Origin of the sequence: Acinetobacter sp. YH12095 (assembly GCF_013419245.1) — a bacterium.
Taxonomy (GTDB): Bacteria; Pseudomonadota; Gammaproteobacteria; order Pseudomonadales; family Moraxellaceae; genus Acinetobacter; species Acinetobacter towneri.
In genome coordinates this window covers 1-115,343 of sequence record NZ_VPAL01000006.1, presented here as the reverse complement: position 1 = coordinate 115,343, position 115,343 = coordinate 1, and the positions used below count along the sequence as shown (strand labels likewise).

The 115,343-nt window shown below is 41.5% G+C and carries 97 protein-coding genes, 1 tRNA gene, 6 pseudogenes and 1 riboswitch (1 of these 105 running past the window's edge); of the genes and pseudogenes, 37 read left to right on the top strand and 67 right to left on the bottom strand.

The window, feature by feature from the left end; translation table 11 throughout:
- Positions 1–927: the 3' portion of a transcription termination factor Rho gene (rho, locus tag FTU35_RS06700; protein ID WP_180064623.1), read on the top strand. Its footprint begins 342 nt before the window's first position; the window shows 927 of its 1,269 coding nt (coding positions 343–1,269); the start codon falls outside the window, past its left edge; it ends in the stop codon at positions 925–927.
- A gap of 421 nt (positions 928–1,348) precedes the next feature.
- Positions 1,349–1,648 (top strand): hypothetical protein, encoded by a 300-nt coding sequence (locus FTU35_RS06695; protein WP_131260745.1) that lies wholly within the window; start codon positions 1,349–1,351, stop codon positions 1,646–1,648.
- A 370-nt stretch (positions 1,649–2,018) separates the two neighbouring features.
- On the opposite strand, the gene FTU35_RS06690 is transcribed toward FTU35_RS06695, so the two are convergent.
- The 3 genes from FTU35_RS06690 to pheS all read right to left on the bottom strand — a co-directional run bounded on the left by FTU35_RS06690 (position 2,019) and on the right by pheS (position 5,848).
- A complete protein-coding gene (locus tag FTU35_RS06690; RefSeq protein ID WP_004649746.1) occupies positions 2,019–2,315 on the bottom strand; it encodes an integration host factor subunit alpha in 297 nt (98 codons plus the stop codon).
- Positions 2,312–4,693 (bottom strand): phenylalanine--tRNA ligase subunit beta, encoded by a 2,382-nt coding sequence (pheT, locus tag FTU35_RS06685; protein WP_180064622.1) that lies wholly within the window; start codon positions 4,691–4,693, stop codon positions 2,312–2,314. Before pheT ends, FTU35_RS06690 begins: the two co-directional genes overlap by 4 nt.
- Before the next feature lie 174 nt (positions 4,694–4,867).
- Positions 4,868–5,848, bottom strand: a complete 981-nt coding sequence (gene pheS / locus FTU35_RS06680; protein WP_004975156.1) for a phenylalanine--tRNA ligase subunit alpha — start codon at positions 5,846–5,848, stop codon at positions 4,868–4,870.
- A gap of 159 nt (positions 5,849–6,007) precedes the next feature.
- Here pheS and FTU35_RS06675 point away from each other — a divergent pair, with 159 nt between their 5' ends.
- The gene (locus FTU35_RS06675; RefSeq protein WP_180062341.1) at positions 6,008–7,036 is read left to right on the top strand and encodes a hypothetical protein; all 1,029 of its coding nucleotides are present in this window, start codon (positions 6,008–6,010) and stop codon (positions 7,034–7,036) included.
- A 292-nt stretch (positions 7,037–7,328) separates the two neighbouring features.
- Here FTU35_RS06675 and rplT read toward each other — a convergent pair whose 3' ends face one another.
- On the bottom strand, positions 7,329–7,688 hold the full coding sequence (rplT, locus tag FTU35_RS06670) for a 50S ribosomal protein L20 (protein ID WP_004975153.1): 360 nt from the start codon (positions 7,686–7,688) through the stop codon (positions 7,329–7,331).
- 11 nt (positions 7,689–7,699) lie between these two features.
- Positions 7,700–7,894, bottom strand: a complete 195-nt coding sequence (rpmI, locus tag FTU35_RS06665) for a 50S ribosomal protein L35 (protein WP_004975152.1) — start codon at positions 7,892–7,894, stop codon at positions 7,700–7,702.
- Between the two features lie 340 nt (positions 7,895–8,234).
- Here rpmI and FTU35_RS06660 point away from each other — a divergent pair, with 340 nt between their 5' ends.
- On the top strand, positions 8,235–8,993 hold the full coding sequence (locus tag FTU35_RS06660; RefSeq protein WP_373686812.1) for an energy transducer TonB: 759 nt from the start codon (positions 8,235–8,237) through the stop codon (positions 8,991–8,993).
- A gap of 32 nt (positions 8,994–9,025) precedes the next feature.
- Here FTU35_RS06660 and FTU35_RS06655 read toward each other — a convergent pair whose 3' ends face one another.
- From FTU35_RS06655 to FTU35_RS06620, 8 genes and pseudogenes are all read right to left on the bottom strand, one after another.
- The gene (locus FTU35_RS06655; protein ID WP_167846243.1) at positions 9,026–9,454 is read right to left on the bottom strand and encodes a YqaA family protein; all 429 of its coding nucleotides are present in this window, start codon (positions 9,452–9,454) and stop codon (positions 9,026–9,028) included.
- Positions 9,455–9,461: 7 nt separating this feature from the next.
- Entirely contained in the window at positions 9,462–9,746 is a 285-nt protein-coding gene (locus FTU35_RS06650; RefSeq protein WP_180064621.1) for a hypothetical protein, read from the bottom strand.
- Positions 9,747–9,818: 72 nt separating this feature from the next.
- Positions 9,819–10,436 (bottom strand): glutathione S-transferase N-terminal domain-containing protein, encoded by a 618-nt coding sequence (locus FTU35_RS06645; protein WP_004975146.1) that lies wholly within the window; start codon positions 10,434–10,436, stop codon positions 9,819–9,821.
- 211 nt (positions 10,437–10,647) lie between these two features.
- On the bottom strand, positions 10,648–11,196 hold the full coding sequence (infC, locus tag FTU35_RS06640; protein ID WP_096902435.1) for a translation initiation factor IF-3: 549 nt from the start codon (positions 11,194–11,196) through the stop codon (positions 10,648–10,650).
- 5 nt (positions 11,197–11,201) lie between these two features.
- A complete protein-coding gene (thrS, locus tag FTU35_RS06635) occupies positions 11,202–13,124 on the bottom strand; it encodes a threonine--tRNA ligase (protein WP_004975142.1) in 1,923 nt (640 codons plus the stop codon).
- Between the two features lie 188 nt (positions 13,125–13,312).
- Positions 13,313–14,482, bottom strand: coding sequence for an alanine racemase (locus tag FTU35_RS06630; RefSeq protein WP_178318757.1), 1,170 nt, complete (start codon positions 14,480–14,482; stop codon positions 13,313–13,315).
- Positions 14,483–14,540: 58 nt separating this feature from the next.
- The gene (locus FTU35_RS06625) at positions 14,541–15,824 is read right to left on the bottom strand and encodes a D-arabinono-1,4-lactone oxidase (RefSeq protein WP_180064620.1); all 1,284 of its coding nucleotides are present in this window, start codon (positions 15,822–15,824) and stop codon (positions 14,541–14,543) included.
- Between the two features lie 191 nt (positions 15,825–16,015).
- Positions 16,016–17,733: pseudogene (locus FTU35_RS06620) on the bottom strand (neutral/alkaline non-lysosomal ceramidase N-terminal domain-containing protein).
- Positions 17,734–17,854: 121 nt separating this feature from the next.
- On the opposite strand from FTU35_RS06620, the gene FTU35_RS06615 reads away from it, so the two are divergent.
- Entirely contained in the window at positions 17,855–18,883 is a 1,029-nt protein-coding gene (locus FTU35_RS06615; protein ID WP_004975134.1) for an AraC family transcriptional regulator, read from the top strand.
- Positions 18,884–19,085: 202 nt separating this feature from the next.
- Positions 19,086–20,732, top strand: a complete 1,647-nt coding sequence (locus FTU35_RS06610) for an acyl-CoA synthetase (protein WP_131260752.1) — start codon at positions 19,086–19,088, stop codon at positions 20,730–20,732.
- A 107-nt stretch (positions 20,733–20,839) separates the two neighbouring features.
- Here FTU35_RS06610 and yjgA read toward each other — a convergent pair whose 3' ends face one another.
- The 9 genes from yjgA to mazG all read right to left on the bottom strand — a co-directional run bounded on the left by yjgA (position 20,840) and on the right by mazG (position 27,550).
- Complete coding sequence (yjgA, locus tag FTU35_RS06605) at positions 20,840–21,373, bottom strand: ribosome biogenesis factor YjgA (RefSeq protein ID WP_167846246.1); 534 nt, start codon at positions 21,371–21,373, stop codon at positions 20,840–20,842.
- Between the two features lie 2 nt (positions 21,374–21,375).
- Positions 21,376–21,645: an HPr family phosphocarrier protein gene (locus FTU35_RS06600; RefSeq protein ID WP_026438354.1), complete on the bottom strand. Its 270-nt coding sequence runs from the start codon at positions 21,643–21,645 to the stop codon at positions 21,376–21,378.
- The gene (gene rapZ, locus FTU35_RS06595) at positions 21,642–22,493 is read right to left on the bottom strand and encodes an RNase adapter RapZ (RefSeq protein WP_180064619.1); all 852 of its coding nucleotides are present in this window, start codon (positions 22,491–22,493) and stop codon (positions 21,642–21,644) included. The genes FTU35_RS06600 and rapZ overlap by 4 nt, the downstream gene beginning before the upstream one ends.
- A gap of 24 nt (positions 22,494–22,517) precedes the next feature.
- Positions 22,518–23,363 (bottom strand): pantoate--beta-alanine ligase, encoded by an 846-nt coding sequence (gene panC, locus FTU35_RS06590; RefSeq protein ID WP_004975122.1) that lies wholly within the window; start codon positions 23,361–23,363, stop codon positions 22,518–22,520.
- Position 23,364: 1 nt separating this feature from the next.
- Positions 23,365–24,174 carry a 3-methyl-2-oxobutanoate hydroxymethyltransferase gene (gene panB / locus FTU35_RS06585; protein ID WP_096901515.1) on the bottom strand — a complete coding sequence of 270 codons (810 nt, stop codon included), beginning with the start codon at positions 24,172–24,174 and terminating at the stop codon, positions 23,365–23,367.
- Between the two features lie 49 nt (positions 24,175–24,223).
- Complete coding sequence (gene folK, locus FTU35_RS06580; RefSeq protein WP_004975118.1) at positions 24,224–24,712, bottom strand: 2-amino-4-hydroxy-6-hydroxymethyldihydropteridine diphosphokinase; 489 nt, start codon at positions 24,710–24,712, stop codon at positions 24,224–24,226.
- Positions 24,709–26,175: a polynucleotide adenylyltransferase PcnB gene (pcnB, locus tag FTU35_RS06575; protein ID WP_096901516.1), complete on the bottom strand. Its 1,467-nt coding sequence runs from the start codon at positions 26,173–26,175 to the stop codon at positions 24,709–24,711. Before pcnB ends, folK begins: the two co-directional genes overlap by 4 nt.
- Before the next feature lie 129 nt (positions 26,176–26,304).
- On the bottom strand, positions 26,305–26,772 hold the full coding sequence (locus tag FTU35_RS06570; RefSeq protein ID WP_096901517.1) for a ComEA family DNA-binding protein: 468 nt from the start codon (positions 26,770–26,772) through the stop codon (positions 26,305–26,307).
- A 16-nt stretch (positions 26,773–26,788) separates the two neighbouring features.
- Positions 26,789–27,550 (bottom strand): nucleoside triphosphate pyrophosphohydrolase, encoded by a 762-nt coding sequence (gene mazG, locus FTU35_RS06565; protein WP_180064618.1) that lies wholly within the window; start codon positions 27,548–27,550, stop codon positions 26,789–26,791.
- A 107-nt stretch (positions 27,551–27,657) separates the two neighbouring features.
- Here mazG and FTU35_RS06560 point away from each other — a divergent pair, with 107 nt between their 5' ends.
- Positions 27,658–28,431: an SDR family oxidoreductase gene (locus FTU35_RS06560; protein WP_180064617.1), complete on the top strand. Its 774-nt coding sequence runs from the start codon at positions 27,658–27,660 to the stop codon at positions 28,429–28,431.
- 91 nt (positions 28,432–28,522) lie between these two features.
- Here the strand turns inward: FTU35_RS06560 and der are convergent, their stop codons facing one another.
- From der to FTU35_RS06445, 23 genes are all read right to left on the bottom strand, one after another.
- Positions 28,523–29,935, bottom strand: a complete 1,413-nt coding sequence (gene der, locus FTU35_RS06555) for a ribosome biogenesis GTPase Der (protein ID WP_004975107.1) — start codon at positions 29,933–29,935, stop codon at positions 28,523–28,525.
- Positions 29,936–30,153: 218 nt separating this feature from the next.
- On the bottom strand, positions 30,154–31,302 hold the full coding sequence (gene bamB, locus FTU35_RS06550; RefSeq protein ID WP_180064616.1) for an outer membrane protein assembly factor BamB: 1,149 nt from the start codon (positions 31,300–31,302) through the stop codon (positions 30,154–30,156).
- Positions 31,302–32,003 carry a tetratricopeptide repeat protein gene (locus FTU35_RS06545; RefSeq protein ID WP_178318747.1) on the bottom strand — a complete coding sequence of 234 codons (702 nt, stop codon included), beginning with the start codon at positions 32,001–32,003 and terminating at the stop codon, positions 31,302–31,304. Before FTU35_RS06545 ends, bamB begins: the two co-directional genes overlap by 1 nt.
- Positions 32,004–32,033: 30 nt before the next feature.
- On the bottom strand, positions 32,034–33,329 hold the full coding sequence (gene hisS / locus FTU35_RS06540; RefSeq protein ID WP_004975101.1) for a histidine--tRNA ligase: 1,296 nt from the start codon (positions 33,327–33,329) through the stop codon (positions 32,034–32,036).
- Between the two features lie 3 nt (positions 33,330–33,332).
- Positions 33,333–34,454 carry a flavodoxin-dependent (E)-4-hydroxy-3-methylbut-2-enyl-diphosphate synthase gene (ispG, locus tag FTU35_RS06535; RefSeq protein WP_131260758.1) on the bottom strand — a complete coding sequence of 374 codons (1,122 nt, stop codon included), beginning with the start codon at positions 34,452–34,454 and terminating at the stop codon, positions 33,333–33,335.
- Between the two features lie 22 nt (positions 34,455–34,476).
- A complete protein-coding gene (locus FTU35_RS06530; RefSeq protein WP_004975098.1) occupies positions 34,477–35,286 on the bottom strand; it encodes a RodZ domain-containing protein in 810 nt (269 codons plus the stop codon).
- Positions 35,277–36,065, bottom strand: a complete 789-nt coding sequence (gene pilW, locus FTU35_RS06525) for a type IV pilus biogenesis/stability protein PilW (RefSeq protein ID WP_371971077.1) — start codon at positions 36,063–36,065, stop codon at positions 35,277–35,279. The genes FTU35_RS06530 and pilW overlap by 10 nt, the downstream gene beginning before the upstream one ends.
- A 75-nt stretch (positions 36,066–36,140) precedes the next feature.
- The gene (gene rlmN, locus FTU35_RS06520; protein WP_004975094.1) at positions 36,141–37,373 is read right to left on the bottom strand and encodes a 23S rRNA (adenine(2503)-C(2))-methyltransferase RlmN; all 1,233 of its coding nucleotides are present in this window, start codon (positions 37,371–37,373) and stop codon (positions 36,141–36,143) included.
- A 136-nt stretch (positions 37,374–37,509) separates the two neighbouring features.
- Positions 37,510–37,941, bottom strand: a complete 432-nt coding sequence (ndk, locus tag FTU35_RS06515) for a nucleoside-diphosphate kinase (protein WP_004975092.1) — start codon at positions 37,939–37,941, stop codon at positions 37,510–37,512.
- A 161-nt stretch (positions 37,942–38,102) separates the two neighbouring features.
- A complete protein-coding gene (gene iscX / locus FTU35_RS06510; RefSeq protein WP_004975089.1) occupies positions 38,103–38,303 on the bottom strand; it encodes a Fe-S cluster assembly protein IscX in 201 nt (66 codons plus the stop codon).
- Between the two features lie 101 nt (positions 38,304–38,404).
- Positions 38,405–38,956, bottom strand: coding sequence for a phosphatase PAP2 family protein (locus tag FTU35_RS06505; RefSeq protein ID WP_004975087.1), 552 nt, complete (start codon positions 38,954–38,956; stop codon positions 38,405–38,407).
- Between the two features lie 25 nt (positions 38,957–38,981).
- A complete protein-coding gene (locus tag FTU35_RS06500; protein ID WP_154320371.1) occupies positions 38,982–40,265 on the bottom strand; it encodes a glycosyltransferase family 1 protein in 1,284 nt (427 codons plus the stop codon).
- A gap of 290 nt (positions 40,266–40,555) precedes the next feature.
- Positions 40,556–40,981, bottom strand: coding sequence for a hypothetical protein (locus FTU35_RS06495; protein ID WP_180064615.1), 426 nt, complete (start codon positions 40,979–40,981; stop codon positions 40,556–40,558).
- Between the two features lie 31 nt (positions 40,982–41,012).
- Positions 41,013–43,349 carry a fimbria/pilus outer membrane usher protein gene (locus FTU35_RS06490; RefSeq protein ID WP_180064614.1) on the bottom strand — a complete coding sequence of 779 codons (2,337 nt, stop codon included), beginning with the start codon at positions 43,347–43,349 and terminating at the stop codon, positions 41,013–41,015.
- Positions 43,350–43,352: 3 nt separating this feature from the next.
- Positions 43,353–44,069 (bottom strand): molecular chaperone, encoded by a 717-nt coding sequence (locus FTU35_RS06485; protein WP_004975079.1) that lies wholly within the window; start codon positions 44,067–44,069, stop codon positions 43,353–43,355.
- 98 nt (positions 44,070–44,167) lie between these two features.
- Positions 44,168–44,707 (bottom strand): hypothetical protein, encoded by a 540-nt coding sequence (locus FTU35_RS06480; RefSeq protein ID WP_180064613.1) that lies wholly within the window; start codon positions 44,705–44,707, stop codon positions 44,168–44,170.
- A gap of 679 nt (positions 44,708–45,386) precedes the next feature.
- Positions 45,387–46,313: a branched-chain amino acid transaminase gene (locus tag FTU35_RS06475; protein WP_004975074.1), complete on the bottom strand. Its 927-nt coding sequence runs from the start codon at positions 46,311–46,313 to the stop codon at positions 45,387–45,389.
- A gap of 34 nt (positions 46,314–46,347) precedes the next feature.
- Positions 46,348–49,092 carry a bifunctional [glutamate--ammonia ligase]-adenylyl-L-tyrosine phosphorylase/[glutamate--ammonia-ligase] adenylyltransferase gene (gene glnE, locus FTU35_RS06470; RefSeq protein ID WP_096901524.1) on the bottom strand — a complete coding sequence of 915 codons (2,745 nt, stop codon included), beginning with the start codon at positions 49,090–49,092 and terminating at the stop codon, positions 46,348–46,350.
- 176 nt (positions 49,093–49,268) lie between these two features.
- The gene (locus FTU35_RS06465; protein ID WP_004975071.1) at positions 49,269–50,075 is read right to left on the bottom strand and encodes an enoyl-ACP reductase; all 807 of its coding nucleotides are present in this window, start codon (positions 50,073–50,075) and stop codon (positions 49,269–49,271) included.
- 179 nt (positions 50,076–50,254) lie between these two features.
- Entirely contained in the window at positions 50,255–51,247 is a 993-nt protein-coding gene (locus FTU35_RS06460) for a DUF2804 domain-containing protein (protein WP_004975070.1), read from the bottom strand.
- Between the two features lie 203 nt (positions 51,248–51,450).
- The gene (locus FTU35_RS06455; protein WP_096901526.1) at positions 51,451–51,972 is read right to left on the bottom strand and encodes a DUF1543 domain-containing protein; all 522 of its coding nucleotides are present in this window, start codon (positions 51,970–51,972) and stop codon (positions 51,451–51,453) included.
- A 174-nt stretch (positions 51,973–52,146) separates the two neighbouring features.
- A complete protein-coding gene (trpB, locus tag FTU35_RS06450; protein WP_179993922.1) occupies positions 52,147–53,391 on the bottom strand; it encodes a tryptophan synthase subunit beta in 1,245 nt (414 codons plus the stop codon).
- Positions 53,363–54,016 carry a phosphoribosylanthranilate isomerase gene (locus FTU35_RS06445; RefSeq protein ID WP_004975062.1) on the bottom strand — a complete coding sequence of 218 codons (654 nt, stop codon included), beginning with the start codon at positions 54,014–54,016 and terminating at the stop codon, positions 53,363–53,365. The genes trpB and FTU35_RS06445 overlap by 29 nt, the downstream gene beginning before the upstream one ends.
- Before the next feature lie 192 nt (positions 54,017–54,208).
- A riboswitch (cobalamin riboswitch) is annotated at positions 54,209–54,433 on the top strand.
- A gap of 35 nt (positions 54,434–54,468) precedes the next feature.
- Here FTU35_RS06445 and FTU35_RS06440 point away from each other — a divergent pair.
- From FTU35_RS06440 to FTU35_RS06415, 6 genes and pseudogenes are all read left to right on the top strand, one after another.
- On the top strand, positions 54,469–56,325 hold the full coding sequence (locus FTU35_RS06440; protein ID WP_167846255.1) for a TonB-dependent siderophore receptor: 1,857 nt from the start codon (positions 54,469–54,471) through the stop codon (positions 56,323–56,325).
- A gap of 139 nt (positions 56,326–56,464) precedes the next feature.
- Positions 56,465–57,049, top strand: a complete 585-nt coding sequence (locus tag FTU35_RS06435; RefSeq protein ID WP_004975056.1) for a cob(I)yrinic acid a,c-diamide adenosyltransferase — start codon at positions 56,465–56,467, stop codon at positions 57,047–57,049.
- A gap of 168 nt (positions 57,050–57,217) precedes the next feature.
- Entirely contained in the window at positions 57,218–57,931 is a 714-nt protein-coding gene (locus tag FTU35_RS06430; RefSeq protein WP_004975054.1) for a glycerophosphodiester phosphodiesterase, read from the top strand.
- Positions 57,932–58,220: 289 nt separating this feature from the next.
- A complete protein-coding gene (locus tag FTU35_RS06425) occupies positions 58,221–59,387 on the top strand; it encodes an acyl-CoA desaturase (RefSeq protein ID WP_167846258.1) in 1,167 nt (388 codons plus the stop codon).
- 126 nt (positions 59,388–59,513) lie between these two features.
- Complete coding sequence (locus tag FTU35_RS06420; RefSeq protein ID WP_167846259.1) at positions 59,514–60,959, top strand: YdiU family protein; 1,446 nt, start codon at positions 59,514–59,516, stop codon at positions 60,957–60,959.
- A 107-nt stretch (positions 60,960–61,066) separates the two neighbouring features.
- Positions 61,067–61,345: pseudogene (locus FTU35_RS06415) on the top strand (MmcQ/YjbR family DNA-binding protein); the annotation flags it as partial.
- A gap of 19 nt (positions 61,346–61,364) precedes the next feature.
- On the opposite strand, the gene FTU35_RS13350 reads toward FTU35_RS06415, so the two are convergent.
- The 4 genes from FTU35_RS13350 to baeS form a co-directional block, all read right to left on the bottom strand.
- Positions 61,365–62,438 (bottom strand): hypothetical protein, encoded by a 1,074-nt coding sequence (locus tag FTU35_RS13350; RefSeq protein ID WP_218951278.1) that lies wholly within the window; start codon positions 62,436–62,438, stop codon positions 61,365–61,367.
- A gap of 37 nt (positions 62,439–62,475) precedes the next feature.
- The gene (locus tag FTU35_RS06405) at positions 62,476–63,867 is read right to left on the bottom strand and encodes a hypothetical protein (protein WP_180064612.1); all 1,392 of its coding nucleotides are present in this window, start codon (positions 63,865–63,867) and stop codon (positions 62,476–62,478) included.
- 157 nt (positions 63,868–64,024) lie between these two features.
- The gene (locus FTU35_RS06400; protein WP_180064611.1) at positions 64,025–64,711 is read right to left on the bottom strand and encodes a response regulator; all 687 of its coding nucleotides are present in this window, start codon (positions 64,709–64,711) and stop codon (positions 64,025–64,027) included.
- Between the two features lie 20 nt (positions 64,712–64,731).
- Positions 64,732–66,387: a sensor histidine kinase efflux regulator BaeS gene (baeS, locus tag FTU35_RS06395; RefSeq protein ID WP_180064610.1), complete on the bottom strand. Its 1,656-nt coding sequence runs from the start codon at positions 66,385–66,387 to the stop codon at positions 64,732–64,734.
- Positions 66,388–66,526: 139 nt separating this feature from the next.
- Between baeS and FTU35_RS06390 the strand changes: the two genes are divergently transcribed.
- The 4 genes from FTU35_RS06390 to FTU35_RS06375 all read left to right on the top strand — a co-directional run bounded on the left by FTU35_RS06390 (position 66,527) and on the right by FTU35_RS06375 (position 71,907).
- Complete coding sequence (locus tag FTU35_RS06390; RefSeq protein WP_180064609.1) at positions 66,527–67,144, top strand: hypothetical protein; 618 nt, start codon at positions 66,527–66,529, stop codon at positions 67,142–67,144.
- Positions 67,145–67,454: 310 nt separating this feature from the next.
- Positions 67,455–69,257, top strand: coding sequence for an acyl-CoA dehydrogenase C-terminal domain-containing protein (locus tag FTU35_RS06385; protein WP_180005860.1), 1,803 nt, complete (start codon positions 67,455–67,457; stop codon positions 69,255–69,257).
- A gap of 219 nt (positions 69,258–69,476) precedes the next feature.
- Entirely contained in the window at positions 69,477–71,258 is a 1,782-nt protein-coding gene (locus FTU35_RS06380) for an acyl-CoA dehydrogenase C-terminal domain-containing protein (RefSeq protein WP_180064608.1), read from the top strand.
- A 139-nt stretch (positions 71,259–71,397) separates the two neighbouring features.
- The gene (locus tag FTU35_RS06375; protein WP_019836466.1) at positions 71,398–71,907 is read left to right on the top strand and encodes a phosphate-starvation-inducible protein PsiE; all 510 of its coding nucleotides are present in this window, start codon (positions 71,398–71,400) and stop codon (positions 71,905–71,907) included.
- A 78-nt stretch (positions 71,908–71,985) separates the two neighbouring features.
- Here FTU35_RS06375 and FTU35_RS06370 read toward each other — a convergent pair whose 3' ends face one another.
- A complete protein-coding gene (locus FTU35_RS06370) occupies positions 71,986–72,456 on the bottom strand; it encodes an RcnB family protein (RefSeq protein WP_004975035.1) in 471 nt (156 codons plus the stop codon).
- Positions 72,457–72,635: 179 nt separating this feature from the next.
- Between FTU35_RS06370 and FTU35_RS06365 the strand changes: the two genes are divergently transcribed.
- Positions 72,636–73,088 (top strand): hypothetical protein, encoded by a 453-nt coding sequence (locus tag FTU35_RS06365; RefSeq protein WP_180064607.1) that lies wholly within the window; start codon positions 72,636–72,638, stop codon positions 73,086–73,088.
- A gap of 78 nt (positions 73,089–73,166) precedes the next feature.
- Here the strand turns inward: FTU35_RS06365 and FTU35_RS06360 are convergent, their stop codons facing one another.
- Together FTU35_RS06360 and znuD are read right to left on the bottom strand one after the other, a co-directional pair.
- Positions 73,167–74,630 (bottom strand): phospholipase D family protein, encoded by a 1,464-nt coding sequence (locus tag FTU35_RS06360; protein WP_131260775.1) that lies wholly within the window; start codon positions 74,628–74,630, stop codon positions 73,167–73,169.
- Positions 74,631–74,735: 105 nt separating this feature from the next.
- Positions 74,736–76,865: a zinc piracy TonB-dependent receptor ZnuD gene (znuD, locus tag FTU35_RS06355; RefSeq protein WP_180064606.1), complete on the bottom strand. Its 2,130-nt coding sequence runs from the start codon at positions 76,863–76,865 to the stop codon at positions 74,736–74,738.
- Between the two features lie 148 nt (positions 76,866–77,013).
- On the opposite strand from znuD, the gene FTU35_RS06350 reads away from it, so the two are divergent.
- From FTU35_RS06350 to FTU35_RS06335, 4 genes are all read left to right on the top strand, one after another.
- Positions 77,014–77,763: a DUF4184 family protein gene (locus FTU35_RS06350; protein ID WP_179988682.1), complete on the top strand. Its 750-nt coding sequence runs from the start codon at positions 77,014–77,016 to the stop codon at positions 77,761–77,763.
- Between the two features lie 209 nt (positions 77,764–77,972).
- Positions 77,973–79,757: an aspartate--tRNA ligase gene (aspS, locus tag FTU35_RS06345; protein ID WP_004975017.1), complete on the top strand. Its 1,785-nt coding sequence runs from the start codon at positions 77,973–77,975 to the stop codon at positions 79,755–79,757.
- A gap of 297 nt (positions 79,758–80,054) precedes the next feature.
- On the top strand, positions 80,055–80,924 hold the full coding sequence (locus FTU35_RS06340) for a lysophospholipid acyltransferase family protein (protein WP_136144003.1): 870 nt from the start codon (positions 80,055–80,057) through the stop codon (positions 80,922–80,924).
- Positions 80,925–81,047: 123 nt separating this feature from the next.
- A complete protein-coding gene (locus FTU35_RS06335; RefSeq protein ID WP_179995034.1) occupies positions 81,048–81,266 on the top strand; it encodes a hypothetical protein in 219 nt (72 codons plus the stop codon).
- 245 nt (positions 81,267–81,511) lie between these two features.
- Here the strand turns inward: FTU35_RS06335 and FTU35_RS06330 are convergent, their stop codons facing one another.
- Positions 81,512–82,510, bottom strand: a complete 999-nt coding sequence (locus FTU35_RS06330) for a glycosyltransferase (protein ID WP_180064605.1) — start codon at positions 82,508–82,510, stop codon at positions 81,512–81,514.
- Between the two features lie 220 nt (positions 82,511–82,730).
- On the opposite strand from FTU35_RS06330, the gene FTU35_RS06325 reads away from it, so the two are divergent.
- On the top strand, positions 82,731–83,615 hold the full coding sequence (locus FTU35_RS06325) for a hypothetical protein (RefSeq protein ID WP_180064604.1): 885 nt from the start codon (positions 82,731–82,733) through the stop codon (positions 83,613–83,615).
- Positions 83,616–83,630: 15 nt separating this feature from the next.
- On the opposite strand, the gene FTU35_RS06320 is transcribed toward FTU35_RS06325, so the two are convergent.
- The 6 genes and pseudogenes from FTU35_RS06320 to FTU35_RS06295 form a co-directional block, all read right to left on the bottom strand.
- Positions 83,631–84,662 carry a glycosyltransferase gene (locus FTU35_RS06320; protein WP_180064603.1) on the bottom strand — a complete coding sequence of 344 codons (1,032 nt, stop codon included), beginning with the start codon at positions 84,660–84,662 and terminating at the stop codon, positions 83,631–83,633.
- Positions 84,659–85,429, bottom strand: coding sequence for a glycosyltransferase family 2 protein (locus FTU35_RS06315; RefSeq protein WP_180064602.1), 771 nt, complete (start codon positions 85,427–85,429; stop codon positions 84,659–84,661). The genes FTU35_RS06320 and FTU35_RS06315 overlap by 4 nt, the downstream gene beginning before the upstream one ends.
- Positions 85,426–86,178 (bottom strand): polysaccharide deacetylase family protein, encoded by a 753-nt coding sequence (locus tag FTU35_RS06310; protein WP_180064601.1) that lies wholly within the window; start codon positions 86,176–86,178, stop codon positions 85,426–85,428. The genes FTU35_RS06315 and FTU35_RS06310 overlap by 4 nt, the downstream gene beginning before the upstream one ends.
- On the bottom strand, positions 86,178–87,206 hold the full coding sequence (locus FTU35_RS06305; protein WP_180064600.1) for a glycosyltransferase: 1,029 nt from the start codon (positions 87,204–87,206) through the stop codon (positions 86,178–86,180). Before FTU35_RS06305 ends, FTU35_RS06310 begins: the two co-directional genes overlap by 1 nt.
- Before the next feature lie 116 nt (positions 87,207–87,322).
- A complete protein-coding gene (locus FTU35_RS06300) occupies positions 87,323–88,213 on the bottom strand; it encodes a mitochondrial fission ELM1 family protein (RefSeq protein WP_180064599.1) in 891 nt (296 codons plus the stop codon).
- Between the two features lie 422 nt (positions 88,214–88,635).
- Positions 88,636–88,992 (bottom strand): annotated as a pseudogene (locus FTU35_RS06295) (transposase); the annotation flags it as partial.
- 120 nt (positions 88,993–89,112) lie between these two features.
- On the opposite strand from FTU35_RS06295, the pseudogene FTU35_RS06290 reads away from it, so the two are divergent.
- Positions 89,113–89,958: pseudogene (locus FTU35_RS06290) on the top strand (IS66 family transposase); the annotation flags it as partial.
- A 147-nt stretch (positions 89,959–90,105) separates the two neighbouring features.
- On the opposite strand, the gene ilvC reads toward FTU35_RS06290, so the two are convergent.
- From ilvC to FTU35_RS06275, 3 genes are all read right to left on the bottom strand, one after another.
- Positions 90,106–91,122, bottom strand: coding sequence for a ketol-acid reductoisomerase (gene ilvC, locus FTU35_RS06285; protein WP_180050536.1), 1,017 nt, complete (start codon positions 91,120–91,122; stop codon positions 90,106–90,108).
- 127 nt (positions 91,123–91,249) lie between these two features.
- Positions 91,250–91,741 carry an acetolactate synthase small subunit gene (ilvN, locus tag FTU35_RS06280; RefSeq protein ID WP_004974986.1) on the bottom strand — a complete coding sequence of 164 codons (492 nt, stop codon included), beginning with the start codon at positions 91,739–91,741 and terminating at the stop codon, positions 91,250–91,252.
- Positions 91,738–93,465: an acetolactate synthase 3 large subunit gene (locus FTU35_RS06275; protein WP_096902629.1), complete on the bottom strand. Its 1,728-nt coding sequence runs from the start codon at positions 93,463–93,465 to the stop codon at positions 91,738–91,740. The genes ilvN and FTU35_RS06275 overlap by 4 nt, the downstream gene beginning before the upstream one ends.
- A gap of 729 nt (positions 93,466–94,194) precedes the next feature.
- Between FTU35_RS06275 and FTU35_RS06270 the strand changes: the two genes are divergently transcribed.
- The 4 genes from FTU35_RS06270 to holA all read left to right on the top strand — a co-directional run bounded on the left by FTU35_RS06270 (position 94,195) and on the right by holA (position 99,065).
- Positions 94,195–94,566 carry a DUF4124 domain-containing protein gene (locus tag FTU35_RS06270; protein WP_372238842.1) on the top strand — a complete coding sequence of 124 codons (372 nt, stop codon included), beginning with the start codon at positions 94,195–94,197 and terminating at the stop codon, positions 94,564–94,566.
- 130 nt (positions 94,567–94,696) lie between these two features.
- Entirely contained in the window at positions 94,697–97,318 is a 2,622-nt protein-coding gene (gene leuS / locus FTU35_RS06265; RefSeq protein ID WP_180064598.1) for a leucine--tRNA ligase, read from the top strand.
- A gap of 196 nt (positions 97,319–97,514) precedes the next feature.
- Positions 97,515–98,045, top strand: coding sequence for an LPS assembly lipoprotein LptE (gene lptE, locus FTU35_RS06260; RefSeq protein ID WP_180043942.1), 531 nt, complete (start codon positions 97,515–97,517; stop codon positions 98,043–98,045).
- 21 nt (positions 98,046–98,066) lie between these two features.
- Entirely contained in the window at positions 98,067–99,065 is a 999-nt protein-coding gene (holA, locus tag FTU35_RS06255; RefSeq protein WP_180051775.1) for a DNA polymerase III subunit delta, read from the top strand.
- A gap of 50 nt (positions 99,066–99,115) precedes the next feature.
- Here the strand turns inward: holA and FTU35_RS06250 are convergent, their stop codons facing one another.
- Positions 99,116–99,565: a bacteriohemerythrin gene (locus FTU35_RS06250; RefSeq protein ID WP_004974971.1), complete on the bottom strand. Its 450-nt coding sequence runs from the start codon at positions 99,563–99,565 to the stop codon at positions 99,116–99,118.
- Between the two features lie 413 nt (positions 99,566–99,978).
- Between FTU35_RS06250 and FTU35_RS06245 the strand changes: the two genes are divergently transcribed.
- The 3 genes from FTU35_RS06245 to FTU35_RS06235 are packed head-to-tail and all read left to right on the top strand — an operon-like array spanning position 99,979 to position 104,747.
- Positions 99,979–101,313 carry an efflux RND transporter periplasmic adaptor subunit gene (locus FTU35_RS06245; RefSeq protein WP_180064597.1) on the top strand — a complete coding sequence of 445 codons (1,335 nt, stop codon included), beginning with the start codon at positions 99,979–99,981 and terminating at the stop codon, positions 101,311–101,313.
- A gap of 1 nt (position 101,314) precedes the next feature.
- Positions 101,315–103,288: a MacB family efflux pump subunit gene (locus tag FTU35_RS06240; protein ID WP_179995046.1), complete on the top strand. Its 1,974-nt coding sequence runs from the start codon at positions 101,315–101,317 to the stop codon at positions 103,286–103,288.
- Between the two features lie 22 nt (positions 103,289–103,310).
- Entirely contained in the window at positions 103,311–104,747 is a 1,437-nt protein-coding gene (locus tag FTU35_RS06235; protein WP_180064628.1) for an efflux transporter outer membrane subunit, read from the top strand.
- A 96-nt stretch (positions 104,748–104,843) separates the two neighbouring features.
- Here the strand turns inward: FTU35_RS06235 and FTU35_RS06230 are convergent, their stop codons facing one another.
- Entirely contained in the window at positions 104,844–106,112 is a 1,269-nt protein-coding gene (locus tag FTU35_RS06230; protein WP_004974961.1) for a sensor histidine kinase KdpD, read from the bottom strand.
- Between the two features lie 816 nt (positions 106,113–106,928).
- On the opposite strand from FTU35_RS06230, the gene FTU35_RS06225 reads away from it, so the two are divergent.
- Both FTU35_RS06225 and FTU35_RS06220 read left to right on the top strand, forming a co-directional pair.
- The gene (locus FTU35_RS06225) at positions 106,929–109,163 is read left to right on the top strand and encodes an NADP-dependent isocitrate dehydrogenase (protein ID WP_180064596.1); all 2,235 of its coding nucleotides are present in this window, start codon (positions 106,929–106,931) and stop codon (positions 109,161–109,163) included.
- Positions 109,164–109,354: 191 nt separating this feature from the next.
- The gene (locus FTU35_RS06220; protein ID WP_180064595.1) at positions 109,355–109,657 is read left to right on the top strand and encodes an HNH endonuclease; all 303 of its coding nucleotides are present in this window, start codon (positions 109,355–109,357) and stop codon (positions 109,655–109,657) included.
- A 270-nt stretch (positions 109,658–109,927) separates the two neighbouring features.
- Here FTU35_RS06220 and FTU35_RS06215 read toward each other — a convergent pair.
- Positions 109,928–110,014, bottom strand: a tRNA-Leu gene (locus FTU35_RS06215).
- 177 nt (positions 110,015–110,191) lie between these two features.
- Here FTU35_RS06215 and queA point away from each other — a divergent pair.
- From queA to FTU35_RS06200, 3 genes are read left to right on the top strand one after another with little or no spacing between them, the layout of a single operon-like run.
- Positions 110,192–111,229 carry a tRNA preQ1(34) S-adenosylmethionine ribosyltransferase-isomerase QueA gene (gene queA, locus FTU35_RS06210; protein WP_179990699.1) on the top strand — a complete coding sequence of 346 codons (1,038 nt, stop codon included), beginning with the start codon at positions 110,192–110,194 and terminating at the stop codon, positions 111,227–111,229.
- 25 nt (positions 111,230–111,254) lie between these two features.
- Positions 111,255–112,283 carry a hypothetical protein gene (locus tag FTU35_RS06205; RefSeq protein ID WP_179988694.1) on the top strand — a complete coding sequence of 343 codons (1,029 nt, stop codon included), beginning with the start codon at positions 111,255–111,257 and terminating at the stop codon, positions 112,281–112,283.
- A gap of 22 nt (positions 112,284–112,305) precedes the next feature.
- Positions 112,306–112,872, top strand: coding sequence for a LemA family protein (locus FTU35_RS06200; protein ID WP_163141230.1), 567 nt, complete (start codon positions 112,306–112,308; stop codon positions 112,870–112,872).
- 92 nt (positions 112,873–112,964) lie between these two features.
- Here the strand turns inward: FTU35_RS06200 and FTU35_RS06195 are convergent.
- A pseudogene (locus FTU35_RS06195) lies at positions 112,965–113,922 on the bottom strand (diguanylate cyclase).
- A gap of 607 nt (positions 113,923–114,529) precedes the next feature.
- Between FTU35_RS06195 and FTU35_RS06190 the strand changes: the two are divergent.
- Positions 114,530–114,838 carry a hypothetical protein gene (locus tag FTU35_RS06190; protein WP_180008994.1) on the top strand — a complete coding sequence of 103 codons (309 nt, stop codon included), beginning with the start codon at positions 114,530–114,532 and terminating at the stop codon, positions 114,836–114,838.
- A gap of 190 nt (positions 114,839–115,028) precedes the next feature.
- Here the strand turns inward: FTU35_RS06190 and FTU35_RS06180 are convergent.
- Positions 115,029–115,343: pseudogene (locus tag FTU35_RS06180) on the bottom strand (IS4 family transposase); the annotation flags it as partial.

The window sequence follows — 115,343 nt, the reverse complement described above, 5'->3', positions numbered from 1 at the left end:
AAAGTCAATCAAATTAACTATGACACCCCTGAAAATTCACGTAATAAAATCTTATTTGAAAACTTAACCCCGCTTTTCCCAACAGAACAGTTGGTGATGGAGTTAGGTAATGGAACAACTGAAGACTTAACTGCACGTGTGGTAGATTTGGTTGCGCCAATTGGTAAAGGTCAGCGTTCAATTATTGTGGCTCCGCCTAAAGCGGGTAAAACCATGTTGCTACAAAACATCGCTCAGTCGATTGTTCGTAACAACCCAGAAGTGTTCTTGATTGTACTTCTCATTGATGAACGCCCTGAAGAAGTGACTGAAATGGAACGCACCGTGCGCGGTGAAGTGATTGCATCAACATTTGATGAGTCACCTGCTCGTCACGTTCAAGTTGCAGAAATGGTCATTGAAAAAGCCAAGCGTTTAGTTGAACATAAAAAAGACGTGGTGATTTTACTGGATTCGATTACCCGTTTGGCACGCGCCTACAACACTGTCGTACCTTCTTCAGGCAAGGTTTTAACAGGTGGTGTTGATGCGCACGCTTTAGAACGTCCAAAACGCTTCTTTGGTGCTGCACGTAATATTGAAGAAGGTGGTTCTCTAACCATTATTTCAACTGCACTGATTGAAACTGGCAGTAAAATGGATGAAGTGATTTACGAAGAGTTTAAAGGTACAGGCAACCAAGAGATTACCTTAGACCGTCGTATTGCAGAAAAACGTGTTTTCCCTGCCATGAACATCAAAAAATCAGGTACACGTCGTGAAGAGCGCTTAATGAGTGAAGATAATTTGCGTAAAGTTTGGATTTTGCGTAAATTGTTACACACTCAAGATGAATTGGCAGCAATGGAATTCTTGCTTGATCGCATGAAAGAAACCAAAACTAATGACGACTTCTTTGATCAAATGAAACGTAAAGCAACCAATTAAACGGCTATAAATATTAGAACACCTAAAAAAGTCATCTTAAAACGATGGCTTTTTTATTTGGTTGACAAAATTTACATAAAGACACAATTGCACGCGGTATATGTAAACTTATTTTTAAGTAAATGATTATAAAAAAATATTTAGTAAAAACCTTTTAGTTTTTAGCCAGTTACCGTGCAACTCTCCAATCTAAAATGCCAAATTAATTGTTATTTTCTGTTAAAAAAGCACGTATTTTTCGCGTTTTTTTGCCTTTTTTTCAATCAACCTAGTAGCAATTCAAAAAGCGCAGTGATAGCATATTCGCAGACCAGTTAGACTGCGCCTGCGTTGTTAGTGCCTAACAAAATTTAGGAATAATAAAAGCATACAACAGACTAACGTCGGTTTTTTTTAATCTCATATTTTAGAGAGTGATGCCATGTTATTCAAAAAAATCGCTATTGCTGCTGCAGTTGCTACTACTTTAGCTTTCGTTGGTTGTGCTAAAAAAACTGAAGAAGCTGCTGCTGACGCTAACGCTGCTGCATCTGAAGCTGTTGTAGCTGCATCTGAAGCTGAAGCTGCTGCTGACGCTGCTGCTGTAGAAGTTGCTTCTGGCGCTGAAGCTGCTGTAGACGCTGCTACTGATGCTGCTGACACTGCTGCTGCTGCTGCAACTGACGCTGCTGATGCTGCTGTAGACGCTGCTGCTGCTGCTTCTGAAGCTGCTGCTCAATAATCGATACGATTATGCAGTACAAAAAGAGAGCCGATGGCTCTCTTTTTTATTTCTGAATATTTTGTCTAAAATTTATTTTACTCAGCACAATATCTCCAAATCGCTCAATCCATCTTTTTCAAGTAGATGATTCAGCATATAAAAGCATTTAACCAAAACACTTAACCCCATTCGGCATTTATTTCGATATAACCTTTTGGTTTCTCATCTCCACGCTCAATTCTTAGGTAGCGTCTTGTTCAGCTCTACAGTGTTTTCATTCATATCCATAGTTTGATTCAAGTCTCCCAATTGCAAGATCAATCACTATGTCTTGCTAAATCACAGCGTCTTTCTAAAATCTCTTATAAAAAGCATAAAAAAAAGCAGATCAATCGATCTGCTCATTTCCCACACGCTGGCGGAATTTCTGCCCTGCGCGGAATGTGACTACACGGCGGGCTGAAATTGGAATTTCTTCGCCTGTTTTCGGGTTGCGACCAGGTCGTTGACGTTTATCACGTAACTCGAAGTTCCCAAACCCTGAAAGTTTAACTTGCTCGCCAGAGATCAGTGCTTGGCTGATCTCATCAAAAAATAACTCGACCATTTGTTTCGCTTCACGGCGGTTTAAACTCGTGAGCTCACTTAAATGATCAGCCATTTCTGCTTTTGTTAATGCTGTCATGAAGCCCTCAATGTCGCTTGGTAAGTGTTTTCCAACACTTGCAGAATGTTATCCATACCAGATTTAATTTCAGCATCTTCAAGTGTACGTGTTGGATGTTGCCATAACAGAGCAAAAGCCAAAGAACGCTTGCCTTGTTCAACACCTTGTCCAGTATACACATCGAATAACCAAGTTGAGTCTAACAGCGCTCCACCCGTTTTTTCAATAAGTTGCTGAATTTCGCTTACATTTATCTTATCACTAATTAAAAGCGCAATATCACGTCTAACCGATGGAAAACGTGATAATTCTGTAAAATTAGATACATAAGTTTGCAAAACTGCTGTTTGATCGAGTTCTGCTACCCAAGCCGTGCCTAAATCCAGCTCATCTTCTAAAGATGGATGTAAACGACCAAAGTAACCAATAGACTGACCATCTACCAAAATTTCAGCAGATTGTCCAGGATGCAACCAAGTACGCTCTGAACGAACATACTCTACCTGCACACGACCTGCAGCTAAAATTTCTTCAATATCGCCTTTAAAATCGAAGAAATCCATAGGCTGAGCTTTAGCATGCCAAGATTCTGCATGTTTAGCACCCACCGCAATCAATGCCAAAGTTGGAATTTGCTTCAAGTCATGAATGCTTGCTGCATGTTGATAATCAAAACGTAAACCCAACTCAAAGAAACGCACACGGTTTTGTTGACGATTCACGTTGTACTGAACGCATGGAATTAAGCTGGATAACAACGTTGAGCGCATTACTGCCAAATCGCTTGAAATTGGATTCGCCAATGCCAACGGATTCACTGCAGGGTTTAATTGTTTTTCCAATTTTGCATCGGCAAAGCTAAAACTAATTGCTTCTTGATAACCTAAAGTCACTGCGGTTTGACGTAATTGCGCAACTTCAAACTGATCTTGGTATTTTGCTAATTGCACATCAATCACTGGCAAACTGATTTGAATGTTGTCATAACCGTGAATACGAGCAACTTCTTCAATTAAGTCTTGGTAAATTGCCATATCAAAACGATGTGATGGTGGTACAACGCTCCACTGACCTTCAGCTTGAACAGTAACTTCGCAGCCTAAACGAGTTAAAGCATCGGCAATAAATGTAGCATCAACGTGATAACCCAAGAGCTGATCGACTTGCGCTTGATTTAACGCAATTGCTTCACGTGTTGGCAATTGTGCTGCTTGTTCTGCCACTGTAATTGGACCAAATTCGCCGCCAGCAAATTCTGCAATCAGTTGTGATGCACGGTTCATCGCCAATAATGGCAATTCAAAATCGACACCACGTTCATAACGCTGTGAGGCATCGGTATGCAAACCATAACGACGTGCACGACCTGCGATATGCAATGGTGCAAAGAAAGCGGATTCAAGGAAAATTTCTGTGGTTTCATCACTTACCGCAGAAGATAAACTACCCATGATGCCCGCCATCGCCAATACTTTTGCGTCATCGGCAATCACCATCACATCATCTTGCAGCTCAACTTCTTGCTCGTTTAACAGCACCAATTTTTCTGCTGCAGTCGCTTGACGAACTTGAATGCCACCTTGAATTTTAGCACCATCAAAAGCGTGCATTGGCTGACCCAATTCAATCAAGACATAGTTGGTAATATCAACCAAAATACTGTGCTGACGGATACCTGAACGTGCCAACGCGCGCTCCATCCACTCAGGTGTAGCGGCTTTGGTATTTACATTTTTAATCACACGACCTAAATAACGTGGGCAGCCTTCCGTCAAACTTTGTACAGTTTTTTCATCCTGAATAGTTGCCGCTACTGCCTGAATGTCAGGTGTATTCACTGGCAATTGGTTAATCACCCCAATTTCACGGGCAATACCACGAATACTGAAACAATCACCACGGTTTGGAGTAATACTGATATCAATGACATGGTCATCTAGATCAAGATATTCACGTACATTCACACCTACAGGTGCATCTGCAGGCAGTTCCAATAAACCATCAAGTTTATCTTCAAGGTCAATTTCTGATGCGCCGCAGAGCATCCCTTGTGATTCCACACCACGCAGTTTGCCTTTTTTGATTTTAAAGTCGCCTGGCAATACCGCACCAATGGTTGCCACAGGTGCTTTCATACCTACACGCACGTTTGGCGCACCACACACAATCTGCAACGGCTCACCTGAACCAATATTTACCGTAGTCACACGTAAACGATCTGCATCTGGATGCTGTTCAACCGTTAAGACTTCACCCACCACAACGCCTGTAAATGGCTTTGCTGCTGGTGACATATCATCAACTTCTAGACCCAGCATCGTGAGTTGATTCGATAAAGTATCGCTGTCAATGGCTGGGTTAACCCACGTGCGTAGCCAATTTTCGCTAATTTTCATACATTCATTTCCTGAATCTCCCCTACCCCCTCTTTAATAAAGAGGGGAATTCCCACACTTCTATTTATTTCGCGTAAGTCCCCCTTTTACAAAGGGGGATTTAGGGGGATTTTTAAAATTTAAAAATAATCTCTTTTCCCTCTCCTAATTTTAGGAAAGGTTGTTTAAAAAGTTTTAAGCAAACTGGCGCAAGAAACGCACATCATTTTGGTAGAACATACGCAAGTCATTGATGCCATAACGCAACATCGCAAAACGCTCTACCCCTAAACCGAAGGCAAAACCTTTATATTTTTCTGGATCAATGCCTGAAGCGCGTAACACATTTGGATGCACCATACCGCAGCCCAAAACTTCCAACCAGCGACCACGTTCATCCATAATATCCACTTCGGCACTTGGCTCTGTGAATGGGAAATAAGATGGACGGAAACGTACTTTTAAGTCTTTTTCAAAGAATTCGTTTAACAGGTTAATTAACAAACCTTTGAGTTCTGCAAAACTGGTATTTTCTGCGACGTATAAGCCTTCAATTTGATGGAACATTGGTGAGTGTGTTTGGTCTGAGTCGCAGCGATACACACGACCTGGACAAACAATACGAATAGGCGGCTGTTGATTTTCCATGGTGCGAATTTGTACGCCCGACGTGTGGGTACGCAATAAATGATTCACATCAAAATAGAAAGTATCGTGCATGGCACGCGCAGGGTGATGTCCTGGAATATTCAACGCTTCAAAGTTGTGATAGTCATCTTCAACTTCTGGGCCCGTTGCCACGGTAAAACCTGCTTTGGTAAAGAATTGGCAAATACGTTCCTGTACCTGCGTAACTGGGTGAATACTGCCGATGCTTTGACCACGACCTGGCAAAGTAATATCAACGGTTTCATTCGCCAGTTTTTGTGCCAAAGCCGCTTGTTGTAATTCAGTTTGACGCGCAGTTAATGCCGCATTGATTGCTTCACGCACAGCATGAATTTGTGCACCAAATTCTTTACGCTGTTCAGGGTCCATTTTACCCAGTGCTTTGGATTGTTCCGCAAGCTGGCTTTTTTTCCCCGTAAATTGCACTCGCACCTGGTCGAGTGTAGCAAGGTCCTCTGCTGCTGCAATTGCAGCGAGCGCTTCATTGGTCAGGGCTTCCAGTGACATAGTAACTCTCAAAAGCAACAATTTAGAAATAATTTAAAAACCCCGTATTCTAACAGTTTTTAGTCGCTTTGATGAAGCTTCGATGTAATGAAAATTAGATTAGCATCTTGAAATACAAAAAGTATAAGATAAAGCCAATCACCACGAGATCTCAACATTATGGCGCTCGATCAGATTTGGAAACAGCAACTTGCCCTTGTGACTTATGGCAATGAATATTTGGCTCAAGATTTAAGTTTTAATCATTGGCTCAAGCATCAAGTGTTTAACCAGCATCAAATTCAGTTTCGTGATTTATTGTCACAACATTTACTGGCACAACACTTTCAAATCTGGTTAGAGCATCTTAAACAACAAGGTGTGCGACGTTTAAGCCTACATCAGGCAAGTATTTTAAATGATGAAAAAAACCCCAATCCAAATGTAGAGTTATTGCCTTTTGCACACTTTATTGTGAGTCACGAGGCACAGCACAAATCTGCTTGGATTTTCGGAAAAGAGCTTGCAGAATGGTATACCGCAGAACAAGATTATATGGCGCCTGTTTCCCAACAGAGCGAGCTACGTCAAGAAGTCATGTGGCGTTATCAATTAAATCACAAACTTGCCAGACAGCTCGATACAGATTTTGCCTCTCCAAACTGGGATGAAATTGATCGCTTTATTCGCTCCGAGTTATTTTTAAATCCTTGTGCTACAGAGTTTGTTGAACCAGAGCAAAGCGCTAAACCTTATTTCGGTGTAGATCTTACTCAAAACGCAACTGAAAGCATGTACCCAACTTTGGCGTTAATTCCCGCAGACTACCCTGCTGCCTATGCACATCAGATGCTGTATCGTTTAGATGCACTGGATCAATTCATCCAGAATAAAATCCAGCATCCTTATCATGCCGATGGCACAGAACTTGAACCAAGCGAACAACTCAATTTACGTCATTTTTCTCAGAAACTTGAAGATTTACACGCCAAATTTATCACTAAGGTGGCAAACCATTATAAGACCGCACAGCTCACGCCAGTGCAAACACCTGATCCTTTTGAATCAACGCCTAGCCAAGTACAAAACATCGCTTCACCACAAATACCAACACCTGCAGCTACGCATAAAGTAGGCACATCTGCCGTGATTAAACTGATTTTAATGACTGTGGTTATTTGTGCAGCTGCCTATTATTTTGGTTTATAAGCTTAGGGGCTGTTGACAATTCGTCTATGTTTGCGACAACGCATATTTTTTAGCTGATATAAGGCATGGGACAGGAAATTTAGTCATTCTAAATGACCGGCACATAACGCAATAGCAGCAAAAAATATGCTTGTCCTTCGCTGCGCCTTCCGCTGCAAACAAAGCAGTGCTTGTTTTTGCTCAGGCTGTGGCTAAAAATTTCTCAGATTGAGTTATGAAACTTGGCAGAGACCCTAAATTTCAGGCATAAAAAAAGACCGCAAATGCGGTCTTTCTTTTAAGTCATAAAGACTTATGCAGCTAATGCATCTTTAGCTTTTGTAGCTAAAGCAGCAAATGCAACTGCGTCATGCATAGCGATGTCAGCAAGTACGCGACGGTCGATAATCACTTGTGCTTTTTTCAAGCCAGCGATCATACGGCTGTACGATAAACCATTTTGACGAGCGCCCGCATTGATACGCGCAATCCATAAAGCACGGAATTGACGTTTCTTTTGACGACGGTCACGGTAAGCGTATTGACCTGCTTTGATTACCGCTTGGAACGCTACGCGATATACGCGTGAACGAGCACCATAGTAACCTTTAGCACGAGCAAGAATTTTTTTATGACGGCGATGAGCCTGTACACCACGTTTTACACGAGCCATTTATAATCTCCTTAGATGTATGGGCACATAGCACGAACAGCAGCAACGTCACTCACGTGAACCATTACACAGCCGCGCAATTGACGGATACGTTTAGCAGATTTTTTGGTCAAAATGTGGCGTTTGAACGCTTGTTTACGCTTGAAACCGTTAGCAGTCGCTTTGAAACGTTTAGCTGCACCACGGCGAGTTTTTAACTTAGCCATAACAACCTCTTTAAACACCTGTTCGGCACGTCTGCACCATTGCAAAAACGACCTGCAGGTAAGGGAGCGAGTATTCTAAAGCATCTTTGCTTAAAACAAAAGCATATTGGCTAAATAAAAAATGATCATTACCTCACTCATTTGCCGTAATTCAACTCAGGAAAAAATACTGGAATTGTGAACACCCACTACAATTCAAAATAAAGCTAAAGCTCTGTCAAAAATTGTGCAGATCAACACCCTAAAAACTTGCAATAAGTTGCGGATTACCCTTGCGATTATCCACAATTCCATCAATACTTCGCCTCGTCTTGTGTGAGATAAAAAAGACCGTAATATGATGAAAACATCTTTATATATAACTCTATTGCTTGGACTCAGTGCGACGCATCTTTTTGCAAAACCACCGCAGCAGAAATCGACACCAAAAGCCACACTCGAAGTACAAAAAAGTGCTGCCTTGCCTGCTCATCTCACCACACGCTTAGCATGGCGCAAGTTTCCACAACCCAAATATAAAAATGAAGATTTAAATCAACAAAACCGAGCTGCAATTGTGCGTATTTATGCAGATGAAACCGGCAAAATCAGTCAAGCCACTATTCAAGAAAGTACAGGGCTGAAAAAATTAGATGATGCCTTATTACAAGCGGTTCGCACTGCTGAAATTCAACCGACCTATGTAGAAGATACTGCCGTACCGACCATTGGTTTTCAAAGCTTTAATTTAAGATTTCAGGATAACCAACACGAAAATTGCCAGTTTAATTTTCAATCTAAACAATGGTTAGCACAGCGACATCAGCAAAAAGTTCAATTTAAGTATCGTCATCAACCACAATTAAACCTAAGTGCGGAAGATTTAAAAAATCACTCACGCAAGTTAAAGTTTCAACTCAAAGTGAATAAGCATGGCGAAGTGAAACGTGTGAAATTGACACAAGGTTCGGGACAATACGCGCTTGATCAACAAGTTTTAGCTGCAGTGAAAGCTGCTCAAGTAGATGTACCGCGTCAATTTTGGCTGTATAAAAAGTCAAAATTAAAAGATGAAATTTATTTTGATTTAAACACGTGTGGTACACAAGAACAGTCATAAGTGTACATGGGGACAGTAAAGCGGTGGTTGGCTTAAACCCATGTATAAACAAAATAAATAAACAGATAACGCCCGATTTTGGCTAGACTCACCATCAACACAAAACGGGCAAAATGTTCTTTCATTAAACCTGCAATCAGCGTAATTGGATCACCAATAATCGGCACCCAACTGAGCAGTAAAGACCAAAACCCATATTTGGCGTAGGTGTGCTGTGCTTTTTCTAATTGTGTAGCCGAAACAGGAAACCACTTTTTATCTTTATAATGTTCGATCTTGAGTCCCAAATACCAGTTCACACAAGAACCTAAAATATTGCCTAGACTGGCAATGCTAATCAGCCAAATGGGTGCATAGCTGCCTTCATATAACAGCCCCAACAACACAGCTTCGGACTGTAAAGGCAATAAAGTTGCCGCACCACATGCAGATAAAAATAAACCAAACAGCGTCCAAAGCATAGACGATTTAAAGCCCTAAAGCCTGCTTGGTTTTACGATATTCCCAGTTCGCCCAAACAATACTAAGCAAAATAAGTGCCGCACGTGCCCATGCATAACGCTGAGTAACAGGCTCAATCGCAGCACGTAAAACCTGTTGATCTGTGCTATTTAAAGCCACAATCATATTCTGCACATGAAATGCTTCGATCACAAATAAGATCAAGCAAGACACAATGCCCAAAATAATGCTCCAATACACTTTGACATTTTGCTCAACAATCTTGGTAAAGTTTAAAAAAAATTCTTGCATAGCTCATCCAATAAAAAAGCCACCTGAAAAAGTGAGGTATCAGGTGGCTGGCATCTTAGCATAAAAGTAGATTTAAACTTGAATCGCGAGTGCTTTCTGCACTGCAGGGCGCGCAGTCAGCCGTGTAATATAGTCTTGTACATACGGATAATCTTCCAGCGAAATATTTTGCCAGTCATGACGTAACGCCCACGGCAAAATAGCCATATCAGCAATTGAATATTCGCCCGCCACGTACTTTTGCCCCATCAACTGCTTATTTAACACGCCATACAAACGCTTGGATTCATTGATATAGCGTTCAATCGCATAAGGAATTTTCTCTGGTGCATAACGGCTAAAATGATGATTCTGTCCTAACATTGGACCAAAACCACCCATTTGCCACATGAGCCACTGCTCTACTTCAACACGCTCCTGTTCATCGGTAGGATAAAACATGCCAGTTTTGCGCCCTAGATATTGCAAAATTGCACCCGACTCAAACACAGAGATTGGCTCACCACGCGGACCGTTCTGATCGACAATTGCAGGAATTTTATTATTGGGCGAAATTTTTAAAAAATCTGGCTGAAATTGATCATCTTCTGAAATATTGATGGGGAAAATTTGATATTCCAAACCCATTTCTTCAAGTGCAATACTAATTTTATGACCGTTGGGGGTGCCCCAATAATAAAGATCAATCATGTTTTATCCTTCATTACTTTTTTTGCTTTTTGACCAGCGTTCTTCTACTGCGGTTTTAGTTATAGCATGTTTTTAAGCGTTTGTTGCGTGTCGCTGCGTAGAGTTTTTTTATCGAATGGCATATCTCATAAACATGAAACATAGATGCTCACTTTCATCACGCAAAAAAAAGCACCGCCAAGGTGCAGTGCTTCTTTTGTTCAAGATGGGATTACTTTTTCTTTTTAGGACCAAGCAACATACCCATTTGACGACCTTCCATTTTTGGTGCTTGTTCAACTACACCATATTCAATTACATCTGCTTCAACTTTTTGCAATTGAGCCAAACCTAACTGTTGGTGAGCCATTTCACGACCACGGAAGCGTAAAGTGATTTTTACCTTGTTCCCTTCTTCAAGGAATTTGATAATTGCACGTAATTTTACGTTGTAATCACCAACATCAGTCGCAGGGCGGAGCTTGATTTCTTTCACCTGTACTTGATGCTGTTTTTTCTTCGCTTCTTTCTGCTTTTGCTTTAGATCAAACAAATGCTTGTTAAAGTCCATGATTTTGCACACCGGTGGTTCGGCATTTGCCACAATTTCCACCAAGTCAAGGTCAACGCTTTCTGCTGCGCGTAATGCATCAGCCAAGCTTACAATACCTTTTTGCTCACCATTTTCGTCTACAAGACGGACTTCTTTTGCACGAATTTCATCATTCAAAGCAGGACGGTTAGATTTTCCGCCCTGTTGATTACGGTCAGGCTGTTTAATCGCTGTTACTCCACAATATACCGGCCGCGTTCTGCGACGGCTGTTTTCACTAGGTCAATGAAAGCATCAATTGACATAGTACCCAAATTTGTTCCTGAGCGAGTACGGACGTTTACCGTTCCTTCTTCCACTTCACGGTCCCCAAGTACCAGTAAGTATGGAATACGCTCTAATGTACGCTCACGAATCTTAAAGCCGATTTTCTCATTTCTCAAGTCAGAAATAGCACGAATACCGTTTTCTTTAAGTTTTGCGACGACCTGTTCACTTGCAGCAGCTTGTGAATCGGTAATATTCATGACACAAGCTTGCACTGGCGCTAACCATGGTGGCATAAAGCCTGCATAGTGCTCAATAAGTATACCAATAAATCGTTCAAAGCTGCCAAGAATTGCGCGGTGCAACATTACAGGCTGATCACGATCATTGTCTTCAGTGACATAAGATGCCTCTAAACGCTCAGGCAAGTTAAAGTCACACTGAATTGTACCACATTGCCACACACGACCTAAGCAGTCTTTCAGTGAGAATTCAATTTTCGGGCCGTAGAACGCACCTTCACCCGGTTGTAACTCCCATTCCAGACCTGCAGCATCCAAGGCATCAGCCAAAGATTTTTCTGCCATATCCCAAAGTGCATCATCTCCCACACGTTTTTCAGGACGTGTAGACAGTTTCATTTGCACCTCTTCAAAACCGAAATCTTTATAAACATCTAAAGTCAGTTTGATGAAGTCTGCAACTTCTGGCCCAATTTGTTCTTTGGTACAGAAAATGTGGGCATCGTCTTGAGTAAAGCCACGTACGCGCATAATGCCGTGCAGTGAACCTGATGGCTCGTTACGGTGACATGAACCAAATTCTGCCAAACGAATTGGCAAATCACGATATGACTTTAGCCCTTGGTTAAAGACTTGTACGTGACATGGGCAGTTCATTGGTTTTACTGCATAGTTACGGTTTTCAGAATGGGTGGTAAACATATTGTCTGCGTAGTTGGCAGCATGTCCTGATTTTTCCCATAGCGTGAAATCGACCACTTGCGGGGTACGAATTTCTAGGTAACCGTTGTCTTGTTGTACTTTACGCATGTATTGCTCAAGTACTTGGTAAATCGTCCAACCATTTGGATGCCAAAACACCATGCCCGGCGCTTCTTCCTGCATGTGGAACAAGTCCAAAGCTTTACCAATTTTACGGTGGTCACGCTTTTCTGCTTCTTCAATACGTTTGATATACGCCGCGAGCTGCTTTTTGTCTGCCCAAGCCGTACCATAAATACGTTGTAACTGTTCGTTTTTCGCATCACCGCGCCAGTAAGCGCCAGAAATTTTGGTGAGTTTGAACGACTTTAAGAATTTAGTGTTTGGAACGTGTGGACCACGGCACATATCCAAATAGTCTTGATGATAGTACAAACCCATTTGAGTTTCGTTTGGCATGTCTGCAATCAAACGTAATTTATATTCTTCGCCACGCGCTGTGAATTCTGCAATTACTTCATCACGCGGGGTCATTTTTTTCACAACATCATAATCTTGGTCGATGAGCTTTTTCATACGCTCTTCGATTGCTGCCAAATCATCTAACGTAAATGGACGAGGCATCCAGATATCATAGTAGAAACCTTCTTCAATGACAGGGCCAATCACCATTTTCGCTTCAGGAAAAAGCTGTTTTACCGCATGCCCCACCAAGTGCGCACATGAGTGACGGATAATCTCTACGCCTTCTTCATCTTTAGGCGTAATAATTTGTAGGGTTGCGTCTTCGGTAATTAAATCGCAGGCATCGACCAAACGATCATTCACACGTCCAGCAACTGTATTTTTGGCAAGACCCGGACCGATGCTTTGAGCAACTTCCATCACAGATACGGCTTGATCAAACTGTTTTTGATCGCCATTTGGCAAAGTGATAATAGGCATAGATAAAAATCCTTAAGGAGTGATGCCCCGTACCATGGAGCATATCACCGCGAGATTATGATTAAGGGAGACCCTCAAAAGATAAAAACGGTGTATAAATAAAAAGCGCCTTAAATTTTACACGGCTTGCGTACAGGTTTAAACCTTTGTGTACTAAAAAAGCCAAAGAATCGGCATTTCAGCTGTTTTTATTCCCTAAAGGTTGCCCACGGCGTGAATTGTCCATGTTGATAGGCATACACCGCTTCAAACTGTGGCAACACCGCCTCACTCTGTTGCGGGCGTAAAAATACATAATCATCTATTTGGATGCGATGCTGTTTGGGTACTTGAATCAACTCTTGATTGCTACTGCGTCCGTATAAAGCATGTGGATGACTGCTCTCAGGATAAACATAATCTGCCATCCAATAGCCACCATAAACAAAAACGGCTTGATTGGATTGTGGCAAATAGGACTGCAAACGATCTAAGCCTGGCACTTGTACCGCAGCCAATACCTTTAAAACAGGTGTTGCAATCCACAAAGCCGATTGCAAATCTGACAAGATTTTTAAATCAAAATCACTGGGTTTAAGCAACATCGAACCAAAAGCCAGATCATTACATTCACTGTGCTGACAATGCTGCATAAATGTCAGGCTACCACCACCGTTAAAACACAAGTCATCCTGCCACAACTTTGGAAAATGATGCTGAATCAGTTGTTTATAATTTCTATATTGCTGCTGTGAGTGTTGATAGGCTTTGGCTTGTGCATGAAATACATTTGGTAATTTCACCACATGCGCATCGTACCCCATCAAACCTGACAGTTTTAAATGTTGTGGATGCTGCTGAATCAATTCCAGCATTTGCATAAATCCAGCATGATCTTGCGCCCCACCACGATGCAAACCGATATCAATTTCAAGATTAATATTCAAACAAAGCTGGCGTTGTTGTGCCAAATGTAAATACTGTTGTAAACGTGCAGGTTGATCAACCAACCATTGTAAATGCAATTGGATATTCTCAGCAGACGCCATCACCTGCTGATAAAAAGCATCTACCGCACGTATTGGCATTGGCTTGCCAAACAGTACATCTGCTTGTGGAAAGTGCTGCATCACTTCATACAAATGTGGCAGATGAAACAACATAAAACGCTGCGTATTCAGACTTTGGCTTGCGTGTTGCAATATCTCCAAACACGCTAGCGATTTCACCACCAGTCGTGGTTGCAACCGTGCAGGCAAATGGGCTGCAACATAATCCAAGTTATGCTGAAAACGTGCCATATCCACAATCAGTTGCGGTGTTCCTGTACCCTGTTGCTGCAAACTGTGGGTGAGTTGCTGAAAATAATCACTTTGCATGTCACGCTCCCTAATTGAATGCTCTTATTTTGCGATTGCTTGAGTTGTTTATTGAACATCACGCTGCACTCAAACTTGGAATCGTGAAAATTTGTCTTAAATATGGATTAATCCATTTTTGCTGTGGATCAAGCTGCTCACGAAGTTGCATAAAATCATCCCATTTTGGATATAACTCACGTAATTGATCCGCTTGCATACTGTGCAATTTGCCCCAATGTGGACGTCCCTGATATTTTTGTAAAATCGGTTCGACCCATTTAAAAATATGTTGGCAATCTTGTTTATAAAATTGGTGGATTGAAATAGACACCGAATCCCGTCCATAAAAAGGACTCAGCCAAATATCATCGCCTTTGACATAGCGAAACTCGATTGGGAAAAACATGGCGACACGCTGTTGTTTCAAAACCGCCAATAATTCTTCTAAACACGCCAAACCTTGCTCGGCAGGCAATTGGTATTCCATTTCGTTAAATTTGGTATTGCGTGGCGTTGGGAAAATTTGACTCGACCAATCGACATGAGTACTCGGTTTGATAAACACGCCCAACAAAGATTGTAAATACGGATTTAACTGTGGAAAAACACGGGTTATTTCCGAACAAAAATTTAATAAACTGTCTTCTGATAACCAATGTTGCGGACGAGGATCCGTCAATCCTCGGCTCTCATCTAAGGTTTTTAAAATCACCTGATCACTGTGTAAAAATGCCCAAAACTCAATATGGCGATGTTGATGCTTCCAACGGTCTATATATTGATAAATATCACTCAAGGCACATAAACGTAGCTGCTCTTTGAGTTTATAGCGCGAACGGTTTTGTAAAGTGATTTTGGTCATCACCCCAAAACTGCCCAGCGCGACCCGACCTGCCTGAAAAATTTCAGCATTGTGTTCAGGTGAACATTGCAACACCTCACCCTCTGCTGTGAGCAGTTCAAAATCAGTCACCAAAGCCGATAGACAAGGTAAATCCACACCTGTGCCATGTGTTCCTGTTGCAACCACACCTGCCAAACTCTGATGATCAATATCGCCCTGATTTTGCAGCGCCTGATGAATCGGAGCTAGACATTCACCCAGTTTGTACAGCCGAGTCCCTGCATGTAAGGTGCATTGCTGCTTTTGTGCATTAAATTGATGCACCCCCTGAATATGATCTAAATTCACCATCACATCATCGGTTGTGGCTAAGGGGCTAAAGGAATGCCCTGCTCCGACCATTCTAATTTTGTCGTGCTTTCGCACAATTTTTTTCAGTTCATCTACATTTTTCGGCTGTAAAAAGTCTGGATAGGCTGTTTGCTTTCCAGACCAGTTACTCCAACGCTGTTTCATAATCCTTCCTTTTTCTGCGTGGCATTTATTTTTATTGCAGTTTGTTTTGCGTTACTTTTTAAAGTACCGCATTAAAAAAATAGAGACACATGGATGAGATAAATGACCTCTCTATCCATATTGATTTAGATTAACCTCCTGACTAGTACATGATTTAGAATATGTTTCACATGGAACAATGTATAAAAAAACTACAATTCATTTAGCGCATTAGCTTTCAAACTGTCACGATATGTTCTTTTTTCTAATTCATCCAAAGGTACAGCGGGCGGTAATAACGATGCTGTATCGCGTTGTGGAATAGGCAAATTCAATTGCTCTGCGAAATATTGAAATTTAGTTTGCAACGCTGCCAAAGTCCACTGTCCATATAAAGTGTGACCACCTTCATAGGCTTGTTGTTGATATTCCTCGAAGGTGGTCACATAGCCCATATAATCATTGCAATATGAAGCCAACCATACTTTTTGAGTCGATTCCAATTCTTGTTGTACGGTTACTTTGAGCCGCTTAGCTGCAACAGTAGTAATTTCCCCAGGACAGCACAGCAAGGTTAAGTCGCCAATTTTAATTAATTGTAATGGCACTACATTCGGTACCAACAAGCTATGATCAATTGCGCCTACACTGGCCTGCTTGTTCATTTCTGCAATCAGTTTGTCTAAAAATTTAGGATAATGATTCAGTGGCTTGCCAAAAATGGTTTTAGAACCACATTCCAGCACAATATCTTTGGGGCCTTGTGAGGCATATAGCTGTTGATAATAGCTATAATCTGCGGCTTGAGGATTACTCAACTTTTTCTTTTTCACTCGCTGCGCTAACCATTGCATACCTTTAAAAATCGGTTGTGCCACACCTGCACCATCTACAGGTGTTCCTGCAAAAAATGCTGCACCATGACAGGCTGCACTGGTTTTTGCATCTGTTTGCCCCATCGCAAATTCAACTGGAATTTCAATATTGCTTAAATCGACATAATGGCACACAGTATCTAAAGCTCCCATTAACGGCGTACCTCTATGTGCCAAAGCTTTCAGTGCCAATTCACTTTGATAGCGACCATTTTGCTGTGTATATTCGTATTCTTTTTCATCGCGCATTGCAGCACGTACCTGTGACTGCTCAGGGCCATGATAATGTGGAGAAACATCACCCGCTGCGGCTTGGGCAAAAATTGCCACAGGATTTTTGACCCCACGTTGTTGCAGTGCACGCTCGGTACAAAGTGCGGCATAACCTTTGTTATCACCATCATGAGCGCTTAAACGACTGCTTAAACAGGTAGCATGCACCCCAAATAAAGAAAAAACTGCCTGTAAATTACCTTCGCGATAAAAACCAAGCAATTGCATATCACGATCTAAGGCCAAATGTGCCTGTTCCAGCGTTCTACGAGATACATCAGGATTACGGTTATACGCTGTTAAAGAGCGATTCCATGCCACTGGCGTTTCTTCTGCAAAACGACCATTGCTCATATAAATATCGGTTTTTTCTGGGTCGCCAAAGCTTTGAGCACACTGCCCACAATCGCATCGACCACTGCATTTAAATGTTCAGGCACAAAACCAGGTGTGGGCATATTGTACAACGCTTCATGTGCACAACCACCAGGTGCAGAATGAGTATGCGTTGCCATCAATACCAAACGCTGCGGCTGAAAACGCTCCCCCAGTTTACGCTGTAAACGCTGTATCGCTAAATGACGCATGGCATAGGTCACACACCCCATATCCAGACAGCAAAAAATTAATAAGTCATTGTCTAAGGTTTGAATACAAATACTGCGGGCAAATAAAGCTGTTCGTTGTTCATAGGCACGATGTTTCCAGTTGCCATAACCAAACATGGCAAGCCCTTTTGGCTGAATATGAATTTCCTGTTTATCCCAACCCACCAAATACATTGCAATCGTATTCCTTTTCATCTATACAATCAGTCATGACGCTGATCAACGCCATTAAACAAAATTGCATCACGGCAAATAAGGGTCAAAGCGACAATGGCATGGGGGGATAATCGGACTTATGTCAGCAACTTCAAACTACTTGCTGCAGCACGTGCCGCCTGCCTTATTGTCAGGTCTGATTCATTACGCCAAAGAACAACAGATCCCCTATCAACCATGGTTTCAGGGAATTTCTCAAGATCTTGATCAAATCGTCCAAGGCAATGGTTTTGTTTCATTTCAAGATATTTGCAAAGTGGTGACACGCGCCCTGCAAGACACTCAATGTGCACATTTAGGCTTAGAAATTGGACGTGACAAGGGGCTGATTTCCATGGGCATGCTCGGTTTTGCCATGGTGTCCAGTCAAAATGTTGTAGAAGCCTTACAGACAGGACTGCAGTACCATCCCATTTCAGGCAGTGTGATGGATTTGGAGTACGATTTTTCCTCGACCTCTCCTACACTGGTGATGAAAGAGCGTTATCCCACGGGGAACTTACTGCGCTTTTTTTGCGATGAAGTCCTCTCCAGTATTGTTAGCTGCTTAGACGTCATGCTTGGCAATCATCAAGATTTGGTCGAAGTGCATTTTAGTTTTGCCCAACCCGACTATTTAGAGGCTTATCAGGTGCATTATCAATGTCCTCTGCACTTTTCATCATACATGAATGCTTTGGTGTTCCGACCAGAGATTTTAGGACGCCAAATTAAAACCTCTAGTGCCGCCAATTACAGCACCGCCCTGCGTGTCTGCCAACAAGCGTATCAGGATATGCAGGCGATTAATCAACAGCAATATGCACACGTGTTGAGTTATCTAATCGAACAGCATTTACCTCAGCACTTTGATATGCACCAAGCGGCACAACATTTTCAAATGAGCGAAAGACATTTACGCAGACAATTACTTGCCGAAGGCTGCAACTTCCAAAACCTGCGCCAACACGTTTTGGAAAATAAAGCTAAACAACTGCTACAACAGCCTTTGAGCATGACTGAAATTAGCCAACAACTTGGCTTTAGTGAATTACGCGAATTTCGACGTGCATTTAAGCGTTGGACAGGTCTCAGCCCATCACTCTATAAAAGCCAAATGACAGAATAAGTTAATATTTTCCAATAAGCTACTATTTTTATTGAATAAAAAATAGCTGCTAAATTTTACTTAAACTATTTTTTAAATGTACTTACAAGCGATTCAAAACAAAAACAACAGATTTTCGACTAAAGCATAACTGCAAAGCTGCCATAAAATCCCTATCTTTTTAAGTTGGATAAAATAACGACACATATTATGGAGAATAACAATGGTCAGCGCATACGATGAATTACCGCGTACCCCTGCGAACTTTGTCGCCTTGTCCCCGTTACGTTACTTAGAACGGGCAGCTTATATTTACCCGCACCAAAACGCGATTATTCACGGTTCACGTCAAATTACCTGGCGCGAAACTTATTTGCGCTGCTGCCAATTTGCACATCAACTTCAAAATTTAGGCATCAGCAAAAATGACACTGTTTCGGTGCTGCTTCCGAATGTTCCTGCCATGCTAGAAGCACACTTTGCTGTGCCAATGGCGGGTGCAGTGCTGAACACACTAAACACTCGTTTAGATGCCAAAACACTGGCGTTTATGCTCGATCATGCAGAATCCAAAGTGCTTTTGGTTGACCCTGAATTTGCGGCTTTGGCACAAGAAGCCTTAGCGATGGTCAATCATGAAATTTACGTGATTGATGTCAACGATGCAGAATATGAGCATGCTGCCAATGCCCTTAGCATCGGACAGATTGAATACGAAACTTGGCTGGCTGCAGGTGACCCAAATTTTGAATGGCATTTGCCACAAGATGAATGGGATGCAATTAGCCTGAACTATACGTCTGGCACGACAGGCAACCCGAAAGGCGTGGTCTATCATCATCGCGGTGCCTACATTAATGCAGCCAGTAATATTATTGCCTGCGGGATGACCCCACGTGCAACCTACCTATGGACACTGCCCCTATTCCACTGTAATGGCTGGTGCTTTGCATGGACGATGGCAGCCAACGGTGGCACCAATATCTGCTTACGTAAAGTCGACCCTGAACTGATTTTTAAATTAATTGCAGAGCACAAAGTCGATTATTTCTGCGGTGCGCCAATTGTCTTGTCGATGCTCATCAACACCCCTGAGGAGAAAAAGACTCAGTTTGATCACCGTGTTGAAGTGATGGTTGCGGGTGCTGCACCGCCAGCAGCAATTATTGAAGGTATGCGCAATATTGGCATTAACGTAACTCACGTTTATGGCTTAACTGAAACCTATGGCCCATCTGCGCTGTGTGCTTCTCAAGCAGGCTGGAGCGACCTATCCATTCAAGAACAAGCACAATTACATTCGCGTCAAGGCGTGCCTTATCCGCTGCAAGATGGCATGAAAGTTTTAGACCCAGAAACCATGCAACCTGTACCAAAAGACGGCAAAACCATGGGCGAAATTATGTTCCGTGGCAATATCGTGATGAAAGGTTATTTGAAAAACCCAGAAGCCACCGCAGAAGCATTTGCAGGTGGCTGGTTCCATACGGGCGATTTAGCTGTCTGCCAACCCGATGGCTACGCCAAAATTACTGACCGCTCTAAAGATGTGATTATTTCAGGTGGTGAAAATATTTCTTCACTCGAAGTGGAAGAGGTGTTGTATCAACATCCTGCAATTTTGACTGCTGCAGTGGTGGCAAAACCAGATCCACGTTGGCAGGAAGTCCCGTGTGCCTTTATTGAACTGAAAGAAGGCAAGCAGGTCAGCCCTGAAGAAATTATTGCCTATTGCAGTCAACATTTGGCGCGTTTTAAAGTACCAAAGGATGTGGTGATTACTGAAATTCCAAAAACATCGACAGGTAAATTACAAAAATTTGTACTGCGTGAATGGGCCAAAGAGCGTTCAGTCGGTGAGTTCGGCTAAAATTTGAAAATCCTTACACATAAAAGACAATAAAAAACGACTCGTTATGAGTCGTTTTTTATTGCAATCAGACAAGCTCGCGTTTGATCACTTGGTTCTCTGATAGCTTAGTTTTCTGACAGCAAAGCCACTTGCTGCACATAGTTAAACAACTTGAGCTTAGATGCTTCAAGTTCTTCCGCAGACACTTCCTGTTTCATATCACGGTGGATACGCAACACATGCTGACGCAGCGTATGACGCTCAGCTGCTTTATAGGTTTTACTAAAATCATTAATCACAGGGTCGCCGTCTTTAATAATTCGCTCTACCCAACGCTGTAACTGTGCGGTTTTTTTCGCACCTTGCTGCGGCGTCAAATAAGACAAAATTACGCTTTCATCTTCATTACGCAACAATTTACCAATACGCTGACACTGACGACGACGTGCTTCATGTGAAGTAATACTTTGCAATTCCAGTAAAGCATCAATTAAACGCTCTTCTACTGGAAGTTTTTGAATTTGTTTAGTACTTAACTGCGCCAATTGTTCGCCAAGCGCGGCCATACGTTGTACGGCTTTTTTCTGTTCGGTTTTACTTGCACGCCCTTCTAAAGATTCAAAGTCATCTTCGGTAAAACGTTGCGGTCGACGTGCCACGATTAATCTGCCTCGTAAAATTTTGCTGCAAACAGTGCTTGAATATCAGATAAAGCTTTTTCTTCATCTGCACCATCAATCACCAAGCGTAAAGTAGTTCCCTTGCCTGCACCTAACATGAGCAAGGACATAATATTTTTGGCATCAACCAATTTGTCGCCTTTACCAATTTGGATTGACGAACGGAATTTGGTGGTCACTTCAATCAGTTTCCCAGATGCCCGTGCATGTAAACCTAGTTTATTAATTACGTCAACAGTTGTGTCAATCATGACCAGTGCTTCATTTCTCGGTGTAAGACTTGAATAGACCATTTTGCCTCAAGTGCTTTTTTTAGTCTATCAACGATATAAACGGAACGGTGTTGCCCACCCGTACAGCCAATTGAAATGGTAATGTAGTGACGATGCCCTTCGGCAAAGGCTGGCAACCATTTTTCTAAAAACTGCTGAATGTCCTGAAACATTTCATGCGTTTGTGAACTTTGTTGCAAAAATTCCTGCACAGGGGCATCTAAGCCTGAATATTTCCTGAGCTCCAAATCCCAATGTGGATTGGGCAAATGACGCACATCAAACACATAATCGGCATCTAAGGGGATTCCGTGCTTATAGCCAAAGGATTGTAAAATTACAATCAATTTGTCAGTTTGCCCAAGCTTAGACAACAACACATGTTTTAAATCATGCACGCTTTTGTCAGTGGTATCAATATGAACCGTAGAGCGGAACTGAATCGGCATCAACAAGTTTTTTTCTTCTTGAATACATTCATTCAAGCTTTTAAAACGGCTAGAGAGTGGATGCGGACGGCGTGATGCGCTAAAACGGGCAATCAATTCCTGATCTTGCGTGGTCAGATAAATAATATCGACTGAACCATGCTTTTGCAGTTGCTCAAATACCAAATCAAACTCTTGCAAGTCGGCACGGGTACTGCGTACATCTACCCCCAATGCCAACTGTTCCAAGTTATTTTCCTGATCCAGTTTATCCACAATTTCGGGGAGCAATGCCAAAGGTAAATTATCAATACAGTAATAACCCAAATCTTCCAACACTTGTAATGCCGAAGATTTTCCTGAACCCGATTGACCTGTCACGATCAAAATACGTTTCATGGCATGCAACCCTTCTATTGCCAGCTATGCAGAATGTTTGACCTGCAAATTATCAATTAAACGTGTATTGCCCAATTTTGCTGCAACGAACAACACCAGATCTTCACTAAATGCTTCAATTTTCTGCAATTCTGTTGTACGCGCCTCTACATAGTCCACAACAAAGCCTGCTGCTGTCAATGTTGCTTTAATATTCGCTAACACTTGTGACAAAGTTTCACCTTGCTGTAATGCTTGTGCAGCAGCCTTTAAACTTTGATAGATTGTCGGTGCAATTTGACGCTGTTCAGCGCTCAAATACCCATTGCGTGAACTAAGTGCCAAACCATCTGCTGCACGTACAATTGGCACACCAATCACTTCTAGCGGAATATTCAAGTCACGTACAAACTGACGAATGACTGCCAGTTGTTGATAGTCTTTTTCACCAAAGAAAGCATAGTTTGGCTGTACCATATTGAATAACTTGGTCACGACCACCGCAACACCATCAAAGTGTCCAGGACGCTGCAAGCCACATAAGTCTGCCGTAATCTCGCTCACTGAAATATTGGTCAAACGTGGTTTACTGCCATACATTTGCTCAACTGAAGGCGCAAAAATAATGTCACAACCGACTTCTGCCAACAATTGACTGTCTTGGTCTAAAGTTCGCGGATAACTGTCAAAGTCTTCATTAGGGCCAAATTGAATTGGATTGACAAAAATACTGACCACCACCACATCACATATTTTTTTCGCTTCGCGCACCAAGGTCAAATGCCCTTCGTGCAAATTGCCCATAGTCGGAACAAAACCAATGGTTTTACGCGCAGCGCGTGCAGGCTGTAATGAAGCCGCTAAGCCTTGAATTGTGGTTTCAGTTTTCATATTACAACTCGACTTGGAAAGTTTGTTCACGTGCAGGGAAAGAACCATCTTGAACTGCAGCATGATAGTCTTTAAATGCATCCAAAATGGCAGTTTCACCCGCTTGTTCTTTCATAAAGTTACGTACAAATTTTGCGACACGACCAAAAGTCAGCCCCAGCATGTCTTGCACCACTAGTACCTGACCGTCAGTGTCTGCACCTGCACCAATCCCAATCACTGGAATTTCAGGGAACAAGGCAGAAATTTCTTGACCTAGCTGTGCTGGCACACATTCTAGTAACAGAATCGCCGCGCCTGCTTCTACCACAGCTTTACAGTCAGCAATCAGTTTATCTGCAGCTTCGCGGGTACGTGCCTGTAATTTATAACCGCCAAATACATGCACCGATTGTGGCGTTAAACCTAAATGTACACAGACAGGAATACCATTACGGGTCAGTGTTGCAACGGTTTCGCTGAGCCATGCACCACCTTCCATTTTGACCATTTGTGCACCCGCTTGCATCACCTCTTTCGAGCTTTGCAATGCATCATTTAAGGTGGCATAACTCATAAATGGCAAGTCAGTCAAAATAAAAGCATGTTGATTACCACGACGCACCGCCGCAGTATGATAAGCCATATCCGCCACGCTGACAGGCAAGGTTGAGTCACGCCCCTGAATGGACATCCCCAAAGAATCGCCAATTAAAATCGTATCAATTTCAGCAATTTCCATTGCTTTCGCCATGCTTGCATCATAGCAAGTCAGGCAGGAGAATTTTCGACCTTCCGCTTTAAATTTTCTTAGGTCACTTAAACTAATCATGAAAATATTCCTCTATGGAAAAAGCATCACGCATGCTTAATTTAAAACTTTATAGCCCTGCCCAATTGCTGGCATCTACAACAGTTAAGCTCGGATGTTCAAGCAATGGCGAGTGTTTTAATAATTGTCCCTTAACGCTTAAGTTAGCATCCAAATCTAACAACGGGATGACGACAAAATCACGTTCTAACACCCCCACATGCGGTACAGTCAGACGTTCATTTTGAATATTGGCATCAGCATAAATCAACAAGTCTAAATCTAGCGTACGCTCACCCCAATGACGTAAACGCACCCGACCCGACTCTTGTTCAAAACGCTGTAATTCATCTAACAATGCCAAGGCTTCAAGTTCGGTATCTAAACGTACCACAGCATTCAAATAATTAGGCTGATCTTGTGGCCCCATTGGTGGGCTTTGATACAGTTTAGAAGTCTGCACTTGCCCCAAAGTTGCCAGTTTTTGCACCGCTTCAGTCAAAATTTGACGCGAATCGCCCAAATTACTGCCTAAACCAATATAGGTGATGTTGCTCATTGTGTTGGCCCAAAAATCACTTGGCTTAAATCACGTTGCACACGTTTACGTTTTAAAATCGGATGATCTGCACCAATACCTGAACCGTTTGCTGTAGCAGTCAATTGCGCCCGATTTTCTTCATACTGTTTGGCTTTACGCGCACGTCGACTACGAGGCTCAGGCTCATTCACCAAGGGTTCAATCTGCATATCGGCAGCATGTGTTGCTGGTGCCACATCAACAGGTTCTTGCGCTGTTTTACGGCGGCTCTTGGCACGTAATCGGTTATATTGGGCAATCGCACGTTCTTTTTCATCGGTGCTCATAAGCTGGTAGGCATCCCACCACTGACCCATTCCTAAAGTCGAGCTATCGCCTGCTTTTTCACGCAGTAATAAAAAGTCAAAACCTGCACGGAAACGCGCATGCCCAGACAATGCTTCAATTTGCTGTGGTTTCGGTTGCAATAAACGGGTTTGCATTTCCCAAACTTCACGAATAAAAGTTTCAGCAAAACGAGGAATAATGGTACGTGTCGCCTGACGTTTCAGTACATCTAAACCTGCTTGGGCTCGCGCTTCGGCTGCCACCACACCTTTAGAAAGATAAAAGTCACAACGCTCTAAAAACGGTTGCCACAACAGCACCGCATAGAAAAATGCAGGGTTGATGGTTTTACCAATCGCAATCCGTTGATCGGTATTTTTTGCTGCACGTTCAATAAATGAGTTGATGTCTGGCTTGATGTCGGCAAATAACTGACGCCAAATACCAAACTCAATCAACATCGGCAGGACTTTATTTAAATGTCCCATCGTAAAGAGTTTTTGCGACTCATCATATAAACGGTGTGGCGATACATCACGCAATAACTGCGTCATTTCAGGCGTAAAAATTTTAAGAATTTTTGGATCAATATTGAAATTTAATTTGGCAGCAAAACGCAAAGTACGCAGCATACGCACTGGGTCTTCTTCAAAACGTAAAGTTGGATCGCCCAATAAACGCAAGTTTCTGTGCTTTATATCATCTACGGCATTGCAAAAATCTAACACGATGCCTTTGCGTGGCTGGTAATACAACGCATTGATTGAAAAGTCACGACGGGCAAAATCTTGCTCGATTGTGCCCCAGTTATTATCGCGCAGAATCATCCCCGCCGCAGAAGTCACAGCTTTTTTCGGTGGCGCACGGAAAGTGGCCACTTCAATTAGTTCACGCCCTGCATAGACATGCGCCAGCTCAAAACGTCGTCCAATAATTCGGCAACGTCGTCCGAAAACTTCTTTCACTTGTGAGGGTGTGGCATTGGTTACGGCATCAAAATCCTTCGGATTTAGCCCTAACATTAAGTCACGAACTCCACCACCGACGATATAGGCTTCATAGCCTGCTTTGGTTAAAGCATCTAGAACATCTAAAATGGAAGAAGGTAATTGAGCGGTAGATAAACCACATTTTGACGCGCGCAAAGTTTGCAAAAGACGCTGTCTCCTACGTCTGAACGTAAAACAGATAAGATGTCGCTAATCATATCTCTAACACAATCAAAGGGCAATTTGATTCACATGCTAATTTTGCAATGTGCAGTGCTAAAATTCTGCTTGCAGCTACAATGCCAACTTGTGTTTATTCTTGGCAAATAAGGCAGACCCAATCCCTTTGACTTGCTGAAGTTCTTCAATACTTTGGAATTTTCCATTTTGTTTTCGATATTCCACAATCGCTTGTGCTTTTTTCATGCCCACCCCAGACAATTGCTGCAATTGTTCTAGTGAAGCGCTATTTAAACGCACTTGATTTGTATGCGCACTTTGCTGAGTAGGACGTGCTAAATAATGTTCTGCGCTTGATGATGTGGTTTGAGCCGCACTTAAACGCTGATCTTGCGCGGCTTGCTGCGCTTTCCATTTTAAATAGTTTTGATCATAGCTGTGCCCACCCACCTGCGCAGGCTTAGATTGCACATTTTGTGCTGTAGTCCATACACTGATACTGCATAACAGCAATGCAAGCCAGTACTGCCATCCGAAAGAAAAAAAGCGAAAAGAAACTTTTAATTGCTGCGATATATTCATGTTGCCGCAAAACCTGTCATTTTAATTGTTGTTTTGCCTGCTCCCAAAGTTGATCCATTTCTTCTAAAGTCATATCTTCTATTGTTTTTTGTTGTAATTCGGCCTGATCTTCAATGTAAGCAAAGCGTGTTCTAAATTTATGAATTGTGCCCAATAATGCCAACTCACTGGACACGCCAAGTTTACGCCCAACATTGATTAAAGAAAACAAACAATCCCCTAACTCATCCTGTATTTCATCGGATTGTTGCTGTTGAATCGCCTGTTGTAATTTTTGCAATTCTTCTTCTAACTTGCCATACGCATCTTGCACGGTATGAAAGTCAAAGCCCAATTGTGCCGCATGCTGCTGAATTTGCTGTGCCTGCACCAAAGCGGGTGCATGTTTCACCTCATCTAAACGTGACTTTGCTTTACCCTGTTTTTCTTGTTGTTTGATGGTTTTCCATAAGGCAGCGACATCTTCTGCGCTAAGCTGCGCAAACTGTTCTGCTTGAAAAACATGTGGATGCCGACGAATCAATTTATCGCAAATGGCTTGCACCACATCCTGAAAATCAAATGCGCCTTGTTCGCTATACATTTGTGCCTGAAACACCACTTGCAACAACAAATCACCCAGTTCATCACGTACATCATCCACCTTGCCTGAACGCACTGCTGCTTCAACTTCATAAGCTTCTTCAATTGCGTATTGAGTCAAACTTTCTGGGGTTTGTTTTTGATCCCACGGGCATTGTTGACGTAACTGTTGCATGATTGAAAGCAATTGCTGCATGGGTTGTTCCTTATTTCAATTTATTGCACGAATGCACCATTTTTTTGTTATGCTCAGATGGCAAGGACGATATGCACAACAAAAATAACATCAGGGAGCAAGTTCAAATGCACAGTATCTTGATTAGTGGCGCTGCACAAGGCATTGGTGCCGCAATCGCACAATTGTTTTATCAACAAGGTTACCGTGTCGGTATTTATGATATTCATCTCACACAAGCACAGCAATTGGCAGAACAATTGGGTGAGCGTGCGCATGCAGGTTTGCTTGATGTAGCAGACTATGCCAGTTGGCAAGCTGCATTATCCGATTTTTGCCAATGGGCAGGTGAATTGAATATTTTGGTGAATAATGCAGGAATTCTCTACTCAGGTGCATTTGAAGACACGCCCATAGAAGCGCATCATCGGATTATGGCGGTGAATGTGAATGGTGTGTTGAACGGCTGTCATGCGGCTTTGCCTTATTTAAAACAAGCGAATTTTGCACGGGTGATTAACCTATCTTCTGCATCTGCGATTTATGGACAAGCCGATTTAATTTCTTATTCTGCTTCCAAATTTGCAGTGCGTGGCATTACGGAAGGTTTAGATATAGAGTGGCAAAAATATGGCATTCGCGTCTTAGATGTCATGCCGCTATTTGTACAAACCGCAATGGTTAAAGATATGGATGCAGCCACCATTCAAAACATGGGCGTGCATTTATCGACAGAAGATGTCGCCCAGGTGGTGTATCAACAAGCGACGGTTAAAGATTCGATCCTGACCAATACGCATCGTGCGGTCGGTTTAAAAGCCAAAACCCTAATGCAGCTTTCGAGTATTAGCCCACAATGGTTAAATCGTCTGTCAAATAGCTTGTTGGCGAAGCGTCATTAATTCTACATCTATCATATTTAAATTAAGTCGCTCAAAAAAAATCCCGAATTCACATTCGGGATTTTTTATCAAACTCATCAAAGTTTAAGCCTTAACCTCGTTTAAACTTCTTCTCAGCTTTCTTAAACTTCTGCACATAACGACGACGACGTGCCGCTGTGCGTTCATCCACTTGTGACTTACGCCCTTCAAATGGGTTTTCAGAAGTTTTAAATTCAATTTTTACAGGTGTGCCTTCTAGCTTATACACTTTACGGAACACGTTTTCTAAATAGCGACGGTAATCTGCAGGAGTTTTATCGACCTTATTACCATGAATCACGATGGTTGGCGGGTTCTGTCCACCCATGTGTGCATAACGCATTTTAATAGCACGACCTTGCACTTTAGGTGGATGGTGTGCATCTGTTGCATCATTCAAGATTTGAGTCAGTTTCGCAGGTGACACTTTTAAGTGTGATGATTCATAAGCACGATGAATAGAAGGATATAAATCGCCCACGCCTGTACCATGCAAGGCAGAAATTAGGTGGATTTTTGCCCATGGAATAAAGTCAAAACGACGCTCAACATCTAACTTACATTGTTTGCGATCATATTCGGACATATTGTCCCATTTGTTAATTGCGATCACCATGGCACGCCCTGCTTCAAGTGCGTAACCAATCAAGTGTAAATCTTGCTCGACAATACCATCACGTGCATCGACTACAATCACCACCACGTGTGCATCTTTCATGGCTTGCAAGGTTTTCACAATCGAGAATTTCTCGATCATTTCATCGACCTTACCTTTACGACGCACACCTGCAGTATCAATCAAGGTGTATTTACGTTCGTTGCGCTCAAACGGAATATAGACTGAGTCACGTGTCGTACCTGGCTGATCGTATGCCACTACACGTTCTTCACCCAATAAACGGTTAACCAGTGTCGATTTACCCACGTTTGGACGTCCAATAATGGCTAAACGCAAACCTGTGTCTTGATCATGTGCATCTGGGTTTTCATCTTCAGGAACATCTGCCAAAACGTCTTCCAGCATTTGCTGAACGCCTCGACCATGGCTGGCAGCCACTTGCAATGGCTCGCCCATACCCAGTTTAAAGAACTCAACCAAAGCGGCTTCGGCATGTACGCCATCTACTTTGTTCGCCACCAAGAATACTTTTTTGCCCAAAGTACGCAATTCACGCGCAATTTGCTCATCCGATGCCAACAAGCCTGCACGTGCATCGACCACAAAAATGATCATATCGGCTTCATGGATGGCTGTTTTAGATTGTTCAGCCATGTAAGAGTCGATGCCACCTTCACTTTCGCCAATACCGCCAGTATCGACCACAATGAAAGATTTATTTTGATAGGTTGCATCACCATATTTGCGGTCACGTGTCAGACCTGCAAAGTCAGCAACAAGTGCATCACGGCTCTTGGTAATCTGGTTAAACAGCGTTGATTTTCCGACGTTCGGACGACCAATGAGCGCAATTACGGGTTTCATAGATTAACCTTTATTCAAGATCAGTCAGTTTCAATGGTCTGTACATCCGAAACTGTGGAAGAAAGAACAGAGTATGGATGTTGGGTTCAGCGTTGCGACCACGCAAACGACAGAGAGAACATCGACCACTCTATTAAATAAAAACACGGGGCATTGATGATTCAATTACCCCGCGTAAAAATACGGACAACTATTTTAGCATAAAAGTCAGAACAAAATTAGCGGTTCTGCCAAACGCTTAATGCGCCCTTTTGCGTTGCGACATAGAGTTGATTGTCAATTACACGCAATGAACGGACTTCGCCATTGGTTTTTGAACGTCCAACCAGTTGCCCTGAGCTTGGATCAATGAGGTGTAAAACACCATCTAAATCACCGACCACTAAATATTGTCCAAACAACACAGGATTAGATAAACGACGGTTGAGCAAACTGTCATTTTCCCAAAGTGCTTGTCCTGATGTGATTTCGTAAGCTGCAATTTTACCATCTGCAGTGCTGACAAATACACCATTCCCCGCAACTTCTGGACGTTTGGTACTGCTTGCATCTTCACTCCAAATCACTTGTTGTGAAGCCAAGTCCAATACGGTGACCTGACCTTGGTAGCTTGTGGTCACCAAGAATTGACCAGCAACCACTGGGTCGCCATCAATGTCATTTAAGCGTTGAATGTCTGAACGGCCTTCACTAATGGCAACGCGGCGCTGCATACGTGGTACGCCTGTAACAATATCCAGTGCATAGACATAGGCATTTGCAGAAGCAATCAGTACAGTACGTGAATCGAGCGCCACAGGTGCAGCCATACCACGCAAACTAAATTGCACGTTTGGCAAGTTGTAAGTCCACACCAACTGACCTGTTTCGGCATTGTGTGCATATACCGTGCCGTCATTACTTACAGTCACCACACGACCCGCCTGAATTAACGATGGCGCAAGAATTGCACCTGTTAACTGTGCAACCCACTTTTGCTCACCTGTTTGCTGATCTAAAGCAAACAATTGACCTTTGGCATTTCCTGCAACCACAATGCCTTCAGCAGCATTGACACCTGCCGTTAAGCCTTGCTTAGACACTTGTTTTTGCCAAAGACGTTGTTTGCCTTGATAGGCAGCCATCTCACCTTTAGGATCAACAGTATAAATTACACCGTTTTCAGCATCCAATTGCAGGCGCAATGGATCGGCTGCTGTAGTCGATGCAACGCTTTGTGAAAATACAGGAACTAGACTTTGAGCTTGCTCAAGTTTTGGCAGTGGATTTGGCTTAACTTCTGCAACTTTAATTTTATTGGTGGAACACCCCACTAAAGCGAGTGTTAAAACGGTCAGTGCAAACGGTATTTTATACTTTCTATTCATTAGCTCTCATCCACTTGTGTGTCTAATACTGGGCGTTCAATTTCAGGATCATCCACCAAAACACCAACACTTTCGAGTTTTATTTGTAAAATTTGACGTTCTTGTTTACGTTCCACCAAAGTATCCCATGCACTTTGATAGGCTTTTTTGGCATTTTCACGGTCATTTTTCGCGACATAAACATCGCCACGCGCTTCATCTGCAGTCGCTTTAAATGCAGGATCAGTCACCGCGGCCAAACTTTGAATAGCTTCATCGTATTTCTTTTGCGCCAACTGTGCATAAGCCAAACGCAACTTAACCAATTGCACTAAGCCTTGGTCTTTTACTTTAGAGTTTTCAACTTTCTTTAAGGCTTTTTCTGCGGCAGCAAAATCTTGCTGATCGTAAGCGAGTTTAGCCATTAAGAATTGAGTTTGAATAGCTTGCGCAGAATCAGGGGCTTCTTTCACAATTTTATCAGCAGTTGCAGACAATTGACTGAAGGCATCTGGATTGCCTTCTGCTGTACGTGCATCATCCATCAGTTGTTGCACTTTAGCAGTATTCATTTGCTGCTCTGCCAAGGTTTTTTTCTGCCAATATTGCCATCCGAAAAAGGCAATCAACGCAATTAAAATCCCGCTAATCATGGCTGAACCATATTTTTTCGCAAACGATTTTAAACTATCAAGTTGTTCGTCATCACTCAATGCGCTCATTGGATTACCCTTTTCCTTATGTTATTTGGCTTATTGTGAAGAAAATTTTTCAATGATGAAAGGCACAATTTTGGTCACTGCAACAGTCGTTTGCTCAGCAGTTGCCAAGGTTTTCACTGCCAATTGCTGTGCTTCCGCTTCGCGCTCACCAAAAATCAAGGCATAGATTGCACCTGATTGATCGGCTTTTTTCATTTGGCTTTTCATTGAGCCTTGTGAACCAACTTTTAAGCGAATCTGGCTGCCCGCTTGTTCGAATTGGTCACGAATTTGCTCAGCTAAAACCAACGCCTTGCCTTGAGTTGTTGGATCTGCCAACAAGAATACTTCACAATCACGTACAGGCGTATTGTCTTCGACTTGCTCAAGCAACAACAATAAACGCTCAATGCCCATGGCGAAGCCCACGGCAGGTACGGACTGATCTGCCTTACCCTTCAACTGCCCAACCAAACCATCATAGCGCCCGCCTGCACAAACTGTGCCTTGCGAACCTAAATGCGTGGTTGTCCATTCAAAAACGGTTTTATTGTAATAATCTAAACCGCGTACCAGTTTTTGATTAATCACAAACTCAATGCCTGCATCGGTTAAATACTGCTGTAATTGGGCAAAGTGATTCAGCGTATCTTCACCCATAAAATCATGCAATTTTGGAGCATTTTCTAGGATGCTTTGCGTTTTAGCATCTTTCGAGTCCAAAATACGCAGTGGGTTAGTACTTAAACGACGCTGTGAATCTTCATCTAAATCGGCTTTGTGCGCTTCCAAAAACTCAACCAAAGCGGCACGATACGCTGCGCGCTCATCCGACTCACCCAGCGTATTCAACTCTAAGCGAACTTTATCGGCAACGCCCATACGTTTCCATAAACGCGCAGTCATTAAAATAAGTTCGGCATCCATATCTGGTGTTGCAACGCCAAAAGTTTCTACACCAAATTGGTGGAATTGACGATAACGACCTTTTTGCGGTTTTTCATAACGAAACATTGGGCCGATATACCACACGCGCGGTGTCGCACCACGTAGCAAATTGTGCTCTAACATGGCACGTACACAACCCGCAGTTCCTTCAGGACGCAAAGTCAAAGACTCAGGCGGATTACCCTTGTCTAAGAATGTGTACATTTCTTTTTCAACAATATCGGTCGCATCACCAATTGAACGCTTAAACAAATTGGTTTGCTCAACCATTGGCAAACGAATTTGTTGATAACCATAAGCATCCATTAAAGATGCTAAATGTTGCTCTAGACGTCTCCACGCAGGTGTTTGCGTTGGAAGAATGTCATTAAAACCTTTAATTGCAACAATTGAACTCATGACTTACTCAGAAAAATTTGTACGAATAATCTCTTTAGATTTAGCTTCTTCAAGCTCTGTAACACGCTGACGAACCATGCTTTCGATTTCATCAACGAGTTGATTGGTATCAATTAAATGGCTCTTTTCACCATTACGATAAACCAATGAACGCGGACTTGCGCCCACCACACCAATATCAGCTTCTTTAGCTTCGCCCGGGCCATTCACTTTACAACCAATGACCGATACATCCATTGGAGTACGAATATCTTCCAAACGCTCCTCCAATGCCTGCATTACAGAAATGACGTTAAATTCCTGACGTGAACAGCTTGGGCAGGCAATAAAGTTAATCCCGTTAGAGCGTAAACCTAAAGATTTTAGAATATCAAAACCGATTTTAACTTCATCTTCAGGTTCTGCCGCAAGTGAAATACGCATGGTATCGCCAATGCCTTCCATGAGCAGACCGCCCAAAGCAATTGCAGATTTTACGGTACCTGTACGGTAAATACCTGCTTCAGTTACGCCCAAATGTAATGGATTATCAATTTGTTGTGATAACAAACGATAAGCATCCATGGTTAAAAACACATTCGATGCTTTGACTGAAACTTTAAATTCCTGAAAATCTAGACGGTCTAAAATATCAATATGACGCATGGCAGATTCTAGCAATGCTGCGCCTGTCGGCTCGCCATATTTTTTCTGAATATCTTTTTCTAGCGATCCCGCATTCACACCAATCCGCATAGAAATATCATGATGTTTGGCAGCAGCTACGACTTCACGAATTTTAGCTTCCGAACCAATATTACCCGGGTTAATCCGCAAACAGTCTGCACCCGCATCAGCAACTGCCAACGCAATTTTATAGTCAAAGTGAATGTCTGCCACCAACGGCACAGATACTTGCTTTCGAATTTCACCAAATGCAGCTGCGGCTTCCATGGTCGGTACAGAAACACGCATGATGTCTACACCCGCATCTACACAACGCTGAATTTGCGCCACGGTTGCAGCAACATCGCAGGTTTCCGTATTGGTCATACTTTGGATGCTAATGGGCGCATCACCACCCACATAGACAGAACCCACACGAATTTTACGGGTCGGACGGCGTTGAATTGGATTTACAATCATGATATCGCTCTACCTTGCTGCATTATCGAGATAAACGGAATTCTGCTTTTCCGTTCACAGTATATGGCGATAATGAAATCGACTCATTGTTCAAACTTAATGACACAGCAGTCGCATCATCTAAGCGAATTTGAAATGGGGCTTCGCCTTGTAAATTTAAAGTAGAGGCTTGACGTCCTGTCGCTAAAACATTGCCAGCAGAGTCAACAATATGCACTGAAGTTGGACGAGCAAATTGCAAATTCAGCTGATCGCCCGAAGCAAGTGCAGGCGTGCTGCCTGTCGCATTGTCAGAAATGATTTGCACATCGGATTGCAGTACTGCAATTTCAGGTTCTGCACCCTCTTGACCAGACGACATCCAGTTTTGAATTAGCGCGACCAATGCCCACAACAACAGCAATACCGCCACAATCACAGCGATACGTGTGAGCCACTTTTTATTGCGATCGCGGTTAGAGCCTGGCAGTTTTCCCATAATTTTGATGGGTGAATTGTTCAAGGCGTGATTTGGCAACAACCCTGTATCGTTGGCATAAATTTCATCAAAACGCTGAATAATGGCTGAAGCATCGACCTGTAAATATTTGGCATAGGTACGATAATAACCTTTAATAAAGGTCGCTTCAGGCAAAGCGGTATATTCGTCTTGCTCTAGCGCCATCAGCGTTTTTAATGGAATTTTCAAATCTTTTGAAACATCATCCAGTTCGCGTTTTTGATTGACGCGAATTTGACGAAGGTACTCACCTGGACGTTGAACATTTCCTAATGCATGGGGTACAGGCGTTGTCCCCTGTGTGGGTTGCGGTGAATTAGGATTTACTTCCATACGGCCTCAGTACTGTACTGTAATTGCAAATAACGTTGGTATTCTTGGCTATTGGGAAATAATGCACGCAGCTGGTTCACTAAAACCTGAGTTCCCAATTGATCGCCATTGGCACGTGCTAAACGAATCCCAATCCATAAGGCACGCGCACCCTGATTTTTTTGCCCCACAGCACGTACAAATTGTTCATACAATTGTCGCGCGGGTGCAAATTGTTGTCTTAAATATAAAATTTCCGACAACTCTAACATTGAAACATAAGAATCGCGATTGGCTTGCAAGGCTTGTTTGAATGACTTTTCGGCATTCTCTATATCGCCTAATTTCAAGTAAATACGACCTACATTTTCCAATGCTCTAAAGCGTTGATCATAACCCAGTGTTGCACCTGCAATACTGAGCTGCTCAATCGCATCATTATAGCGTTCTACTTGATATAAATACGTACCATAGTTGTTACGCGCTTGTGCATTTTTTGGGTCAGCGGCAATGGCACGCTTAAAATACGCATCGGCTTTTTCTAAATTCAGCTTGCTGCCTTCTTGTTGCAGCAACACGCCCATCATCATATTAGCGGTGGAATCACGTGAATCGCTTTCCAAAGCTTGATCAAGTGCGCGTTTGGCTGAGTCTAAATCGCCATTTTTTAAGTATTCTGCTGCCAACTGCGTACGTACTTGCACCGCTTTTTCAGGGTCTTTTTGCCCTAAGGTTGGAGCTGTGGTTTGACAAGCTGCAGCAAAAATTGCCGAAATACAAACAGTTGTAATTTGTGCGATTTTAAATACAGGCTTATTCAATGGACATCCCCTTTGCGTCTTCGTTCGATGCAAGTTAGTTATCTATACAAGTCATTATCCTTGCGAGCGTATGATTTCATTTTGCGCTGCAACTTTCTTTTTCCACTGTTCGGCACGGCGGGTGCGGTCTGCCACTTGTCCGACCAATTGCCCACACGCAGCATCAATATCATCACCACGTGTCTGACGAATCGTACACACAAAACCTGCATCAGACAAAGTTTTTTGGAAAGAAATAATTCGATTTCGGCTTGAACGTCCATACGGCGCGTGCGGAAATGGGTTAAATGGAATCAAATTAATCTTGCTTGGCAGGTTCTTGAGTAGCTTAATCATTTGCTGCGCATGTTCAGGATGGTCATTTACACCATCTAACATGACATATTCAATGGTCACGTGTTTACGCGCACTTTCGTTGCCATCTTTGCCAATATAACGCTGACAAGCTGCGATTAATTGTTCCAATGGATATTTTTTATTGATTGGAACAAGTTCATCACGCAGTTCGTTATTGGTGGCGTGCAAAGAAATTGCCAAAGCCACATCAATATCTTGTGCCAATTGGTCAATTTTAGGTACAACACCCGAAGTCGATAAAGTCACACGACGCTTAGACATGCCATAAGCAAAGTCATCTAGCATAATGCGCATGGCGTTCAAGACGGCATCGTAATTCAACAACGGTTCGCCCATACCCATCATCACCACGTTGGTCACAGAACGCTCACGTTCAATCACAGGCACATCTTCCATATAGGAATAGTTTGCCATCCACAACTGACCAATAATTTCGGCTTGGGTTAGGTCACGCTGAAAACCTTGTTTACCCGTAGAACAAAATGAACAGTCCAGTGCACAACCTACTTGCGATGAAATACACAGGGTTTTACGTGAGCCAGTTTTATCTTCGGCAGGAATTAGAACGGTTTCGACCAATGAGCCTTCACCATCACCCACACGGAATACCCACTTACGGGTACCGTCTTTAGAATAATTTTTATGCACCACTTCAGGCGCTTTAATTTCACAAATCTTTTCCAGTTTTTCACGTAACTTGCCTGAAATATTGGTCATTTCGGCAAAATCTGTGACAAAAAACTGGTGAATCCATTTCATCACCTGCCCTGCACGGAATTTCTTCTCGCCTAAATCTTCAAAGAATTTTTCCATTTGTGGACGTGACATGCCAAGGAGATTCACTTTCTCTGCAGTCGCAGACTGTGCAGGAGCGGACGCAGATGCTTGCTGAACATCTGTCGCAGATGCAGCGAGGACTTCTGTACTCATGTGTGTATACCTAAACCATGTCTAAAGATGAAAGGAGAAGCTCAAGAGGTGAGCAAAGGTTTATTCAGAAAATAAAAATCGGAGAATAAAAAACCAGATAAGCATAATAACACTTATCTGGTTTGAATACTGCGTATTAACGAGTACGTGGGCAAACTTCAGTTTGAGCAAAGAAGTAGTTTACTTCACGCTCTGCAGATGCAACTGAGTCTGAACCGTGAGCAGCGTTTTCGTCGATGCTTACAGCGAAATCTGCACGGATTGTACCAGGTGCAGCTTCTTTAGGGTTTGTTGCACCTAAAATTTCACGGTGAGCAAGAACTGCGTTTTCACCTTCAAGAACTGAAACAACGACTGGACCAGAAGTCATGAACGCAACTAGGTCACCAAAGAAACCACGTTCTTTGTGCTCAGCGTAGAAGCCTTCAGCTTCAGCTTGAGAAAGGTGTTTCATTTTAGTCGCAACGATTTTAAGACCAGCTTTTTCGAAACGAGCAAAGATGTCACCGATGTGGTTTTTAGCAACTGCATCTGGTTTTACGATAGATAAAGTACGTTCAATAGCCATGATTGGCTCCTTAAGTCAATGTTGACGCGAAAATTTTGCCGCATTATACCGAATAATGGGCTATTTTCTGCTTTTGATGTGTAAAAAAATTGCTTTTTTCGATATGAAGCGCATTGTGCAGGACCTTGATCGGCAAATCAATCTTGCTTCACACCGCTAGATTAACGTGCTTCGTCAATCCACGCCATTTGAATGGCTTCTAAGATGCCTTCAGTCGATTTTTCGGGATCATCTTGAAACTCTGGCAAAGCACAGACCCAAGCGTGCAAATCGGTAAAACGAATCCATTGCGGATCGACATCGGGATGCGCCTCATATAACTCAATGGCAATGTCGATGCTGTCCGTCCAACGTAAACCCATGTGTATTCCCTATTCTAGTCAAGACAGCGACTACTTTAACAAATTTCGCATGGGCTGCCTGCCATTACTGCACTGAATTTTCGATTTGGTTTTATCCAGACTTATAAAACAATATTTACATAAGGTGCAGCCAAAATAATCGCACTCGCCACTGAACCGCCAATCATCGCCCCGACTGCCACATCACTCGGATAGTGCAAGCCTAAAATCATACGGGAAACGGCCACCAAAATCGTAAAGGGCAACATCAACATCAACAATACTGGCTGGATATAACCCAAAACCGTTGTGGTCATGACTGCATGCAAAGTGTGACCTGATGGGAAGCTAAAATGATCTAAGGGACGTTCACCCAAACGGATCACTTGGTGTACCTGATACGGACGTGGACGGACGGTTTTTTGTTTTAAATATTTATAAATACCTGTGCCGACAGATCCGCCTAACAACAGATAAATAATTTGTAAACTATAACCAATGCCCTGCATCATCCATGCACTTGCGAGCATGACATACCAGAACACACCATCGCCCAAACGGCTAATAACTTTAAAAAATTGTGCCACCCGCTGAGAGTGGGAAAAATGGTTAAGATACAAACAGCCTTTTAAGTCGAGATCCAGCATTCTTATTTTTGCATTTTTAAACTTCATCAGTTCTCTCCTCTTTGGCGTATAGCTAAGATGGCATGTGTAGCTCCTTCGCCACCAGATATAACGCCTGCTCAAATTGTTGGACTGGATACTGCCAGCCAATATTTAAAGTCGCTTTGCGGGCGTGTTCGCCCATCTGTCTAAGGGTTGTAAGATCGGGAAGTCGGTGGATATGACCGACCAAATCTTCTGGCTGACCGAGTGGACTCAACCAGCCTGTTTCATTCGGTTTTAGATGTAAACGTGCGCAAGCATAGTCATAAGCAATGACAGGCAAGCCACTGGCCATAGCTTCTAACACGACATTGCCAAAGGTTTCGACCTGACTGGCAAAAGCAAACACATCGGCACTGGCATAGGCTTGTGCAAGTGCTGTGCCACTTAAACTACCTGTAAAAATGATATCTCCCTGAGCGTTCATGGCTTCTAAACGTTCACGGTCTGGCCCATCTCCAACAATCACCAATTTCACAGGCTGTTCGGTATTTTTTGGCATACGCTGATAGGCATTAATAATAAGATTGACTTCTTTTTCAGGTGATAAACGCCCTACATACAACATCACCCGCGTATTTTCACTCGCACCCCAGCTTGCTCGCAGTTGGGTAGAACGAAAATCTGGTGAAAAATATTCAACATTAACACCACGCCCAACCACCACCAAAGGCCCTTGCACACCAAACTGACGCAATGATTTTTCAGTATGGCTACTTGGCACACACGTCAGCGAGGTATTGTTATGAAACCATTTTAGATAGCGCTGAATTGGCTTGAGTAAAAATGCCAAATCGAAAAAACGGCTAAAATCTTGAAATGCGGAGTGAAAACCACTTGATACTGGAATATTTTTTGATTTTGCAATATGTAAACTGGCAAGCCCTAAAGGGCCTTCAGTGACGATATGCACCACATCAGGTTGAAACTCATCTAAAGCCTGCGAAAGTTTAGACCACTGCGGCCAGCCAAATTGTAAATTATGATATTTAGGAATGGCTTGTGCTTTTACCAGACATTCTTGATACGGTTGGAATTGAGTGCAGGCTTGTTTTTGTTCAGGGCGAATCAATAAAATTTTGTGTCCAAGTTCCTGCAATCCTTTGCAAAGCTGCAACAGTGAACGTGCCACACCATTAATTTCAGGTGGCCAAGTTTCTGTTACAAGGGCAATTTTTAAACGTGGGCGGACAAGGTCTGAGAGTTCAGAGGTAGGCTGGCTGCTTTTTTGTTTTTGATCTTGTTTGAAATGAAATTTAAATGCATCGCTGTAACGCTCTAATTTACTGCTCTGCTTTGCCAATACATTGCTCATCGCCTTTTTGCTCAATTCTTATTTTATGCTTGCTAGCATAGAGCAGCTGCATTGCAGTAATATGATGCTTTAGTGACACATTTGTCATTTTTTAAACAACTAGATGACCATCCTTACCTAGTTTTTTACACACAGTTTTATGTATAAATTTAATGTAAATCTTTTGTTGTCATTCACCCAAAATAGATGAAAAAAAAGCAGATAGTGGATACCTGCTTGCTGAATATTTTTTTGGCTGAATACTTGATCTGCGGTGCATTTTGTCTAGATCTGCCGCACATCTAAGCCCTCTAAAAAAGCAAATTAATATACAATTCATCGGTATAACGTCCTGCTGGTGTTGTCAAACTCGGTTGTTCATCCAAGCGTACCGCGACACTGTATTTATGTCCTGTTGTAGAAACATGTCCTGCGATGGGCGTGTTCCACAGATTTGTTTTCGCTCCCATAATACTCATACTGGTACGTAAACGGTGTGTGCCATTATTCACAAAGCTGCTGCCATGTTTATCACGTAAATTACGACTGTTGAACTGAATGCTATAACTACGATCACAGCGCACATTAAAACTGGTTGCGGTCTGGCTACGGTATTGTGAGCTCATTTGCAATAAAGATTCACTGACTGAACCAATGGTGCAAGCCTGTGCAGGAAAACAAATCCAGCATCCACACAGCACTAGACTTAATTTTTTTACCATCCCTAATCTTTTCATGTTCTCATCCTCAATCATCCTGCTGATATAATTACTGACAAATCAAATCCAATTGTCTGGTTTGTGGAACAGTGCCTGCTTTAAGTTGAGGGACTTCAAGTGAACTATGGCAAATCTTTCCACCTTTGGTTTTGACTTTTAGCGTATAACTGCCGGGTTTCACACCATATAAATGTACATTTCCATCACTGCCCACAGGTACAAACTCAGTTGCATCATCACTTAAATACACTTCACTGCCCTGCACAAAGGTCTGCTGATCGGGCGTAAGTAAACACAATATGATCAATCCTGTACGCTGAACAGGGAAATTCACTTTATAGCCGCGTTGATTCATGCCAATCACTTTTTGGCTTGAATATTCAAAACTGTCATACAGATCTAACTGGTCCTGATCAAAAGACACGTCGTAATTGACGTAAGGCACAATGTCGTGCACAAACACATAACCATGTTGATTGGTTTTACCAACAGGCCTTAACGCACGCAGTACTTCCACATTAGGAATATCACTAACATTCACCAAAGCAAAAGCATTGTCTACATATTTGGTCATGGCCCATTTTCGGTCTAACCACACCAACGCACCCTGATAATTGGCTTGACTATAACTAAAGCGCTCGCTTTCATCGTGGCTTAAATATAAATTGCCCATCGGCATTTTCAGGGCTGTATAAGCATTTACCCCAATATCCCCTTCAGCTTGCTGATGGCGCACAGCAAGCGTGTAATCCACACCATTTTGAGTTAGGCTGCTTTGCGCATAACGTAACTGGGTTTGTTCTTCAAAATTATGTGAAAGCTGCGCACTGCGGCGTTGGTCAAATTGATAATTCAGCGTTAAATAGGCTCCGTCGCTATCCTGCATTTTCAAGTCTTTATAATAAGAAAACGACATTGAGGTTTGACGTCCCAACATACGAGAAAAACCGACTGTAAGCATTTGGCTATCTGTAAAACTATTATTTGCATTTGGATGATAACGGCGCTCTAGATAGTTCACATTTAAGGTATTGATTAAAGGAATATTGAAAATACTGACATAAGCTAAATTGTCGTATTCTACTGTTTGCGTCGTATTGCTATATCCCAAACCGCGATATTCAGGACTGTAGTATTTATGACTTGCACCAAGCGCAATCCTACTTCCACTTCGGCTTAGCGAAGCGCCAAAGGTATAGCCATCGCCCCAATCACTGTGACTAGAAGCTGCATGCGTATCTAACAAGGCATATTTGTTGATAGCTTGTGTCCATAACAAACCAACATTTTGTACATCCTTGCTATAATTTAAATTAGTGCCTAAGGTCGTGCTGTCGGTAATCCCGCGTCTGAAATATAAGTTGCCAAAAAACTCACGATAATCATCCGATACGTAGTCATAGTCATAACGCAGCTTGCCTGCAGAAAAGTTATATTCATTTAACCCAGGTTTGAGTAATTGCGTGGTGACATAGACAGGAAAGGATTGTACGGTACGGTTACCCAATACATCTTCCACCACCACCTGTGCCTCACCCGACTGCTGAATATTGGCACCTGTATTTAAGCTATAGTGTCCAGGCGTAACCTGTTGTTGATATAAATTGATGCCATTAATGTATAAATCGACTGTGGATGGCAGTACAGCACTGCCTTTTAAGGTGGGTACATTCCAATAAATAAAATCTGGATAACTACTAAAATTCGAACCAAAAGATACACCGCCAAATCTAAATGTATCTAATAATGGATTATAAACACTTGTGTTATCACCCAAGGTTAAACGCTGATAACGTGATGGAAACTCTATTTCAAAACTGGTATTCAAACGCAGTAGCTTATCTTGATCTTGTTCTACCTCTTTGCGATACATCATGGCATTTTTAAAAATCCAGTAATCTTTAAAAACACCAAGCTCCACCAAGCCATTTATTTCATTGTAATTATCATAACGTGCATACAGCAAATCATAATTTAAAAAGCCACCCAAGTCCGCTTTTGAGGGAATCGCATGCGTTTGGGTAAATTGTGCATCAATAAAATAGCTGGCTGGTACAGTTAGTTTTATGGCTTGCAGCGCAGCGTCTTGCACGGACTGAATTTCATTGGTGCTTACAGAACAGAACTGAGTTTGTGCGCTGTGTTTTTGTAAGCGCTCTTGCAGCAAACCCAATTGTTGCAAGACTTCACATTCCATATAACGTTGCCCGTCCTGCTGCAATACTAGACTTTCAACGACACGATCAACGCCATTCAGCCAAACACTATTCAACGCCATTTCAGCATTGGCAGCATTGGCAGCATTGGCAGCATTGGCAGCATTGGCAGGTAATGGTATCCCCCACAGGACACATTGCAGCGCAAAAAACAGTCGAGTTCTATGCATGATTTAGCCCTTCATTTTTAACTCAATGGCTTGCTCACTTTTATCTGTTTCAAGTTTGAGTATGTAATTTTTCAAATCACTAAGTTTGATTTGCCCCATATCAAAGCTGTGTTTTTGTTGATTTAACAAATATTTCATTTCACGTGTGGTTGCAATGGGTTGTTTTTGTTGATTTAAAATGCTGATTGAAGAAATTTGCACATGCGATGCAGCATGATTTTCTATCTCTAAAAATAAGTGGTCGTTCTGGTAACGCGGGGTTGCAGTCACCTGAATGGCATCTTGCTTACCAACAAACAACGGTACAGAAATCGTAAATAAAAATTGTAAGGCGTCTTCTTCCACCACAGGGGCAATTTCTTTAAAAACAATACGCCAAGTTTTTTCTTGCGCCATTTCTTCCTTAGAAAGTGGTCGGCTAAAACCTACGCGTATCACTTGTTGTGCATTCGGTTGTAAAACAAAGTTTTTAGGATTAATTAAGATGTCTTGTTCTGGTTCTAGCACATCTTCACCCTGTGCATTTTGCGACCATTTATAGGCAGACATTTCAAAGCTTTTCGGTTCAGTAAGATCGGTGGCTTCCATGACTACTGTTGCACTGCGTTGTCGTGCTTTATCGCCCAAATACATTTGCGTAGGTGAAATGACCAAGTTTGCATAAACAGCTTCTACACATAAGCAACCTGCAACCAGCATATATTTCAATAATCGTTTCATACTTCCCCCAGCAATGTCTTATTTTGTATTTCTTTAGACTAAAAAGTTGACTCCACCCTGTCGGTAAAGCCAACTGATTTAGATTGAGTTCAAGCGAATTAGAATGACACTCGAATGTTGTATTTATCGGTATAAGTACCCGCTGGTTTAGAAATACCTACGCTGTCACTTTTAACAAAGACATTGTAAGTGTTCCAACCATTGCTGCCTGGCGCAATATTGGTTTGCTTATCATTTAACAGAATAATAGACGGTGAACCCGCACGCTTGGTTTCAACTGTGAGACCCACTGCAGGTGCATTATTACCAACACCTAATTTTGCTTTAGATTTTGTTGATTTATCCCCCAAACGGTTGTCGGTATTTACCAGTAGATTGTAATTTGCATTCGCTCCAACCATAAATTGACCTGAAGTTTCCGCACCATCTTTTAATGAGATACTTGATGTTACTACATTCAGCTCACAACGCTTAGGTACAGTTACCTGAATTGGAATACTTCCTGTACATGGCCCTTCGTTACATACTGGGGTTGGGTTAGGGTCTTTAGGGGGATTATGACCACCACCCGCCATTGTTACCGTTGAAAAAGCACCGAAAACCACCACAGCTGCAGCTGTTTTAATAAATTTAGACATGTCATTTCTCCATAACTCTTATAAAAAAAACATTTTTTAATCATTCACTCGCTTGAGATGTCGTTAGAATTATTGAAACGCAATCCTTAGCAAGTTTCTTCATTTTAGGTATTTCTCACAAAAATCCATCTATACGCGCTATTTCACGCAATATTGAATAAACTTTGAATTTCAGCAAATTAGGAGATTAAAGTACTGTTTTAAATGACATCACAAAAAACTAGGGAGCAGCTCACTCCCTAAAATTTGTGATCCAAATTTTAGGGATAATGAAAAATATATATTTATTTACATCTAGAATAAGTTTTTGTTTTTAATTAATTTTCAACTCAATTTTTACTACACTTTTCATGTATTTAATTCACTATTTTCTATCATATTCGACAGATTAAGCGTTTTTTAACATCAAATCTCACCAATTACAGGGATTACCCTTCGCTATAAAAAACCATGCTTTAAACGACTGAATTTATCCAAAAGATCAAATTTGTACATCACTAACTCAACGAAGAAACAGTTGATCATTCATCTATGTCTGTAACGTGAGAAATAAACCTCGCAAGAAGTTTAGCCGTTCAATAACGCAATAGCAGACAAAATAAAACCCCATTCAAGCCACTGCCTGAATAGGGTCATCACACCTGAGTCAGTAATATAGACTCAGGTACACACGCGTGACTTATTTAACGTAAGTCAACCAATGTGCATATTTGTCATTCTTGCCTTGAACTGCGTCAAAGAAAGTTTTTTGAATTTCAGTGGTAATTGGGCCACGTGAACCACAGCCAATTACACGGTCATCGTATTCACGAATTGGGGTAACTTCTGCTGCTGTACCTGTAAAGAAAGCTTCATCGGCAATGTAGAATTCATCACGCGTAATACGGCGTTCAACTACCTCATAACCCAAGTCTTTAGCAATGGTGATCACCGTTTGACGCGTAATACCATCTAAAGCACCGCCTGCGATGTCTGGTGTATGTAAAACGCCATCTTTAATTAAGAATACGTTTTCGCCAGAACCTTGGCATACATAACCTTGTGGATCCATCAACATCGCTTCGTCATAGCCTGCTTGCGCTACTTCTTGGTGTGCAAGAATAGACAAAGTGTAGTTACCAGAAGCTTTAGCTTTACACATGGTCACGTTTGGATGATGATGCGTAAACGATGAAGTTTTAACGCGAATACCTTTAGCCATCGCTTCTTCACCCAAGTATGCACCCCAACCCCAAGCCGCAACAGCAGCATGAATGGTGTTATTGGTTGCAGCAATACCCAGTTTTTCAGAACCAATCCAAATTAATGGACGTAAATAGCACGATGAAAGTTTGTTTTCACGTACCACATCAATTTGCGCCTGTTCTAAAGCTGCTTGATCAAATGGTACTTTCATTTGATAGATTTTTGCAGAGTTTAACAAACGCTTAGTATGGTCCTGAAGACGGAAAATCGCAGTTCCGTTTGGCGTTTCATAAGCGCGGACACCCTCAAACACACCCATACTGTAGTGTAAGGTATGCGTTAAGACGTGAATTTTTGCATCACGCCAGTCAACCAATTGTCCATCTTGCCAAATAAAACCATCACGATCAGCCAAATTCATGGCACACACTCCAAATGTTTATACAATAGTCATTTTAATCCAACGCAGACATAGCAGTCGGATCAATTAATCTTTGCCATAACTTGCAAACGACCTCACGGGTATCGTACCAGTCCGCAGCATTGACTTGCATGGATTGATTTGCAAGGGCTAAGCGGTGGCTTTCGGCTCGTTCACGGAGATAAGCTTGAATCAATGCTGTCGCATCGTCGCTGGATAAGCAACCTGTTTTTGCGGCATCTTCAAGGATTCTTACGTTGTCGGAATAATGGGCGAGATCAGGATTCGACCCACTCCAGGCTAATACCGCATACTGTGCCATAAATTCGATATCAACGATACCACCTGCATCCTGTTTTAAATGAAAAATTCCATCTTTTTTTTGCTCTTTAGATGAACCCAAATGATCTTTCATTTTTTGACGCATTTTCAGCACTTCACTGCGGACATAAGCTTCATCTCGCGGCTGGGTTAAAATCTGACAACGCAACACTTCAAACTTGTCACGTAAACATTGCTCACCCGCAATACTGCGCGCACGCACTAAAGCCTGATGCTCCCACAGCCACGCACTTTTCAGTTGATATTGCTCAAAGGCCCGTAAACTGGTCACCAATAAACCCGCATCTCCCGAAGGACGTAAACGGGTATCGACATCATAAACTCGACCATCTAAAGTTTGCGTGGTCATTAAAGATACAAATTTACGTGCCACCCGCATAGCAAATTCAAAGCCACTGATCGGTTTAATGCCATCAGTATCGGCTTGTTCATCCATGTTGTGAATAAAAACCACGTCTAAATCTGAGCCGTAACCAAGTTCGATGCCACCTACTTTGCCATAACCAATAATGGCAAAAGCGTTATGCTCCAAACCACAGCGCTGCCCTTCACTGTCTAGCGGATAACCATGTTTTTTGACAATCATCTGATAGGCCAGTTGTAGGGCTGCATTTGCGGTCACTTCGGCAATATCGGTTAACGCATCTGACACTTTCATTAAGTGACTTTCTGCCAGTACATCGCTGGCCGCAACTGTTAATACGTTGGATTTTTTGAATAAACGTAGCACCCGCATGAGGTCTTCAACTTCATCCAGTTCAATGCGCAGCAATTGTTGGCGCAAAGAATCTTCCAAATCGCTGCGTTTTGGCAATTCAAAATCCATAGATAAAAATTCATCCAACAACACAGGATATTGCGTCAATTCTTCACAAATCCACGGGCTGACTGTGGCCATTTTTACCAAGCGTTGCAGTGCCCCCTTGCTTTCAATCAGCATGACCAAATACACGGTACGACGCAGAACAGATTCGACCAGTGGCATTAAACGCATCAATGCCATTTGTGGATTTTCTGACTGCAACACTGCTTCAATCAAGTGTGGCCAAAAGGTTTTTAAACGCTGTAAAGCTTTGGCGGTGAGTTTTTTAATGGCATGTCCATACCAGAACTCATGCACTAAATTTTTCGCTTGATCGTCTAGTACCGCATCGAGCTGTTTTTCTAGCTGACTGTAATTTTCCAGCAAAGAATCGGGTTCATTTTCTTTAATTAAATGCTCAAACTGATAAATGACTTTGACACGCTTTTCATTTAGGGTCTGCATAAAGCTGTCCCAATCGGCAAAGCCCAAAGTATCGCTAATGCGTGCGCGTAACTCAGGTTCAGTCGGTAAAGCTTGGCTTTGCTGATCATTCAAGGCTTGAATGGCATGTTCTACTCGACGCAGGAATAAATAGGCATCTTCCAAATCCAGTACGGCTTGTGGCTCTAGCAATTCAGCTTCGCCCAAATGGCGCAAACTCACCAAACACTGGCGGTCTTGTAATTCTAGTTTTGAACCACCGTAAATCAGCTGAAAAACCTGCACAATAAATTCAACTTCACGAATACCGCCCGCGCCCAATTTAATATTGTCTTCAATATTACGACGCTGCACTTCGCGCTCAATCATGGCTTTCATTTCGCGCATGGCTTCAAAGGCGGTGTAATCGACATATTTGCGGAATACGAAAGGTCGGGTCATTTCCAGCAGTTCATAACCTTCTTGCCCACCTGTGATAATACGTGCCTTAATCCAAGCATAGCGTTCCCATTCGCGTCCATGCTGGCTTAAATATTTTTCCAGTGCGACATGGCTAATCGCCAAAGCAGAACCATCGCCCCACGGGCGTAAACGCATATCGACGCGGAAAACAAAACCATCGGCGGTGATATGATCTAATAGATAGATCAGTTTTTGTCCCCATAAAATGCAGAATTGCTGCACTTCAATACACTTGCGTCCATTGGTTTCGCCTTGTTCATCAAAGGCAAAAATCAGGTCGATGTCGCTGGATAAATTCAGTTCCTGCGCGCCATGTTTACCCATGGCGACCACAATCAGGTCTTGGACTTTACCGTTATACCCCATCGGTTCGCCATGCTTGGCGACCAACGGAATCCGCGCAAAATCTTTGGCTACTTGCACACAAATATCAGCAAAGTCTGAAAGTTCCTGCGTCAACGTCACCACATCGGTGAGTTGGTTGGCATCTTGCCAAATCCAGCGGAACATTAAACGCGCGCGTAAAATTCGCAGGGTTTTCATCCACAAGGTTTCATCTTGAATGTCTTGTAAAGTCGAAATCACCAATTGATGAATATAGTCTGCGCTCAGCGGTTTTAGAAATTGGTCAATTGCATAATCCTGCTGTAACAGGCTTTCGTGATTTGCCAAGACTTGTTCTGCATATTGACTGGCATGTAACGTTTTTTGCAATTGTTCCGCATTCATTTTTAAGACCTAAAACCCAGTTTTATTTTGAAATATTGTCAACCCATCTATTTATAGCAGCAGATGCGTCAAAGAAGAAAATAAAATTACAGCAATCTGCAAAATACCTCTTACTTAAAATGCAGCGATAAAAAAACCGAAGCCTAAACTTCGGTTTTATCTGCTTGATGCAATGCTTATTCAGCATCTAGCATTAATTCTGCGCTCATACCAACCGTGTTAAAACCTGCATCGACATACAGAATTTCACCAGTAATACCATTCGCCCATGGTGAGCAAAGGAATAATGCCGCATTACCAACATCTTCAATGGTCACGTTACGTTTTAAAGGTGCAACTTTTTCATTCAGGTCTAACATTTTACGGAATGATTTAATGCCCGATGCGGCAAGCGTACGAATCGGACCTGCAGAAATTGCATTCACGCGAATACCGTCAGCACCCAAGCTTGAAGCCAAGTAGCGTACACCTGCTTCTAAAGATGCTTTCGCCATACCCATGACGTTGTAGTTTGGCATCACACGCTCAGAACCTTGATAAGTCAAAGTCAATAAGCAACCTTGGCGTGCTTGTAATAATGGTTTTGCAGCACGTGCCATCGCAATAAAGCTATAAGCACTAATGTCATGCGCAACTTTGAAACCATCACGATCTGTAACATCGGTAAAGTCACCATCTAAAGTATGCGCAGGCGCAAAACCAATCGAGTGAACCAAACCATCCAAACCATCCCAGTGCTTTGCCAAGTCAGCAAAAGCTTGCTCAATTTCTGCATCTACGCCTACATCGCAAGGCAATACAATGCTTGAGCCAAATTGTGCAGCGAAGTCATCAACACGTTTTTTGAGTTTTTCATTCGGATAAGTAAATGCTAATTCTGCACCTTCACGATGCAATGCTTCTGCAATACCAAATGCGATAGATAATTTACTTGCAATACCAGCAATTAAAAAACGCTTACCCGCCAAAAGACCTTGTGCCATGTGAAACTCACCTTGATATATTTCGCAGTATCATGCCAATTCTGAACGCATAGTGAAATTGCATAATGCGCCTTTTTTTGCCGTTTATGTAAAAACTCAATGGCGATTCAAGTGAGTGATAGATGACGTCACATGATGATCTGCAAATGGTGACGTACAATCTTGGTTAAAAACTTGCCCTACCACTTGGCATAATGCTGTTCAAGCAAGCCGTATTCGTTTAACAAAATAATTTCGGTATCGTCTTGTTGAATAGTACCACTAATTTTAGCTTGCCATTGGCTGAACTGACTGCCGACTAGACGCAAATTCAGGTTTTCATAACGGCGCCAACCTGTGCTGACAGTTAAATTCAAACGATGATCCAGTGAGCGAATGCTCCACGAGCCATCATCCTCAGGTTGGAACAACACATCTGTTAAGGGATACAGCACGCCATTAATCCACAAACAGTTTTCGTTGCCAAAACTTTCATTCACACCAGAAGCCAGATTCAAGCCTACACGACGGTCTTCGGTATCCCAAAAGTTGCACGACAACCAAAACCATGCTGTTTCAGGGCGTAAAAAACCGCAGGTATCATCTAAAGAAGCAAAGGTGCGTTCATGGAATTGAATGGTTTGTCCTGTTTTATTAACAAAATAGCCTTCACAGCCGAGTGTGGTCAGTTTTTGGGTGTAAGTCCAACCATTAATACCTGTTGGGCTACACATACTTAGCGGGTCTGTGCCTGCACAAAATATCCGCGCACTGAGTTTAATTTCACCATATTTGGTCACGCGGATATAACGCACACCATTGGCATGTTGAATTTCAATTTGAAATGGCGATTTTTCAAAAAAACTTTGATTAAATAACGGTTGCTCATCTAAAACCGTATTACGCGATAAAAAATTAATCGCATTCCATTCCTGCACTTCGCCCGTCATGTGATTATAAATATAGACAAAACCGTGCCCTGCCCAAGCAATATCGGCAATCGCAAGCCCAATGGTATAGTGTTCGTGCTGAATACTACAAAATTTAAACTTTTTATATTTTAAGCGTTTACGCCAACCCGACAATACTTCACCATACGGTGATTTATATTGATAAGCCTGATAATCAATTTTTTTGGGAAGTTCACTAAAACGTCCATAATGCGGTTGTCCATTCGCCTGAATTAAATCCATTGAAGACATTCCCTATTGTCTAAAAACAATTCATCTTTGGTCGTATTATGCCTACAAATGCATGTACAAAAAACCCGCAGCTTATGATTTTGTTCAAAAAATTATAAAAGCATAGATTGTTTTACTATTTTAAGGCTTGAGCGTTCACTAAATATACAAAATATAAATTAATAGATATCTTCCCCTCAATATTCTGAAGGTATTTAAGCATCAGCATTCAAAGTCAGATAGGTATTTTCCCAACGATTGCCTGAAAATGAGCCTTCAACCAATTGCACATAGCGACCATGCACCTGATCTATCGCAATACAATCATCTACCTCTAAGACCCGATCGGTATGTTGTTTTTGCCAGTGCTGGGCAAAATAGGCTTTACCACGCTGTTTTGCCACCATTGGATTTTGCGCCACCACCAGTACATAACGATGTAACTCGCCAAACTCACGCGGATCATATCCACCTAAATTAATTAAATACAGTCGGTTTTCTGCCTGATTCGGCTGCGCATCGGTAAATTTTAAATAGTAGGATTTACCTTCAAACTCAACACCATTAATTTGCGCCCATGCGTCAATATGCAAACCTTTCGGTTCTGCAAACCAAGCCTGCTTGAGTTGCGGATAGGTCTGTTCTAAAGAATCGCCTACCGCAAGTACCACATCATGCACTTCGGTATTGGCTCGCGCATGACGTCCGCCTAACATCACGATAAATAAACTGGGCATATCCGACTCCTGCGCAAATATCCTAAGCTTGATGGCTTTTATAGTTGATGATTTTTAAGCATGATTGTTTAAAGTAGCGAGAATTTTTCAATCCTCCAAATAAAAAATCGTGCCGAATTGCTTCAGCACGATTGAATTGAAATGTAGCATACTTTATTTCAAGCAGTTTACGATTTACATATCCACCATTTCCACGCCATCAATGCGGGCAACAGTCATTAAGTCTTTATCGCCACGACCTGAAACAGTCGCAATAATGATTTGGTCTTTATCCATCGTTGGTGCAAGCTTGCTCACATAAGCCATAGCATGCGAGCTTTCTAAAGCAGGAATAATCCCTTCGATACGGGTTAAATCACGGAAACCTTGCAAGGCTTCTTGGTCATTGATTGGCACGTAATCGACACGGTGCATATCTTTCAGGAAGCTGTGCTCTGGCCCTACACCTGGATAATCCAGACCTGCAGAAATAGAGTGGGTTTCAATGATCTGACCTTGTGCATCAGACATTAAATAAGTACGGTTACCGTGTAATACGCCCACGTGTCCTGCATTCAATGGTGCAGAGTGTTTGCCTGTTTCAATGCCTAAACCTGCAGCTTCGACACCGTACATTTTCACTTCGGCATCGTTCAAGAATGGATAAAACAAGCCCATGGCATTAGAACCACCGCCTACACAAGCTACTAATGCATCAGGTAAACGACCTGCCTGCTCTTGAATTTGGCGACGCGCTTCACGACCAATAATCGACTGGAAATCACGTACCAATTGTGGATATGGGTGTGGGCCAGCGACCGTACCAATCACGTAATATGTAGAGTCAACATTGGTGACCCAGTCACGCATGGCTTCGTTCATGGCATCTTTTAAGGTTTTTGAGCCACTTTCTACAGGTACAACAGTTGCACCAAGTAAACGCATACGGTACACGTTCATGGCCTGACGCTTCACGTCTTCTGCACCCATGAACACCACACATTCCAAGCCTAAACGAGCGGCAATGGTCGCGGTTGCTACACCGTGTTGACCTGCACCTGTTTCGGCAATAATGCGTTTTTTTCCAGACAGTTTTGCCAACAGTGCCTGACCAATGGTGTTGTTCACTTTATGTGAGCCAGTATGGTTCAAATCTTCACGTTTTAAGTAAATTTGCGCACCACCCAACTCTTTTGACCATCGCTCAGCATAATACAAAGGACTAGGACGACCTACATAGTAGGCGAGATCGCGGTCGAATTCTGCCAAAAACTGCGGATCATCTTTCATGCGGAAATACAATTTCTCTAAATCTTGTAAAGCCGCCATCAGCGTTTCTGACACAAAACGTCCGCCATGGATACCAAAATGCCCTTTTGCATCTGGGAATTGGGTATAGTCAATCACTAAGTTATTGTGATTTGTACTTTGCTGATCCACGTTGGACTCCTTGCATGAAGTTTTCTATGAGTTGTTGGTCTTTAATACCTTTTGCAGACTCAACTCCGCCACTGACATCAACGGCATAGGCTTGAGTCGTCTGAATTGCATCTTCAATATTTTCAGGGTTTAAACCACCCGCCAAAATTAAAGGAATATCGAGTTTGGGGAATTTTGACCAGTCAAAACTGTGTCCTGTTCCACCTTTGAGTTCAGGATGCCACGCGTCTAATAATACTGCGCTTGCACCTGCTTGTTGATAGCTTTTTATCGCATCTAACACATTTAAATCAGGTTTGACCTGAATGGCTTTGTACCATCGACGTCCAACTTGCTGTGCTATTTGCTGACATTGCAAGGGTGTTTCATCACCATGAAATTGCAGAATATCTAAAGGTACTTGTTTCAGTACAGCGGCTATTTCTTCTGCCGTTGCATTGACAAATAAACCAACCACTTGCACATAAGCGGGAATGTGTTGCAGCAAGCCTTGTGCTTGCTCAATGCTCACATTACGTGGACTTGGAGGATAAAACACCAAGCCAATTGCATCTGCACCCGCATGCACAACACTGTTTATATCTTGAATTCGCGTGATTCCGCAAATTTTGGCACGGGTACGCATCGTTTTGGACTCTAATCCTGATTTTCAATCTTCATTTTGCTGATCTTGCTGTGTGTGACTTTTAAATTGTCTGTTCACACTAACAAAATCAGATATTGGGGCGAATCATTGTAATGCAATTTTAAGGGGTTGAGTGAAGTTCAGGCGGATTATTCTGCATTTCCGTTGTTTAAATGGCATACAGACTTTATACTTCGCGCAAATGCAACGAGTTCTAGCTTTGAGCTTTAGGGAAGTTGGTGAAAGTCCAACACTGCCCCCGCAACGGTAACCATGAAACGTATATCAATTTAAATCTTATGATTTACACCACTGTATGAACAATATGGGAAGGTGGATATATAGCGAAGCAATCATAAATTAGAAGATGCTTGGCACATTGAAGTCCGGAGACCTGCTTGTTGTGCCCTTAACTCAATCATTCACGTGGGGTGAATGTATGGAGCAAAGTCATGTCTACTCTTTTTCAGCCTACTGCTTTAGTAGGCGCAATCGCGCTTGCGATGGGTTTCTCTGCGTCTGTATCTGCACAAGACAGTTCTAATGTTGTCAATGCATCTTTAGACACTTTGGTCGTTACCGCGACACGTTCTGAAGAAAAAATCAAAGATGTGCCTGCGCGGATTAATGTTATTGGTACAGATCAAATTGAGCAATCACCAATTGCCTCTTTCCCACAACTGATGATGACCGATGCATCCATCAATATGGTGCAGTCTGGTGGTTATGGTCAAATTGCATCTTTATTTATGCGAGGCACCGAGTCAGACCATACCTTAGTGCTCCGTGATGGCGTGCGTTTAAATAACGATGCTAGTGGTCTAGCGTCTAACAGCTTTATTGATACCACTGAAATTAAACAGATTGAGATTTTAAAAGGCCCAGCATCTGTCCTGTATGGCACCAACGCCATTGGTGGCGTGGTACAAATGATTACCAAGACCCCAAGTAAAAACTCAGCATTTATCTCTGCAGAAGTGGGTGAAAACAGTACCTATAAAACCATTTTAGGGCTAGATGCTGTAGAAAATGGCTTTTATGCTCAACTACGTGGGCAACGCCTTGAAACCGATGGCACTAACATTTTTGATTATGAAGGTGCAGAGCCTTCAAGCTATGATCAAAAAGGATTTTCGGGCAAATTCGGGTATGCAAGTGATGCCTTGGATATATCTCTTGAACATTCTGAAAATGAAGGTCGCTCACAGTACGAAAACTATAGCTGGACGACTTATGCCTATAGCCCACGTGCGCATGACTTTTTAAATCAGGTCACAACTTTGAGCACTCGTTATCAAGCCAGTCAAAATACTGAACTCAAAGCACGTGTATCACATTTTAAAGATGTATTAACGCAATTGAATGTGGCAGAAGAAACCACCTTTGTGTCTGACGAATATGACCTCAGTGTGCGTCAAAACCTCACCGCTCATCAAAACCTCACATTTGGTGTTAACTATAAAGCCTTAGATACCGAAACCCACAAACCATCAGATTCATTTCAAGAACAATTGGACAGCACAGGCTATTATGCACAACACCAATTACAGACCGACAAACTAAAAACCCAAATCGGTGTACGTATTGAAGATCACGAAAAATATGGTTCTCATACTGTGGGTCAAGCAGCAGCTCGCTACTTCTTTAAGCCTCATATCAGTATATACAGCAATATTGGTTCCGCATTTAAAGCTCCAACCATGAATGACTTATATTATGGTAACTATGCCAATCCTGAACTCAAACCTGAAGAAAGCGTATCTTATGAAGTCGGCGCAGATTGGCAGATGAGTTCTGCTTGGCGCAGTGGCTTATCGGTCTATCGCACTGAAATTGATAACTTGATTGATAGTGACCCAGCCAACGGATGGAAGTTTGCCAATATTGATGAAACGACCATTGACGGTACTGAAGTTTATCTACACTTTAATCGAGATCAATGGTTTGCAAAAACCAGTTATAGCTATAGCAAAGCCACCAATGACGCCTCAGGCGAAGACTTAAGCCGTCGCCCACGTCAAAAAATTGCTTTATCGCTAGGTTTGGCTGAAGAAGTTTATGGTTTATCTGCAACACTTACCGCCAATAGCCGTTCAGATAGCAGTGCCTACGATGAAGATAGCATTCCAGGTCATATGCAAATTGATTTACATGGTTATTACAATGCCAATCCATATACCAAATTGTTCTTTAACATTCAAAATGCTGGCGATGTAAACTATAAAATGGCTTCTGCAGGTAACTCTGATGGTCAGTATTACCTCAGTGGCGGTCGCGTCGCTTCTGCAGGCGTAACTTTCCGCTACTAAAACCCGCATAACAACAAAAACTTTAAAACAGCGCAGTTTATGGATAATGTAATGACCGACATTATCCTTTTTTATTGCGCCAGCTTTTATTTCTTACAACCAAGTAAACGCAACTTTCACTTTCAAACAAGGAACGATCATGGGCCACCGTTTAAGCAAAATCTACACCCGCACAGGCGATTCAGGCACAACAGGACTGGGCGATGGCTCACGTGTCGCCAAAGACGACTTACGCATTCATGCACTGGGCGATGTCGATGAACTCAATGCCTGCATAGGCGTTTTGCGCTCACAAATTACACATAGCAACATTCAAGACAAAAACACTTGGGACAAATCGCTTAGCCTGATTCAGCACTGGCTATTCGATTTAGGCGGTGAAGTCTGTATCCCCAATTACCATCTCGTACAACCACTTGCGATTGAGTTCCTAGAACAAGACATTGACCGCATGAATGAAAGCCTGCCAATGCTCAAAGAATTTATTCTGCCTGCAGGTACATTGGCATGCAGTTATGCACATCAAGCCCGTGCCGTATGTCGTCGTGCAGAACGTAGTTTAATGACCGTACACAACCGTGATCAAAATATTCAGGCACCATCTTTGCAATTACTGAACCGACTGTCTGACTGGCTATTTGTGGCATCTCGCAGCTTGCAACGTGCCGAAAGAGGCAGCGAAGTGTTATGGCAAAAGAACATCAACGACAGTATTGGTAACTGACATCACACTCTAGAATCGGAAACTAAAATAAAGCCCTGATTTTGCATCTAAAAAATCACGTCGGATGCTGCTTGAAATTTCACACCATCCGACCAAAATAAGAAATGTCATCTCTTTGTCACGTCGTACTTGCAAAATGAAAGCAAACTTTCAATTCATGGGCACATTATGCGCATAATTGGTCATCGTGGTGCGCGTGGCGAAGCGCCTGAAAACACACTCGGTGGTTTTGAATATATTCAAAATATTGGCATTCGAGCGGTTGAGTTTGATGTGCGTCAACTCAAAGACAATGCCTTAGTGGTTATGCATGATGATCAATTCATTCGCACCACAGGACAAGACAAAGCACTGTATGAATGTAGTCTGGAAGATTTAAACCATTACAATCATGCGGTGATGTGGTCGGACTGGAATAAAGTCGAAACCACGCCCCTACTCAATCAAACCATGACCATTATTCAAAATTTTGATCATATTGAAGTAGAAGTCAAAGCGGTCAACTCGCATGCCGCTGCCGAAAAAATTACCCAAAGTTTAGAGCAACATTTGAAGGGTTTTGAACACAACGCCATCATCACCAGTTTTGATCCGAAAATTCACTGGGCTTTGCAACAACAAAAATCACGCTTTAAACGCGGTTTATTGGTTGAAGATGATCTGCAATATCAAGCCATTGATCAGGCTTTAGAATTAGGTTGTTGCCAAATTGGTTGGATGAACGAACTCGCAACCGGTGCGCTCATTCAAGCCACACAACAGGCCAAACTGAATATCAGCGTTTGGACAGTCAACCAGATTGAACGCGCCAAACAGCTTAAAGATTTAGGGATTCAGGGTTTAATTACCGATTATCCTAAACTGATGATGCAACACTTGTAAGCGGTAACCTTAAGCATATTGATGAATAAATAAATGATTTATCGTGCTTGTTTGGCTACCGTATATCATATTTCCGTAAAATCTCGCAGATACCATTATATTCTGTTACCACCCAGTACAATACAACTGTACAATAATGCTGTGATCGTGAATACGCTCATGCTAATATGCGAAAAAATTAATCCCTAAAAAATTTAATACTATGATTTCAATCTATAGATCGGTCATAGCGTTATAACGGATTAAGCGTCCATTTATACCTCCCAAGGTTCTAGGAGTGCTGTTGGAGATGAATGCTCCCTTACCCAAAGCCCCAATCAACTGGATTGCCATCTTTGCACTGGTTTTCATACCTATTGTTGCCGTGATTGCAATTCCTTGGTATGCCTATCACCATGATTTTAGCTTAGCCGCTTGGATCAGTATGTTTGTATTACTTGGCGTAAGTAGCTTGGGTATTACAGCAGGTTATCATCGTTTATGGGCACACCGTGCCTACGAAGCTACGCTTCCTTTAAAAATTCTTTTGATGATTATGGGGACTTTTGCCGTTCAGAACAGTATTTTGTTCTGGGGTTCAGGTCACCGTACCCATCACCGCCATGTTGATGATGTCGAAAAAGACCCATATTCAATCAACAATGGTTTTTGGTTTGCGCACATGGGCTGGATGTTGCGTGACTACCCTGCCGCAGAGCCAAACTTTAAAAATGCGCCAGATTTGTTAAATGACAAATTGGTGATGTTCCAGCACAAATATTACGTGCCAATGGTAATTGCAGTGCATGTTGGCATTTTAGTGCCAATTGGCTGGGCTGTTGGCGATATGTGGGGTGTGTTGCTATTGGGCGGTTTAATGCGTCTGATTTTAAGCCATCATGTCACTTTCTTTATTAACTCACTGTGCCACATGTGGGGTTCTCGTCCATACACTGACGAAAACACTGCACGTGACAACTTCTGGTTAGCCATTGCCACTTGGGGTGAGGGTTATCATAACTATCACCATATTTTCCAATACGATTATCGTAATGGCGTAAAATGGTGGCAATATGACCCAACTAAATGGTTAATTTGGACATGCTCTAAGTTAGGTTTGGCTAAAAATTTACGTCGTATTCCAAGCTTTAATATTAAAAAAGCAGAATTGGCAATGCGCTTTAAATACGCAGAGCAAGACTTGGCAGTTTATGGCCACAATGTGAATGATGACATTGTGCAAGTGAAAAGCCGTATTGCTCAAGAATATGATGCATTTACCCAAACTTTAAATGATTGGGCAAAATTAAAAGAGCAAGAAATTCAAGCGAAAAAAGCGTCAATGGCTGAAAAAATCCACCAAATGGATGACAAACTCAAAGTTGAATTCCAGTTGGTTGAACAGCGTCTTTCACACCATCGTGAAACATTGAATTTGCTAATGCGTAACTTGAAAAAGAATCCAGTATCGCAATAAGAACAGCATTCTGATACTCCGCTAAAGCCCTGACCTGTTCAGGGCTTTATGCATTTTTAGACTTACAGTTTTTAAAGCCCAAGTTTGCTATAGTGAACCTCACTTTGTGCCAAACACTCCCCCACTATGCAATTTAATCCACGTTATCCCACACTACCCGCTCGCCTTTATCATCAACAGCTGCCTTTACCCTTAAAAGATGCTAAAGCTGGACACTTTAACGCTGCATTGGCAAAAGAGCTGCAATGGAGTAGCGAGGAACAGCAGCACTGGGTAAAAATTTGCAGCGGCCAAACCACATTTCAGGAATTTCCACCTTTGGCAATGGTGTATGCAGGGCATCAATTTGGACAATGGGCTGGCCAATTGGGAGATGGGCGAGGCTTACTGATTGCACAAGTGCTGGACACACAACAACGTACCATCGACCTACATTTAAAAGGTGCTGGGTCAACGCCTTATTCACGTATGGGCGATGGCCGTGCGGTTTTGCGTTCTGTGATTCGTGAATATTTAGCAGGCCATGCTTTAAATGCACTTGGTGTCCCTTCAAGCAATGCGGTGGGATTCACTTCATCTACACAAGGCGTACAACGCGAAAAACTAGAACTGGGCGCCATGTTATTACGCACCTCTGACTGTCATATTCGTTTAGGTCATTTCGAATGGATCAATCAGTATCAACCTGAACTACTACCTGAATTTGTGCAAAAATGTATTGAGTGGCACTACCCTGAATGCCTGACTGCCGAACAGCCTATACTCGCCTTTGCCACCCAAGTCATTCAGCACACAGCCGTGATGATTGCGAAATGGCAATTGGTCGGTTTTGCGCATGGTGTGATGAATACCGATAATTTAAATATCACTGGCTCTACTTTAGATTTTGGCCCTTATGGTTTTATGGAGCGTTTTCGCCCTAACTGGATCAACAATCATTCGGACTATCAAGGACGTTATACCTACCAACAACAACCCAGCGTAGCACACTGGAATTTATGGGTCTGGTTAAATAATTTAATTCCGCTTGAGCAAAGCCCTGATCAAAAAGAACACTGGAAACAAGCACTGGCAGCATGCTTAGAACATTTTGAACCCACTTTTTTGGAGCATTATAAACTCGGTTTATGTGAAAAAATGGGACTGCCAAGCTTCCATAAAGACAGTTTTGACTGCGCAACCAACTTCTTACGTATTTTGCAAAGTGAGCAACTGGATTACACCCAAAGTTTTATCCGTCTACAAAATAAACAATACACAGAAATATTGGATGATTGTTTAGATCGTCGTCAGTGGGAAATCTTTTTGGCGCAGTATTTACAAATTCGTGAACATCAGGATACCGATGCCTTAGATACTGCTATGCAGCAAGTCAACCCTCATTATATTTTGCGCAATCACATGGCACAAAAGGCGATTGAGCACGCAGAACGTGATGATTTTTCAGAAGTTGAGCGTTTATTTAACTTGCTCAGCCAACCGTATATTCAACAAACGGCATTGGAAAAACCTGAAGATTTAACACCTTTGCCAAGTGATGTGCCAGAAGTAATGGTGAGTTGTTCATCTTAATACGGATGCACTCGCCAAAGGGCGTTTAGAATTCCAACAAAGTTATACACATTTTCTGTGGAAAAAGCTGTGGTTATCCACAGGATAAACTTTTTAGGGGAAAATAAGTGGCACAAACACCGTCATCACTGCATCAAATCGCAGCAAGGGTTGCAACACAATTGCCTGAGGTTAGCCTTAGCGAACCTTTTGGTGATGGTTGTTTGGTGCATAAAGTTTTCGATAAAGTATTTATGCTGAGTCTGAATTTAAATGGTCATGCCATCATCAATCTAAAAGTTCAACCTGAACATGGTGCCATGCTACGCGATTTTTATCCGTATATCCGTGCAGGTTGGCACATGAATAAACAGCACTGGATTTTGATTTTTGCAGAAGACAATTTAAAAATATAATGAATAAATTTTACCATTGATACTGGGCAAACAATTGAGCGCCCATCCTCTTGGCCTGATTGGTATTTAGATCATCTGCAATATATTTCAAGCCAAAATTTTGATGCTGTACTGATAAGCCTAAAGCATGGGTCTGAGGTTCAAAATGGATTCCCCATTCTACACCTTTATCCCAATAAGCGTTCAATTGCCAAAGACTACTATATTGATTGCTGATTGAACTTATACCTAAACGCCAATTCTGATCTGACTGATAATTTAGATCAGTATAAATTTTAAAAGGCAGTTTCTGCGTATATTGATGATACTTATTAAATTGTCCCTGAATATCAAATCGTGGACGCTTATCCTGATCATAAGCAATCTGATATTGGGTGTAGGGTGCATCTTGCCAATATAAATAAGCCAAAGCATCTTGAATATTGATATTTACTTTCCAGTGATTCGCAATGGTCCCTTGTAATGAAGTATCAAATGCAAAACCATATCCATGATTCGCTCGCTCATTCCAGCCCATTTTATCTTCTTTTAATGCTGGCTGGTCATAACTATAGTCAATTTGACCATTAAGCCACTTCACACGATCCATAAGTTGTTCCTGATCTGTGGTTTTCGCCAAAGCATTCACCTGACCATCAGCATAATGTCGGCCAATCAGTGCGGTTGCACCTGTGATCAGGTTCCAGTTAGGTGAAAGTTGCCAGGTGTAGGCAAAACGTGACCCAACCGTATCAACGTGCTGCGCCTCAAGTTGTAAGTTATATTGGGTATTGGCATCAATCAGTTTATCATTTTTAACTTGATAATATAATTTTGCAGTGTCTGGACTAAATCGCAGTACATAATCGTAACGCCAAATCCAGCTAAAATCCCATTGTCCCTGTTTAACACCCAACTGCATTAGGCCATGGGCAAATGCATTTTTTCCCGATTTAAAATCTGGGGCATCCCAATCATCAGTAAATGCGTGAATCGACAAAGGTTCACTATATACATCTGCCTGTACTTGATAATAGATTTTTTCCTGGGCATTGGAGTAGAAAGGAATAAGCATTCCCAATACAGCTAGACTTTTTTTGAGCATATAAAAAGGGGGATTTACTCCCCCTCTCCTTTTATGATTATGGTGCAATCGCTTTAACGGTATTATCTGTGAATTTTGCAGAATATACATTATCTGACACTTTGCTTACTGTAGCGTATGGGGTGTTACCCACTTTAATCTCTGCTGAAGTAAACTTGTCAAGATCAGCAATTTCAACATAAGCACCATTGGCATGAGACAGTTTTGCCCACACCACAGGTTGATCTTTTGTAATCAGGTTATCTGTTTTAAAGTCAGCCGTTAGCGCATCTTTATCCACAGCGACCTTAATCGTTGCTGTACCTTTCTGGTACTCATTACGTTTAGCAGTTAAATCAATACTAAATGGTTTAATGCTGGTACCGCCACCTTTGACATTACCACTGAGTTTCACATTCAGGTCCGCATTGATAAATGCAGCAGCAGTTTCACCATTAGTCACATCAATCTGTTTTGACAAATCATTGTTTAATTTAATGCTTGCCTCTAGGTTAAGGTTCTCAGTTCCAGCAACTGCCTTACCTTTTAAGTTCAGTTCAGTCGGAATAATTTCTGTAGAGGTGCTTAAACTATCTTTAAACTGAACTTGTGTCGCCTTGCTTGAAAACTCCGTTAAGCTCAACTCTGCACCTGTACCTACAGCAGTCAATACAATATTCTCAAACTTAAATTGTGCAGTCTTAGGTGCTTGGTCACTAGAACGATCATCAAGTTTTTTCGCATTGTTATAAACAACTTGAGCAGTACTATCACTATTGAACGCCAAAATTGCCTCTTTCTTACTCAGGACATTCTTGGTCGCAATTTTCCCACCAGCAACCAATTTAAAATCGTAAGTTGATAGAGATGCCGAGAATGGTGCTTCAAGTTTCAGATTGGTTACAGCCACAGTAGTTTCATTACCAAAAACGTCAGACCATGTTTGTGTTTTAGAGTCCCAAACATAATCTGTCCAATATTTAGCTGTAACTCCCCCTGTTACAGTCACAGAATCAGGCTTTACACTCACTTTTAACGTATTATTGCTCAATTCATAATCAGGGGAATAATACTGACCATAGGTTGAAGCTTCTTTTAATAAAGCCTCTAACTCAGTTGCATCATATTCTTGGGTTGAACCGTTTGCAGCTTGTTGCGCTAATGAAGCCAAAGTCAAAATCAAGCTACTAGCATTCCCAATATCACTGCCAGCATCACTAATTGCATCAAATGTCGGCTGATATTGTGATTGAAGCCCATCGAAACTATCAAAATAACTAATAATCGTATTTGTTGTATCTACCAATTGCTTTGCCTTATCCAGGTCTGATGCTGGAACAGCTGGATTTTCAGGAATATTACCACCATTATTCGACGATGAATCACCGCCTCCACCACAAGCAGTTAAAATGGCTGAACAAGCTAAAACTAACAATGTTTTCTTAAACATTCTACTCCCCTTTTTTAAGGAAAATTGTTATCTAAATTCTTTAATTTAGGATTTTATAAAACCATTTTTTGGTTTTTTATAATCATATCTAGTTATATTTATAATGACAATCGATTATTTAATATAAGCCCTTTATTAATAAAGAGCTTATATTTTTTTACTCATCAGGATATTCAAAACGATAGCCCACACCATACACCGCCTGAATCCACTCATGCCGATTTCCCGTTTCGGCAGCGTCAGAAATTTTACGGCGCAAGTTTTTAATGTGGCTATCAATTACACGATCTGCCACTTCAAAACTGTCAGGGTTAATATGATCTAGCAATTGCGCACGTGAATACACCTGCCCGACATGCTCTAAAAACAATTCCAATAAACGGAATTCGGTTGGGGTCAAATTCAAGGTTTTTTGCTGATACCAAATACGCTGCTGTGCTTTATCCATACGGAATAAATCATTACTTTCTGGCTCATTTTTACGTTCCAAACGGCGCAACACCGCTTGCACGCGCGCGACCAATTCTTTCGGGCTAAAAGGCTTACATACATAATCATCTGCGCCCATGTTTAGACCTAGTACCCGATCAATTTCTTCAGTACGTGCCGTGACCATAATAATAGGCACATCGGACTGTTCACGCACTTTGCGGCAAATGGTCAAACCATCCATACGCGGAATCATCAAGTCTAAAATCATCAGGCTCGGTTTACGCTGCAAAAAGCTGTCATAGGCCTCTTGTCCATCATGAAACATACTGACTTCAAATCCAGCAGCTTCTAAATAATCTCGCACCAACTGGGCAAGTTCAATTTCATCTTCAACCAGCAAGATATGTTTCATGCACGATTCCTTAAAGTCCTTCAAGATTTGATTGTTTTGGGAAAGCTTAATTTGCAGCGTAAACCACCCAACGGTGAATGTGCAAAACTTAACTCTCCGCCCAATGCTTTGGCAATTTTGACCGATAAAGCCAGACCTAAACCTGTCCCGCCTGTGGCACGTGTACGCGAATCATCGACACGATAAAAACGCTCACCCAAGCGTGCCAATTGTTCATCACTTAAACCAAACGGGCTATCATCTACATACACCGTCCACTGGGTTGCGCTTTGACTGGTGTGAATATGCACCTGCCCACCTGCTTCAGTATAGCGAATACTATTACTGAGCAAGTTGAGCATAATTTGTTTAAAGCGGTCTATATCCAATTGTAATTGCGTGCCTTCACCCGACACGATCAAGTCCAACTGAGCCTGCTCAAATTTCGGTTTAAAGCTTTCGATTTCCTGCTCAATCACTTGCCATGGATCAATGCTCGAGAAATAGCATTTCAGCTGCATGGCTTCGGCTTGCGCCAAGTCCGATAAATCCTGTGTGAGTTTTTTCAGATTATTGACCTGATGCATCATCGCAGCCAAATGCTCTGGTGTGGCTTTGCGGATACCATCTTGCATGGCTTCAATTTGTGCCTGCAACACCGCCAATGGCGTTTTTAACTCATGCGAAGTATCAGCCACCCACTGACGACGTGAAGTTTCATGTTGATCTAAAATCACCGCCAAATGATTCAATTCGGTAGATAAATCCCCCAACTCATCATTACGATTGACCTTGACCTGATGCTGATAATGGCCTTTGGTTAATTCACGTGTGCCATTTAATAAGCGCTGAATTGGCTTTTTAAAGTAGGTCGCCAACAATAAGGCAGCAATCAAGCTCGCCAAAATACTTAAAGCATAAGCCAATAATAAATAACGAGTTTGTTTACTAAAAAAATTAATACTTAAAGCATCTTCCTGATCTAACACAGGTTTTAAGCCCAAATAGCCCACGACTTTTTCATTGACCATAATTGGACGATAGGAAATTTGAGTTTCAGCAGGCTCTCCCACTACAAATTGCCGCTGTGCATCATATAAAGATAGACGCGAACTCAAACCCAAACGGTCAGGCATCGAAATAAATTGTTTTTTCCCTGAAGATTCTGTCGTGTTGTTTTGCCCTTCATTTTTACGATCTGAACGGAAAGCATTTTGATTGGCACTTAAAGGAAAGACCAAACCTTCAAATGGCTGAAACTGTGAAGGTAAATTCAGTTCTAACCAGCGAAGTTCTGCGGCATTGGCTTGTCGTTTAGCTAGATCAGGCTCGACCACACTTGAGTTGACATTGGCGAGGGTGTGTTCCTGAAAATAACGCTGCTGCAAAGCAATGTCATACTGACGACGCAACCACCACCGCGATAAACGGTCATAATCATCGGGCGCAGCTTCACCTTCAATTTGGAGAATTTGCGCCTGAATGGCATTGCCCCAATCGTGATATACCGCATAGACTTCTGCCAAGTTTTGAGTGAGCAAGTCCAGCTTTTGCATTTCGACATCGGCCACATATTTGCTGAAGTTTCGCTGCATATTGACATGCAATACCCCCAAGCTGACCGTGGTAATCAGAAAGGTCGTCAGCAGCACTGTTAAGAACAGGCGTAATGCGATGGGTATACGGCGAATTTTCAAAAGCGCAATCTCAGCTTTTTTTGTCGATTTTGAGCATTGTAACCAACAGTGCTAGAAAAAACTCTCCATTGTTTCTACATCTTTATTATTTAATCTTTAATCATCCAAAATCACATGCTCTTGTATGGAGGAATTTAGAATGAATAAGATGACAAAAATTGCTTTAGCCACTGCCAGCGTTTTATCTGTAGGTGCGTTGACTGCCTGTCAATCCACCCAAGCACCAAAAGATATGAAGCAGTCGCAATATATGCATGGTCATTATCAGAAAGACCGTCACATGACGCCTGAACAACGCAAACAATTTGAAAAAATGCGTACTGAACGTAAACAAGTCATGCAAGACATAAAAAAAGCCTGCGATGGCAAAGCGGTGGGTTCAGCAGTCCAAGTCAAAGCAGGTGAGCAAACACTAGAAGGCACATGTGCGATTACATTTAAACCGAACCGTGATGAAATGAAACGTGGTGAACATCACCCAATGCGTGCCGATAAAGCCGATCGTGGTCAATTCCGTGGCATGCATATGCATCGTGGCGAACCACTAACCGATGCGAAACGTGCTGAGTTAACCCAGCAATACGATCAACGTTTAGCTGAACATCAAGCGCGTCAACAAGCTGCGACCAAAGCCTGCCAAGGTCAAACCGATGGTAAAGCCGTGCAGCTAAAAGTCGGCATACAAACAATAGATGGCAAATGTATCGTTCACTTCCAGCCTAAAGCACCTGTTTCAGCACCGGATAAGGCTGCTTAAGCCACTCTAAAAAGCATAAATAGATAAAAAAGGCGCAAATTGCGCCTTTTTTATTGGACATATCTCTTTACGCTTTTTGACTATTTGTATCATTTCAAATTCAGCAAAACTGTTTACACTCAAACAACTTAGCCATTTCAAGATAAAAATCTTTGACTTTGCAGTCACCAAGAAATGCTATGCAGATGCTTGTACCGAATTAGAAGATGTTGCACGATTACAACCATTCCAACATGGCATGTCTGAGAAGGCATGCGCTGAAATCCATTTAAAATATAACGCTGGTCAAACCAGTATTGAGGAAACCGATATGCCACAATACAAAGCGCCTTTACGTGATATGCAATTCGTTTTGCATGAATTATTAAATGCCGAAGATCACTATGCAAAATTACCTGCATTCCAAGAAAACGTAAGCCGTGAATTGGTTGACCAATATTTGGAAGCTGCAGCAGATTTCTGTGAAAATGAACTTTCTCCAATCAACCAAAGCGGTGACCGTGAAGGTTGTACTTGGAATGATGGCGTGGTGACTACACCAACGGGCTTTAAAGAAGCGTATCAAAAATATATCGAACTCGGTTTCCCATCACTTTCAGCTGAAGAACAATACGGTGGTCAAGCATTACCTGTTTCTTTAGGTAACGTTATTTCTGAAATGGTTGGTACTGCAAACTGGGCTTGGGGCATGTACCCTGGTTTATCGCACGGCGCAGTCCGTACTTTAGAACACCATGGTTCTCAAGAACAAAAAGATGCTTATTTGCCTAAACTTGTTTCAGGCGAATGGACAGGCACCATGTGCTTAACCGAATCTCACGCAGGTTCTGACTTGGGTATTATCCGTACCAAAGCTGAACCACAAGCAGACGGCAGCTATGCAATCTCTGGCGAGAAAATCTTTATCTCTGCTGGTGAACATGACATGGCAGAGAACATTATCCACATTGTACTTGCTCGTCTTCCTGGCGCACCTAAAGGTACTAAGGGTATTTCTCTATTCATCGTGCCAAAATTCAACCTCAATGCTGACGGTTCTGTAGGCGAGCGCAATGGCGTACGCTGTGGTTCAATCGAACATAAAATGGGGATTCATGGTAACGCGACTTGCGTGATCAACTTTGATAACGCGAAAGGCTTCCTAATTGGCCCTGAAAACCGTGGTCTAAACTGCATGTTCACGTTCATGAACACTGCACGTATCGGTACAGCGGTACAAGGTCTTGCAGCATCTGAAGGTTCTTTCCAAGGTGCGTTGACTTATGCCAAAGACCGTTTAGCAATGCGCTCACTTTCTGGTCCGAAAGCTCCTGAAAAAGAAGCAGATCCAATTATTGTGCATCCTGCTGTACGCAATATGCTATTGACTCAAAAAGCGTTTGCTGAAGGTGGTCGCGCACTAGTGTATCTGTTGTCTCTACACGCAGATATCGTTGAACAAGGTGCAACTGAAGAAGAACGTAAGTTCTCTGACAACATCTTGTCTTTATTGACGCCTATTGCAAAAGCATTCTTAACTGAAACAGGTTCTGAATCTGCAAAACATGGTGTGCAAGTCTTCGGCGGTCATGGCTTCATTTCTGAGCATGGCATGGAACAAATTGTGCGTGATACACGTATTTCATGCTTGTACGAAGGTACAACTGAAATTCAAGCACTCGACTTGTTAGGTCGTAAAGTTTTGGGTACACAAGGTGCAATGTTGAAAGACTTCACCAAAATCATCCATAAATTTGCAGAAGCCAACAAAGACAACGCAGCAATGCAAGAATTTGTTGAACCGCTCGCAGCGCTCAATAAAGAATGGGGCGATTTGACCATGCAAATTGGTATGCGTGCAATGCAAAACCCTGAGGAAGTAGGTGCTGCAGCAGTAGACTACATGTACTTCTCTGGTTATGTAACACTAGCTTACCTATGGGCACGTATGGCATTGGTCGCTCAAGAAGCACTTGCAGCAGGCACAACCGATGTAGACTTCTATAATGCTAAAGTGACGACTGCACGTTTCTACTTCAAGAAAATCTTGCCACGTGTTCGCTCACACGTAGACGTGATTGCAACAGGTGTAGAGCCACTATTTGCATTAGATGCTGAACACTTTGCTTTCTAAGCGAAAATTGAAACTCGCTAAATATTGAACATATTTAGCGGGATATTCAAAATGTTGTACTCTTGAGTACAGAAATTGAGAAAGGACGGTCATAGCATTGACAGTCCTTTTTCTTTATAAATAAAGCATTCTTTCGCTTTAGTCGCCTACAACATTCACAATTGTAGATTACACTGAACTCAACGAATCAAGATTCAAACAATAAACAGGTGAACTCACATGCCAATTTATAATGCCCCACTTGCCGATATGAAATTCATCTTAAATGATGTATTCAATGCAGAACAATTCTGGCAAAACAATGAAAACCTCGCTCACCTTGATGCTGCAACGGCTGAAGCAATTTTGGAAGAAATGGCAAAATTTGCCCAAAATGTGACGCTGCCGATTAACCGTAGCGGTGATGAAGAAGGCGCGATCTATAACAATGGTGAAGTGACTACCCCTGCTGGTTTTAAAGAAGCATTTAAACAATATGCCGAAGGCGGCTGGATTGGTTTAGGCGCAGATGAAGAATGGGGCGGTCAAGGCATGCCAAAAATGCTGACAGTATTGTCAGATGAAATGCTCTTTGCCACCAACCCATCATTCTTATTGTATCCACTACTGTCTGTCGGTGCAGGCATGGCGTTAAGCAGTTATGCATCACAAGAACAGAAAGAAACGTATTTACCTAAAATCTACTCTGGCGAATGGTCAGGCACCATGTGCTTAACTGAACCGCATGCAGGTACAGATTTAGGGATTATTAAAACTAAAGCTGAACGCAACGAAGATGGTACTTATAACATTACAGGTACTAAGATCTTCATTACAGGTGGTGATCACGACCTCGCAGAAAACATCATTCACTTAGTTTTAGCGAAAACACCGGATGCTCCTGCAGGTTCACGCGGTATTTCTTTATTCATCGTGCCAAAATTCTTGGTGAATGAAGATGGTTCATTGGGTGAACGCAACCCTGTAGCCCCAGGCTCAATTGAACACAAAATGGGCATTAAAGCCTCTGCGACTTGTGTGATGAACTTTGACGGTGCCAAGGGTTTCTTGGTCGGTAAAGAAAATGAAGGTCTTGCAGCCATGTTCGTGATGATGAACTACGAACGTCTGTCTATGGGAATTCAAGGTTTAGGTGCATCTGAATTTGCCTATCAAAATGCTGCGCAATATGCGACTGACCGTATCCAAGGTCGTAGTGCATCGGGTGTAAAATCACCAAACAAAGCTGCAGACAGCATTTTGGTACATGGCGATGTACGTCGTATGTTACTTAATGCGCGTGCCAATAATGAAGCTTCGCGTGCATTTGCGGTATATGTGGGTCAACAATTGGATATCACTAAATTCTCTACCGATGCAGAAGCTGTGAAAAAAGCCAATGACCGTGTTGCATTGTTAACTCCAATTGCCAAAGCCTACTTAACCGATACTGCTTTCAATGCGACACTTGATGCGCAAATGGTCTTCGGTGGTCATGGTTATATCCGTGAATGGGGTATGGAGCAATGTGTTCGTGATTTACGTATCGCCCAAATTTATGAAGGCACCAACGGCGTACAATCGCAAGACTTGATTGGTCGTAAAACCATTAAATGTAATGGCGAATTTATTGCAGAATACATTGCAGAAATCCGTGATTTCACCAATGGTTTAGATGCAGACCTCAACTTCATTAAAGATGCAACTTTAGATGCAGCGACTGAAGTTGAATCCGTGACTCAATACGTTTTAAATGCAGCTAAAGAAAATGTAGATTTCCCGAACGCAGCAGCGGTTGATTATTTACATGCGGTAGGTTTGCTCAGCTTCTCATATATGTTTGCGCGCATTGCCAATGCAGCCAAACAAAAAGAGGGTGAGTTCTATCAAAACAAATTGTCATTGGCACTGTACTTTGTACAACGTATTTTGCCAGAACTAGCTTTACGCATTACTAAAGTGAAAGCGGGTGCAGAAGTGGTAATGAACTTCAGTGAAGATTACTTCACCAACCAGTCTTAATTCATACAGTATCTGCAAAAACGCCTGAATCATCAGGCGTTTTTTTATACTAAATTTTATATCCCTATTCTAAATTGTGCATGAAATTTGCATTACCTTTGTTGAAGTCTGAATATCCATACTCAAACAGGAGGTGAAAATGGCAGTACGTCGTTCAAAAATAGATAGAAATATTCAAGCAGTTGAAAGCCTATTAGACAAATATGGCAATTGGGCAGTAGAAAGTTTTCATTATCTTGCGCTCTTTATCATTGGCTGTATGGTCATTTGGTCTGCTGGACATACGGTAATTGATATTTTCACCATCAAACAATATGCCACTATTGATGACATCTTATTGCTTTTTATCTATTTAGAACTAGGAGCAATGGTTGGTATTTATTTTAAAACCAATCACATGCCTGTACGTTTTTTAATTTATATTGCCATTACCGCACTAACCCGTTTGCTAATTTCAGATATTCAACACGACCATAAAGCTGATCTCGATTTAGTGATTATTACTGGTTCAATTTTAATTTTAGCCGCTGCAATTTTAGTGGTGCGTTTTGCATCTTGGCATTACCCTTCCGTTATTCGAGACAAGCACAGTGAAAAGCCTTTAGCACAAGGCAAAACCCCTCGCCCAGAAGATGATGAATTGGCGTAAAAATCTAAAATAGGTCAAAAAAATGCTTCTAGATACTCAATATCTAGAAGCATTGATGTCTATGATTTCACTTTTTTCTCAACGATTTGCCACCAACACATAACGCCCATGTTCAAAAATCCAGTACATACCTCGTGGCGGAGCGGGTAAACCCAAGTGCTGCCAGTCGGTCACCACACGATAGGTCGAACTTTCAATATGTGCGCTACTTGGCTCACCATTTACCCAACTGTAACTTTGGTGGTTATATTGCACAGTACTTGGCGCATTGTATTGAATATTGATGCCACTACGAATCGTGGGCTGCCCCCACTGCGGCACAGGTCGTTGATGGTATGGATAATGTGGTGGATAGGAATAGGGTTGCTGTGAATGATAAGGTCGATGCTGCGGATAAGCAGGACGATGTTGTGGCGAATAAGGACGATGCTGATCACGCTGTGTATTGACGCCTGTATATCCTGCCCAACGATTGGTTTCGGCCAAGCTCTGCATCGACACACCTAAAAATAGCATGCCACTCAATGCAGTTAAAATCGCCACTTTCATATCTAGCACTCCTATTTTCATATTTTTATTCTAAGCTCAAATTAAGGATAAATAATGAATAAAAAATCAGCAATTTTAAACTTTCATCTCCGCAGATTTCACCGACACGGCTCGCCATTTATGAAATATCACCAGCCCCTATGCTAAGATACATTTTTTTTGAAATTGGATGAAACCTCGTGCCTGAATTAAATTTTGACCGCCTTCATCAGTTTTTCTGCAAAGTTCCGAGTGTGCAGCAAGCCCGTGTAGACGCTTATGGTTCAGACGGTCAGCATGCATGGTGGTTTAAATTTCAAATTGATGTAGAGCACCCACTGGCCTGGCAAACTGTACAAGAATTGGGGCATGTCCTGAATTATATTTCCAGAGATGAGCGTTTACCGACTCAATTTTTACCAGTTTCACCGCCACCGTATATGAATGGTGATGCTAAAGATTTTTTATCGTGGGTGATTCAATGTAACCATCCAGAATTTAGTCCAGATGTGGTCTGTGACTGGTTAGAAGCCCGTTTGCCGAATCCTGTAGATGATGAAACACAATGGAAAATCAAAACCGATATTGCTGAGTTAGATCAAATGAGTGATAAAGATTTGGATGAAATGGTGCCGCCAAATCCTGTAAAGTAATATTCGGGTCTAAAAAATCCCTCTTTCAACAAGAGGGATTTTTCTAGGAATATTACATCTGACTGAAAAAGTTTAAAGTCAGAATGTCGATAAACCACTCCACTCCATAAAGCGATACAGCGCATATTTCCACTTCGACTCATCGGCATACACCGCATAATCCACACTCATATTTTTACCCTCAAGGTTTGACCATGCGGTATTAAAATAGTGTTGAGCATCCTGAAATACAGGGTCTTGCACCTGTCCGACCACACGCAAGTTGCTTTCTAAATTATAGTTTTTTAAATTACGTGCGGTGAAATTAGCAGAACCTAAAATCAACTCAGCCTGTGTGGCATTCGATTTCATCAGCATTTTATTGTGGCATTGCTCACCTTGGGTATTACACCAACGTACCTTCACCCCTGCAGCATGTAATTCTGCCGCCACCTGTCGGTTTGGAATGCCATTTTTTTCACGTCCAAAAGCATCTTTATTCGGGTCGAGTAATACCCGCACCTGTACGCCACGTTGCTGTGCAGCAATCAGTGCCTTGATGATTTGTCGCTCCGATAAATAGAACATCGCCAAATCCAGATGTTCTTGCGCTTTGGTCTGCCGAATCAGTGTCAAACTGCCCTCTAAAATGGCTTGTTCAGTGATGACTTGCACTTGAGGATAAGACGAATCTGCCTCAAACTCCCCCACAATCACCCCAGACAGATTGCCCTGCGACATACGCGCGACGGCTTGTTCTGTTTGCAACACATCTACTGCGGTATTGCCCGTCACCAATAAAGCGCTGTTAGAATGACGTGAACTGCCATCATGTGGATTAAACGACGTGACCAATGCTTTCCAGCCTTCGGCGGTATCGACCACCATGGTTTTACGATGGTTGGCTTTAAAATTAAGCAAGCTGAAATAACTACGTAAGGTAATTTTATCTTTGCCGAACGGACTTGGCAGCCAACCCTTTTCAGCATTATTTGGAATGCCCTGACAGCAGAGATACCAAAACCCCGACCACAGCGGATTCGATGCGCGCAGCGGGGTTAAATCTGTTTCAATCACATCAATACCTGCCTGACGCAATTGACGATAATGCTCAGGTGCAATACCGCCATATACCGAATTAATGGGATCGGTAATGACTTTGATTTCAATATTTGGCTGCAGCTGACGTTTATGAATTAAAGCATCGGTGAGTTGCTGTGTCAGTGGCTGATGCTGCTGTTTAGATGTTCCCACTTCAGGATTAAACAAGAACATATCCAATACAATGGTGCTTTGTGCTGCATCAACCAGCTCTAAAATTTCATTAAAAATTTGATGCTGTTGTTGCTGAACACCTTGCGCGTCGATATAGGTCTGATCGGCAATAAATTTAATAGGCGCATGACGTAATTTTCCAGTGTAATTCAGCCCTTCGGGTAATGGTTTTAAGCTGTGGTAGGTCGCAGACGCCAAATAACCTAAAGCCAGAAAACTTATAATAAGTCCCACATACGCCCGAGGCGACCAATTCAATTTTTGATGAATTCGCTGAAAGATACGCATAACAAAAAACCTAGTCCGATGCGCTCAGACTAGGTTTAATTGTTTGGATTTTCAAGAGGATTTCTGTGTTTTCACGCAGACATCCTGCTCAAGGCAAATTGAATTTTAGAAGCCAAATTCCACGCCGACTGTAAAGTTACGACCCACTTGTGGAATATTCGACAAGAACGATGTATGTGAATACACTTCATCATCGAGCAAGTTGTTGGCTTTAAAATACACACGGTAATCTTGTTTGTTGGCATAGTTTCCTGCATAAGCCACACCAACATTGACCATATTATAGCCTGCTGTTTCTTGCTCTAAATAAGCAACCTTGTCTTGTTTGAAGACACGATAATATTCCGCCATACCCGACCAACCATCGGCAAAGTTGGCATCCACTTTAGTCCCCAAACGCCCTGCAGGTACACGTGGTGCATTTTGATTGTCAATTTCACCACGCACATAATCACCAAACACACTGAGTTTATAATCAGGGCTAATCTGATACCCTAGCTTAGCTTCTGTACCATAAAACTTGGCTTTGTCTTGTTGATAATCAATTAAACGGAAAGTTTCTATATGGTCGGTGGTTGCACCATAAATATAGTTATCAAACCAGTTATGATAGACATGCAACGAATAATCCAGTTTGTCAGCTTCATAGTGCAAACCAAGTTCTAAATTATTCGATTTTTCCACATCTAAATTTGCATTGCCACGCTCATAAGTGTTTGTTGCAAAGTGGATGCCATTTGCATAAAGCTCTTGTGCCAACGGTAAACGCTGTTGGTGTGAGCCTGTAAAGGATAGTTTATAGTTCGGTGCAAACTGCCAGTTGGCTGCTGCAGAAGCAGATACGCCCGTATCTGAATAATCTTTTTGCTTCGCATCGACATCAATTTTTTGATGTTCAACCCGTGCGCCGAGTTCAACATGCACATCGCCAAATTGTTTATGTTCTAAACCGAATAAACTATATTTTTGAGTTTTGGTATCTGGCATAGGCACGGTTTCATGAGAATGATTGCCGTGTTGTTCAACTTGTCCAGTTAAATCAATTTTTTGCTGACTATACTGTGTACCAAACACACCTTCCCAACCTGCAAGGGGTTTGTGCACCAATTCTAAACGTGCATCATAGCCTTTGCTTTTAAAGTTACTGATGACTTTATTTTCTTCCAGTTCATCATGTTCATAATCGGTAAAACTGGCGTGCGCACGTAGTTTATCAAAACCTGGAAAAGGCTGATCAAGCTCGGTACGTAAATCATAACGGTGTGATTCTAGATCAACCCATGGACCGCCATGCGCATGTTCATCGTCGTCTCCCTCATGAGGAAGACATTTAATCGTATTTCGATTGTCATGATCTGGTCCACAACCATGATATTCATGGCTATGCCCTGGCAATCCATATTTGTCTTGACGGTTACTGTATGACACACCTACAAAACCACGATCATGAATCCATGATCCACCAATATTCACCGTTTGGCCTTCGGCAAAGGTATTGTCTACACGGCGTTCTTTTACCAACTCTTCATGTTCATGTGTATGGGTTGAGCCATCTGGTTCAACATGTACTTCTGTATGATGATGCTCTACCCAATAGTTTGGGGTAATGTAATCATTGGCTTTACGTTTTGAACCTTCAATACGCAGCGCAAATTGATCACTGAGTGCTGCAGTTACCCCCGCACTCACTAGCTTTTCATCGCTACCTGTGTTGTAACGTAAACCTACCTGTCCTTCTAAACCATTATTTGGCATTTGAGTTGGAATTTTTTGATCGGTCACATTAACTAAGCCACCAACCGTTCCTGCACCATAAAGTAATGTTGATGGGCCACGAATAATTTCAACTTGTTTGGCTAAAATCGGGGAGACAGTGATAGCATGGTCTGGTGAAAGCATAGACACATCGGCAGTTTCTGAAGCATGTTGCAGCACTTTAACCCGTGGACCATCTTGTCCACGAATTACTGGGCGGCTAGAGCCTGAACCATATTGATTGGAATATACGCCTAGCTCATCTGCCATCGCATCACCAATGGTGGTACTACGTTCTGCCAAAGTTTTTTGATCAATCACATGATCTGCCACTGCAAAATCTGCCGCAGTTTGCACCAAAGGATGTGCTTGTAACTGAATGGTTTCCAGTTGTGTGCTACTGCTTTCAGTATTGGCGAATGCTGCAGGTGTCAGCACTGAAAAAATGGAAAGTGTTATTAAATTTTTATGGAACGACATGACCCATGCTCAAATTAGTAAAAATAATTGATGTTATAATATAACATTTCATTAACATTGCAATAAAAAACATTGTTCCTCTGTATTCTCAATTAAGCTATTCATCACAATTTATTCTGATTTTTTATATTATTTACTTTGAATTGGTATGCCCTTTACGCTCTCACATGCGGTACTTGCCCCACCACTCGCCAAGCTTTCAGGACAACGTCTGCCTATCGCTGCACTCGCTATAGGTACGATGTTGCCAGATTTACACCGTCTGTTTACTTTGCGTCATGATCCCACTCCACATTTATGGTCAGCATTGCTGTATCCAAATTTATTATTGGGTCTTGTCTTTTGTGCGCTGTGGTATTTACTCTATCGCCCTGCATTGTATCGCTTTGTGGGCGTGCATCACCCTTTAAATCTAAACACGATAAAATCTGTACTTAGGTTTGTATGTGGCTTGATTCTCGCCTTACTGATTGGCAATGCCACCCATTTAATTTGGGATGGTTTAACCCATCACGACTTTCGTAGTTTTGCCTTTCAGGATTTTTTAGCGCAATCGGTACAATTAGGAACAGGGATTTATCCGATGCATCGCGTACTACAAATTGGCAGTTCTATTTTGGCGCTGCCTTTTTTGTTATGGATGAGCCTGTATTATTATCGCAAGCATCGACAGGTCAGTTCTGTAAGCACTAAAATTCGCGTTTATGCCATCGGCCTAATTATCTTGTCGATTGTATGTGGTGGTTTTTCACTTTGGGATTATGCGCGTTATATCCCCGATGCGACTTGGCAAGCCGAACTGTATTATTTTACGGGACGTGCCATCAATGAGTTTAGCCAAGGGGCATTACTCATGTTCAGTTTAGGTTGTCTGTTATTTTTGTTTTTGGATCGGTAAGGGTAGATAAAATAAAGTCAAAGCTCATCACTTTATCCTGAATCTTGCTGCATTATCCTATTTCAGACACATTCCTTGTAAAAACCCACTGTTTTTGCAGCAGGTTCTTGTAGCCACATGCCCAAAGAGGCATAATCCTACCTTTGCTAAAGGCGGTGCGCTGTTTACGTATTCGCTTCCTTAACCCATATAGTTGGATTTTTAACGCTATGATGCGAACTCATTATTGCGGTTCTTTAACCGAAGCTCAAATTGATCAAACTGTTACCCTGTGTGGCTGGGTACACCGTCGTCGTGACCACGGTGGTGTGATCTTCCTAGATATGCGTGACCGTGATGGTCTTGTGCAAGTCGTAATTGACCCAGACACTCCAGAAGCATTTGCAACTGCAGACAAAGCACGTTCAGAATTTGTATTAAAAATTACAGGTCGTGTACGTCGTCGCTATGCAGGCACAGAAAATGCCAATATGGTCAGTGGACAAATTGAAGTTTTAGGCAAGGAAATTGAAGTTCTTGCAGCATCTGAAACGCCTCCGTTCCCATTGAACGACGAAAATACCAACATTTCAGAAGAAATTCGTTTGAAATACCGTTTCTTGGACATCCGTCGTCCAGAAATGTTAGATCGCTTACGTTTCCGTTCTAAAGTGACCAACCTGATTCGTAACTATTTAGACGATCATGGTTTCTTGGATGTTGAAACACCAATTTTGACACGTGCTACACCTGAAGGTGCACGTGACTATTTAGTGCCAAGCCGCGTATCTAACGGTAGCTTCTATGCCCTGCCACAATCTCCACAATTATTTAAACAATTGTTGATGGTGGGTGGTATTGACCGTTATTACCAAATCGCAAAATGTTTCCGTGACGAAGATTTACGTGCTGACCGTCAGCCAGAATTTACTCAAATCGACATTGAAACATCGTTCATGAGTGACGATGATATTATGGATTTGATGGAAGGCATGACCGTGAAGATGTTCGATGAACTTCTAGGCGTGAAATTCGACAAATTCCAACGTATGCCGTATTCAGAAGCGATGCGTGATTATGCGTCTGATAAGCCAGACTTGCGTATCCCACTGAAATTGGTAGACGTTGCTGACTTGATGCAAGACGTTGAGTTCAAAGTATTTGCTGGCCCAGCGAAAGATCCGAAAGGTCGTATTGTTGCCCTTCGCGTTCCTGGCGCGGGTTCATTGCCACGTAGTGCAATTGATGAATACACTAAATTTGTAGGCATCTATGGTGCGAAAGGTTTGGCGTATATTAAAGTTAATGAGCTTGAAAAAGGCATCGAAGGTTTACAATCTCCAATCGTGAAATTTATTGAGCCAATCGTGCTTGATTTATTAAAACGTGTAGGCGCAGAAAATGGCGACATCGTATTCTTTGGTGCAGATAAAGCCAAAGTGGTAAACGATGCAATGGGCGCACTCCGTGTCAAAATCGGTCACGATTTGAACCTTGCAACCTGCGAATGGGCACCGCTTTGGGTCGTTGATTTCCCAATGTTTGAAGAAACTGATGATGGTAAATGGACCTCTGTGCATCACCCATTCACCTTGCCTAAATCAAGCGTTGAAGATGTGAAGAGCAACCCAGGTGAAGCTTTATCTGTCGCGTACGACATGGTGTTGAACGGTACTGAAATTGGTGGCGGCTCACTGCGTATTTATACTTTAGAAATGCAAAAAGCGATTTTTGAAGCTTTAGGCATTGAAGAAGAAGAAGCCGAAGAGAAATTCAGCTTCTTGTTGAATGCGTTGAAATACGGTGCGCCTCCGCACGGTGGTTTGGCATTTGGTTTAGACCGTTTGGTGATGTTGATGACAGGTGCTTCGTCTATTCGTGATGTAATTGCCTTCCCGAAAACCAAGACAGCTGAATGTCCATTGACTCAAGCACCTGCACCAGTTGAGGCGACTCAATTGCGTGATTTGGGTATTCGTTTACGTGAAAAACCAAAAGCAGAATCTCAAGAATAAGTTTTGAACGTTTCAGAAAAACCCTGCAAATTTGCAGGGTTTTTTATTAACTTCAATTTGGATAAATTCCAAGTTGAACAATAAAAATAATAATTACTTTACTTGGCTAATAGCAAAACGATTACACTGCACTATGCTAAACTGCCTAATTATGAATAACATTGAATAATTCAATTTCATACCTCATTTTATTTTGTTTTAAGGCTTCTGATCATTTTTCTTGTGGAACAAGCACGTTCGCGTTCACTGCAAAATTTATGCTTCATTTGTACCTTATATTTTGAGATCGGCTGTCTGATGTACTTAATTTTAAAAATAATATCTGTCTTTCCTTTACGCCTGCTGCAAGCAATTGCAATGATGGCTGCTGGTCTTATTTATTATTTTAATTTATCTATCAAACGCATCACTGCAATTAATATTAAACTGGCTTATCCAAAGCTTTCATCTGCCGAACAAGAACAGCTCATAAAAAAGAGTGTACAAAGTCAATGTCTCAGTTATCTAGAGTTTATTAAATGCTGGGGAATGCCACCAAATTACAGTTTGAATCTGCTAAAAAATGTTTATGGTGAAATGGTTTTAACTGACGCTCTTGCAAATAAAAAAGGAGTTATCGTGGTAGTTCCTCATTTTGGTTGCTGGGAGTTACTCAATGCATGGCTCAGTGTATATACAGCCCCCATGATTATGTATAAGCCTAATAAAAACAGAGGGATAAACCGATATTTGCTAGAAGCCCGAGAAAAATTTAATGCCATTTTAGTACCCACCAATGAAACTGGTATTCGTTCTATTTTTAAACATTTGAAACACGGCGGTTTAACAGTCATTTTACCAGATCATTTACCCAAGCCATCTGGTGGTATATATTCTGCTTTTTTTGGGAAAAAGACTTTATCCATCACACTAGTTTCCAAGCTTGCAGCAAAAACACAGTGCAATATTATTGGTTTAAGCTGTATTCGAAGTCCAAATTTAAGATATTTCAATATTCACTGTCAAAAATTACCAGATGCTATTCTGTCTCAAGATTTACAACACTCTGTAGACTGTCTAAACCTTTCAATGCAAAATATGATTGAACAAGCACCTGAGCAATATATTTGGTCATACAAGCGCTTTAGAAATTGCTTGGGCAATGTCAATATGTACCGTAAAGAGTAGATTTTTTTAAATACGTTTGCTCTTTTTGCACGTATAAAACCAAGATTTAGGTTATTCAATTGAGATCAATTTTCAACAATGGCATAATAGCGCTTCGTTTTGAATTTTGAGTTGAGCGTTACTATGGCTATGCGTCCTGCAGTTCGTAATCGTGGCATTATGCTAATTGTATTTGCTGTCGCTCAATGGTTGTTCATGCGTTATATTCTGGCCAATAACCTGTTTGCCTTAGACACCAATGACCGCATTTTGTACTTTAGCTTAAGTTCTATTGGCGGTGCATTTGTGATTTTTGTTGGGCTGATTTATATGGTGTTGGCGGGGAATTCGGATAAACAATAATAAATATAGACTTTAATAGATCAAAATTAGTTTCTAGTCTAATTTAACAGAGTTTAAAGCTGTTACTTTAGATTTTCGTATTAAAATTTATATAACCCGAATACTAGACTTCTTGTGTTAGTCAAATTTTAAGCAGCCAAAAGCTATATTTTATGAGGTTTTAGCCAATTCAAAAATTACATAAAACTATACTTTCGCAAGAGGTCTACTACTTAAATCAATGACTCCATTATTAGGTTACCTTTTCAATTAGGGTAATAGCTATTAATTAGTTTTTGGTATGCATCTAAATAACTAGAGGCCATTTTTTCAATACTAAAACAGTCCTTAGTCGCTTTTATTTGATCAAATATATAAATAAAATTATCATAATTATTATAAACTTCAGTTATTTTATCTGATAAGAATTGTGGATTATTCTCAAATTTTAATACCTCTGGCAAAATTTGTTCGCTAATCCCTGTGTGAGAGGAAATCACTAGTGGAGCATAATAAATAGCATCAATAGCGACAAGCCCATAAGGTTCAAAACGGGATGGAATAATTTGTAAGTCACAACTATACAACACATCATTAATATGATTACTAAAGCCTTTTAATAAAACTTTGTCTTGCAATTTAAGCCTATTTATCTGCTGTTGCAAATTTTCTTGTTCTTCACCTTGACCAAAAATATGACATTCGAACTCAAAATTAAGTAATGCAAGAGATTCAACTGCAATATCAAAACCTTTCATTTTATCTAAACGACCCACTAGTACAATATAAAACTTGTCAGGGCGAGAAATTTTAGTAGGTGGTTGGTATGTCATACCATTTTTGATAATGATCGACTCTTGCTTCAAAAGCTGTTTGGTATCCTCTAAAATAGCGACACATAAATCCGCAAGATTGTATTTTTTTTTATATTGTAATGTATGTTTTGTAGCAATAATTGGAATTTTTTTTGTCAAAAAAATTTGCGCATATTTCATAATCTCAATTTCTTTTGTATTATGGCAATGAATAATATCTGGAGATATTTTTTCTAATAATTTAGCCGTTTGATACAAAAATAGTGGGTTATAACGATTCTTCTCAAAATCAAATTCAATTAGCTGTACCTCATCATTCAAATAAGGACGAATTTCCTCCTGACTTAAAAGATAAACTTGATGTTCTTTGACCATCTCATTGCACAAATCAACACAGACTTTTTCTGTGCCAGCAAATTGAACCCAATGCAGTGTATGAAGAATCCTCATCTGTCTTCCTAAATTTCCCTATGACTATAGTACTTTCAGAAATCCCTTAAATTTCAATTGTAAAATCTAAACAATGAAATATAAAGATGAAAATAAAGTTATACGGACTAAAAAATACGATACTATTGATGTATAAGCTCATGCTAAGCACCAATATTTTACTGAATAAGTATAATATCTAATGTAGAATTAGATAGATAGTTTTATATATCTAATTTTTATGATGCGAACAATTTTAAAGAAATGGTACAAATTTCAACAAAATCAACAAGCCAAAAAATTTAATTCACATTGGTATATACGTTTTGGTTGGTTAGATGAATCCTTTAACAATCAAGAACAGCTTAAAGATCTTTTTGAAATTCACTCACCTCACAAATTTACCTTTGCCGATTGCTTCTACATCCAATACAATGATCGACACTTTATATTTTTCGAAGAAGTAAATGATGTTCATCCCGTAGGTTTTTTATCAGTCTTGGAGGTTTTTAAAGACGGAGCTTACTCAAAGCCACAAACTATTTTAAAATTGGACTACCACCTATCGTATCCTTGTGTATTTAAGGTAGAAAATGACTGGTATATGATTCCTGAAACCAGTGCTAATAAAACTATTGAACTATGGAAATGTACTGATTTCCCTTTAAAATGGGAAAAACATTTAAACTTATTTGAAAATATTGATGCTGTAGATACCACTCCTCTTTATCATGAAGGGATGTGGTATTTATTGACGTCCACACGTAGAAACTGCAAAAAATTTGGTGACCGTTTAGATATTTTCTTTACTGAAAATATTTTAAATCCTAACTGGCAAGAACACCCACAAAATCCAGTCTGCAAAGGTCATCAGCAACTCAGAATGGCTGGGAAGCCTTTTATTTATAAAAACAAGCTTGTACGTCCTAGTCAAGATTCATTAAAACGTTATGGTGGTAATATTGAATTCAAAGAAATTCTTGAACTTAGCCCAACCTCATATAAAGAGCAACTTTTAGAAGTTGTTTTACCCACATGGAATAATAACGATGATGGTTGCCATACAATAAATGTTGAACATAATTTTGTAGTTTTAGATGCAATACGCTTATCAGTTAAAAAGTAAATAAGACCAAAACAACTATTTTAGCAAATGCTCATAAATATTGAGCGTTTGCTGTGCCATGGCTATAACAGTTAACTCTTGCTTTGCTTTCATAAATAAAGGAGAAAAGTCCGCTTGTGCTTGTACAGTTAAAGCATTTTCTATTGCTTGTTGTAACTCTTTCGCTTGTCCTATATTTGCAAGATATGGCTCTGGCAACCATTCAATAACACCATTTACACGAGTAGATGCCATCGTTTTATTTGCTTGTAAAGCTTCAACCATCACTAATGGAAATCCTTCACGATCCGAGGACAATACAACAACATCAGCGATTTGGATTAAATCACGAGCATCTGTCCTAAAACCTAAAAAAGCAACACGATCTAGCATTTTTTGTGCTGCTGTTTGTTGCTCTAAATCTGAACGTAATGACCCATTACCAACAATAAAAAGATGTGCATCTATATTAGACATTGCGTCAAGCAGTAAACTTATATTTTTTACAGGCTCTAAACGTCCAATACACATTACTATTTTTTTAGAAGAATTTAATAAAGAATATTGAGTATAAATTTCAGATTTTAGTTGTTGTTTTTGCTCGTCAGATAAATTTGGTTGTGTATATACCCCATTATAAACCACATATGCTTTTTCACTAGGAATTTCTTGCGTTAAAGCCTGACTTACTGCAATAACGGCATCTGCAAAAGTATAAATTGATTTGTTCTTTTTCGTACCATGGACTGTTGTTACAAATTTAACAGGTTTTAGCCATGTTCTTATTTTAGAGACCAATTCAGCAGCTTTTCCTGCTTGTGCATGTACAATATCTGGATGAATTTTATTAATAATAGATTTTAGCTGGCAAAGTAAAAATATATTCCAACGACTACGAGAAAAATCTACAGCATGAAAACATACATGCGCATTAAATTTATCCACGTAGCAAGGGTGTGCAATAATATGTACTTCATGTTGCTGAGATAATTCGTTAACCAAGTTAAAAGTGTGTTGTTCTAAACCACCAACACCACCACTTGTTGCCAAAACTTGAACAATCTTCATAGATTATCCTGTTTATTTTTCATTTTATGATGTTGCTCAAATAATTTAGCTTCCTTTAAAAATGCATAAAAAGCATTTACCATGCTGTTTACAAAGCCCCTCCACCCATTTAAGCAGCTACGTCTAATAAAATAAGACTTTACAAAAGTGAGAGGCATGACTAAAACCAACTTTAATAAACTCGGCGCTTTACCTTTTTGGTATTTTTCTTGTGCTTTTAATTCAGAATATTGATTATTTTTTTCAACTTTAACAAAAATACTTGATTCACCATAATGGTAAATATCACCTTCTGCACGAACACTCTGACCATCTACAATCACATTTTCATGCACTTTATTTTCTAAGTCATATCGCCCTTTAGATTTACGAAAAAAACGTACCTTGGCATGCTTTTTTGTATGTTTACTATTGGGAACACCTAAAAACACATCGTTAATTGGTGTAATTAAAGCATCCAATTGATTACTTTGTATCGTTTGCTCAATTTCAGCTTTTAATTCAGAAGATAAAACTTCATCACCATCTAAATTTAAAACCCAATCATTTTTACATTGCGCCAAAGCTAAGCTTTTTTGACCAGCATAGCCCTGCCAATCTTGATGAGAAATCCGCGTATTGGGAAATGATTCTGCAATAGCATAAGTATGATCTGTACTGCCTGAGTCTAAAATAATGACCTCTGAAAAGTCTTTTACACTTTCCAGTGTACTCTCAAGCCATTCAGCACAATTTAATGTTACGATATAAACACTACAAGGAATCATAATTTATATCGTCCTTTGGCTAAAGCAATACGCATTTGCAAAGCATTCATTGCGCCATGTGTACTGACACGTGGAATATTAAATTGATTAGTTTCTGTATAAGCTTCTACTTTTTTACGTGTAGATACAGCATTTTTAAAACCAATTTTTTTTGCCATTTGTTGATGTTTGTCATTAAAACGCCCAAATGGATAAGCAAAGCTTGGACATTTCCCTACTAAAACTTCCACATCTTTTTTTGATGCCTGCATTTCTGCAAATGCTTCCTCATCAGATAATTTCAACAAATTTACATGATGCTGAGTATGTGCACCAAACTCAATTAAGCCAGAAGCTGACATTTCTTGAATTTGTGCTGTATTTAACTTCTCAATACCTTCAATTTGTGTTGCTAAATAAATTGTTGCCTTCGCATTATATTTTTTGAGTAAAGGAAATGCATACTGGTAGTTATCCTGAAAGCCATCATCAAATGATAAGGCAAAAACATTACTCTGCCCCTCATACTGGTCAAGTTCGGAAACGAAACAAAAAATAGCCCGTTTTTTTACCAAATACTGCAACAACTGTTCAAATTTAGCCGGTGGCATATTCATACCCGAAGCTTCTGCATGGGGGGTTACTTGATGCAACATCACGATACGTGGAAATTTTGCACTGCGTAATGGTAACCAAAAGGTATAATTACCCAATAAGTAAAGTATTGCAGCAAAAACAATTAAACCAAGTACCACATAAACAAACCACATTAGATATACACCTCATATGCCCACTCATATGCTTCAGATAACGGCTGATCAAAAGTAACTTCAAGCATAAATTGAGTAATACGTTTAGCATTAAAACTATGACGCGTTTTGCTCCAACCCAATTCTGCAATTTTTCTTGCCTCATCAGGATGATCTGCATAGTACTTAATTTTTTCAGCTAAATCATTTTGGTCGTTAAAATAGACAATTTCTTGTTCACTATACAGTTTTTCAAAATCAGGGATACAAGGGCTAAAAGTCAACAGGCCATTACCCGTTAACTGCACAATACGATCTGAACTGTATAAAGTTACATCGTTTTTACGTGAATAATTTAACCCCATACGCGCTTCTGAAAGCACTTTATAATAACCTTTTCCATACACGCCAGCTTGCTCAAAACAACCATAATATTGGTATTTCAATGAATGTGCTTGGAGAGTATTTGCCAAGTCTTTCAAAAATTTTTCACGTTCTGGTTCTTTATAAACAACACCACAGAATATAAATTCTTTATCAATATTTGTAGATTCAAATTGTTTTAGTATTTCAACATTTGAATGCCCGACGTTAGGAAAATAAGCTACTTTTAAATTTGGCTGTTTCAATTTTTGAAGATATTCTCCACCAGTCGTACAAAAAATAGCATCTAAATATGGAGAAAATTCACGAACAAAACCAAGTTTTTGCTCCAAATACAAAGGATCAACATACCAAAATGCAATTTTTGTCTTTGGGAATTGTTGCTTTATCTCTTTTAACACCGTTGGACTCATTAAATCGCTATGTCCAATCAAAACTAGATCTGGTTCTAAATTAGAAACTATTTTAAGAACTTCTTTATTTGCCCAATTTGCCCCTAATTTTTTTGTTTTAAAAATAGTTCCCATTCTAGCCATATCACGAAAACTAAAGTCATATACAAAATGACCATTTTCAATCAAACCCGCAGAAATCTTACGGTCTGTACAATAAAAATGAGCACCTTGTTTGTTGAATCCAAAATTCGCAATATGTAATATTTTCATAAATCACTCAAGAAACAAATGAATGTTCCATTTATAGATTGGTATATTTTAATCGTTGTTAAAAAAGAATAATAGGATATAAGCTAGTCCATCATAACAATTTAAACAACTACAACTCATTTAACTAGCATCCTATTCGCCACACGCTCTGCTTCTTTAAAAGCAGTCGTAGAATATAATTCAGCAATTTGTCTAGCATTCGATACAAGTTTTTGATCAAGCAAATGCTGTACCGAACGGGTGATACGATCCTCTTTCACTCGATCTATCTGAATAAGCCCTACTTTACAACCTGCGGTGAGTGCCTCGTATATCATAGACACACTATCTTCAGTCACCCATACCGCTTCCGCTTTTTGCATTTCTTCAAAAATCCAGCCCTGCGGCGTTTCTTCAACTGGAAAAATTTGCAATTGTGAAGCAAAACTTTGCTGAGCCAATGTCGCTAAAAAATCAGCAGGTGTACGCCTAGAACTCGTCAAAATAATCTCACACTGCATATTCTGCTGCACAATCAGCTCAATCGCAGACAACACCTTATCTGCATTCCATACATGCCGTTTAGATGAACCACCTAATGCAATCAAAATACGGTTTGGCATGTGTCGCTGCTCATTTTCAATTGGATTCAGCGCACCTTGTGTAACAATCACATTTGCCTGCTCTGGTACACCATCATGTTCAGGAATAACCACATAATTAAACCAAGACAATGGAAAATTTGGCTTCATTAAAATGACAGTTTTCGCTTGCGGAAAAACCTTACCCATCAAAAAAACACAGAATTGCGTATGACTGCCTACCCCAACAATATAATCTGGTGGCTGCGATACTGCAGCATGTTTTTGTTTTTTATATGCGGTCAATAAACTCAACAGTGGTAAATGATCAATTGAAATTTCTTCAAAAGTCAGATCAATATTTGTTTGCTTTTGCATTGCCTTAAAAAGACCCAATGCTTGAGAGCGATGACCTGCCTTACCATCGCTCACATATAAAATATGCATATTCACCCACCAGATCTAAAGCACGAATAGCATCATTTTACTAGATCAAAGCATTTAAAGTAAGCAAAGCTACATATCCTCAATGACTCGAAATATAAACTTCATTGAACTGTCACAGGGCTTGAATCTGCCTTTTCAGATTCAATGAGTAATTGAACCGCTCTTTCTCTAATTTCGGGAGTATAGTTTGGTTTTTCATCGGAATAGTCTCTCAGAATATTGAGTCTCCGACAAACCCGGTACGGTTCAAATTGCCTTAATAGATTGACCTTGTTGATGAAGTATTTGGATTGTCACTGCTTGCTCCAAAGTTAACATGTTGAGCAGTCCAAAAAGACCACTATATTAACCAAGGGGGTCAATTTTCAAATGCTGTTGGGGGGTCATTTTTACATTGCCGCTAACATCGAATAGCAACCTTAAGCACTAGAAAGGGTTTGAGCTAATGGAGCAACAGGAAGTCCAGAAGCAGCATCAACAAGTAAGCTCGTTTGTAATTCATAGCCTGAGTCGTACTGATGTGTCCTTTGGAGTTTTTGAGTTTTATTACGATGTGTCACATATTGGATTTGTGACCAATCATGAATAACTAAAGCATAGCGATGCAGCGATGTCTTAATCTGATCACAAGCAAGCTGTTGAATAGGTTCATTTAATTGTTTAAATGAAATTTTATCATTATTTAAAAACCGCCATACAGCTTGCGTCGTTGCGAAACTATTTTTTTGAGCAGAGGCAATATCTTTGATTGCAGGGGCAAGTGAAGCAAGAGGATTCATATTGAACTGAACAAGGTTGTTGTAACGTTTGACAAGGCGCTGATCTAAGCGAGAGATGTTAAAATTGAAGAGCATGCTCTTCAATTTAACGCAAAACATGGAAATTGTGTAGATACCTATGCCTTAAAAGAGGTGGTGCTGCAACAGCAGGTGCTGCATGCAGATGAAACACCGGTCACCATCATGCGGATGGGGGAGAATGATAAAAAACCGAAGAAAGGTTATGTCTGGGCCTATGCCACTACACAGTACAATCCAGTTCAAGCGGTGATCTATGACTTTCAGGATAGTCGTTCAGGCCAGCATGCTGCAGAGTTCTTGAAAGGCTGGCAGGGTTATCTAGTCTGTGATGATTACAGTGGTTATAAAGCACGTTTTAAATCAGGTCAGGTCATTGAGGTGGGCTGCATGGCCCATGCACGTCGTAAATTCCATGAACTGCATGTAACTGGGAAAAGTCAGGTCGCTGAACAGGCATTAGTGCTGATTCAGAAACTGTATGCGATAGAAGCAGAGCTCAGGAAAAAGACCGATGGTACAGCGGAAGACCGCCGCGAATACCGACAACAGCATAGTCAACCAGTGATGCAACAACTATATGAATGGCTCAACCAACATCATCTGACAGTGCCATCGAGTTCTCCCACCGCCAAGGCCATCAATTACACTCTGAAGCGTTGGCCAGCTTTAAGCCGCTATTTGGATGATGGCAATCTACCGATTTGCAATAATTGGGTAGAGAATCAAATGCGACCTTGGGCCTTAGGGCGCAAGAACTGGCTGTTTGCAGGTTCGCTGCGCAGCGGCCAGCGAGCGGCAAACATCATGACGTTAATCCAGTCAGCAAAGCTGAATGGCTTGGATCCGTATGCCTATTTAAGTGATGTGCTGAAAAGGCTGCCGACGCATAAAGCGACCCAAATAGAAGAATTACTACCACATCGCTGGAAATCCAACTCAAATTAAAAAATAGGCATGGGGTTCAGCGGACGCTTACAGCGCAAGGAGTGAAAACACAGTTCTGAGCGAAGCGCAAGGCACGTAACATCCTTTACTTCACTCATAAAAAAACCCTTATATACAATAAGGGTTTTTTAAAGATTAAACTAAAACTTAGTTTTTCTCTTTGTCTACGATTTTGTTTGCTTGGATCCAAGGCATCATCGCACGTAACTTGTTACCCGTTACTTCAATACCGTGAGCCGCGTTTTGACGACGACGAGCAGTCATTGATGGGTAGTTCAACGCACCTTCTTGGATGAACATTTTCGCATATTCACCAGATTGAATACGTTTAAGTGCATTGCGCATTGCTTCACGTGATTGTTCGTTAATCACTTCAGTACCAGTTACATACTCGCCATATTCAGCGTTGTTAGATACTGAATAGTTCATGTCAGCGATACCGCCTTCGAACATCAAGTCAACGATCAATTTAAGCTCGTGTAAGCATTCGAAGTAAGCCATTTCTGGTGCATAACCAGCTTCAACAAGAGTTTCGAAGCCCATTTTAACCAATTCAACAGCACCACCACAAAGAACTGCTTGCTCACCAAATAAGTCAGTTTCAGTTTCTTCACGGAAAGAAGTTTCGATGATACCTGTACGACCACCACCTACACCTGAAGCGTAAGAAAGTGCAACGTTACGTGCATTACCAGAAGCATCTTGATGAATCGCGATAAGATCAGGAACACCTGAACCACGTTGGAATTCAGAACGTACAGTGTGACCAGGTGCTTTAGGTGCAACCATGATTACATCTAAGTCTGCACGTGGAACAACTTGGTTATAAAGAACAGAGAAGCCGTGAGCAAATGCTAAAGTTGCGCCTTGCTTGATGTTTGGCTCAATCACGTCACGATAAAGTTGTGATTGGAACTCATCTGGAGTCAAGATCATAACAACGTCAGCTTGAGCTACAGCAGCAGGAACTTCAGCAACTTTAAGACCCGAATTCTCAGCTTTTTTCCAAGAAGTAGAACCAGCACGTAAACCTACAGTTACGTCTACACCAGAATCTTTAAGGTTAAGCGCGTGCGCGTGACCTTGTGAACCGTAACCAATGATCGCTACTTTCTTAGATTGAATGATAGATAAGTCGCAGTCTTTATCGTAAAAAATTTGCATTGCTGTCTCCGCTAAAATGCTTAGGATTCCTATCTTACTCAAGTACTTGTCTATTCAGTACTTCAGTAAGCTCTCCATCCTTTGAGATGGAATGAATTCGATGAGTAAAATTAACTATGAAATTTAGTTAAATGGTTAAAACTTTTTCGCCGCGTGCGATACCAGACACACCTGAACGCACAACTTCTAAAATGGTGTTTTCAGCAATCGCGTCAATAAAACCGTCAAGTTTTTCAGTTGTACCCGCAAGCTGCACCGTATAAGTCGTTGGTGTGACATCCACAATTTGACCACGGAAGATGTCTGCAGTACGTTTGATTTCAGCACGTGCAGCACCCGATGCTTTGACTTTAATCAGCATCAATTCGCGTTCAATATGCGGGCCTTCTGACAGGTCGACCACTTTAACCACTTCAACCAATTTATTCAGTTGTTTGGTGATTTGCTCAATTTTATGATCATCACCATAAGTTGTAAGCGTTAAACGTGAAAGTGTTGGGTCTTCGGTTGGTGCAACGTTTAAAGTCTCAATGTTATAACCACGTTGAGAGAATAAACCCACTAAACGAGAAAGCGCACCTGATTCGTTTTCAACGAGAACGGAAATAATGTGTCTCATTCTGTGCGCTCCCCTTTACCTAACCACATATCTTTCATGGATTGACCCGCAATTTGCATCGGATAAACGTGCTCTGTACGGTCAACCATTACGTTAATGAATACGCATTTGTCATTAATCGCCATCGCTTCTGCAAGCTTAGACTCAAGCTCATCGGCATGGTTAATTTGAATACCAACGTGACCATAAGCTTCCATCAATTTAGGGAAGTCAGGCAATGAGTCAACATAAGAACTTGAGTGACGACCTTCATAGTTCATATCTTGCCATTGTTTAACCATACCTAAAGCTTGGTTATTCAAGCATAAGATCTTAACGTTTAAACCATATTGCTTACAGGTAGAAAGCTCTTGGATACACATCTGAATAGATGCTTCACCCGTGATACATACAACCTGTTGATCTGGATAAGCCAGTTTAGCCGCCATTGCATACGGTAAACCTACGCCCATAGTTCCCAAACCACCAGAGTTCAACCATTGACGTGGACGCTTGTACTTATAGTAGTTCGCACCAAACATTTGGTGCTGACCTACGTCAGAAGTAATGATCGCATCACCATTGGTCACTTTGTCTAAAGCTTCAACTACTTGTTGCGGCTTCATCGTGCCATCAGTTGGTTTGTCATATTTCAAACCATGAACTTTACGCCACTCATTAATCTGATTCCACCATGCAGCAATCGCTTCAGGGTTTGGCTTAGACACATTTAATTGCTTCAATTGAACCAACATTTCCTGAAGTACAGGTTCAACCGCACCTACAATTGGAATGTGCGCCATGATAGTTTTTGAAATGGTCGCAGGGTCAATGTCAATATGAATGACTTTGGCATTTGGACAGAATTTTGCAGGGTTATTGGTTACACGGTCATCAAAACGCGCACCAATACACAAAATCACATCGGCATTGTGCATGGTCATGTTGGCTTCATAAGTACCATGCATGCCCAACATACCAATAAATTGTGGATCATTACCTGGGAACGCGCCCAAGCCCATCAATGTATTGGTTACAGGGAAGCCCAAGATGTGTGCAAGTTCAGTCAATTGCTCAGAAGCATTGCCTTGTACAACACCACCGCCTGAATAAATCACAGGACGTTTGGCATTTAATAGCTCATCAATTGCTTTGCGAATTTGACCTGAGTGACCACGATGCGGCGGTTGATACGAACGCATCTTCACTTTTTCTGGGTATTCGTAAGCAAATTTTTCTGCTGGGTTGGTTGCATCCTTAGGAATATCAACCACCACAGGACCAGGACGACCTGAAGATGCAATATAGAATGCCTTCTTAATCACTGAAGGAATTTCGCTTGCATGACGCACTTGGAAACTGTGTTTTACAATCGGACGTGAAATACCCACCATATCGGTTTCTTGGAAGGCATCTTCACCAATCAAGTGTGTTGCAACCTGACCAGACAAAATCACCATTGGGATTGAGTCCATATACGCAGTTGCAATTGGAGTTACCGTGTTGGTTGCACCTGGACCTGAAGTCACCAGTACCACACCTGTTTTACCTGTTACGCGCGAGTAGGCATCTGCCATATGACCAGCAGCTTGCTCATGGCGCACAAGGTAATGATTAATTTTGTCTTGTTGAAAGAACGCATCGTAAATATGAAGTACTGCGCCGCCTGGGTATCCAAAAACATGTTCAACGCCTTCGTCCGCCAATGCGCGAACGAGCATTTCACCACCAGATAAAAGTTCCAACGTGATTCACCCTAGTCTTGTCACTGCAAAATGGGAGACACCTGCAGTGTTTTGTTCATTAATTCCTGCACTGTTATAGCACACATATTTCATAGTTTTCATGGCAATAGGAAAAATTTCTGATCTGATTACCGTATAAGCAATATGAGATCTAAAATGTGTTGGGGTAAACACATTTTATAAGCTTTGTTCAGCTTCTCGGCTAGAGAAGTTGCCCATTGCATGACATGACACTTATTCGAAGGGTGATCGATCTAAGGCACATAAAACTAAAGTGTGCATTTTTGTAGTTTACCCGACTAAAGTCAAGTTTAAAAATCGGCTTTTTCTGCTTTATTTATAAACTGGGCATTTTTTACGCTTTTGTCATCCATCACAATTTAATCCAAAGTCCAATATTTCCATATAAAACAAATAACTTTCAGATATTTGCTGAATTTTTTATAATTTTTTCATATCACATACATAAAAATAAAGAATGAATTAAAAAATATATAAATCGCTTGGTTATGATTCACCAACGCATTTCAGCTTATTTTAACTTGCAAATAGACAAGTCAATGCTCCAATTTTAAATAGGCGATATTGCAGATAAAAATCATCGAAAAATTGTCAATAAATCCTAGCTTCATGGGGAATTATTGCTAAAATTTAGCCAACATGATTTTTTGTAATTGGTTTTCTGCCATTTACCCTTTTTGCTCAGGACTTCCAAACATGAAAACGCCAATGATCCGCTTGAGTTGTCTTTCTGCAAGCTTGATTTTAATTTTTGCCACTAGCTCAGTTTCTGCAAAACAATATTACAAGTGGGTCGATGCAAATGGTTCAACCCATTACACCACGACACCGCCGCCAAAAACAGCCAAGAAAAAAGGTAAAGTCGATACCTACGGCTGGAAAAATTCAGCACCTACTGTTGCCATTCCTGCAAATTCTACTGCGAACCCTGAGCCTACTGCTGCAAATGCAACAAACCAACAAGCGACACCAACCACAAATCATCCTGCAGGAAATCCAGCTATGGATCAGCAACAACGTGAAGCCAATGCAGCTTTAAATCAGGCACAACAAGAACGTGCCAACCCACAAGTTTTTTAAGTTTTAAGCCATAAAGTACGACTCGCTTAAATTTTCCTGCACAATCCAACGCGCAAAATTCAATTTAGCTGCATTTTGCGCTATGCTGTGTGACACACTTTTTTTAACCGTTTATTCCTGATTTAACCTTATGACTACTCACATTGACCCTGAATATCAAGCCAGTGCGATTGAACCCCAAGTCCAAAGCGACTGGGAATCTCGTAAAGCCTTTAAAGTTGCCGACACAGTCGAAGGTCCACATCGTTATATCCTCTCGATGTTCCCTTACCCAAGCGGCAAACTGCACATGGGTCACGTGCGTAACTACACCATTGGTGATGTAATTAGCCGTTTTCACCGTTTAAAAGGTGAAACAGTCTTGCAACCTATGGGTTGGGATGCTTTTGGTTTACCTGCTGAAAACGCAGCGATTGCGCATCAGGTTGCCCCAGCTAAATGGACTTTTGAAAATATCGCCTACATGCGCGACCAATTGAAAAAACTAGGTTTGGCAGTAGATTGGGATCGTGAATTTGCCACTTGCACCCCAGAGTATTACCACTGGGAACAATGGTTATTCGTGCAACTGTATAAAAAAGGGTTAATTTATCGCAAACTCTCGACAGTCAACTGGGATCCTGTCGATCAAACAGTTTTGGCCAATGAACAGGTCGAAAATGGTCGTGGTTGGCGTTCAGGTGCATTGGTAGAAAAACGCGATATTCCAATGTACTACTTCCGCATTACCGATTATGCCCAAGAATTATTAGACGATTTAGAAACTTTAAAAGATGGCTGGCCACAGCAAGTCTTGACCATGCAACGCAACTGGATTGGGCGTTCGCAAGGGATGGAAATCACATTCCCATCGGCAAATCCTGAAATTTATGCAGATGGTCTGACTGTATTTACAACGCGTGCTGACACGTTAATGGGTGCAACTTATGTGGCTGTTGCTGCAGAACATCCAATGGCGTTAAAAGCAGCAGAAAACAATGCACAATTAAAAGCCTTTATTGAAGAATGCCGCATGGGTTCTGTGGCAGAAGCTGACCTTGCCACTGCCGAGAAAAAAGGCATGGCGACTGGCTTATTTGTGAAGCATCCAGTAACAGGTAAAGAATTACCTGTGTGGATTGCCAACTATGTGTTGATGTCTTACGGTTCTGGCGCGGTGATGGCTGTACCTTCACACGATGAGCGTGATTTTGAGTTTGCCAATAAATTCCAATTGCCAATTATTCAGGTGATTGATGCCAAAGGTGCAGACGATGCGGACTTTGACACAACCCAATGGCAAGAATGGTACGGTTCTAAAGAAGGTAAACTGGTCAATTCAGGCGAATTTGATGGTTTAGATTTCCAAGCGGCTTTTGATGCACTTTTAGCGAAATTAGAGCCACAAGGCTTAGCCAATGTAAAAGTACAATTCCGTTTACGTGACTGGGGTGTTTCACGCCAACGTTACTGGGGCTGCCCAATTCCGATGATCAACTGTGAAAAATGTGGACAAGTTCCAGTTCCAGAAGATCAGCTTCCTGTCATTTTACCTACCGATGTTGTGCCAGATGGCTCAGGCAACCCGTTAAATAAAATGCCTGAATTCTATCAAACTACTTGCCCATGCTGTGGTGGCGAAGCACGTCGTGAAACCGATACCTTAGATACTTTTGTAGAATCATCTTGGTATTATGCACGTTATGCATCTCCAGATTTTACAGGTGGTATGGTCAAACCAGAAGCTGCGCAAACTTGGTTACCAGTTAATCAATATATTGGTGGTGTAGAACACGCCATCTTGCACTTATTGTACGCGCGTTTCTTCCACAAACTTATGCGTGATGAAGGCGTGGTACAAGGCAATGAGCCATTTACCAACTTACTGACTCAAGGCATGGTCTTGGCTGACACCTTCTACCGCGAAGCAGAAAGCGGCAAGAAAACTTGGTTTAACCCTGCCGATATCGAGCTTGAAAAAGACGAAAAAGGTCGTGTTCTTTCTGCAAAATACATGGGCGATGGTCAAGCTGTGATTGTTGGCGGTCAGGAAAAAATGTCGAAATCGAAAAATAACGGTATCGACCCGCAAGCCATTATTGACCAATACGGCGCAGATACTGCACGTGTATTTATGATGTTCGCTGCACCACCTGATCAGTCTTTAGAATGGTCAGATGCAGGTGTTGAAGGTGCGAACCGCTTCTTAAAACGTGTTTGGCGTTTGGCGGCAGGTTTCCTTGAAAAAGGCAGCAATGCAACTGCAATAGACAGCAGCAAACTTGCTACAGCAGCACAAGACTTACGTCGCAAAACCCATGAAACCATTCAAAAAGTGGGCGATGATATTGAGCGTCGTCATGCGTTCAACACTGCAATTGCAGCATTGATGGAACTCTTGAATGCTTGCAACAAGTTTGAAGCGCAGAACGAACAAGACCTTGCGGTTGAACGTGAAGCAATTGTGACTTTATTGACCTTGCTTGCGCCATTTGCACCACACTTGAGCCAAACCTTATTGGTAGAGTTCGGAATTGAATTAACCTCTACCCTATTCCCTGTGGTCGATGAGTCTGCATTAACCCGCAATACTCAAACGATTGTGGTGCAGGTAAATGGTAAATTACGCGGCAAGCTTGATGTAGCGGTAGATACATCTAAAGAAGACATTCTTGCACTTGCCAAAGCGTTACCAGAAGTACAACCATTCTTGACTGGGCCAACCAAGAAAGAAATTGTGGTACCGAATAAGCTAGTGAATTTGGTGGTTTAAGTGCTTTTAAACCTCCCTTTTTTAAAGGGAGGTTTGGAGGGATTTTATAAAACAATCCCCCTAAACCCTCCTACAAAAAAGGAATTAAAACAATTTCCAAACAAAGCCCGTTGTCAGTCAACGAGCTTTGCACCTACAATCAAGATATTCTCAACTTCCGCTTTTAAACTTTCAAGAATATTACAGAGGACAGCACATGCACTTTAGCCAACGTCTAGCAGTCATTGTTTTAACTTGTGGACTCAGTGCTAGCTTAGTCGGCTGCGGTTTTCATCTTAAAGGCACCAATCCAAGCATTGCACCTGTGGCTTATTCAAAAATGAGTCTGGCTTTACCGAGCAATGCTGAAGAATTAGAAGAAAAACTTTCCATTCACATGGGTACAGCGGGCGTACAACTCAGCAATGACCCTAATGCCTATGTACTGCGTGTACTTGACTATACGCCACGTCGCTTGGAATTGAATGGCAAACTGGTAGAAACCTTATTGCGTTTGAGTGTGACTTTCCGTATTGAAGATGCGCAAGGCAACCCGATCACCGAACCTCGTACCGTCATGGCAACGCGCAGTTATCAATACGATGTCGCAACTGTGAATACCGATGATCAGGAACAAAAATTCTTAAAAGAAGTCATTATTGATGATGTAGCACAGCAAATTGTGCGTCAAATTTCATCTAATCGTTTACCTTTGGTCAACCCACCTGTGTATTCAAACCCTAAATAAGTTTTCGAGTGCGAATTTTTTATGAAACTTGACTATCTACAAGCCCTCAAACGTGTCGATGAAGCACGTGGCGTATGGATTTTGCATGGTCAAGAACCCTTACTCGAACAAAACTTGCTGGATGCTTTTCGTGCCAGTTGGCAAAAACAGGATATTGAACGTCAGCGTTATGATTTAAATAGCGTTAGCGATTGGAAAAATGTATTCAATGCCTTAAACAGTCTGTCACTGTTTTCGAGTCAATTGGCGGTTGAAGTACACGGCAATATCAAGCCTGATGCCAGCACACTAAAACAACTGAAAAGTTATATTCAACACAATGAACAAAACTTGCTGTTGGTGGTAATGCCGAAACAAGACAACAATAGTCTGAAATCCAGTTTTTTTCAGTTGATTGATGCCAATGGGGTCAATGTTGCACTCACGGCGAATTATCCTAAAGATCGGCAGCAGATTTTAGGTTTGGAGGCAGAAAAGCTTGGCATCCAATTGGGACATGATGCGTGGCAATGGTTGGAACAACATCATGAACACAACCTTTTGGCTGCCAAAAATAGCTTAATGCGGGTCAGTGACACCTTTCCTGAAATTCAGCAGATTCAGATTGAACATTTACATGCCTGTTTACAAGATCAATCCCGTTATAGCACTTATGATTTAAATGATGCTTTACTGACGGGAAATCTAGCGCAAGCTATGAAAATTTTTCAATACCTCATGGCTTCGGGTGAAGCCATGAGTTTAATTTTGTGGAGCATCAGCAAAGAAATGCGCTTACTGATGCAATTATTTGAACAACCACAAAATGCTTTGCAACTGGGTATTTGGAAAAACAAAGTCAGTGTTTATCAGCAAGCTTTGCGACGTTTAAATCCAAATAGTTTCTTGCAATGGCCCGCCCTATTATTGCGTATTGATGCCGCCATCAAAGGGATGTCCAAGGAAAACCCTGAACATTTGGTGCTACAAGCCATTACAGAACTCTGTGGTAAAACGCTGTTTGCTTCTCACTCGGCTTAATTAAGCAGACTTCATCAAATAATTTTTAAAATCATCTGCTTTTCAGAGGATTAGCTAAAGAAACGTGCAAACCAACTTTTACCTTTTTTCTGTTCCTGCGAACGCAAATAATGCAGCATATTGTCGCGTACCGCATCGACATAATCCTGATCATCATGCTGAATATGGTTAATCAACCATTTAGACAACAAACGATACAAATCATGTTCTACCGATTCGCCATTGGCAAAACGCTGACGGCAATCATTCAAACGCTTCACAAAGAGTTCGTGAATACCACGATGTGATGGTAAGTATTGATAATTGACCTGTGACAACAAGTTTTCTTCAAAGCTAAAATGCGATTGCGTATAGTCAATCAAGTCATCCAAGACTTCTTTGATTTGCTCCCGCGCACCTGTCGCCCGAATTTTTTCCAGCGCATTAATATAGTCCAGAATTTGTCGATGTTGATTGTCAATCACATCAATTCCGATATTAAATTTCTCACTCCACTCCATGATTTACCCCTCAGATTTTTTGCTTAAAGTCATGTTTTATTGCATCGTCCCGATGCCGTATTATCCTAATGATTAAATCCATAATTATTTTATGGAATTTAATACTAGCTGCTTTTAATTCTTAAATCCATATAGAAAATAAGGTTTTTTAAGCAACTTAGACCATAGTTGTATTTTTCAGCATTTATCATAAAAATTCATAAAATTATCATAGAGATGAAACAAACTACCCCACCTCGTTAACAGATGCTATTTTCACTTTTTTTATGGATGTAATACCGTACTCAGACTGTATTAAATCTAGCTCAAACCACTAATAAATAATTCTCATTTGCAGTTTCTTCAAAAAATTCACGATTTATCCTTATTTCACTTCTATAATCCTTTTAATTTCTTTTTCTGTTTTTTGACTCATGCCAAAAATAAAATCGACCAAACTTATTGCGGGAATTATCATTGCGCTGATGCTGGCATTTGCCGCTTGGTATTTTTTAAAACCCAAAGAACAACAACCGCAATACATTACTGCCGAAGTGAGCCGTGGAGATATTGAAAGTGCGGTGTTGGCAACAGGCGTACTTGAAGCCACCAAAATGGTCAGTGTTGGTGCGCAAGTTTCAGGTCAAGTCAAAAAAATGTATGTTCAGTTAGGCGATCAAGTCAAACAAGGACAGTTGATTGCCCAAATTGACTCCGTACGACAGGAAAATGAGTTTAAAACAGCGCAGGCCAGTATTAAAAACCAACAGGCACAATTGGCGGTTCGACAAGCCAATCTCGCCAAAGTCGCAGCAGAATATCAGCGTCAACAAGCCATGTATGCGCAAGATGCGACCTCACGTGCCGAACTTGAAACTGCCTTAGCCAACTATAAAACTGCACAAGCAGAAATTGCTGCCATTAATGCTCAAATTGAACAGTCACGCCTAACTTTAGACACGTCTAAAGAAAATTTAGGTTATACCCGTATTCTTGCCCCAATGGATGGCACTGTCGTTGCAATTGTGACCGAAGAAGGTCAAACCGTGAACGCCAATCAAAGTGCGCCCACGATTGTTAAATTAGCCAAACTTGACACCATGACTGTAAAAGCAGAAATTTCTGAAGCGGATGTAATGAAGGTCGAAGAGGGACAAACGGTCTATTTCACCACCTTGGGCAACAGTGAGAAAAAACATTATGCTACTTTACGTCAGGTAGAACCTGCACCCAAATCCATCAATACCGAAAGCAATAACAACACCTCATCATCTTCAAGTTCTGCCGTGTACTACAACGCTTTATTTGACGTACCAAATGAAGACGGCAAGCTACGCATCAATATGACCGCACAAGTGTCCATTGTATTGGCAGAGGCACGCAATGTGCTGACCATTCCTGCTGCTGCGGTACAAGGTGCAAACCGTTCACGCAGTCGTGGCAACAGCAATAATTCAGACAGCAACGTACGTGCTGAGCGCGACAATACCAATGCTAGCTCTGCCAAACGCCCTGCCCGCTTGGAGTTGACTGCCAATGAAAAAGCCTTGATTGATCAAGGTAAAGCCTCTTTAGGTATGGTACGTGTACTGCAAGCTGATGGTTCAGCTCGTCCACAATCGGTATTGCTTGGCTTAAACAACCGTGCAACGGTACAAGTCATTCGTGGCTTAAAACTGGGCGATCAAGTCATTATTGCCGATGGTTCTGATACCTCAAATGATGCGGCGAAGCGTGGTGGTCGTGTTGGCCCATCAGTGAGAATGTAAGATGAGTCAGTCACAACCTCTGTTAGAGGTCACCAATCTGACCCGTGAATTCCCTGCGGGTGAATCTACAGTGCAGATTCTCAAAGGCATTGACCTGAAGATTTACCCAGGTGAATTGGTTGCGATTGTAGGTCAGTCGGGTTCGGGAAAATCCACCCTCATGAATATTTTGGGCTGTTTGGATCAACCCACCACGGGCAGCTATAAAGTCAAAGGACGCGAAACCCGACAACTTGAAGCCGATGAATTGGCACAGCTACGTCGTGAATATTTTGGTTTTATTTTCCAGCGCTATCACTTATTGGGTGATTTAAGCGCTGCGGGCAACGTCGAAGTGCCTGCAATTTATGCAGGTGCCGATGTTGAAGAGCGACAAACACGCGCGACTGCGCTGCTCAGTGACTTAGGTCTAGCCGATAAAACCCAAAACCGCCCAAGTCAGCTTTCAGGTGGACAACAACAACGTGTATCCATTGCACGTGCCTTGATGAATGGTGGCGATGTGATTCTTGCCGATGAACCCACAGGTGCACTCGACAAGAATAGCGGTATTGAAGTGATGCGGATTTTGCGTGAGCTAAATACCAAAGGTCACACCATCATCTTGGTCACACATGACCATAATGTCGCTAAAAATGCCACACGGATTATTGAAATCAGTGACGGGCTTATTATTTCTGATCAGCCCAACACACCTGCCGATCAAGATGATATTACCCAACAAACTTTGCAACATTCACCACAAAAAAGAACTTCAGCTTGGCGTTCTGTATTTGATCGTTTAGGTGAAGCCTTCCGCATGGCGCTACTGGCGATGAATGCGCATCGCATGCGCACCTTTTTAACCATGCTCGGGATTATTATCGGGATCGCTTCGGTTGTATCTGTTGTGGCACTTGGCAATGGTTCACAGAAACAAATTTTAGAGAACATCAGCAGTTTAGGTACCAACACCATTACCGTGTTTCAGGGGCGTGGTTTTGGTGATACCTCGCGCTCATCTCAGCTTAAAACCCTAATTCCTGCCGATGCCGATGCTTTGGCAGAACAACCTTATGTGGATGGGGTCAGCCCATCGGTCAATAGCAACGTCACAGTACGTTTTAAAGACACCGAGGCTTCTGCCACAGTCAATGGTGTGAGCGAAGACTTTTTCTATGTGCGCGGCATGAACTTCCAGTCGGGTCAGCCTTTTGACAAACACAGCGTGCTGGAACAAGCGCAAGATGTGGTGATTGATCACAACACCAAAAATACATTTTTTAGTGATGGCAGCAACCCTGTCGGGCAAGTAATTTTATTGGGCAGCGTACCCAGCCGTATTATTGGCGTGGTCGAAGAACAAAAAAGCATGATGGGCAATGCCGACAGCTTAAATGTGTATTTGCCCTACTCTACGGTAATGAGCCGCATGCTTGGCCAAAGCCATGTGCGCAGCATTATTGTACGAGTCAAAGATGAATATCCAAGTGCTGCAGCAGAAAATGCCATCCTAAGTCTGTTGGTACAGCGTCATGGTGCGCAGGATGTATTTACTCAAAATGCCGACAGTATCCGTGAAACCATCCAACAAACTACCGCCACCATGACCTTACTGGTTTCTGCTATTGCAGTGATTTCACTGGTGGTCGGTGGAATTGGCGTAATGAACATCATGTTGGTCTCTGTCACAGAACGCACCCAAGAAATTGGGGTACGCATGGCAGTCGGCGCACGACAAAGCGATATTTTGCAGCAATTTTTAATTGAAGCCATTTTAGTGTGTATTTTAGGCGGTGTACTTGGCGTCTTGCTCGCACTCGGAATTGGGCAATTGATTAATCATGTGGCAGGTGGAACCTTTCAAATGGCGTACTCCACCACCTCGATTGTAGCCGCTTTTGTCTGTTCAAGCCTGATTGGAATTGTGTTCGGTTTTATTCCTGCACGTAATGCTGCCCAACTGAACCCTGTCGATGCGCTATCTAGAGAATAAGGAATTAGAGTAAGGAATGATGATGCGATTTAACCAGAAGTCACGACAATTCAGCCAACTCGTCACTGCGCTTTTTCTTGGCAGCAGCTTAGTGGGTTGTGCAGCCGTAGTCAAAACACCTTATCAGGCACCTGCTGTAAATATTCCTCAACAGTTTGAGCAGCAGCAAAAAAGCCAGCAAGTCCTTGCACAACTAAATACAGACCGTTGGTGGACACTCTTTCACGATGCTGCTTTAAATCAATTGGTTGAACAAGTCTTGGCGCGTAACAGTGACCTCGCGGTTGCAGGACTGAATTTACAACAAGCCAGATTACAAGCAAAACAAGGCCAAAGTCAGCAAGGTGTCCGGATTGGCAATGCAGGTATTTCTACAGGGCATCAATTTAGTTTAGAGGGCAATGGTGATACAGCGCGTGGGATTTCGCTGAATTATCCCGGACTGAGCTATGAATTGGACTTATTCGGTAAACTTGCCAATCAGACTGAAGCTGCACGTTGGGAAGCCTTAGCCACCGAACAAGACTTACAAGCCACCGCACAAAGCCTGATTGCAACCACTGCCAACTTATATTGGCAATTGGGTTATTTAAATGAACGCTATGTTGTCGCACAACAAAACCTTGCCAGTACGCAAAAAACGTATCAATTGGTCAGTGCGCAATATCGCGCGGGTGCAGTTTCAGGATTGGATTTAAACCAAGCCGAACAAGCCCTGCAAAGTCAAAAATCAACCTTGAGCCAAATTGCACAGCAAAAAGTTGAAACACGCACCGCCTTGGCAGTTTTACTGCATCAACCTGTGCAAATGTTGAATATCAATGAACCACAGAGTTTAGCCGCTGTTCGTTTACCGAATATTACTGCTGGCTTACCTGCAGAACTGCTGTCACGTCGTCCCGACTTACGTGCAGCCGAATTACGTTTACGTAAAGCCTTGGCCAATAAAGATGCCAATCGAGCCAGTTATTACCCATCCATCAGTCTTACAGGCACACTCAGTACAGGTGTTGGTACTGGTGCACACACTTCTTTAAGTGATGCGCTCAAGAATCCAATTGCTACTCTAGGCGCAGGGCTAACACTGCCGTTTTTACAATGGAACGATATGCAGCGTGATTTAAAAGTCAATGCCCTGGAATATGAAAAAGCCATTGTGCAATATCGACAAACCTTGTACCAAGCCTTTGCTGATGTTGAAAATGCACTGTCAGCACGAACCGCGCTGAATCAACAAGTCGCGCTGCAAAGCCGCAATTTAGCACTGGCAGAGAAAACTGAACGCTTAACTGAGGTGCGTTATCGGCATGGTGCGATTGCCTTAAAAAACCTGCTAGATACACAAGAAACCACCCGCAATGCACGTTTAAGTTTATTGCAGACCAAGCAAAACCAATACAACGCCTATGTGACTTTATTGCAAGCGTTGGGTGGTAGTCCGATTCAAAACATTCAATAATGCAAGAGTTGATCTAAATTGATCACGATAAAAAAAGCCTGTGGATGATTTTAAACATCCACAGGCTTTTGCTTGCTTTGTATATAAACTTTGAAATTAAGTTTTCTCAGATAATAACGCTTCTTTACTTAATACTTGATGGCTACTGGTCGCAATTGGCAAACTGACTTTAAAAGTCGTTCCCACACCTTCTTTCGATTCCACCACAATTTGCCCGTGGTTCAAATCGACAAAACGCTTACACAACACCAAACCTAAACCAATACCCTTTTCACCTGCAGTGCCTTTAAAACTAACAGTAAGTTTAGGCTCGAACAGCGTTTCGAGTTGTTGTGCAGTCATGCCCAAACCCGTATCTTGAATATAAATATCCACACTGGTTTCTGTTTGCTCTGCACGTAAAATGACTTTGCCTGTGCCATCGGTAAAGGTAAATTTCAGCGCATTCGACACCAAATTTTGAATCACCGAGGTAATCATATTGATGTCGGCATAAACTTTAATGCCTTCTTCAACTTGATCAATCAGTTCAATATTTTTCTTGATTGCCAAACTTTTCAACACATCGCAAACAATTTTGGTCGATTGCTTTAACTCAAAATTAATTGGGTGATACACAAAGCGTCCACCCTCTGCCATCGCCCAATTCAATAAACTTTCTAGCAAGTTATAGGTCGATTGTGCTGTGTCGAATAAATAGTCGGCAATATTTTGAATACTAGAATCATCCAAAGTTTCGCGCTCTTGCGCTAAAACTTCCGAAAACCCCAATAAGCCATGAAATGGCGCGCGCAAATCATGCGCAATAATTTGGAAAAATTTGGTTTTACTAAAATTCAATGCAGACTGCTGTTCATACAGTTCTTTTAAGCTTGCATAATCAACTTTTAATTCAATATAACGCACCAAACCTGCAGCAAACTCCGCCACTGTCGGCAAAGCACCTAAACTAAACGCTTCTTCACGATGATCAAATAACAACAACTGCCCAATCGACTCGCCATCGGTTTTGAGTAAATCCAGTGCGATTAGGCGCGCGGCTTCTATCCCCAAACTTGCGATGTGCTGCACAAAATTTGCATATTGAGGATGTTGAGGTTCAATCAGTTGCTGACCTTGAAAGAAAGCGTCTAACCGTGCGTTTGGGTTGGCACGAAAGGCTTTAAAAACTTGATTGGTGGAATACCAGATGTACGGCTCATTTTTAAAAGTCAAAATGGCATGATCGACTTGCAGCATTTGACGGGCAAACTTCAAAAAACCATCAATTTGGTTACTTGGCGTATGTACACCCAATAATAACGAGAGTGTGCAAGCACTGAGTTGCTCCGTTTCAGGACCAATTTCCAACAACTGTATTTTCATTTTTGCCTCGTTAATTAAAGTGTGCCGCGCCTATGAATTATTTTGTCTACAAAACTCATCCACTGAATTCAGAGTTAACCTACAAACTTTAACACAAAACACAAGCTTTCAAACTAATTTAAAAAACTGCGTAACAACTCGGCATTTCTTCTTTACTACTTGATTTTTTCATCTATGGATTAACAAGGGTTTAGCTCACGCTTGATTATGATTTTTGATGGATCAAACGGTGCTACAAACCCGCTAAAAAATACGCTTATTTTTGTAAAATTTGGACCATAAAAATAGATCTAAACTTTTAAAATATAAATCAGGCTTTTTATCTGTAGATTTCCCTCCGTTTTTGAAGAAAATCTCAACTTCTATACAAGAGTTTACATTGCATCACACTGTAAAAAATAGAAGCAACATATTGATAAACATATAAAATAAATAGAATAAATATATCCACCTATCATTTTCATCGGTTATTTATCAAACATTCGACTTAAGTCGAACCCTCAACTGGTTAATTTATAATAAAATATACATATATTTTTGATGTCATATCTTCATCATACGATTTGATTAGTATTTCAACACTAAATACTCAAGGCGATTTTTAGGTTTAAATAGGCTCGTTTTTACATTAAACCGTGTCTTGATTCGCACAAATGCGACACATCATTTCGTAGCGAAATGGCGTCATCACTGTAATTACGTTGACTGAAATGCATAGAGAGTCGATACTCTCAAGGTTAAATTAGGCAAATCGGTTCGCAGGGGCTGAGTCATCATCTCGCTCCTAAAAAACTCAATCAAAGCAAGGGGCTATATATGGCTGGTGGAAAGTCAAAAATCATTTACACACTGACCGATGAGGCGCCATTGTTGGCGACCTACTCTCTACTGCCGATCATTGAGACCTTTACTAAGCCTGCTGGCATCGAGATTGTCAAGAGTGATATCTCTGTAGCAGCACGCGTACTCTCTGAATTCTCGGAATACCTAAGCGAAGAACAGAAGGTAGCCGACAACCTCGCAGAGCTTGGACGTCTCACGCAAGATCCAGATACCAATATCATCAAACTTCCAAACATCAGTGCTTCAGTTGCTCAGTTAGTTGCATGTATCAAGGAATTACAAGCAAAAGGCTATGCAATTCCTGACTATCCTGAAAATGAAAATACTGCAGAAGATAAAGCTTTACGCGCTCGTTTTGGCAAATGCTTAGGCTCAGCAGTAAACCCTGTATTACGTGAAGGTAACTCTGACCGTCGTGCACCTGCTGCAGTGAAAAACTATGCGAAAAAACACCCGCACTCTATGGGTGAATGGAAGCAATGGTCACAAACTCACGTTTCACACATGGATGAAGGCGACTTCTACCATGGCGAAAAATCGATGACGCTTGACCGCGCACGTAACGTAAAAATGGAACTCATCACTCAATCTGGTGAAACCATTGTACTGAAAGAAAAAGTAGCGTTACTTGACGGCGAAATCATCGATTCTATGTTCATGAGCAAGAAAGCGCTTTGCGACTTCTATGAAAAAGAATTGGATGATTGTAAAGAAGCAGGCATTTTGTTCTCTTTACACGTAAAAGCGACCATGATGAAAGTTTCACACCCGATTGTATTCGGTCACTGTGTGAAAATTTACTATAAAGAAGCGTTTGAAAAACACGGTAAATTGTTTGAAGAACTTGGCATTAACGTCAACAACGGTATGGCAGGTCTTTATGAAAAGATCGAAACCTTACCAACTTCTTTACGTGAAGAAATCATCGAAGATTTACACGCATGCCAAGAACACCGCCCTGCACTTGCAATGGTGGATTCTGCAAAAGGCATCACCAACTTCCACTCTCCAAACGACGTAATTGTAGATGCTTCTATGCCTGCAATGATTCGTGGTGGCGGTAAAATGTGGGGTGCTGACGGTAAACCTTACGACTGTAAAGCAGTAATGCCTGAATCTACTTTCGCGCGTATTTACCAAGAAATGATCAATTTCTGTAAGTGGAATGGTAACTTCGACCCACGTACGATGGGTACTGTGCCAAACGTAGGTTTGATGGCGCAAAAAGCTGAAGAATACGGCTCACACGACAAGACTTTTGAAGTTCCTGCTGCAGGTGTTGCAAACATCACTGATATTGACACTGGTGAAGTGTTGATGACTCAAAACGTAGAAGAAGGCGACATCTGGCGTATGTGTCAGGTGAAAGATGCACCTATTCGCGACTGGGTTAAACTTGCAGTAACACGTGCACGTAACTCTGGTATGCCAGCAATTTTCTGGTTAGACCCGTACCGTCCACACGAAAACGAAGTGATCAAGAAAGTTCAAAAATACTTAAAAGATCACGACACGACTGGTTTAGATATTCAAATCATGTCACAAGTTCGTGCGATGCGTTATACACTTGAGCGTGTTGCGCGTGGTTTAGACACCATTTCTGTAACAGGTAACATCTTACGTGACTACCTCACTGACTTGTTCCCAATTATGGAGCTTGGTACTTCTGCGAAAATGTTATCTATCGTTCCGTTAATGGCGGGTGGTGGTATGTACGAAACTGGTGCGGGTGGTTCTGCGCCTAAACACGTACAACAACTTGTTGAAGAAAACCACTTACGTTGGGATTCATTAGGTGAGTTCCTTGCGCTTGCTGCTTCTTTAGAAGAAATGGGTATTAAAGAAGATAATACTCGTGCGAAATTACTTGCATCAACTCTTGATCAAGCGACCAGCAAATTACTTGATAACGACAAGTCTCCATCACGTCGTACTGGCGAACTGGACAACCGTGGCAGCCACTTCTACTTGGCAAAATTCTGGGCAGAAGCACTTGCTGCTCAAGATGAAGATGCTGAGTTGAAAGCGAAGTTTGCACCACTTGCACAAGCTTTAGCTGCAAACGAAGACAAAATTGTTGCTGAACTTGCGGAAGTACAAGGTAAATCGGTTGATATCGGTGGTTACTACGCAGTAGATCAAGCCAAAGTGAATGCCGTAATGCGTCCAAGCCCAACATTCAATGCTGCTCTTGATGCAGCTCAATAAGTTGATGCAAAACTAACCTAAGTTAGTGATGTAAAAAACCAGCGCTTCGGTGCTGGTTTTTTTACACCCTCATTTATATAGTGTTATGACAACTATTTCATTTAATGCTTAGATCTAAATTTTATGAATGTGAGTTATCAAAGGTTAGGATTTTTCATTCAACTAGAGCCATAAAATAAGGAAAACCTAAAATGGCAAATTCGTGGGGAATACCAAAGCACATAGAAGATGCGGTCTCGGAGCGAGACCTGTGCTGTGTATATTGCGGCAAAAAGTTTGGCACTGAAAGAGCTAATAAGAAGTCTTGGGAACACATTATCAACGATATAAGAATTACAACCTTATCCAATATTGCATTGTGCTGTATTGGCTGCAATGCATCTAAAGGCAATAAAGACTTAGCAACTTGGCTCCATTCTGAGAATGCTCGAAAAAGAGGCGTCACCACTCAGACAATTGCAGATGTCATCAAAGTAGCTTTAGATAGTGAATAAAGCTTTTAAGTACTACAAGCCCTATAAGACACCCGATCAATCACATTTGATTATTGTATTGATCTAATAATTTAAGCTTAGCATCTGATTCCACCATGAGTACCAATGAAAAATCAGGTACTCATTTGGGTACTCATTTTCCAAAGTGACCACCTGAATTGTGGCTAATGGAATCATTAAGACTGGAGCTAAAAAATGGCACAACCCATTAATATACAGACAATAAAAAAGCCCCCAAGTCTTAATATGCTTGAGGGCTTTTCCTTTATATGGTCCCGAGGGTCGGACTCGAACCGACACGTCATCTCTGACAGCGGATTTTGAGTCCGCCGCGTCTACCAATTTCACCACCTCGGGTAGGTGTTGATGGGTATAATAAACTTTTTTGACAGCTTGTCAACGCAAGTTTTTTGCAATTGTTTAAAATTAAATCAGCTGTCATTTTTTTGATTTATAATCGACCAATTTCATCCATAAAACCTAAAAAAGCATATACTAGGCGCAGTTTTCCCAGTGTTCTAACTTGTTTTTATCATGCAGCTTTCTGACTTTAATTTTAATCTCCCCGATGAACTCATTGCTCGTTACCCACTAGCAAGTCGTAGCGCCTCTCGTCTGCTGCATCTTGATGCTCAAGGTCAGTATCATGACCATCAATTTACCGACTTACTGAATTTACTCGAAGCGGGCGATTTACTGGTACTTAACGATACCAAAGTCATGAAAGCGCGTCTTAAAGGTAAACGTGCCACAGGCGGTGCAGTGGAAGTCTTGGTAGAACGTCTGCAAGATCAATTTATTGCCCATTGCCATATTAAAGCCAGCAACTCACCAAAAGCAGGTGCAGAACTGTTTATTGGGCCTGATGCTGTAAAAGTGACCGTACAAGGTCGCCATGAAAACTTATTTATTGTCGAGTTTTCGCAGCCTATTTTAGACGTATTGGATGCCTACGGTCAGTTGCCGATTCCACCCTACTTTAACCGCGAAGCAGAAGCGATTGATACCGAGCGTTATCAAACCGTATTTAACGACCCAACAAAACTTGCTAGTGTTGCCGCACCCACTGCCAGCTTGCACTTTGATGAAGCCTTACTGCAACAGCTAGCAGATAAAGGCATTCAAAAAACCTTTGTGACCTTGCACGTGGGCGCAGGTACATTCCTGCCTGTACGTACCGATGATATTGCCAATCACATCATGCACAGTGAATGGTGTGAAGTTTCTGAAGCTGCCGTAGCGCTGATTCGTGAAACCAAAGCACGAGGCAACAAAGTTATTTCAGTGGGCACAACTGCCACCCGTGCCGTGGAAAGTGCTGCCCAAGCCCATGCAGGCAAACTTGCAGCGTGGTCGGGTGATACGCAAATTTTTATTTACCCAGGTTATCAGTTTAAAGTGGTGGATCGTCTAATCACCAATTTCCACTTGCCTGAATCCACCTTATTAATGTTGGTATCTGCGCTTTCAAGCCGTGAAAATGTCATGCAGGCGTATCAACATGCTGTGGCGGAACGCTATCGTTTCTTTAGCTATGGCGATGCCATGCTGATTGATCAAGCTCAGACTTAATTTTCAAACTGTAAAAGAAACCGCCATGCCGCTCGATTCCGTGCAACACTCCATTCATATTCGACGCAAGAAGAATCAACGGGTATTTCGTAATATCGCGCGGTTATGGGATATTGGAAAAAAAGCACAAAGCCATCAAGATATTTTAGATGGCTTACACCCTTGGCAAGATGACATCACCCTCAAGTTTGAAAATGTTTTGCCTGTCCTGCTTGGCATTATAGGTGTGTTGTTCTGTTTATTGCTCTTGATTCAACCGAGTAATATTTGGCTGCAATTCTGCTTGCTGATTGGGTTAGGCTGTATCTTCTGGGCATTTATTACCTATGAACAAGACGACCCCATTGAAGAAGTCATCACTTTTTTAGAACAAGAAAGCATTGCACAGCGCTATCAACTGGCATGGCAGCAACCACCGCAACATCTTGCCCGAACCCTACAACCCGTTTATTTGATTGCTCATTTAAAAAGTCTGTTTCCCTTGTTTAATTTAGGGAATCTGTCCAATGAAATTCGCCGTTACGCCAGTACTGTTTGGCAAGATCAACAAGGCAAGCAACATCAGGTTTTGGTCTTTGAATATCGCTATGTCAGTGAAACCCGCATTAAAGATCAAAATGGCAATGACTATAAAGTGCGTGAAGTGGTGCGGCATTTATCGGGCGTATTTGTCTTTGATGTGCAGCTACAAGGTTTAGCCGTTACCTCAAACAATAAAACCTTTGGTGCGCCTTATCATGTGCCGTGGCATACCAGTGACATTCGCCTGAATCAAAAACTCAACTTTTTTGGCAGTGATGCAATTCAACTGGCGCGTACGCTCAGCCCTGCAATGGTGTTAAAACTGGATGATTTTTTTCAGCATCAGCAAGGTGATTTGTTATTTCACCCTGAGCGGAACACGCTCTGTTTTTTAGGTAATCGCAACTTGTTTGAAATTTCCAGTAAAGCAAAAAATATTCAAGATATTTCCGCATTGCGTGGACACTTACGCACTTTTAAATTACCTTATTTAGAACAATTACAGACAGATTTGATTGATTTTCTGGACTAAGAAAATCGTCTTGGGGCAAAACATGGGTATCGCAATTTTTCTTTTGGTTGTCATCGTCTTGGTGATGCTGGGCATCATGATTCGTAACAACATCGTACGCCACCACAACGCCACCATCCGCGCTTGGGCAGATGTGACCAGTTTTGAACGACAGAAGTTAAAAACGCTTGAAGAACTTGCGCCAGTGGTCGAACAATATGCAGGTATGGAAAAAGGCACTTTAGAAAAAGTGACTGAACTGCGCCAAAATATTATGAACCTAAACATCAACAATGCCGATGTCAGCCAATTACAACGTGTTGAAGCCTTGAGCAAAGAATTGATGCGCAGCTTAAATGTGGTGGTCGAAAATTACCCTGAACTCAAAGCCGACCAACTGTATTTAAAAATGATGCATGAAATTGATGAGCAGAACGAAAATGTCGGTGCTGCGATTACTATTTATAACCGCAATGTCGAGTTATTTAATAACTATATTCAGGTCTTTCCTAACAACATGATTAACACTGCAACCACAGCGAAAAAACCTGTGCGCGCCTTTCGGGACAACAGTGCAGCACAAAGTTTTGATTATCGTCCAAACTTTTAAGCCATTTAATTCTAAACCGCTCATTTAAAATTATTTTTCAACGCATAAATAAAAACAGCAAGCACGAAGCTTGCTGTTTTTTTAGATTTCAACTAAACAAAAGACTGTGTCAAATACTGCACCTGATTGCGTCCCTTGTTTTTTGCTAAATACAACAACTCATCGGCTGAATGCAGAAAGTCGACCACATTGTGATATTGCTGATTTTGATGATAGCTATTTACGCCAATACTCACAGTGACTTGGGTAATCTCCCCTGTCTTGGTATGTGGAATTTCCAGCGCATATACTGCCTGCCTAAAGTTTTCAGCAAGTTGTACAGCATCTGCCAATGGTGTTTCAGGCAATAGCACCACAAACTCTTCACCACCAAAGCGAGCCACAAAGTCAGATGCACGCGCAAAGTGTTGTTTAAGCAACTGCGCCACACTAATCAAACAATGATCACCCTGTAAATGTCCATAATTGTCGTTATAAGGCTTGAAATGGTCGATGTCGATAAACAAGAGAGACAATGCATGTTGATGACGCACAGCACGTTTAAATTCGTTTTCTATACGCTCACTGAGCGCCTTTCGATTGGCAACCAAGGTCAGCGGGTCTTGTAAGCTCAAAGCCAGATTTTTGCGACTCAACGCTTCGAGTTCCAACTCCATTTGTTTACGCGCAGAAATATCAAACATAAACCCAATAATCGCCACAGTTTCGTTATTTTCACGAATCACATGCACCACATCACGAATCCAGACATAATCTCCTGTAGCGGTTAAGGCACGATAATCCGCTTCGTGGTCTGTGCCTTGATCGGACAGACTCACACACATATTCACGGTCTTGTCCCGATCTTCAGGATGCATCCGATCAATCCAATCTTGTGCAGTTTTCCAGCTGTCTTGCGTCCAACCCAGTAAAGACTCAACTTGTGGGTTGTGGGCCAATATAGCTAAAAGCTTTGGTTTTCCAGTTAATCTGCCACGGAATTGCATTCGTGGTTTCCAAAAGTGTTTTATAGAATTGGTCTTCTTTTAGTGCACTGTTTAATTCACTCATAGCCCACCTCTATGAATTGATTTTAATTACAATTTAACAACTTAAGTGAGCTTTGACTACAATTTGTTTTGTCTTATTGACATTTTTCTCAGCTTTGACACAATCATGAGGTTGAGCAAAATATAAACAACAATTGCTCAAAACATAAATCCCAAAATAAAAAGTAAGCCGATAAAATGTTAGAACATATTCAGAACCTGAAAAACCCCTCATTCAAGAGTTTTTCCAACTCTATGAGCAATATTATGCCTGTGTACTGGTCTTTAATGAATATCTTGGGGTCGATTATTTAGCTGTTTCAAGCCAACGCAGCCTGTTTAATGAACAGGAAGATGAAGCACAATATTTATCTGAAGTAAATAAATGGAATATAGAAAAATGGCGTTATCGCACTCAAGCCAACAATTCTAGCGGTCTGCATCAATTTAAAAATATTTTTGCAGATTATTTTAAACAGCGACATATCTATGGCAATCCTCTGCTGAATTCCAATGACACGCTGCAATACAACCATCTTGAACTTTTACTGGATATATTTCAGCAGGCTAAACAATCTTTATCGGGCGCTTATGGCTTAGATTTAAGCCAAATTCTGTTTTTTATTCATGTGCCCAAACAGGTCGATGTAGAGATCCACTCAGCGCAATTTCTAAACACTCCAAGTGCTTTGCTCGATGAATTCCTGCACAACAAAGCGCCTCAAACCACGATGGAACAATCCACCGCACAACCCAAGCTCAAACTACAACAAGTGGATAAAGACTTGCTGATTGATCTGGCACAACTTTTAGAAGTGGAACCGTATGATTATTTGAGCATTGCACATGAAGCCTATTTGCTCACATTAGAACCGAGTTTTATCACTTGGAGCGTAAAACCTCGTGGTTCAGCACGAGGATATAAGCGACTGGCGTAAGCCATACGACATGGAATGTCGTATTAAATATCTTTGTTGTTCATTACTTAAAATATTATTGTTAAAATAAGCACATGAAAACACTTAAACTCCGCATAAAAGACAAACACGCAAAGGTGCTGATTAAATTAGCATCTGAGGTGAACTTTGTTTGGAATTATGTGAATGATTTCTCTGTACACGACAAATTTCACAGAACCCTTATCCTATCAGGATTCTGCTTTCTTAAAATTGCCAAAATTTCCTTAAACTCTTCTTTTTTCCCAAAACCAATTAAACGCTGAATCGCCATTTGAACATAGTCTAAACCATAGCGAAATAAACTCATTGAGAGTCGTCCATGCTTCTTTATTTTTATCGCTTTTTTTTGATTATGTTGCCATTCACCCGTTAAGTAACACCAACAGAAGCTTATAGCTAACACCGCAATCAATTTTTTCACTCGTCTAGGGTCTGTCAAGCGCGTATTTTCAAGATTAAACCCGCGTCCTTTGAGACAACTGAA

What these genes read in the sequence shown, in the direction of transcription:
- mazG (WP_180064618.1), bottom strand. Translation starts at nt 27,550, where the DNA reads ATGCAGCAATTGCTTTCAATCATGCAACAGTTACGTCAACAATGCCCG.
- folK (WP_004975118.1), bottom strand. Translation starts at nt 24,712, where the DNA reads ATGAGCAACATCACCTATATTGGTTTAGGCAGTAATTTGGGCGATTCG.
- holA (WP_180051775.1), top strand. Translation starts at nt 98,067, where the DNA reads ATGAAACTTGACTATCTACAAGCCCTCAAACGTGTCGATGAAGCACGT.
- FTU35_RS06245 (WP_180064597.1), top strand. Translation starts at nt 99,979, where the DNA reads ATGCCAAAAATAAAATCGACCAAACTTATTGCGGGAATTATCATTGCG.
- FTU35_RS06435 (WP_004975056.1), top strand. Translation starts at nt 56,465, where the DNA reads ATGGGCCACCGTTTAAGCAAAATCTACACCCGCACAGGCGATTCAGGC.
- FTU35_RS06500 (WP_154320371.1), bottom strand. Translation starts at nt 40,265, where the DNA reads ATGAGCAATGTATTGGCAAAGCAGAGCAGTAAATTAGAGCGTTACAGC.
- panB (WP_096901515.1), bottom strand. Translation starts at nt 24,174, where the DNA reads ATGATTAGTTTAAGTGACCTAAGAAAATTTAAAGCGGAAGGTCGAAAA.
- FTU35_RS13350 (WP_218951278.1), bottom strand. Translation starts at nt 62,438, where the DNA reads ATGCTCAAAAAAAGTCTAGCTGTATTGGGAATGCTTATTCCTTTCTAC.
- FTU35_RS06455 (WP_096901526.1), bottom strand. Translation starts at nt 51,972, where the DNA reads ATGCCCAGTTTATTTATCGTGATGTTAGGCGGACGTCATGCGCGAGCC.
- rpmI (WP_004975152.1), bottom strand. Translation starts at nt 7,894, where the DNA reads ATGGCTAAGTTAAAAACTCGCCGTGGTGCAGCTAAACGTTTCAAAGCG.
- FTU35_RS06545 (WP_178318747.1), bottom strand. Translation starts at nt 32,003, where the DNA reads ATGAGCGCATTGAGTGATGACGAACAACTTGATAGTTTAAAATCGTTT.
- FTU35_RS06615 (WP_004975134.1), top strand. Translation starts at nt 17,855, where the DNA reads ATGTCAGCAACTTCAAACTACTTGCTGCAGCACGTGCCGCCTGCCTTA.
- FTU35_RS06360 (WP_131260775.1), bottom strand. Translation starts at nt 74,630, where the DNA reads ATGCGTATCTTTCAGCGAATTCATCAAAAATTGAATTGGTCGCCTCGG.
- leuS (WP_180064598.1), top strand. Translation starts at nt 94,697, where the DNA reads ATGACTACTCACATTGACCCTGAATATCAAGCCAGTGCGATTGAACCC.
- rlmN (WP_004975094.1), bottom strand. Translation starts at nt 37,373, where the DNA reads ATGAGTACAGAAGTCCTCGCTGCATCTGCGACAGATGTTCAGCAAGCA.
- FTU35_RS06325 (WP_180064604.1), top strand. Translation starts at nt 82,731, where the DNA reads ATGATGCGAACAATTTTAAAGAAATGGTACAAATTTCAACAAAATCAA.
- FTU35_RS06240 (WP_179995046.1), top strand. Translation starts at nt 101,315, where the DNA reads ATGAGTCAGTCACAACCTCTGTTAGAGGTCACCAATCTGACCCGTGAA.
- FTU35_RS06625 (WP_180064620.1), bottom strand. Translation starts at nt 15,824, where the DNA reads ATGAAACAGCGTTGGAGTAACTGGTCTGGAAAGCAAACAGCCTATCCA.
- FTU35_RS06350 (WP_179988682.1), top strand. Translation starts at nt 77,014, where the DNA reads ATGCCCTTTACGCTCTCACATGCGGTACTTGCCCCACCACTCGCCAAG.
- FTU35_RS06230 (WP_004974961.1), bottom strand. Translation starts at nt 106,112, where the DNA reads ATGAAAATACAGTTGTTGGAAATTGGTCCTGAAACGGAGCAACTCAGT.
- FTU35_RS06465 (WP_004975071.1), bottom strand. Translation starts at nt 50,075, where the DNA reads ATGGCACAAGGTCTTTTGGCGGGTAAGCGTTTTTTAATTGCTGGTATT.
- FTU35_RS06370 (WP_004975035.1), bottom strand. Translation starts at nt 72,456, where the DNA reads ATGAAAGTGGCGATTTTAACTGCATTGAGTGGCATGCTATTTTTAGGT.
- ndk (WP_004975092.1), bottom strand. Translation starts at nt 37,941, where the DNA reads ATGGCTATTGAACGTACTTTATCTATCGTAAAACCAGATGCAGTTGCT.
- FTU35_RS06560 (WP_180064617.1), top strand. Translation starts at nt 27,658, where the DNA reads ATGCACAGTATCTTGATTAGTGGCGCTGCACAAGGCATTGGTGCCGCA.
- FTU35_RS06495 (WP_180064615.1), bottom strand. Translation starts at nt 40,981, where the DNA reads ATGAAAAGATTAGGGATGGTAAAAAAATTAAGTCTAGTGCTGTGTGGA.
- FTU35_RS06570 (WP_096901517.1), bottom strand. Translation starts at nt 26,772, where the DNA reads ATGAATATATCGCAGCAATTAAAAGTTTCTTTTCGCTTTTTTTCTTTC.
- ispG (WP_131260758.1), bottom strand. Translation starts at nt 34,454, where the DNA reads ATGATTGTAAATCCAATTCAACGCCGTCCGACCCGTAAAATTCGTGTG.
- panC (WP_004975122.1), bottom strand. Translation starts at nt 23,363, where the DNA reads ATGAAAACTGAAACCACAATTCAAGGCTTAGCGGCTTCATTACAGCCT.
- pheS (WP_004975156.1), bottom strand. Translation starts at nt 5,848, where the DNA reads ATGTCACTGGAAGCCCTGACCAATGAAGCGCTCGCTGCAATTGCAGCA.
- FTU35_RS06660 (WP_373686812.1), top strand. Translation starts at nt 8,235, where the DNA reads ATGAAAACATCTTTATATATAACTCTATTGCTTGGACTCAGTGCGACG.
- FTU35_RS06480 (WP_180064613.1), bottom strand. Translation starts at nt 44,707, where the DNA reads ATGTCTAAATTTATTAAAACAGCTGCAGCTGTGGTGGTTTTCGGTGCT.
- FTU35_RS06305 (WP_180064600.1), bottom strand. Translation starts at nt 87,206, where the DNA reads ATGAAAATATTACATATTGCGAATTTTGGATTCAACAAACAAGGTGCT.
- FTU35_RS06630 (WP_178318757.1), bottom strand. Translation starts at nt 14,482, where the DNA reads ATGCAAAGTGATTATTTTCAGCAACTCACCCACAGTTTGCAGCAACAG.
- der (WP_004975107.1), bottom strand. Translation starts at nt 29,935, where the DNA reads ATGAAACCCGTAATTGCGCTCATTGGTCGTCCGAACGTCGGAAAATCA.
- FTU35_RS06205 (WP_179988694.1), top strand. Translation starts at nt 111,255, where the DNA reads ATGCCGCTCGATTCCGTGCAACACTCCATTCATATTCGACGCAAGAAG.
- znuD (WP_180064606.1), bottom strand. Translation starts at nt 76,865, where the DNA reads ATGTCGTTCCATAAAAATTTAATAACACTTTCCATTTTTTCAGTGCTG.
- FTU35_RS06220 (WP_180064595.1), top strand. Translation starts at nt 109,355, where the DNA reads ATGGCAAATTCGTGGGGAATACCAAAGCACATAGAAGATGCGGTCTCG.
- FTU35_RS06320 (WP_180064603.1), bottom strand. Translation starts at nt 84,662, where the DNA reads ATGAAGATTGTTCAAGTTTTGGCAACAAGTGGTGGTGTTGGTGGTTTA.
- ilvC (WP_180050536.1), bottom strand. Translation starts at nt 91,122, where the DNA reads ATGCAAATTTTTTACGATAAAGACTGCGACTTATCTATCATTCAATCT.
- FTU35_RS06375 (WP_019836466.1), top strand. Translation starts at nt 71,398, where the DNA reads ATGGCAGTACGTCGTTCAAAAATAGATAGAAATATTCAAGCAGTTGAA.
- hisS (WP_004975101.1), bottom strand. Translation starts at nt 33,329, where the DNA reads ATGAGTTCAATTGTTGCAATTAAAGGTTTTAATGACATTCTTCCAACG.
- FTU35_RS06315 (WP_180064602.1), bottom strand. Translation starts at nt 85,429, where the DNA reads ATGATTCCTTGTAGTGTTTATATCGTAACATTAAATTGTGCTGAATGG.
- FTU35_RS06600 (WP_026438354.1), bottom strand. Translation starts at nt 21,645, where the DNA reads ATGATTGACACAACTGTTGACGTAATTAATAAACTAGGTTTACATGCA.
- bamB (WP_180064616.1), bottom strand. Translation starts at nt 31,302, where the DNA reads ATGAATAGAAAGTATAAAATACCGTTTGCACTGACCGTTTTAACACTC.
- FTU35_RS06505 (WP_004975087.1), bottom strand. Translation starts at nt 38,956, where the DNA reads ATGAAGTTTAAAAATGCAAAAATAAGAATGCTGGATCTCGACTTAAAA.
- FTU35_RS06485 (WP_004975079.1), bottom strand. Translation starts at nt 44,069, where the DNA reads ATGAAACGATTATTGAAATATATGCTGGTTGCAGGTTGCTTATGTGTA.
- FTU35_RS06330 (WP_180064605.1), bottom strand. Translation starts at nt 82,510, where the DNA reads ATGAGGATTCTTCATACACTGCATTGGGTTCAATTTGCTGGCACAGAA.
- FTU35_RS06225 (WP_180064596.1), top strand. Translation starts at nt 106,929, where the DNA reads ATGGCTGGTGGAAAGTCAAAAATCATTTACACACTGACCGATGAGGCG.
- rplT (WP_004975153.1), bottom strand. Translation starts at nt 7,688, where the DNA reads ATGGCTCGTGTAAAACGTGGTGTACAGGCTCATCGCCGTCATAAAAAA.
- queA (WP_179990699.1), top strand. Translation starts at nt 110,192, where the DNA reads ATGCAGCTTTCTGACTTTAATTTTAATCTCCCCGATGAACTCATTGCT.
- FTU35_RS06655 (WP_167846243.1), bottom strand. Translation starts at nt 9,454, where the DNA reads ATGCTTTGGACGCTGTTTGGTTTATTTTTATCTGCATGTGGTGCGGCA.
- FTU35_RS06390 (WP_180064609.1), top strand. Translation starts at nt 66,527, where the DNA reads ATGAATAAGATGACAAAAATTGCTTTAGCCACTGCCAGCGTTTTATCT.
- FTU35_RS06405 (WP_180064612.1), bottom strand. Translation starts at nt 63,867, where the DNA reads ATGTTTAAGAAAACATTGTTAGTTTTAGCTTGTTCAGCCATTTTAACT.
- aspS (WP_004975017.1), top strand. Translation starts at nt 77,973, where the DNA reads ATGATGCGAACTCATTATTGCGGTTCTTTAACCGAAGCTCAAATTGAT.
- FTU35_RS06340 (WP_136144003.1), top strand. Translation starts at nt 80,055, where the DNA reads ATGTACTTAATTTTAAAAATAATATCTGTCTTTCCTTTACGCCTGCTG.
- FTU35_RS06300 (WP_180064599.1), bottom strand. Translation starts at nt 88,213, where the DNA reads ATGCATATTTTATATGTGAGCGATGGTAAGGCAGGTCATCGCTCTCAA.
- iscX (WP_004975089.1), bottom strand. Translation starts at nt 38,303, where the DNA reads ATGGGTTTACGTTGGACGGACAGCATCGACATTGCCATTGAGTTATAT.
- rapZ (WP_180064619.1), bottom strand. Translation starts at nt 22,493, where the DNA reads ATGAAACGTATTTTGATCGTGACAGGTCAATCGGGTTCAGGAAAATCT.
- lptE (WP_180043942.1), top strand. Translation starts at nt 97,515, where the DNA reads ATGCACTTTAGCCAACGTCTAGCAGTCATTGTTTTAACTTGTGGACTC.
- thrS (WP_004975142.1), bottom strand. Translation starts at nt 13,124, where the DNA reads ATGCCTATTATCACTTTGCCAAATGGCGATCAAAAACAGTTTGATCAA.
- ilvN (WP_004974986.1), bottom strand. Translation starts at nt 91,741, where the DNA reads ATGAGACACATTATTTCCGTTCTCGTTGAAAACGAATCAGGTGCGCTT.
- FTU35_RS06335 (WP_179995034.1), top strand. Translation starts at nt 81,048, where the DNA reads ATGGCTATGCGTCCTGCAGTTCGTAATCGTGGCATTATGCTAATTGTA.
- FTU35_RS06675 (WP_180062341.1), top strand. Translation starts at nt 6,008, where the DNA reads ATGGCGCTCGATCAGATTTGGAAACAGCAACTTGCCCTTGTGACTTAT.
- FTU35_RS06430 (WP_004975054.1), top strand. Translation starts at nt 57,218, where the DNA reads ATGCGCATAATTGGTCATCGTGGTGCGCGTGGCGAAGCGCCTGAAAAC.
- FTU35_RS06445 (WP_004975062.1), bottom strand. Translation starts at nt 54,016, where the DNA reads ATGCGTACCCGTGCCAAAATTTGCGGAATCACGCGAATTCAAGATATA.
- glnE (WP_096901524.1), bottom strand. Translation starts at nt 49,092, where the DNA reads ATGAATGCGGAACAATTGCAAAAAACGTTACATGCCAGTCAATATGCA.
- FTU35_RS06200 (WP_163141230.1), top strand. Translation starts at nt 112,306, where the DNA reads ATGGGTATCGCAATTTTTCTTTTGGTTGTCATCGTCTTGGTGATGCTG.
- FTU35_RS06235 (WP_180064628.1), top strand. Translation starts at nt 103,311, where the DNA reads ATGCGATTTAACCAGAAGTCACGACAATTCAGCCAACTCGTCACTGCG.
- FTU35_RS06385 (WP_180005860.1), top strand. Translation starts at nt 67,455, where the DNA reads ATGCCACAATACAAAGCGCCTTTACGTGATATGCAATTCGTTTTGCAT.
- FTU35_RS06695 (WP_131260745.1), top strand. Translation starts at nt 1,349, where the DNA reads ATGTTATTCAAAAAAATCGCTATTGCTGCTGCAGTTGCTACTACTTTA.
- FTU35_RS06475 (WP_004975074.1), bottom strand. Translation starts at nt 46,313, where the DNA reads ATGAATTTGGCTGATCGTGATGGTTTTATTTGGCAAGATGGACAATTG.
- FTU35_RS06425 (WP_167846258.1), top strand. Translation starts at nt 58,221, where the DNA reads ATGAATGCTCCCTTACCCAAAGCCCCAATCAACTGGATTGCCATCTTT.
- FTU35_RS06490 (WP_180064614.1), bottom strand. Translation starts at nt 43,349, where the DNA reads ATGCATAGAACTCGACTGTTTTTTGCGCTGCAATGTGTCCTGTGGGGG.
- FTU35_RS06420 (WP_167846259.1), top strand. Translation starts at nt 59,514, where the DNA reads ATGCAATTTAATCCACGTTATCCCACACTACCCGCTCGCCTTTATCAT.
- FTU35_RS06400 (WP_180064611.1), bottom strand. Translation starts at nt 64,711, where the DNA reads ATGAAACATATCTTGCTGGTTGAAGATGAAATTGAACTTGCCCAGTTG.
- FTU35_RS06645 (WP_004975146.1), bottom strand. Translation starts at nt 10,436, where the DNA reads ATGATTGATCTTTATTATTGGGGCACCCCCAACGGTCATAAAATTAGT.
- FTU35_RS06650 (WP_180064621.1), bottom strand. Translation starts at nt 9,746, where the DNA reads ATGCAAGAATTTTTTTTAAACTTTACCAAGATTGTTGAGCAAAATGTC.
- FTU35_RS06460 (WP_004975070.1), bottom strand. Translation starts at nt 51,247, where the DNA reads ATGGATTTAATTCAGGCGAATGGACAACCGCATTATGGACGTTTTAGT.
- FTU35_RS06310 (WP_180064601.1), bottom strand. Translation starts at nt 86,178, where the DNA reads ATGTGGTTTGTTTATGTGGTACTTGGTTTAATTGTTTTTGCTGCAATA.
- FTU35_RS06440 (WP_167846255.1), top strand. Translation starts at nt 54,469, where the DNA reads ATGTCTACTCTTTTTCAGCCTACTGCTTTAGTAGGCGCAATCGCGCTT.
- FTU35_RS06530 (WP_004975098.1), bottom strand. Translation starts at nt 35,286, where the DNA reads ATGGAAGTAAATCCTAATTCACCGCAACCCACACAGGGGACAACGCCT.
- pheT (WP_180064622.1), bottom strand. Translation starts at nt 4,693, where the DNA reads ATGAAAATTAGCGAAAATTGGCTACGCACGTGGGTTAACCCAGCCATT.
- FTU35_RS06270 (WP_372238842.1), top strand. Translation starts at nt 94,195, where the DNA reads ATGATCCGCTTGAGTTGTCTTTCTGCAAGCTTGATTTTAATTTTTGCC.
- FTU35_RS06690 (WP_004649746.1), bottom strand. Translation starts at nt 2,315, where the DNA reads ATGACAGCATTAACAAAAGCAGAAATGGCTGATCATTTAAGTGAGCTC.
- FTU35_RS06380 (WP_180064608.1), top strand. Translation starts at nt 69,477, where the DNA reads ATGCCAATTTATAATGCCCCACTTGCCGATATGAAATTCATCTTAAAT.
- FTU35_RS06610 (WP_131260752.1), top strand. Translation starts at nt 19,086, where the DNA reads ATGGTCAGCGCATACGATGAATTACCGCGTACCCCTGCGAACTTTGTC.
- FTU35_RS06250 (WP_004974971.1), bottom strand. Translation starts at nt 99,565, where the DNA reads ATGGAGTGGAGTGAGAAATTTAATATCGGAATTGATGTGATTGACAAT.